The organism is Streptomyces sp. 142MFCol3.1 (genome assembly GCF_000424945.1).
Classification (GTDB): domain Bacteria; phylum Actinomycetota; class Actinomycetes; order Streptomycetales; family Streptomycetaceae; genus Streptomyces; species Streptomyces siamensis.
Map to the genome: position 1 here is coordinate 172,413 of NZ_AUKV01000008.1, position 114,718 is coordinate 287,130.

Annotated in this window: 104 protein-coding genes, 2 tRNA genes and 2 pseudogenes (2 of these 108 only partly in view); 65 read left to right on the forward strand and 43 right to left on the reverse strand. The window is 71.6% G+C overall.

Annotation, left to right across the window (positions count from 1 at the left end; translation table 11 throughout):
• Positions 1-1,769 carry the 5' portion of an MDR family MFS transporter gene (locus tag H305_RS45720; RefSeq protein ID WP_078629030.1) on the reverse strand. It extends 400 nt beyond the left edge of the window, so only the first 1,769 of its 2,169 coding nucleotides appear in the window; the start codon lies at positions 1,767-1,769; the stop codon falls past the left edge of the window.
• A gap of 165 nt (positions 1,770-1,934) precedes the next feature.
• On the opposite strand from H305_RS45720, the gene H305_RS0113635 reads away from it, so the two are divergent.
• Positions 1,935-3,050 (forward strand): peptidoglycan-binding domain-containing protein, encoded by a 1,116-nt coding sequence (locus tag H305_RS0113635; protein ID WP_028800889.1) that lies wholly within the window; start codon positions 1,935-1,937, stop codon positions 3,048-3,050.
• 201 nt (positions 3,051-3,251) lie between these two features.
• On the opposite strand, the gene H305_RS0113640 is transcribed toward H305_RS0113635, so the two are convergent.
• Both H305_RS0113640 and H305_RS0113645 read right to left on the reverse strand, forming a co-directional pair.
• Positions 3,252-3,914 carry an HAD family hydrolase gene (locus H305_RS0113640; RefSeq protein WP_028800890.1) on the reverse strand — a complete coding sequence of 221 codons (663 nt, stop codon included), beginning with the start codon at positions 3,912-3,914 and terminating at the stop codon, positions 3,252-3,254.
• Positions 3,915-4,183: 269 nt separating this feature from the next.
• Entirely contained in the window at positions 4,184-4,765 is a 582-nt protein-coding gene (locus tag H305_RS0113645; protein WP_028800891.1) for a TMEM165/GDT1 family protein, read from the reverse strand.
• 491 nt (positions 4,766-5,256) lie between these two features.
• Between H305_RS0113645 and H305_RS0113655 the strand changes: the two genes are divergently transcribed.
• From H305_RS0113655 to H305_RS0113670, 4 genes are all read left to right on the forward strand, one after another.
• Positions 5,257-5,901 carry an HNH endonuclease family protein gene (locus tag H305_RS0113655; RefSeq protein ID WP_028800892.1) on the forward strand — a complete coding sequence of 215 codons (645 nt, stop codon included), beginning with the start codon at positions 5,257-5,259 and terminating at the stop codon, positions 5,899-5,901.
• Between the two features lie 112 nt (positions 5,902-6,013).
• Complete coding sequence (locus H305_RS0113660; protein WP_028800893.1) at positions 6,014-7,849, forward strand: alkaline phosphatase D family protein; 1,836 nt, start codon at positions 6,014-6,016, stop codon at positions 7,847-7,849.
• Between the two features lie 151 nt (positions 7,850-8,000).
• On the forward strand, positions 8,001-10,052 hold the full coding sequence (locus H305_RS45725; protein ID WP_078629032.1) for an FAD/NAD(P)-binding protein: 2,052 nt from the start codon (positions 8,001-8,003) through the stop codon (positions 10,050-10,052).
• A 383-nt stretch (positions 10,053-10,435) separates the two neighbouring features.
• Complete coding sequence (locus tag H305_RS0113670; RefSeq protein ID WP_028800894.1) at positions 10,436-11,059, forward strand: DedA family protein; 624 nt, start codon at positions 10,436-10,438, stop codon at positions 11,057-11,059.
• A 91-nt stretch (positions 11,060-11,150) separates the two neighbouring features.
• Here H305_RS0113670 and H305_RS0113675 read toward each other — a convergent pair whose 3' ends face one another.
• A complete protein-coding gene (locus H305_RS0113675; protein ID WP_028800895.1) occupies positions 11,151-11,378 on the reverse strand; it encodes a DUF2277 domain-containing protein in 228 nt (75 codons plus the stop codon).
• Positions 11,379-11,522: 144 nt separating this feature from the next.
• On the opposite strand from H305_RS0113675, the gene H305_RS0113680 reads away from it, so the two are divergent.
• Positions 11,523-12,296 (forward strand): MBL fold metallo-hydrolase, encoded by a 774-nt coding sequence (locus tag H305_RS0113680; RefSeq protein WP_028800896.1) that lies wholly within the window; start codon positions 11,523-11,525, stop codon positions 12,294-12,296.
• A gap of 131 nt (positions 12,297-12,427) precedes the next feature.
• Entirely contained in the window at positions 12,428-13,336 is a 909-nt protein-coding gene (locus tag H305_RS0113685) for a ketopantoate reductase family protein (protein ID WP_028800897.1), read from the forward strand.
• Between the two features lie 116 nt (positions 13,337-13,452).
• On the opposite strand, the gene H305_RS0113690 is transcribed toward H305_RS0113685, so the two are convergent.
• The gene (locus H305_RS0113690; protein WP_028800898.1) at positions 13,453-14,040 is read right to left on the reverse strand and encodes a hydrolase; all 588 of its coding nucleotides are present in this window, start codon (positions 14,038-14,040) and stop codon (positions 13,453-13,455) included.
• Positions 14,041-14,209: 169 nt separating this feature from the next.
• Positions 14,210-14,680, reverse strand: a complete 471-nt coding sequence (locus tag H305_RS0113695) for a MarR family winged helix-turn-helix transcriptional regulator (protein ID WP_028800899.1) — start codon at positions 14,678-14,680, stop codon at positions 14,210-14,212.
• Positions 14,681-14,884: 204 nt separating this feature from the next.
• Here H305_RS0113695 and H305_RS0113700 point away from each other — a divergent pair, with 204 nt between their 5' ends.
• Positions 14,885-15,229, forward strand: coding sequence for a hypothetical protein (locus tag H305_RS0113700; protein WP_028800900.1), 345 nt, complete (start codon positions 14,885-14,887; stop codon positions 15,227-15,229).
• Positions 15,230-15,695: 466 nt separating this feature from the next.
• On the opposite strand, the gene H305_RS0113705 is transcribed toward H305_RS0113700, so the two are convergent.
• The 5 genes from H305_RS0113705 to H305_RS53375 all read right to left on the reverse strand — a co-directional run bounded on the left by H305_RS0113705 (position 15,696) and on the right by H305_RS53375 (position 19,331).
• Positions 15,696-15,959 carry a hypothetical protein gene (locus H305_RS0113705; protein ID WP_158690521.1) on the reverse strand — a complete coding sequence of 88 codons (264 nt, stop codon included), beginning with the start codon at positions 15,957-15,959 and terminating at the stop codon, positions 15,696-15,698.
• Positions 15,956-17,665, reverse strand: a complete 1,710-nt coding sequence (locus H305_RS45730) for an FAD-dependent oxidoreductase (RefSeq protein WP_051370565.1) — start codon at positions 17,663-17,665, stop codon at positions 15,956-15,958. The genes H305_RS0113705 and H305_RS45730 overlap by 4 nt, the downstream gene beginning before the upstream one ends.
• Positions 17,662-18,363: a ferric reductase-like transmembrane domain-containing protein gene (locus tag H305_RS49360; RefSeq protein WP_158690522.1), complete on the reverse strand. Its 702-nt coding sequence runs from the start codon at positions 18,361-18,363 to the stop codon at positions 17,662-17,664. Before H305_RS49360 ends, H305_RS45730 begins: the two co-directional genes overlap by 4 nt.
• A gap of 406 nt (positions 18,364-18,769) precedes the next feature.
• Positions 18,770-19,174, reverse strand: coding sequence for a hypothetical protein (locus H305_RS56020; protein WP_158690523.1), 405 nt, complete (start codon positions 19,172-19,174; stop codon positions 18,770-18,772).
• 56 nt (positions 19,175-19,230) lie between these two features.
• Positions 19,231-19,331 (reverse strand) — tRNA-Val (locus tag H305_RS53375).
• A gap of 238 nt (positions 19,332-19,569) precedes the next feature.
• Here H305_RS53375 and H305_RS53380 point away from each other — a divergent pair.
• Positions 19,570-20,346, forward strand: a complete 777-nt coding sequence (locus H305_RS53380; protein WP_158690524.1) for a hypothetical protein — start codon at positions 19,570-19,572, stop codon at positions 20,344-20,346.
• Between the two features lie 134 nt (positions 20,347-20,480).
• On the opposite strand, the gene H305_RS0113725 is transcribed toward H305_RS53380, so the two are convergent.
• Entirely contained in the window at positions 20,481-21,335 is an 855-nt protein-coding gene (locus H305_RS0113725) for a hypothetical protein (RefSeq protein ID WP_158690525.1), read from the reverse strand.
• A 391-nt stretch (positions 21,336-21,726) separates the two neighbouring features.
• A complete protein-coding gene (locus H305_RS0113730) occupies positions 21,727-22,194 on the reverse strand; it encodes an NUDIX hydrolase (protein WP_028800903.1) in 468 nt (155 codons plus the stop codon).
• Positions 22,195-22,212: 18 nt separating this feature from the next.
• Between H305_RS0113730 and H305_RS0113735 the strand changes: the two genes are divergently transcribed.
• The 12 genes from H305_RS0113735 to H305_RS0113790 all read left to right on the forward strand — a co-directional run bounded on the left by H305_RS0113735 (position 22,213) and on the right by H305_RS0113790 (position 29,510).
• Complete coding sequence (locus tag H305_RS0113735; RefSeq protein WP_028800904.1) at positions 22,213-22,992, forward strand: GntR family transcriptional regulator; 780 nt, start codon at positions 22,213-22,215, stop codon at positions 22,990-22,992.
• 139 nt (positions 22,993-23,131) lie between these two features.
• Entirely contained in the window at positions 23,132-23,485 is a 354-nt protein-coding gene (locus H305_RS0113740; protein ID WP_028800905.1) for a hypothetical protein, read from the forward strand.
• Positions 23,486-23,487: 2 nt separating this feature from the next.
• Positions 23,488-24,843, forward strand: a complete 1,356-nt coding sequence (locus H305_RS0113745) for an FtsK/SpoIIIE domain-containing protein (protein WP_028800906.1) — start codon at positions 23,488-23,490, stop codon at positions 24,841-24,843.
• Positions 24,844-24,920: 77 nt separating this feature from the next.
• Entirely contained in the window at positions 24,921-25,124 is a 204-nt protein-coding gene (locus H305_RS0113750) for a hypothetical protein (RefSeq protein ID WP_028800907.1), read from the forward strand.
• Entirely contained in the window at positions 25,124-25,780 is a 657-nt protein-coding gene (locus H305_RS0113755; RefSeq protein ID WP_028800908.1) for a DUF2637 domain-containing protein, read from the forward strand. Before H305_RS0113750 ends, H305_RS0113755 begins: the two co-directional genes overlap by 1 nt.
• 20 nt (positions 25,781-25,800) lie before the next feature.
• On the forward strand, positions 25,801-25,992 hold the full coding sequence (locus tag H305_RS0113760; protein WP_028800909.1) for a mobile element transfer protein: 192 nt from the start codon (positions 25,801-25,803) through the stop codon (positions 25,990-25,992).
• Positions 25,993-26,001: 9 nt separating this feature from the next.
• Positions 26,002-26,157, forward strand: a complete 156-nt coding sequence (locus tag H305_RS52350; RefSeq protein ID WP_107440018.1) for a hypothetical protein — start codon at positions 26,002-26,004, stop codon at positions 26,155-26,157.
• Between the two features lie 23 nt (positions 26,158-26,180).
• Positions 26,181-26,513 (forward strand): hypothetical protein, encoded by a 333-nt coding sequence (locus tag H305_RS0113770; protein ID WP_028800910.1) that lies wholly within the window; start codon positions 26,181-26,183, stop codon positions 26,511-26,513.
• 88 nt (positions 26,514-26,601) lie between these two features.
• The gene (locus tag H305_RS0113775; RefSeq protein WP_028800911.1) at positions 26,602-26,796 is read left to right on the forward strand and encodes a hypothetical protein; all 195 of its coding nucleotides are present in this window, start codon (positions 26,602-26,604) and stop codon (positions 26,794-26,796) included.
• On the forward strand, positions 26,789-28,168 hold the full coding sequence (gene repSA / locus H305_RS0113780) for a replication initiator protein RepSA (protein ID WP_028800912.1): 1,380 nt from the start codon (positions 26,789-26,791) through the stop codon (positions 28,166-28,168). Before H305_RS0113775 ends, repSA begins: the two co-directional genes overlap by 8 nt.
• A complete protein-coding gene (locus tag H305_RS0113785) occupies positions 28,165-28,377 on the forward strand; it encodes a helix-turn-helix domain-containing protein (RefSeq protein WP_028800913.1) in 213 nt (70 codons plus the stop codon). The genes repSA and H305_RS0113785 overlap by 4 nt, the downstream gene beginning before the upstream one ends.
• A complete protein-coding gene (locus H305_RS0113790; protein ID WP_028800914.1) occupies positions 28,377-29,510 on the forward strand; it encodes a tyrosine-type recombinase/integrase in 1,134 nt (377 codons plus the stop codon). The genes H305_RS0113785 and H305_RS0113790 overlap by 1 nt, the downstream gene beginning before the upstream one ends.
• A gap of 92 nt (positions 29,511-29,602) precedes the next feature.
• Here H305_RS0113790 and H305_RS0113795 read toward each other — a convergent pair.
• A tRNA-Val gene (locus H305_RS0113795) sits at positions 29,603-29,677 on the reverse strand.
• Positions 29,678-29,894: 217 nt separating this feature from the next.
• Between H305_RS0113795 and H305_RS0113800 the strand changes: the two genes are divergently transcribed.
• The 3 genes from H305_RS0113800 (at position 29,895) to H305_RS50570 (ending at position 32,751) form a co-directional block, all read left to right on the forward strand.
• Positions 29,895-30,671, forward strand: a complete 777-nt coding sequence (locus H305_RS0113800; RefSeq protein WP_028800915.1) for a DUF4097 family beta strand repeat-containing protein — start codon at positions 29,895-29,897, stop codon at positions 30,669-30,671.
• A gap of 74 nt (positions 30,672-30,745) precedes the next feature.
• Complete coding sequence (locus H305_RS0113805) at positions 30,746-32,155, forward strand: membrane protein (RefSeq protein ID WP_028800916.1); 1,410 nt, start codon at positions 30,746-30,748, stop codon at positions 32,153-32,155.
• A gap of 371 nt (positions 32,156-32,526) precedes the next feature.
• Complete coding sequence (locus H305_RS50570) at positions 32,527-32,751, forward strand: FmdB family zinc ribbon protein (protein ID WP_037763776.1); 225 nt, start codon at positions 32,527-32,529, stop codon at positions 32,749-32,751.
• 418 nt (positions 32,752-33,169) lie between these two features.
• Here the strand turns inward: H305_RS50570 and H305_RS0113815 are convergent, their stop codons facing one another.
• Genes H305_RS0113815 through H305_RS0113825 form a run of 3 tightly spaced genes read right to left on the reverse strand, consistent with a single transcriptional unit; the run spans position 33,170 to position 37,661 of the window.
• On the reverse strand, positions 33,170-33,997 hold the full coding sequence (locus tag H305_RS0113815; RefSeq protein WP_028800917.1) for a hypothetical protein: 828 nt from the start codon (positions 33,995-33,997) through the stop codon (positions 33,170-33,172).
• Positions 33,997-36,447, reverse strand: coding sequence for a phosphoribosyltransferase (locus H305_RS0113820; protein WP_028800918.1), 2,451 nt, complete (start codon positions 36,445-36,447; stop codon positions 33,997-33,999). Before H305_RS0113820 ends, H305_RS0113815 begins: the two co-directional genes overlap by 1 nt.
• Positions 36,448-36,491: 44 nt before the next feature.
• Positions 36,492-37,661, reverse strand: coding sequence for an HpcH/HpaI aldolase/citrate lyase family protein (locus tag H305_RS0113825; protein WP_028800919.1), 1,170 nt, complete (start codon positions 37,659-37,661; stop codon positions 36,492-36,494).
• A gap of 180 nt (positions 37,662-37,841) precedes the next feature.
• Here H305_RS0113825 and H305_RS0113830 point away from each other — a divergent pair, with 180 nt between their 5' ends.
• Positions 37,842-38,729 (forward strand): TerD family protein, encoded by an 888-nt coding sequence (locus tag H305_RS0113830; RefSeq protein WP_028800920.1) that lies wholly within the window; start codon positions 37,842-37,844, stop codon positions 38,727-38,729.
• A gap of 53 nt (positions 38,730-38,782) precedes the next feature.
• Here the strand turns inward: H305_RS0113830 and H305_RS0113835 are convergent, their stop codons facing one another.
• From H305_RS0113835 to H305_RS0113865, 6 genes are all read right to left on the reverse strand, one after another.
• Complete coding sequence (locus tag H305_RS0113835; protein ID WP_028800921.1) at positions 38,783-39,520, reverse strand: TerD family protein; 738 nt, start codon at positions 39,518-39,520, stop codon at positions 38,783-38,785.
• A 147-nt stretch (positions 39,521-39,667) separates the two neighbouring features.
• A complete protein-coding gene (locus tag H305_RS0113840) occupies positions 39,668-40,816 on the reverse strand; it encodes a DUF475 domain-containing protein (RefSeq protein ID WP_028800922.1) in 1,149 nt (382 codons plus the stop codon).
• Between the two features lie 107 nt (positions 40,817-40,923).
• Positions 40,924-41,499, reverse strand: coding sequence for a TerD family protein (locus tag H305_RS0113845; protein ID WP_028800923.1), 576 nt, complete (start codon positions 41,497-41,499; stop codon positions 40,924-40,926).
• Positions 41,500-41,599: 100 nt separating this feature from the next.
• Positions 41,600-42,175, reverse strand: a complete 576-nt coding sequence (locus H305_RS0113850; RefSeq protein ID WP_028800924.1) for a TerD family protein — start codon at positions 42,173-42,175, stop codon at positions 41,600-41,602.
• A gap of 114 nt (positions 42,176-42,289) precedes the next feature.
• A complete protein-coding gene (locus H305_RS0113855) occupies positions 42,290-42,748 on the reverse strand; it encodes a peroxiredoxin (protein WP_028800925.1) in 459 nt (152 codons plus the stop codon).
• 375 nt (positions 42,749-43,123) lie between these two features.
• Positions 43,124-43,552: a DUF3052 domain-containing protein gene (locus H305_RS0113865; protein ID WP_028800926.1), complete on the reverse strand. Its 429-nt coding sequence runs from the start codon at positions 43,550-43,552 to the stop codon at positions 43,124-43,126.
• A 468-nt stretch (positions 43,553-44,020) separates the two neighbouring features.
• Between H305_RS0113865 and aceE the strand changes: the two genes are divergently transcribed.
• Both aceE and H305_RS0113875 read left to right on the forward strand, forming a co-directional pair.
• Positions 44,021-46,753: a pyruvate dehydrogenase (acetyl-transferring), homodimeric type gene (gene aceE / locus H305_RS0113870; RefSeq protein ID WP_028800927.1), complete on the forward strand. Its 2,733-nt coding sequence runs from the start codon at positions 44,021-44,023 to the stop codon at positions 46,751-46,753.
• Positions 46,754-46,827: 74 nt separating this feature from the next.
• Entirely contained in the window at positions 46,828-47,667 is an 840-nt protein-coding gene (locus tag H305_RS0113875; RefSeq protein ID WP_028800928.1) for a potassium channel family protein, read from the forward strand.
• Between the two features lie 19 nt (positions 47,668-47,686).
• Here the strand turns inward: H305_RS0113875 and H305_RS0113880 are convergent, their stop codons facing one another.
• Together H305_RS0113880 and H305_RS0113885 are read right to left on the reverse strand one after the other, a co-directional pair.
• On the reverse strand, positions 47,687-47,995 hold the full coding sequence (locus H305_RS0113880) for a hypothetical protein (protein WP_028800929.1): 309 nt from the start codon (positions 47,993-47,995) through the stop codon (positions 47,687-47,689).
• A 290-nt stretch (positions 47,996-48,285) separates the two neighbouring features.
• Positions 48,286-49,908, reverse strand: a complete 1,623-nt coding sequence (locus tag H305_RS0113885; protein WP_028800930.1) for an MFS transporter — start codon at positions 49,906-49,908, stop codon at positions 48,286-48,288.
• A gap of 113 nt (positions 49,909-50,021) precedes the next feature.
• Between H305_RS0113885 and H305_RS0113890 the strand changes: the two genes are divergently transcribed.
• The 3 genes from H305_RS0113890 to H305_RS0113900 all read left to right on the forward strand — a co-directional run bounded on the left by H305_RS0113890 (position 50,022) and on the right by H305_RS0113900 (position 52,969).
• On the forward strand, positions 50,022-50,678 hold the full coding sequence (locus H305_RS0113890) for a TetR family transcriptional regulator (protein WP_028800931.1): 657 nt from the start codon (positions 50,022-50,024) through the stop codon (positions 50,676-50,678).
• A 155-nt stretch (positions 50,679-50,833) separates the two neighbouring features.
• Positions 50,834-52,042, forward strand: a complete 1,209-nt coding sequence (locus H305_RS0113895; RefSeq protein ID WP_028800932.1) for an alpha/beta hydrolase — start codon at positions 50,834-50,836, stop codon at positions 52,040-52,042.
• Positions 52,043-52,117: 75 nt separating this feature from the next.
• Positions 52,118-52,969, forward strand: coding sequence for a DUF4429 domain-containing protein (locus H305_RS0113900; RefSeq protein ID WP_028800933.1), 852 nt, complete (start codon positions 52,118-52,120; stop codon positions 52,967-52,969).
• 211 nt (positions 52,970-53,180) lie between these two features.
• Here the strand turns inward: H305_RS0113900 and H305_RS0113905 are convergent, their stop codons facing one another.
• On the reverse strand, positions 53,181-53,666 hold the full coding sequence (locus H305_RS0113905) for a MerR family transcriptional regulator (protein ID WP_028800934.1): 486 nt from the start codon (positions 53,664-53,666) through the stop codon (positions 53,181-53,183).
• Positions 53,667-53,762: 96 nt separating this feature from the next.
• On the opposite strand from H305_RS0113905, the gene H305_RS0113910 reads away from it, so the two are divergent.
• Entirely contained in the window at positions 53,763-54,245 is a 483-nt protein-coding gene (locus tag H305_RS0113910) for a GNAT family N-acetyltransferase (RefSeq protein ID WP_028800935.1), read from the forward strand.
• 19 nt (positions 54,246-54,264) lie between these two features.
• Positions 54,265-55,086, forward strand: a complete 822-nt coding sequence (locus tag H305_RS45745; RefSeq protein ID WP_037763785.1) for a serine hydrolase domain-containing protein — start codon at positions 54,265-54,267, stop codon at positions 55,084-55,086.
• Positions 55,087-55,252: 166 nt separating this feature from the next.
• On the opposite strand, the gene H305_RS0113925 is transcribed toward H305_RS45745, so the two are convergent.
• Entirely contained in the window at positions 55,253-55,909 is a 657-nt protein-coding gene (locus tag H305_RS0113925) for a pirin family protein (RefSeq protein ID WP_037763845.1), read from the reverse strand.
• Positions 55,910-56,005: 96 nt separating this feature from the next.
• Here H305_RS0113925 and fasR point away from each other — a divergent pair, with 96 nt between their 5' ends.
• The 5 genes from fasR (at position 56,006) to fabF (ending at position 60,983) form a co-directional block, all read left to right on the forward strand.
• On the forward strand, positions 56,006-57,211 hold the full coding sequence (fasR, locus tag H305_RS0113930) for a fatty acid biosynthesis transcriptional regulator FasR (protein ID WP_028800938.1): 1,206 nt from the start codon (positions 56,006-56,008) through the stop codon (positions 57,209-57,211).
• Between the two features lie 89 nt (positions 57,212-57,300).
• The gene (locus H305_RS0113935) at positions 57,301-58,218 is read left to right on the forward strand and encodes an ACP S-malonyltransferase (protein WP_028800939.1); all 918 of its coding nucleotides are present in this window, start codon (positions 57,301-57,303) and stop codon (positions 58,216-58,218) included.
• A gap of 13 nt (positions 58,219-58,231) precedes the next feature.
• The gene (locus H305_RS0113940) at positions 58,232-59,263 is read left to right on the forward strand and encodes a ketoacyl-ACP synthase III (protein ID WP_028800940.1); all 1,032 of its coding nucleotides are present in this window, start codon (positions 58,232-58,234) and stop codon (positions 59,261-59,263) included.
• Positions 59,264-59,335: 72 nt separating this feature from the next.
• On the forward strand, positions 59,336-59,584 hold the full coding sequence (locus tag H305_RS0113945) for an acyl carrier protein (protein WP_028800941.1): 249 nt from the start codon (positions 59,336-59,338) through the stop codon (positions 59,582-59,584).
• A 127-nt stretch (positions 59,585-59,711) separates the two neighbouring features.
• Positions 59,712-60,983: a beta-ketoacyl-ACP synthase II gene (gene fabF / locus H305_RS0113950; RefSeq protein ID WP_028800942.1), complete on the forward strand. Its 1,272-nt coding sequence runs from the start codon at positions 59,712-59,714 to the stop codon at positions 60,981-60,983.
• A 173-nt stretch (positions 60,984-61,156) separates the two neighbouring features.
• Here fabF and H305_RS0113955 read toward each other — a convergent pair whose 3' ends face one another.
• Positions 61,157-61,651, reverse strand: a complete 495-nt coding sequence (locus H305_RS0113955) for a DUF3145 domain-containing protein (RefSeq protein WP_028800943.1) — start codon at positions 61,649-61,651, stop codon at positions 61,157-61,159.
• A gap of 265 nt (positions 61,652-61,916) precedes the next feature.
• Here H305_RS0113955 and H305_RS0113960 point away from each other — a divergent pair, with 265 nt between their 5' ends.
• Entirely contained in the window at positions 61,917-62,816 is a 900-nt protein-coding gene (locus H305_RS0113960; protein WP_028800944.1) for an SGNH/GDSL hydrolase family protein, read from the forward strand.
• A gap of 9 nt (positions 62,817-62,825) precedes the next feature.
• Positions 62,826-63,809, forward strand: coding sequence for an aldose epimerase family protein (locus tag H305_RS0113965; RefSeq protein WP_028800945.1), 984 nt, complete (start codon positions 62,826-62,828; stop codon positions 63,807-63,809).
• 124 nt (positions 63,810-63,933) lie between these two features.
• Here the strand turns inward: H305_RS0113965 and H305_RS45750 are convergent, their stop codons facing one another.
• Positions 63,934-66,411, reverse strand: a complete 2,478-nt coding sequence (locus H305_RS45750; protein ID WP_420708062.1) for a beta-glucosidase — start codon at positions 66,409-66,411, stop codon at positions 63,934-63,936.
• Between the two features lie 101 nt (positions 66,412-66,512).
• On the opposite strand from H305_RS45750, the gene H305_RS0113975 reads away from it, so the two are divergent.
• Positions 66,513-67,106 (forward strand): TetR/AcrR family transcriptional regulator, encoded by a 594-nt coding sequence (locus H305_RS0113975; protein WP_028800946.1) that lies wholly within the window; start codon positions 66,513-66,515, stop codon positions 67,104-67,106.
• 80 nt (positions 67,107-67,186) lie between these two features.
• Here H305_RS0113975 and H305_RS56025 read toward each other — a convergent pair whose 3' ends face one another.
• From H305_RS56025 to H305_RS0114000, 5 genes are all read right to left on the reverse strand, one after another.
• Positions 67,187-67,354 (reverse strand): hypothetical protein, encoded by a 168-nt coding sequence (locus tag H305_RS56025; RefSeq protein ID WP_324608096.1) that lies wholly within the window; start codon positions 67,352-67,354, stop codon positions 67,187-67,189.
• Positions 67,355-67,477: 123 nt separating this feature from the next.
• Entirely contained in the window at positions 67,478-68,092 is a 615-nt protein-coding gene (locus H305_RS0113985; RefSeq protein ID WP_028800947.1) for a LysE family translocator, read from the reverse strand.
• On the reverse strand, positions 68,089-68,880 hold the full coding sequence (locus H305_RS0113990) for an EI24 domain-containing protein (protein ID WP_028800948.1): 792 nt from the start codon (positions 68,878-68,880) through the stop codon (positions 68,089-68,091). The genes H305_RS0113985 and H305_RS0113990 overlap by 4 nt, the downstream gene beginning before the upstream one ends.
• 273 nt (positions 68,881-69,153) lie before the next feature.
• Positions 69,154-69,573, reverse strand: coding sequence for an organic hydroperoxide resistance protein (locus H305_RS0113995; RefSeq protein WP_028800949.1), 420 nt, complete (start codon positions 69,571-69,573; stop codon positions 69,154-69,156).
• 208 nt (positions 69,574-69,781) lie between these two features.
• Entirely contained in the window at positions 69,782-70,804 is a 1,023-nt protein-coding gene (locus H305_RS0114000; protein ID WP_028800950.1) for an NADP-dependent oxidoreductase, read from the reverse strand.
• 140 nt (positions 70,805-70,944) lie between these two features.
• Here H305_RS0114000 and H305_RS0114005 point away from each other — a divergent pair, with 140 nt between their 5' ends.
• Complete coding sequence (locus H305_RS0114005) at positions 70,945-71,379, forward strand: MarR family winged helix-turn-helix transcriptional regulator (RefSeq protein ID WP_028800951.1); 435 nt, start codon at positions 70,945-70,947, stop codon at positions 71,377-71,379.
• A 230-nt stretch (positions 71,380-71,609) separates the two neighbouring features.
• A complete protein-coding gene (locus H305_RS0114010) occupies positions 71,610-72,092 on the forward strand; it encodes a hypothetical protein (RefSeq protein ID WP_028800952.1) in 483 nt (160 codons plus the stop codon).
• A gap of 167 nt (positions 72,093-72,259) precedes the next feature.
• On the opposite strand, the gene H305_RS53385 is transcribed toward H305_RS0114010, so the two are convergent.
• Entirely contained in the window at positions 72,260-73,030 is a 771-nt protein-coding gene (locus tag H305_RS53385; protein WP_028800953.1) for an SCO2400 family protein, read from the reverse strand.
• Positions 73,031-73,282: 252 nt separating this feature from the next.
• On the opposite strand from H305_RS53385, the gene H305_RS0114020 reads away from it, so the two are divergent.
• The 9 genes from H305_RS0114020 to H305_RS0114060 all read left to right on the forward strand — a co-directional run bounded on the left by H305_RS0114020 (position 73,283) and on the right by H305_RS0114060 (position 87,563).
• Entirely contained in the window at positions 73,283-74,440 is a 1,158-nt protein-coding gene (locus H305_RS0114020) for a mandelate racemase/muconate lactonizing enzyme family protein (RefSeq protein ID WP_028800954.1), read from the forward strand.
• Positions 74,437-75,441, forward strand: a complete 1,005-nt coding sequence (locus H305_RS0114025) for a zinc-dependent alcohol dehydrogenase (protein WP_028800955.1) — start codon at positions 74,437-74,439, stop codon at positions 75,439-75,441. The genes H305_RS0114020 and H305_RS0114025 overlap by 4 nt, the downstream gene beginning before the upstream one ends.
• Before the next feature lie 139 nt (positions 75,442-75,580).
• A complete protein-coding gene (locus tag H305_RS0114030) occupies positions 75,581-76,549 on the forward strand; it encodes a hypothetical protein (protein ID WP_028800956.1) in 969 nt (322 codons plus the stop codon).
• Positions 76,550-76,598: 49 nt separating this feature from the next.
• Positions 76,599-77,705, forward strand: coding sequence for a multiple monosaccharide ABC transporter substrate-binding protein (chvE, locus tag H305_RS0114035; RefSeq protein ID WP_028800957.1), 1,107 nt, complete (start codon positions 76,599-76,601; stop codon positions 77,703-77,705).
• 42 nt (positions 77,706-77,747) lie between these two features.
• Positions 77,748-79,298 carry a multiple monosaccharide ABC transporter ATP-binding protein gene (gene mmsA / locus H305_RS0114040; RefSeq protein WP_028800958.1) on the forward strand — a complete coding sequence of 517 codons (1,551 nt, stop codon included), beginning with the start codon at positions 77,748-77,750 and terminating at the stop codon, positions 79,296-79,298.
• Positions 79,295-80,542 (forward strand): multiple monosaccharide ABC transporter permease, encoded by a 1,248-nt coding sequence (gene mmsB, locus H305_RS0114045; RefSeq protein ID WP_028800959.1) that lies wholly within the window; start codon positions 79,295-79,297, stop codon positions 80,540-80,542. Before mmsA ends, mmsB begins: the two co-directional genes overlap by 4 nt.
• Before the next feature lie 124 nt (positions 80,543-80,666).
• Complete coding sequence (locus H305_RS0114050; protein WP_028800960.1) at positions 80,667-81,821, forward strand: aldose epimerase family protein; 1,155 nt, start codon at positions 80,667-80,669, stop codon at positions 81,819-81,821.
• A 161-nt stretch (positions 81,822-81,982) separates the two neighbouring features.
• The gene (locus H305_RS0114055) at positions 81,983-83,704 is read left to right on the forward strand and encodes a pyridoxal phosphate-dependent aminotransferase (protein WP_028800961.1); all 1,722 of its coding nucleotides are present in this window, start codon (positions 81,983-81,985) and stop codon (positions 83,702-83,704) included.
• An 874-nt stretch (positions 83,705-84,578) separates the two neighbouring features.
• A complete protein-coding gene (locus H305_RS0114060; protein WP_028800962.1) occupies positions 84,579-87,563 on the forward strand; it encodes a beta-galactosidase in 2,985 nt (994 codons plus the stop codon).
• A gap of 31 nt (positions 87,564-87,594) precedes the next feature.
• Here H305_RS0114060 and H305_RS0114065 read toward each other — a convergent pair whose 3' ends face one another.
• The 4 genes and pseudogenes from H305_RS0114065 to H305_RS0114080 all read right to left on the reverse strand — a co-directional run bounded on the left by H305_RS0114065 (position 87,595) and on the right by H305_RS0114080 (position 91,155).
• Positions 87,595-89,100, reverse strand: coding sequence for an alpha-N-arabinofuranosidase (locus tag H305_RS0114065; protein ID WP_028800963.1), 1,506 nt, complete (start codon positions 89,098-89,100; stop codon positions 87,595-87,597).
• A gap of 35 nt (positions 89,101-89,135) precedes the next feature.
• A pseudogene (locus H305_RS52365) lies at positions 89,136-89,237 on the reverse strand (carbohydrate ABC transporter permease); the annotation flags it as partial.
• Positions 89,238-89,533: 296 nt separating this feature from the next.
• Positions 89,534-90,385 carry an SMP-30/gluconolactonase/LRE family protein gene (locus H305_RS0114075; RefSeq protein WP_028800965.1) on the reverse strand — a complete coding sequence of 284 codons (852 nt, stop codon included), beginning with the start codon at positions 90,383-90,385 and terminating at the stop codon, positions 89,534-89,536.
• Positions 90,382-91,155, reverse strand: a complete 774-nt coding sequence (locus H305_RS0114080) for an IclR family transcriptional regulator (protein ID WP_028800966.1) — start codon at positions 91,153-91,155, stop codon at positions 90,382-90,384. Before H305_RS0114080 ends, H305_RS0114075 begins: the two co-directional genes overlap by 4 nt.
• 221 nt (positions 91,156-91,376) lie before the next feature.
• On the opposite strand from H305_RS0114080, the pseudogene H305_RS54740 reads away from it, so the two are divergent.
• Positions 91,377-91,493 (forward strand): annotated as a pseudogene (locus tag H305_RS54740) (IS481 family transposase); the annotation flags it as partial.
• On the opposite strand, the gene H305_RS0114085 reads toward H305_RS54740, so the two are convergent.
• Both H305_RS0114085 and H305_RS53970 read right to left on the reverse strand, forming a co-directional pair.
• The gene (locus tag H305_RS0114085; RefSeq protein WP_107440025.1) at positions 91,487-92,740 is read right to left on the reverse strand and encodes a PucR family transcriptional regulator; all 1,254 of its coding nucleotides are present in this window, start codon (positions 92,738-92,740) and stop codon (positions 91,487-91,489) included. The pseudogene H305_RS54740 and the gene H305_RS0114085 overlap by 7 nt on opposite strands.
• 41 nt (positions 92,741-92,781) lie before the next feature.
• The gene (locus tag H305_RS53970; RefSeq protein ID WP_199791397.1) at positions 92,782-92,934 is read right to left on the reverse strand and encodes a hypothetical protein; all 153 of its coding nucleotides are present in this window, start codon (positions 92,932-92,934) and stop codon (positions 92,782-92,784) included.
• Positions 92,935-93,199: 265 nt separating this feature from the next.
• On the opposite strand from H305_RS53970, the gene H305_RS0114095 reads away from it, so the two are divergent.
• The 9 genes from H305_RS0114095 to H305_RS0114140 all read left to right on the forward strand — a co-directional run bounded on the left by H305_RS0114095 (position 93,200) and on the right by H305_RS0114140 (position 105,874).
• On the forward strand, positions 93,200-94,177 hold the full coding sequence (locus H305_RS0114095) for a DUF3068 domain-containing protein (RefSeq protein WP_028800968.1): 978 nt from the start codon (positions 93,200-93,202) through the stop codon (positions 94,175-94,177).
• Positions 94,178-94,446: 269 nt separating this feature from the next.
• Positions 94,447-95,598, forward strand: coding sequence for a glycosyltransferase family 4 protein (locus H305_RS0114100; protein WP_028800969.1), 1,152 nt, complete (start codon positions 94,447-94,449; stop codon positions 95,596-95,598).
• A 608-nt stretch (positions 95,599-96,206) separates the two neighbouring features.
• Positions 96,207-97,022: a class I SAM-dependent methyltransferase gene (locus H305_RS0114110; RefSeq protein WP_420708064.1), complete on the forward strand. Its 816-nt coding sequence runs from the start codon at positions 96,207-96,209 to the stop codon at positions 97,020-97,022.
• Positions 97,019-101,674, forward strand: coding sequence for an alpha-(1->3)-arabinofuranosyltransferase (locus H305_RS45760; protein WP_078629035.1), 4,656 nt, complete (start codon positions 97,019-97,021; stop codon positions 101,672-101,674). The genes H305_RS0114110 and H305_RS45760 overlap by 4 nt, the downstream gene beginning before the upstream one ends.
• Positions 101,671-103,365 (forward strand): condensation protein, encoded by a 1,695-nt coding sequence (locus H305_RS54745; RefSeq protein ID WP_051370567.1) that lies wholly within the window; start codon positions 101,671-101,673, stop codon positions 103,363-103,365. The genes H305_RS45760 and H305_RS54745 overlap by 4 nt, the downstream gene beginning before the upstream one ends.
• The gene (locus H305_RS0114125; protein ID WP_028800972.1) at positions 103,362-104,096 is read left to right on the forward strand and encodes a class I SAM-dependent methyltransferase; all 735 of its coding nucleotides are present in this window, start codon (positions 103,362-103,364) and stop codon (positions 104,094-104,096) included. The genes H305_RS54745 and H305_RS0114125 overlap by 4 nt, the downstream gene beginning before the upstream one ends.
• Before the next feature lie 15 nt (positions 104,097-104,111).
• Positions 104,112-105,017 (forward strand): hypothetical protein, encoded by a 906-nt coding sequence (locus H305_RS0114130; RefSeq protein WP_028800973.1) that lies wholly within the window; start codon positions 104,112-104,114, stop codon positions 105,015-105,017.
• Positions 105,014-105,241: a Trm112 family protein gene (locus H305_RS0114135; RefSeq protein ID WP_028800974.1), complete on the forward strand. Its 228-nt coding sequence runs from the start codon at positions 105,014-105,016 to the stop codon at positions 105,239-105,241. The genes H305_RS0114130 and H305_RS0114135 overlap by 4 nt, the downstream gene beginning before the upstream one ends.
• A 39-nt stretch (positions 105,242-105,280) precedes the next feature.
• The gene (locus H305_RS0114140; protein ID WP_028800975.1) at positions 105,281-105,874 is read left to right on the forward strand and encodes a hypothetical protein; all 594 of its coding nucleotides are present in this window, start codon (positions 105,281-105,283) and stop codon (positions 105,872-105,874) included.
• Here the strand turns inward: H305_RS0114140 and H305_RS0114145 are convergent.
• Positions 105,858-106,751: a hypothetical protein gene (locus tag H305_RS0114145; protein WP_028800976.1), complete on the reverse strand. Its 894-nt coding sequence runs from the start codon at positions 106,749-106,751 to the stop codon at positions 105,858-105,860. The two genes, H305_RS0114140 and H305_RS0114145, sit on opposite strands and share 17 nt — an antisense overlap.
• 312 nt (positions 106,752-107,063) lie before the next feature.
• Between H305_RS0114145 and H305_RS0114150 the strand changes: the two genes are divergently transcribed.
• The 4 genes from H305_RS0114150 (at position 107,064) to H305_RS0114165 (ending at position 111,874) form a co-directional block, all read left to right on the forward strand.
• A complete protein-coding gene (locus tag H305_RS0114150) occupies positions 107,064-107,675 on the forward strand; it encodes a hypothetical protein (protein WP_028800977.1) in 612 nt (203 codons plus the stop codon).
• Between the two features lie 6 nt (positions 107,676-107,681).
• Positions 107,682-108,893 (forward strand): MAB_1171c family putative transporter, encoded by a 1,212-nt coding sequence (locus H305_RS0114155; protein ID WP_028800978.1) that lies wholly within the window; start codon positions 107,682-107,684, stop codon positions 108,891-108,893.
• A gap of 154 nt (positions 108,894-109,047) precedes the next feature.
• A complete protein-coding gene (locus tag H305_RS0114160) occupies positions 109,048-110,541 on the forward strand; it encodes an acyl-CoA synthetase (RefSeq protein ID WP_028800979.1) in 1,494 nt (497 codons plus the stop codon).
• A complete protein-coding gene (locus tag H305_RS0114165) occupies positions 110,534-111,874 on the forward strand; it encodes a carboxyl transferase domain-containing protein (protein ID WP_028800980.1) in 1,341 nt (446 codons plus the stop codon). The genes H305_RS0114160 and H305_RS0114165 overlap by 8 nt, the downstream gene beginning before the upstream one ends.
• A gap of 102 nt (positions 111,875-111,976) precedes the next feature.
• On the opposite strand, the gene H305_RS0114170 is transcribed toward H305_RS0114165, so the two are convergent.
• On the reverse strand, positions 111,977-114,718 hold the 3' portion of the coding sequence (locus H305_RS0114170; protein WP_028800981.1) for a S8 family serine peptidase. Its footprint extends 879 nt past the window's final position; 2,742 of the gene's 3,621 nt are visible here — the last part of the coding sequence; its start codon lies off the right edge, out of view; it ends in the stop codon at positions 111,977-111,979.

Below are 114,718 nucleotides of genomic sequence, written 5' to 3' on the forward strand. Positions count from 1 at the left end.
TCGTAGATCTCCCGCCGCCCCTCGCGGGTCCCGAGCACCGACAGCGCCCGGCACACCTCGTCGTACGACGACCGCTCCACCGGGTTGCTGGCGAGCGTTTCCGTGACGTCCGGCGCCGTCACCGAGCCCCGCAGCCTGTCCTCGCGCAGGAACCAGGCGAGCACGAAGCCGAGCAGGGCCACCGGAGCGGCGTACAGGAACACGTCCGTGATGGACGACGCGAACGCGTGCAGGACGGGCTGGCGCAGTGCGGACGGCAGCTCCGCGATGCCCTTCGGGTCGGCCTTGAGGGCGTCGGGCGTGAGGCCCGGGGGGAGCTCCTGCCCGGAGAGTGCGACGACGAGGTTGTCACCGAGACGGTTCGCGAAGACCGTGCCGAAGACGGCGACGCCGAACGAGGCGCCGATGGATCGGAAGAACGTCGCACCGGACGTGGCGACGCCGAGGTCCTCGTACGACACCGCGTTCTGCACGATCAGCACCAGGACCTGCATGACCAGGCCGAGCCCCAGGCCGAAGACGAAGAAGTACGCGCTCATCTCGCCCGTGCTGCTGTTCTCGTCCATCTGGTGGAGCAGCAGCAGGCCGACGGTGGTCACCCCCGTGCCCACCACGGGGAACACCTTCCAGCGGCCGGTGCGGCTGACCACCTGCCCGGAGAAGGTGGAGGACAGCAGCAGTCCGAACACCATCGGCAGCATGTGCACACCGGACCAGGTCGGCGAGACGCCCTGGACGACCTGGAGGAAGGTCGGCAGATAGGTCATCGCGCCGAACATCGCGAAGCCGACGATGAAGCTGATCACGGCGGACAGGGTGAAGGTGCGGATGCCGAACAGCTTCAGGGGGAGGACGGGTTCGGCCGCCCGCCGCTCCACGGCGACGAACAGGAAGGCCAGCGCCACCCCCAGCACCGCGAGCCCGATGATCTGCGGCGAGCTCCAGCTCCAGGTGGTGCCGCCGAGGGAGGCCACCAGCACCAGGCAGGTGGCGACCGCGGCGATCAGGAACGTGCCGAGGTAGTCGATGACGTGCCGGGCCGACTTCACCGGGATGTGCAGGACGACCGCGATCACGACGAGGGCGACGACGCCCACGGGCAGGTTGACGTAAAAGACCCAGCGCCAGCTGAGGTGTTCGGTGAGCAGCCCGCCGAGCAGCGGTCCGAGCACGCTGGTCGCGCCGAAGACTGCACCGAACAGCCCCTGGTACTTGCCCCGTTCACGCGGCGGCACGAGGTCGCCGACGATGGCCATCGACAGCACCATCAGGCCGCCGCCGCCCACTCCCTGGAGTGCGCGAAAGCCGATCAGCTCGCCCATGTTCTGCGCCATGCCGCACAGCGCGGAGCCGATCAGGAAGATGACGATCGCCGTCTGGAACAGCTTCTTGCGGCCGTACTGGTCGCCGAGTTTGCCCCACAGCGGGGTCGCCGCGGTCGACGCGAGCAGATACGCCGTCACCACCCAGGACAGGTGCTCCAGGCCGCCGAGGTCGCTGACGATGGTGGGCAGCGCCGTCGACACGATCGTCTGGTCCAACGCGGCGAGCAGCATGCCGAGCAGCAGTGCGCCGATCGAGACGAAGACGCTGCCGTGCACGTGGTCGCGCGCGTCGAGAGCGGCCGCGGAGCGGCGCCGCACGGCCGATTCGTTGACGGCCGTCACCCTGCCCGGTCCTGTCGCCCCGTCCGGTCCGGCGGGCGTGTCCGCGCCGCCCGGCGCGTCCGGCCCGCCCGGTATGTCCGCGCCGTGCGCATCCCCGGTCATTCGGCCTCCCTGAGCCCCGAGGGTCCCGGTCAACCACCATCCTGGTCGGTGTGACCCGTTATGGCCTGTCGAGTCGTCCGGAAGCATGCATTCCGGGGGGCTCCTTGGAGATTCCGTGAGGGACATCCGGATAATCTCTGGAGCTTCAGGGGGAGGGACCCACGCGTGACTGATCCGAACGGGCATGTCTGCCCCGAGTGCGAGACGCCCAGGGCGCCGGACGGCACCCCGTCGTGCGCCTGCGCACGACGGGCGTCCGACGCGCTCCGCGACGCCCGCACGGCCGAAGCCGCCGCGGCGGGGGACTTCGACCCCCTGCGCATACGTCCGTACGTGGAACTGGGTGCGGCAGGCGCCGGGGGCACCTCGGAGACTCCGGGCACCCAGAGGCCCGCGGCGGGCGCGTCTCCCGGCGAGGGCGCGCCCTCCGGGAGCGCCGGCCCTGCCGCGACGGCCAAAGCGACGGGTGCCGACGGGGACCCGTCGGCCACCGTGCGGCTGAAGGCCGTGCCGCCGGACGCGACCATGCGGCTCGCAGCGCTGCCGTCCGAGCCGCGCGCCGCCGACGTACGTCTCTTCCAGGAGCAGGAGCGAGGGGCCGGGCAGGGCCGGGGACGGCACCGGGAGGCCGGCCGGCCGACGACCCCGGACGGGCGGCCCCGACGCCGTCGCCGTACCGCGGTCCTGGTCGCCGCCGCTGCCACCGCGACCGTGGCGGCAGCGGCGGGGTTCGCGAGCGGACTGTTCTCGTACGACACCCCCGCACGGGACACGGCGCTGCCGAAGGACGTGCGGGCGAGCGTGCCGGACTCGTCGTCCGAGGCGGCCTCGGTGTCCCCCTCGGCGAGTGCGTCGGCCCCCGCGACACAGGCACCGAGCGCGTCGGCCTCCGCGTCGCCGAGCACGAGCCCGTCGCCCTCGACGTCGGAGTCGGCGCCGGAGTCGAGCGCGTCGCCGAGCCCGTCCCGCTCGACGGCTGGCCCCACGCAGTCGTCCGGCACGGCGGGCACCACCGCCTCGGCACAGCCGCCGAGCGACACGTCCGAGGGAATCGGCGCCACGACCCTGCGGCGCGGCGACCGGGGCCCCGAGGTCACCGAACTCCAGCTGCGGCTGCGCCAGCTCGGGCTCTACCAGGGCGGCCCGGACGGCCGGTTCGGCAGGCACGTCGAGGACGCCGTTCGCCGCTACCAGTGGGCGCGGGGCATCTCCGGCGACGAGATGGGCGTCTACGGGCGGTTCACCCGGGCGAGCCTGGAGTCGGAGACGACGGAACCGTGAGCGCCCGCCGAGGCCGGCGCGTGGCCGGGATCCCCCGACGTGTCCCGCCTCCGAGGACGGCCCCCCAGGCGGGTCCTCGGACCTCCGCGCCGGCCGGTCTCAGCTGAGACGAAGCAGCCGGGGCCCGGACCGGGCGGAGCAGCTCGGGGCGGGCCCGGGCGACGGAGCCGGGGTTCGCGCGGCGGCCGGCATGGGCGGGGCTCAGCCGAAGTGGAGGCGGAGGGTGCCGCCCTCCGCGGGCACGACGCGGACCTGCGTCAGGTCGGCGACGAGGACGTCCGGGCCGTGGAGTCCGGCCCGGGGGCCGATCCCCACCACCGTCATCCCGGCGGCCTTGCCCGCCTCGATCCCCGCCCCCGAGTCCTCGAAGACGAGACAGTCCTCGGGAGCGACACCCAGCTCCGCCGCCCCCTTGAAGAACCCCTCGGGATCGGGCTTGCTCGCCCCGACGGACTCGGCGGTCACCCGCACGTCGGGCAGTTCCAGTCCGGCGGCGGCCATCCGCGCGGTGGACAGCGCCACGTCCGCCGAGGTGACGAGCGCGTGCGGCAGCCCCACGAGGGAGGCCAGGAAGTCGTGGGCGCCCGCGATCGCGACGACGCCGTCCATGTCGGCGGTCTCCTCGGCGAGCATGCGCACGTTGTCCGCGTGGTTCTGCTCCATGGGCCGGTCCGGCAGCAGCATCGCCATCGAGGCGTAGCCCTGCCGGCCGTGGACGACCTTCATGACCTCGTCGCCGTCCAGGCCGTGACGGTCGGCCCAGCGGCGCCAGCAGCGTTCGACGACGGCGTCGGAGTTGACGAGGGTGCCGTCCATGTCGAGGAGGAGGGCGCGGGCGGTCAGAACGGTCGGGGCCGTCGTCATCGGCAATGCTCCAAGGCGCGGGAAAGGGGCACGGGGACGCCCCTGGGAACAAGGCGGCCCCGTCCGCCGGTCAGGGAGGTGCGGACGGGAGCCACTTTGTTCTCTTACGATACAAAACAAGAGGGGTGCCGCGCCACCGGGCCTGACCTGCGGATCGACACCCCCGCGCCGGGCGGCCACCCGGACGGCACCGCCGGGACACCGACGCGACACCCTCCGGCCGCCCGGCCCGGCGACACCGCCGCGCGGCCCGGCGGCGCGGCGGGAGGTCAGCCCGTGACCGCCTCGTACAGGCTCCAGACCCCCAGTCCAAGCATCAGCACGGCCGCCACCTTGGTGATCAGCTCCAGCGGCACCCGCTTCATCAGGGCCTTGCCACCGACGATGCCGAGGCTCGCGACCGCCCACAGGGCGAGGACGGCACCGAGGCCGACGGAGAGCGGGTCGTCGTAGCGGGCGGCGAGGTTCGCCGTCATGATCTGGGTCAGGTCACCGAACTCGGCGACGAGGATGAGCATGAAACCCGCGCCGGAGACCTTCCAGAAGCTCTGGTTCTCGGGCTTGCGGATCTCCTCCTCGTCCTCGTCCTTCTTCATGAGCAGGACCGCGGCGCCACCGAGGAAGAGCACGCCGGTGAGCGCGTGCACGATCTGCTGCGGCAGCAAGGTCAGGACGCTGCCCGCCGCGACGGCGAGCGCGACGTGCAGGGCGAACGCGGCGGCGACACCGGCGAAGACGTACGAGGCGCGGTAGCGGGTACCGAGGACGAGCCCGGCGAGCGCGGTCTTGTCCGGCAGCTCGGCAAGGAAGACGACACCGAAGACGAGCGCCATCACGCTGATGCTGATCAAAAGTCCTCAATCGGTCGGGCTGCCCCGCCGAGAGTGCTGTTGCTGCGCTGCGACACCTCGGCACGACAGCACACGGCGGCGCCCACGCCGAAAGGCGCGGGCGAGAGCACCCACACCGAAGGACACGGCACGGGTGGTGCACTGCTTGCCGAAGGTCTCGCTGGCCGGCCTCGTGGACGAGGTCTGCCTCCGGGCGCCGGCTCAGACGAGCTGAGCAGTATGTCGACGGTCCGGCGAAGAGCTACTCCCCTTCTGCGCCGTCCATGCTACGCGACGCCCGCCCGGCCCCGGCAGGGACTTTGGTCACATCCGGCGCAACGCGACAAAGGGGCCCACCGGCGACGTGGGGACCTCGCGGAGATCCCGCCACACACCTTGTCGTGTCATGTGCACGTCACTAACTTCTAACCCGAGCCACACCCTCCGGAAATCCGCCGCCGCAAGCATGTGCTCGCTCACCCCCAACGGCCCCCCATTTCAAGGGAGTTCGCATGCCAAAGGTCTACGCGCGTCGACGACTGAGCATACTCGCAGCCGTCACGGGCCTGATAGCCATGGCCGGGATTTTCAACGGCCCGACCGCCTCCGCCGCACTGCCGACCCCGGTCAGCGCCGCCACCGCCCGCACCTACCTCGCCTCGCTGAAGGTGGCGACGGAGAACCGCACGGGCTACAACCGTGATCTGTTCCCCACGTGGATCACCATCAGCGGCACCTGCAACACCCGTGAGTACATCCTCAAGCGCGACGGTACGAACGTCGTCACCGACTCCGCGTGCGCGGCCACCAGCGGCACCTGGCGCTCGGCCTACGACGGCGCCACCTGGACCGCCGCCTCCGACCTGGACATCGACCACCTCGTGCCGCTGGCCGAGGCCTGGGACTCCGGCGCCGGCGCCTGGACCACCGCACAGCGCCAGGCGTTCGCCAACGACGTGACCCGCCCCCAGCTCATCGCGGTCACCGACAACGTGAACCAGCAGAAGAGCGACCAGGACCCGGCCGAGTGGATGCCCCCGCTCAGCTCGTACGCCTGCACCTACGTCCGCGCCTGGGTCCAGGTGAAGTACTACTACAACCTCTCGGTCGACTCGGCCGAGAAGTCCAAGCTCAGCTCGGTGCTCAGCGGCTGCTGACCCGGCCGGTCCCGCCCCGCGCGCCGCTCCGCCGCAGCGCGCTGTTTCCGGAACCTCCCCACCGGCCCCCCTCGTTCCGTACCGTACGGGGCGACGGAGGAGGGGTGATCACATGGCGGAGCTGCGCCTGGGACCGCTGCTGAGGTATGTCGACGGCTCGTCAGCGACCTTCTGGGTCGAGACGAGCCGTCCGTGCACCGCCGAGGTGCGGTGCGCCGACGGCGCCCACGGCAGCGCCGAGACCTTCCAAGTCGGCGGCCACCACTACGCGTTGGTGCCGGTCGACGGACTGACACCGGGCACCGTCCGCACGTACGAGGTCGTGCTGGACGGCACCACCGTGTGGCCGCTGCCCGACTCCCCCTTCCCGCCCTCGGTGGTCCGCACCCCCGAGCCCGACGCCCCGGTCCGCGTCACCTTCGGCTCCTGCCGCTGGGCCGCGCCGCCCGCGGACGAGAAGGACCCGGTCGGGCCCGACGCCCTGGACACCCTCGCGGCCCGCATCGCCGCCGACCCCGACGGCGAACGCCCGGACGTGCTGCTGCTGTTGGGCGACCAGGTGTACGCGGACGAGGTCTCCAGCGCCACCAGGGAGTGGATCGCGGTGCGCCGGGGTCTCGCCGACCCCCCGGGCAACCAGGTCGCGGACTACGAGGAATACACCCGCCTCTATTACGAGTCCTGGCTCGATCCCGAGATCCGCTGGCTGCTGTCCACCGTGCCCAGCTGCATGATCTTCGACGACCACGACGTCATCGACGACTGGAACACCAGCGCCGCCTGGGTCGCCGACATGCGGGCCACCCCGTGGTGGCGCGAGCGGGTGCTGAGCGGCCTGATGTCGTACTGGGTCCACCAGCACCTCGGCAACCTCTCCCCGCGCGAGCTGTCCGAGGACCTCCTGTACGCCGCGGTGCGCGAGACGCCCGACGGCACCGATGTACTGCGCGCCTTCGCCGCCCAGGCCGACGTCGACCCGGCCTCCGTGCGCTGGAGCTACCGCCGCGACTTCGGCCGCACCCGGGTCCTGATGCTCGACACCCGGGCGGCCCGCGTCCTGGAGGAGTCGAACCGGTCGATGCTGGACCCGGGCGAGGAGCGGTGGCTGCGGGAACAGGCGCTGGACGCGCCCGGCTCGTACGACCACCTCCTCATCGGCACCTCGCTCCCCTGGCTGCTGCCGCCGCTGGTGCACGACGCCGAGACGTGGAACGCCGCGCTGTGCCGGGGCGAACGGGGCGCTCGATGGGCGCGGTTCGGCGAGGGGCTGCGCAGGCGGGCGGATCTGGAGCACTGGGCCGCGTTCCCGTCGTCCTTCGAGTCGCTGACGGCTCTGATCGCGGAAGCGGGGTCGGGGACGCGGGCCCCGAAGGAAGCGGGGTCGGGGACGCGGGCCCCGGAGGAACCGGGGTCGGGGACCCCGGCGGGAGCCGGGGCCGAGATGGCCGGGGCGGGAGCGGAGTCCGGGGCTGGAGGCGGGACCGGGACCGGGGCCGCGGAGGCCGGGGCCGGGGCCGGGGCTCCCGCGACCGTGCTCGTGCTGTCCGGGGACGTCCATCACGCCTACGTCGCCGAGCCGTCGTGGCCGGGTCGCCGGCCCGAGGCCACGGTCCTCCAGCTGACCTGCTCACCGGTCCACAACCGGATCCCGCTCTCCATACGGCTCGGTTTCCGTTTCGGCTGGAGCCGTCTCGCCCGCACGCTCGGGCACCGGCTAGCCCGGCACGGCCGCTGTCCCCGGCCACCGGTGGACTGGCGGAAGACCGGCGGCCCCTGGTTCGGCAATCAGCTGATGACGCTGACCCTGCGCGGGCGTTCGGCGACGCTGCGGCTCGAACAGGCGCTGGAGGTGCGCGGCGGCAGCGGCCGGAGCGGCGACGCGATCGCCGGCCGGGTCCGTCTGACGACCGTGACGGAGTCCGTCCTCACCCCACTCACCCCGCAATAGGCCTCTTGGGCACGGTTGTTGGGCGCGTTGTCCGTGATGCCCGTGACCCGTCCCACACCCGGCGCGGATCATCCGCGCCGGGGCTCGGTTCCCGTACCGTACGGCGGCATGATGAGGCGGACCGTCCGCTTCCAGCGGGCGGTCTGCTGCCATGCGCCCCACACGCCCGGGAGTCACACCGTTGTCTGCAGCACCCCCACCCGAATTCTCGGCTGCGCCCGAACAGGGGGGACCCCCACCCGAGTTCCCGGCTGCGTCAGGCCAGGGAGACCCCCGGCCACCGGCCGCAACCGCCGGTGTCTCCGTCGCCCTCGTCGGAGCCGGCCCTCGCGGCACGAGTGTCCTGGAACGGCTGTGCGCGTCCGCGCCGGAACTCCTCCCGCCCGGGACCCCGCTGACCGTCCACGTCGTCGATCCGGACCCACCGGGACCCGGCCGCGTCTGGCGCACCGCGCAGTCGCCGCACCTCCTGATGAACACCGTGGCCTCACAGGTGACCCTGTTCACCGACGAGAGCGTGGACTGCTCGGGACCGATCCGTCCGGGACCCAGCCTCCACGCGTGGGCGCGGGGCGAGCTGGGGCCCGACGACTATCCGACCCGCGCCCGCTACGGCCGCTACCTGGAATGGGTCTTCGGCGAGGTGGTGCGCGGAGCACCGCCCGCGGTGCGGGTGGAGGTGCACGCGGCGCGGGCGACCCGGCTCGACGACGCTCCCGACGGCCGGCAGGACCTCCTCCTGTCCACCGGCCGCACCCTGTCCGACCTGGCCGCCGTCGTCCTCGCCCAGGGCCATCTCCCGGCCCTCGCGGATCCCGCGGAGCGGCGCCTGACCGCGTACGCGGGGCGGCACGGGCTGCGCCACGTCCCGCCCGCCAACCCGGCCGACATCGACCTGTCCTGCCTCGCTCCCGGCGAACCGGTCCTGCTGCGCGGACTCGGCCTCAACTTCTTCGACCACATGGCGCTGCTGACCGCGGGCCGCGGCGGCCGTTTCACGCGCACGGACGCGGGCCTGTGCTACCGGCCCTCGGGGAAGGAGCCGCGGCTGTATGCCGGCTCCCGGCGCGGTGTCCCGTACCAGGCGCGCGGCGACAACGCCAAGGGCCCGTACGGCCGTCACACGCCGTACGTCCTCAGCGACGAGGTGATATCGGGCTTCCGCAAGCGCGCCGACTCCGGTGACGCGCCCGACTTCCTGAGCGAGATATGGCCGTTGGTCGCCAAGGAGGTGGAAACGGTCTACTACGAGGGGCTGTTGAGCAGAATCGGCGGTCCCGTGCCCGCCGACCGTCTTCCCGGCGACTTCAGGGACCGCTTCCTCGGCGTACCGCACCGCGCCCCCCAGGAGGCGCGTCTGCTCGACGAGTTCGGCATCGCGCCCGCCGAACGCTGGTCCTGGGACCGGCTCTCACGCCCGTACGCCGGACGGGCCTTCGCCGGCCCCGGCGCCTGGCGTGACTGGCTGCTCGGCCATCTGCGCCAGGACGCCGAGCAGGCCGCGCTCGGCAATGTCGAAGGACCCCTGAAGGCCGCCCTCGACGTGCTGCGTGACCTGCGCAACGAACTCCGGCAGATCGTGGACCACCGCGGCCTGTCCGGCGACTCGCGACGGACGCACCTGGACCGCTGGTACACACCGCTCAACGCCTTCCTCTCCATCGGCCCGCCCCGGCGGCGCATCGAGGAGATGTCCGCGCTGATCGAGGCGGGCGTGCTCACCGTCCTGGGCCCCCGGCTGGAGGTGCGGGCCGAGGACGGCGCGTGGGTCGCGCACTCCCCCGACGTCCCGGGGTCCGCCGTACGCGCCACGACGCTCGTGGAGGCGCGGCTGCCGGAACCGGATGTGCGCAGGACCGCCGACGAGCTCCTCGGCCGGCTGTTGAGGACGGGGCAGTGCCGCCCGCACACCGTCGACGGCTACGAGACCGGCGGACTGGACGTCACACCGCGCCCCTATTTCCTGATCGACCGTCAAGGACGGTCGCACCCGCGGAGGTTCGCGTTCGGGGTGCCCACGGAGGGCGTGCACTGGGTGACCGCGGCCGGGGCCCGCCCCGGCGTGGACTCGGTCACGCTGTCGGACGCCGACGCGTTGGCGCGGGCCGTGCTGCGCGCGGCGTCGGCCGGGACGGAACGGGAAACGGAACCGGAAGCGGAAACCCAGGCATGGCCGAATGTAGAACTTGCAAGCATTGATTAGGCCGGCCCGACGTGATGACTCGCTCGGTTCCGTCCCCCACGATCCGGTGCCCCCACACGCCGGTCCAGTCGGCCTCGACCGCCTCCTCACCGGCCGCACCTCACCCGCCGCCGAGGAGAAGCGGGCCTCGGAGCCCGTCGCGGCCTGACCCTCGCACCGCGCGCACGACGACGCCCGGTCCCGTACGAGCGGTACGGGGACCGGGCGCCGTCGCCCCGGCTCGGGTGACGCGGCGTGAACGTGATGTGACTGACACATGAGCCCCCCGTGGATCTCCCGTCACACCCGCGGCGTACGCTGTATGGCTGTCACAGGCCGCCCTGCCGCTCCCCGCGACGTCGCGGCGTGGTCGTGCCTACGGGGGATTTCAGGGGAGTGTTGCAGTGCTGGAAAGCATGGGGCCGCTGACAGGCAGCCCATGGATCTACGTGGCCGTCGCCATGTCCGTCCTGCTCGACGTGTTCCTGCCGATACTGCCGAGCGGCGTTCTCGTCATCACGGCCGCCACGGCCGCGGCGGGCTCCGCCACCGGCGCCGTCCCGCACGCCGTGCCCGACATGCTGGTGCTCACCCTGTGCGCGGCCACCGCCTCCGTGCTGGGTGATCTGGTCGCGTACCGGCTGGCCTGGCGCGGCGGCGAGCGCCTGGACCGGGCGATCGCCCGGTCCCGCCGCCTGACCAGGGCGCAGGAACGTCTCGGCGTGGCCCTCTCGCGCGGTGGCGGAGTTCTGGTCGTCATCGCCCGCTTCGCCCCGGCCGGCCGCTCGGTCGTCTCGCTCGGCGCGGGCGCGGCCCACCGCAAGGTGCGCGAGTTCCTGCCCTGGTCCGTCCTCGCGGGCCTGAGCTGGGCCGGATACAGCGTGGCCCTCGGCTACTTCGGCGGCCAGTGGCTGGGTGCGACCTGGCTGGCCACGGGGGTCTCCTTCGCGGCGCTGCTCGTCGCGGGCGCGGGCGCGGCGTACCTCATGCGGCGTCCGGTGGTCGAGGGGACCGGCACCCGCGCCTGACACCGGGCCGACGCCCCGGCCCCGGCATACGCGAGCCGCCGTGTTCTCGCGGAGGCCCGCGGCCCTGGCGCTGGCGCTGGCGGGGCGGAGGCTATCCGGCGCGCTGCGCCGCCCCGCGCACCTCCAGTCCGTCGAGCAGTTCGGCGGTGGCCGCCGCGACGGCCTCGACCGCCCGGTCGAAGACCTCGCGATTGTGGGCGGCGGGGGCGCGGAAGCCGGACACCTTGCGGACGTACTGAAGGGCGGCGGCGCGGATCTCCTCCTCGGTCGCCTCTTCGGGGAGCACGGGCGGACGGAGCGTCTTGATGCTGCGGCACATGCGCCCAGTCTCGCGCGTACGCCCCCGTCCCGGGAACCCGGGCACGGAACGCCGTGCCGCACCACGTACGAGACGCCGCGCGCGAGCCGCGGCCGTACTTCGGAGTCCGGGAATAGCGCCGCTCCACGCCCCCTTGTGCTGGGCATGACCACAGTGGAGATCCTGTACGTCGGCGGCCCGACCTCGGTCGTCGAGATCGGCGGCGTGCGGCTGCTGACCGACCCGACCTTCGACGCCCCCGGCGAGTACCCCATCGGCTCGCGGAAGCTGGTGAAGACGGCGGGGCCCGCGCTCCCGGCCGCCGAGATCGGCCCGGTCGACGCCGTCCTGCTCTCGCACGACCAGCACCCCGACAACCTCGACGCGTCCGGGCGCGCCTACCTCCGAAGCGCCCACGTGACCCTGTCGACGGCATCGGCGTACGACCGTATCGGCGCACCCGTGCGGGCCCTGCCCTCCTGGGAGCACGTCGAACTGCCGCGCCCCGGCGGCGGCACCCTGCGGGTGACCGCCGTGCCCGCGCAGCACGGCCCCGCCGGCTCGGAGCCCGTCGTGGGCGAGGTGACCGGCTTCGTGCTGTCCGGGGACGGTCTGCCCAAGGTGTACGTCAGCGGTGACAACGCGTCCCTGGACGTGGTCCGCGCGATCGCCGGACGCGAGGGCCCCTTCGACGTGGCCGTGCTGTTCGCAGGCGCCGCCCGTACTCCGCTGGTGCCCGACGCCCCGCTGACACTGACGAGCCGGGACGCGGCGCGGGCCGCCGACATCCTGGGCGCCCGCCATGTCGTACCGCTGCACTTCGAGCACTGGGGCCACTTCACGCAGGACGGTGCCACGCTCACCAAGGCCTTCGCGGAGACCGGTCTCACGGACCGGCTGCACCTCCTGGAGCCCGGCGCCTCCGTACGCCTGTCGTAGACACCGACGGCAACACCCGAGCACAACCTTGCACTTGGGCGAGCCTCTCCGAGGATTGACTCGGATGTCCGGGGCTTGTGATCATCGCCGGGGCTCTCGTCCGGGGGCCACGGCCGAAGGATCGAGGAACCATGGCGAATGACCGGCTGACGGTGGCGGTACTGGGCCCGGGCGGGGTCGGCGGCCTGCTCGCCGCCGTCCTCTCCCGCACCGGCCACCGGGTGATCTGTCTGGCCGGCGAGGAGACCGCGCGGGTGCTGGGCACGGACGGCATCGAGGTCCGCAGCAACCACTTCGGGGACTTCACGGCGCGCGTGGAGGCGGACACCGTACTGCGCGAGCCCGTCGACGCGTGCTTCGTCGCCGTCAAGGCCACGGCACTCGACGCCGCCCTCGAACGCGTCCCGGCGAAGGCCCTGGGGGACGCGGGTCTCGTCGTGCCGTTCCTGAACGGTGTCGAGCACCCGGCGGCCCTGCGGAAGCTCTACCGCTCCGAGCAGGTGGCGCCCGCGGTGATCCGCGTCGAGTCGACCCGCGTCTCGCCCGGGGTGATCGAGCACGGCAGCCCGTTCGCCGAGGTCGACCTCACCGGCGACACGGCTCCCCGCGAGCGGGTCGACGCGATCGCCGGAGCGCTGGAGCGGGCCGGCGTGCGCGTCCGGGTCCAGGAGGACGAGGCGGCGGTGCTGTGGGCGAAGATGTCGTTCCTCGCCCCCTTCGCCCTGCTGACCACCCGGTACGGAGTGCCGCTCGGTGACGTACGCACCCGGCACCGCACGGAGTTGGTGGCCCTGACCGAGGAGGTCGCGGCGGTGAGCCGCGCGAGCGGGGCGCCCGTCGACGCGGCCGCCGCCCTCGCCCGCTACGACGCCTTCCCGCCCGGCACCAAGTCCTCCATGCAGCGCGACGCGGAGGCGGGCCGCAAGCTGGAACTGGACGCGATCGGCGGGGCGTTGCTGCGCGCCGCCGACCGGTTCGGGGTAGCGGTGCCGGTGGCGAGCGGCCTGGTACGGCAGTTGGCGGGCCCGGACGGCTCCTGATCCGCACCCCGGCACAGGACCGGCCGCGGCGCGTCACGGTGGGCGGACGCCGTGCGCGCGAGGCAGCTGTGGCGCTGCCGGGCGCGGAGCCCTCGGCAGGAGCGCCGGGTCACGGGTCAGGCCCGCGTCTTGGCCAGCATCTCGACGATCTCGGCGGTGGAGCCCGTCTCGCCGAGCCGGGGAAAGATGCGCTCGACGCTGTTGCGGTGGCTGTCGGCGTCCATGTCGGCCATGGCGTCGGTGGCCAGGGTGACGTGGTAGCCGTGCTCGTGGGCGGCGCGGGCGGTGGACTCCACACCGATGCTGGTGGCGATGCCGGTCAGCACGATCTGGGTGACGCCGCGGCGGCGGAGCTGGAGGTCGAGGTCGGTGCCGTGGAAGGCGCCCCAGTTCCGCTTGGTCACGACGATGTCCCCCGGGTGGCCGGAGAGTTCGTCGACGACGACGTCCCAGCCCTCCGGCCGGCTGCGGGACGTGCTGCCGCCGTCGACGCGGCCGGGCGCGGCGTCCGAACCGTCGGCGGCCGCCGTCACGCGCACGAGGACGACGGGCAGTCCCTGCTCGCGGAAGGCGTCGGCGAGTTCGACGGACCGGGCCACGACGTCGGCGGGGCTGTTGGGGGTGAGGTTCGGGGCGCCGACGATGCCGCGCTGGAGGTCGATGACGACGAGCGCGGTGCGAGGGTCGAGCGTGGTGACGGCCATGGTCGGGCCTTTCCTGGAACGGGGGTGGGGGGGTGGTGGTGCGGAGGGACCGGTCGAGGAGGATCGCCACCAGCAGCAGCGCGCTGCGGGCGAGCACGGAGAAGGGGGTCGTCGGCGGGCGGCCGGCGCCGGGTCGCGGGGAGGCGCTGCTCTTTGCGGAGCGTGGCCGTCACGGCCGGGTGAGCCGGTCCAGCAGGGCCATCGCCTCGATGACGGTCTCTCGCTCGGCCTCGGTGCAGTGGTCCTGGAAGGCCCGGGCCAGCCATTCCTCGCGCGCCTGCCGGGTGCCCTCGACGCGGTCGCGTCCGGCGTCGGTGAGGGTGATCACCTGCCGCCTGCCGTCCCCGGGGTCCGGGTTCCGCGCGATCAGTCCGCGCTCGTCGAGCACGGCGAGGGTGGCGGCGATGGACTGCGGCCGGACGCCCTCGGCGGCGGCGAGCCCGCTGGCCGTCGCGGCCCCGCTCTTGCTGAGCAGGGTGAGCGCGGAGAACTGCGAGGGCGTGAGGTCGTACGTCTCGGCGACCTCACGTATCCGTCGCCGCAGCCGGCTGAACGCCACGCGCAGATCACCGGCGGCGCGGGTGGCCGACTCGGAGATTCCGTCGGCACTCCCGCCCCGGGCGTCGGGGTTCTGGGCCATGCCGAAACGATAATTTCTTCAGTTCATGCTGTCCAGTTCAGACTGGACAGTTTTACCTGACCACCACCTCACCGATCCATCACCAAGGGGCTGACCTGCTCAAACAACACCCTCGCCGGCAACGGGAAGCCGTCCGGACACCCGTTCGCGTGAAGTCCCCCAATGAACTCGCATCCCAAAATCGAACAGGCGTAGCATTGCGGCGTGGCTGCGACCTATGACTTTCCGAGTGACCTCCTCGCCGGTCAGGAGGAGCTGCATCAGGTCCGGGCCGAACTGCTGGCCCTGCTGAAACGACTCCCCTGGTCCGTGGAACCGCTGGACGGCTTCAGCGACACGGGCGGCTGGCGCAAGGTGGAACGCCCCGCCTCCCCCGGCTGGACCTCCGACGAACAGGCCGAGGTGGAAAAGCTCCGGCAACGGGAGCGCGAGCTCGCCGTGTTCGTGTCCGGCCACCGGTTCTGGTCGGAGGTCGCCCCTCCCGAGACGGTCGAAGCCCGCATGAGGCTCAAGCACGCCCACGAGGCGCCGGGACCGGGCCCGGCGTGACCACCGGGACCCGAAGCGCGCGCCGACGCCGGGGCGTGGGGATCGGCTGCGGCTTCACCCCCGCGGAGGTCAGCCGGTGCAGCCGGGGACGGGATCGGGGCCGCCGCAGTTGTCCGGGGGTTGTCGCGCACCGGGGAGCTCGTCAGCGTCACCGTGCCGGTGGAGATGTAGATGCCACTACCCGGTGGAGTTGTAGATGCCACGACCCTTGATCGCCGCCGTCTGCTCGCTCAAGCATCCATCGTCTCCTGCCTCCGGTGGGGTGTGCCCGACGACCCTGCCCCGGTGTGATCCTCCGGGGTGGACGGCCAGGGCGGCCAGGCTCGGCAGAGGGATGCCCCGGCCGAGCGGCACGACCGCCGGGCGGCGCGTGCGCGTCATCCGAACGGCGCGGGAGAACGCATTCGGCACGTGGCCTTCTCAGGGGGAGACCCAGGCGCCGAGGCGGCGGGCCCTTGCCGGAGCACTACCTGGGGCGCGACGCATGCCCGACGTGCGGGGTCGCGCTGCTGTGCTCCTGCTGGGCCCCGGCGGCCGGAGCCTTGCCCGGCGGCATGGGCGACGCGGTGACCAGCACCCTTGCGTAGGCGCCCATCACCGCCACCGTCACGACGAGGATCACCAGCCAGCGCAGGTGCAGGCGGGCGGGCAGGCTGAGCAGCCAGGCCAGCAGCCCGCCGGACACCGGACGTCCGGCGCGGCGGCCACGGGTGCGTCTACCCCGGCTCATCGTCGCCTCTTTCTGTTCGTGGTCCGCGAGCGCGGACGGGTTCGGCCTATCTGGTCGCGGTAGTCGAGGAGTTCCAGCGGCATGTCGAAGGCGACGGCGCCCACGATCTGGGGACCGTGGGGGGTGTCCCGGGTGTAGCGGGCGACGAAGCGCTCGGAGCGGAGGGATCCCTCGGTGATCTCGACCTCGGTGCCGAGAGCCGGGATGCCCACGGCTTGTATCCGGGTGCCGTGCTGCTCGGACCAGAAGCGCGGAACCGGGGCGAAGCGTGCGGCACGTTCGGGCCCGCGCAACAGCGCGTCGGCTGCCTGCTGACCCATCTCCACCGCGTGAATCAGGTGCTCGACGCGCCGCGGCTGAGGATCGAAGCGAAGGTTGGGCCAGCGAGCCACGTCACCGGCGGCGACGATGTGCGGAGTGGGACGGCCCCACGCGTCGATCGCGTGAGAGGTAGGAGCGCAGAGCACGCCGTCGGAGACGTCCAGGCCGCTACCGCGCAGCCATTCGGTGCGCGGTTCACTGCCCAAGCCGAGGACGACGAAGTCGCAGTCGATGACCTCGTCGTCGTCCAGCCGCAGCCTGAGCACGTCACCGTGGTCCTGCCAGTCGACGACCTTCGTGCCGAGCCGCACGTCGACGCCCGCCCTGCGCTGGATGTCGCCGACCACGGCACCGAGACGCTCGCCCAATACCCGGCGCAACAAGGGGGCGCTATGCACGACGAGGGTGACGTCAAGGCCGCTGTCCCGGGCCGTGCACGCCAGTTCGCATCCGACGAATCCACCGCCGAGGATCACCACATGACGGGCCCGCGCGGCATCCATCGCCTGCCGTACCACGGCCGCGTCCCGCAGCGTGCGAATGGTGCGCACCCGATCGCTGAAGAGCGGAGCCTCGGGAAGTCGCTTGGCGTCCACCCCTGTGGCCACGACCAGCCCCTCAAAGGGCAGTCGCTCGCCACCCGGCAGTTCCACGGCCGATCCGTAGAGGTCGAGGCCGACCAGCCGGGTGTCCAGCAGCCAGTGGGCGTCCAGCGCCTCGTCAGCCCTGAACATGAGCTGCTCTTCGCTCAGTTCACCGGACAGGTACTGCTTGGAAAGAGGTGGGCGGCTGTAGGGGCGGTGCGCCTCTTCCCCCACGATGACGAGTTCCCCGTCGAAGCCGCGCTCCCTGAGCCGGGTCGCCGCGCTCAGTCCGGCCAGCCCGGCCCCGGCAACGACGATGCGCCTACTGCTTGCCCGGGCCCCTGCCCCACTGCGCACAGGACTCGAACCGCGCCGGCCTCCGGAGGACCGGGAGTCGGGGTTCCGTCCGCCCTCGATCGCGACGGCCTGCATGGGGCAGCAACGCACGGCCTGCCGCGCCTTGGCCGCGAACTCGGCGGGGACGCCGCGGGTGTAGTGCAGCGAGCCGCCCTCGGAGATCCGGAAGACCTCAGGCGCCTCCTGCTGACAGATGCCGTAGATGTGGCACCGGTTGTTGTCCACGCTGATCCGGACGGGTTCGTCCTCCGGGACGAGCGCCGGGCGCGGCAGGCTGAACGAGTCGGCGGCAATCGCTGAGGACCGGTGCACGACCGCGCGTTGCTGGGCCGGCGGCGCGACGTGCTGCGCCTGACGCGTTGTCGAGGGCACGACCTCACGGCTGTCGTTCGGGACCGTGGGCCGGGTGGGGAGCTGCGGGGGGCCGGGATGGGGATGCGTCACCGAGCCCCTCCGGCCTCACTCGGGAAGGCACGCTGACGCAGCCTGGAAGCGGAGGGGAAGAGGCGGATCAGGAAAGCCACGAGCACCGTGCCGGCGCCTGCGGCGACGCCGACGGCAACCAGGTTCAGATGACGTGGTTCTGGATGTATCAGGAAGACGTGCAGCCAGATCAGAGCGAAGGAGGCGTAGGCGAGTTGGTGCACCCTGAGCCAGCGGTGGTAGCCCAGGCGGTGTTGCAGCCAGACCGAGCAGGCCACGGCGATGGCCAGCTCCGTCCCCAGGATGCCCAGGCTCACCGGCACGCGCTGGACGCCTCCGACGAACGGTACGGTCAGCTTCAGCCAGTCGATCTGCCAGATCGGCTGGTAGAGGAAGGTCAGGCCGTGGATACCCCCGAAGATCATCGCCGATAGTGCCAGCGTCATGTGGGCTCCGTAGAAGGTGGCCCGGTTGACGGCGCGCTGCATGAACCGCAACCGAAGGATCACCCCCAGGACCACCGTGGAGACCATCAGCACATAGGCGATGAGTGCGGCCAGTCGCGCGATCTGGTGCACGCCCAGGTCGTATGGAATGTGGTGGTTGTAGGCGTCCAGTGGCGACCCGGGTATGGGTTGCGTCGCCACGGAGACTTCGGAGCCCAGGAGCGCGAAGACGCCGACCGTCATGAGCCCGACCGCCAGTCCTCTGGCAAGCACGCGGGCGGCAGGTCCGCGTCTGGCCGGCACCTTTTGGCGAGCATGTGACGAGCTCCAAGTATTGACGTGCCCGGCGAAATGCGTGATCTAGAAAATGCATTCACGCCGGAATGACACCAACGCCCCCGGGGCCATGCCGCCCTCCAGGATTTTCTCCCAGAGGGACACAGCTTGGCCACAGAGGCTACATGACCCTCACAGGCCGAGGAGGGTCATCCAGTGAAACGATTTCGGGGAGAATGTCACAGGAAGTACCTTTCGGGGAGGGGGAGATGTCACCTCATGAGGGTTGCCTATGAATTCCCTCTCAGTTCGGCACGGTGGGTCGACTCCAGGGCGTCGACCGATCTCTTCGCCCAAATTGCCCACCCTTGCGACAGTCCTCTCACTCCTTATTACTCGCCGGTCAGTAGCGTATTTTTTCCGCGACGCAATACCTCATGGTGGAACGCAACTGTTGCTCCATGTGTATTGGTTTCTCAGCGACATCACTCCGCATTCGGTGCGACACCGGTCGCCTGTCCGGGTGGAATCGGATGTGCCCCTGCGGCTTCGTGACGTCCACTTCCACGATCTCCGGCACACCGGGAACACCCCCGCCGCGACCGGCGGCGCCACGACCCGTGAGCTGATGCACCGGACGGGTCACTCGTCGGTGCGGGCCGCACTGGTCCATCAGCACCTCGTCAACGGCCGCGATCACCAGATCGCCGACTACGTGGACGGTCAGATCAAGAAGGTGAAGCGGCCCTCGCGCGGCCCATCCGGCACGTACGCGGCGCGGCAGCTCCGAGCGGCCGAGAATGATCAAAGCCCAGGCTCGCGGACTCCCACCCGCGGACCTGGGCCTTTCTCGTGTCCTGGAACTGGTGGGCGCGGACGGTTTCGAACCGCCGACATCCGCCTTGTAAGGGCGGACGTGGCCGGACGAGGAGTTCCCCAGGTCGTTCCGGCTGTAGCCAGTGCCCAGGCGAACGGCGCATCTCGACTGTGGCAAGCCGCCATTGACCGTGGTTGACCGCACGATGTGGCACGGTTGTGGCACGCTCACCGTCCCAGGCTCACTTGCATGGCCGAGCATCTGCTCGACTTCCCACCTCTCATCTACGCCTAGCCCGCCTCGCAGCAGCACGTCATGCCTGAGTCCGGGAGGGAATCAGAAAAATCCTGAGGACATGGCGCCCAGCAAGACTGCATAATGCCGAGATGCAGATCACCTCCGAGGAAGCCCACAGACTGCTCTTCTATGTGAATGCAGTCACTCGGCGCGGACACAGAATCACCGTTCCTGAGTTCGAAGCCTATGCGAAAGCACCCTCGCGCAAAACGAGGGTAGTTAGTGGCCCACTCCAAAACTTCGCTGCTCTGACCGCAAAATGGGGTGGCGAGCGTGTCCCCAACGAGTCATGGCTTCAATATCTCACGCGACTCGAGTGGGTTTCGTCCGAGGGTGACCGTCTGAGGCTGACCGGACTCGGGAAAGCGGTCCTTGATGAGCTGTCTTCACCCACGGTCGACAGCGGCTCCGAAGAGGCTACAGAGGTCCTACTTGACCCATCAGACCCACACGCATACGTGAAGGTCATCGGAGTCCTCGGCGAGCTGGGTGAAGGGATGCTGGTCGACCCCTACTTCCGTTACGACCAGCTTGAAACGATCGTGGAGCACACGCAGATTCGACGAATTCTCGCCAGTAGAAAAACTGGAAACACTGCTCTCTCGCAACTACAATTCGCCTTGGCTGTAATTGGAGAAGACCAGCGACCTGAGATTAGGATTGCTGACACACTTCACGACCGATTCGCAATAGGCGACAATTCCAACGTTGTCGCCATTGGCACGTCACTTAATTCGGTTGGAAGGAATCACAGCGTCGTGGTTCCCCTCAGTGCAACCGCAGGTAAAGCGGTAGCCTCCGTATACGAGGACCTGTGGAGTCAGGCAAACAAGCTGGAACCACGACAGCAGACCGGAACACCTTGACGAAGGTCCAGGGAGCCCCAATGGACGAGTCAAGCGAATGCGGCCAGTAGCCGAAGAAGTGGTGGGCCGGGTCCCTGACCTGCGGCCCCGTAATCGATCAACGCTGCGACCTGCGACTTAGCTGTCGGTGGTTGTCAGCGTTGGTCGTCGTTGAGCGTCTCCGCACGGCCCAGAGACGGCCCAGCCTGCTGCTGACTAGGGACGACGTGAGAGAATCGCTTAAGTACCCCGGAGTCCTCTTTCGATATGCGAGCGAGGTCGAACTTCGCGGCCACTTTGCTGTCGAAGTCCATCACAATCCTGATGGCGCTGCTGGCGACGGCAATGTATTCGCGCAAATCGAATCGGTAGCGTTCACCTACCTTGGCGCCGGGTACGATGCGTGTGAAGCGTGCATCGATAATTCCTCGTCTATGCACGGCTAGGTTGCGAATTGCGACGCCACGCCTCAGCAGTTTCCAGTGCTTATCGCTGTCGTGAATCTTCAGCCCTAGGCGCTTTTCGATGTAGGCGGCGATATCCTCAAGCCCTTTGAATGATAGCTGGCTGACACGCCGTTCCGCCGCCCAAGCCGCGAACGCTTCAATCGAGTCGTGTGCAAGGACCTCCTCGTAGGTCACTTGCTCTTGGCTCTTGAGAAGGTCAGGCCTGTTTACCAGAGTCTCCGTGAGAACATCGGAGATGTAGGAGAGGAAGTTCTCGATGCATCGCGTCATGCCGTATTCGGCGACCATGGGTAGGTTTTGACTAAGGGCTTTCTTGAGCTGAGTGCGCTTCTCGTACCACCGAGGGAACCGCTTCTCCGGACCATCGGGACAGACTTCCGAGAAGGCTACTCCTAGCCCCTTCACTAGGGAGTCGAACTCGTTGAACACCATGTTCGCTGAAGTCATGTAGAGCATTTGAGCGTGATGATGTTTATAGAATTCCCAGGCGGCTGTGGTTGCGAAATCAGGAATCACGTCGAGTGCGTCGTGTTCACTTTCCATGTGTGCCCCCTCTCGCGAGTAGCCCAGTCTGGCAGACCGGCCCAGTGGTCGGTGCAGGTTTTTACGTAGGTCGGTGGAGCGGCTTTGGGCTGGAGCTGCTTTGGGGCGAGTGATCATGGCCCCGTAAGCTCATGGCGAGTCGGGCAGTCTGTGGACCTGCCCGTTAAAGCACGACGTTGGGGCCATGATCTTAGAGGCTCGCCCCAAAGTGGCTGCCTAAAGCCGTGGAGCCGACCGCCCCAGCCACAGAGGGTGTCTCCCCATTCACGCCCGCAGCTCGCCAGCGCGCCGCCGGGCGCGGCCAGCCGGGGCGCAGACAGGAGGCAGGCCGCGCCGCAGAGGCGGCGCGCGCCCGCGCCGTGCGCGGGCACTTGATGAAGTAGGGAAAGTTCTACCGCGCTGCGATCAGGCTCTTGCCGTCATGGCTCCGCACGTGAGGCCCGTTGCCGTCCAAGGCGTCCAGGAGCCGGATCGCGAAGACCTCGGCCATGCGCTCGCTGACCTCTTCAGGGGTGAGCCAGTCGACCGCGGTCGATTCGCTGGAGGTGCGCTCGGTGCCGCCGGAGGGCTTGCAGCGGAAGACCAGGGCGACGATGCCCCGGGTGGTGTTCTTGTAGACCCCGGTGAGCTGGTCCACCTCGACGTGGACGCCCGTCTCCTCCAGGACCTCGCGGGCGACGCCCGCCTCGGGGGTCTCGTCGAGTTCGAGTACGCCGCCGGGAAGTTCCCAAGTGCCGTTGTCCGCGCGGCGGATCGCCAGGAGTCGGCCGTCCTCACCGATGACCACTCCGGCTACGGACACGGAGTGGAGCGGCGTTGACTCGCCTTCCTGGGCACTGTTACTCATGTGCAGGAGCATAGGAGGAAGAGAAGGACTATGGGAACAGCAGTAGGAGGTGAGCGGTCCGTACCTCGCTACGTACAGATCGCCGACGAGATCGTGCAGCAGATCCGGGCCGGTGTCATCAAGCCCGGCGACATGGTGCCCAGCGAGTCAGAGCTGGTCGACCGCTACGGCGTATCAGGCGGCACGATCCGCAAGGCCATGGTCGAGGTGCGTGCGAGCGGGCTGGTCGAGACACGACACGGCAAGGGATCGATCGTGAAGGATCGGCCGCCCGTGCGCCATCGGTCCTCCGACCGCTTCCGGCGATCACTTCGACAGGGCGGCAAGGCTGCCTATCTCGCCGAGTCCGCGCAGTCCGGCGCCACGGCCAAGGTGAGCGTCCTCTATATCGGCCCGATGGAGGCCCCGGAGGATGCCGCGGAGCGGTTGGGCGTCCCCGCCGGCACTCAGGTGCTCGCCCGACGGCGCCTCTACTTCCGTAACGGCACGCCCGTCGAGACGGCGACGTCGTACCTCCCGTGGGACGTCGTGAAGGACATCCCCGAGCTGTTCGCCGAGAACCCCGGCGGTGGCGGTATCTATGCCCGACTCGAAGACCACGGGCACGAGTTCGAGGAGTTCGTCGAGACCCTGCAAGGGCGGCCGGCCTCCAAGGCGGAGTCCTCGGAGCTGGCTCTCAGCCCCGGCGCCCCTGTCATCCACCTGATCCGTGAGGCCCGTACGACCGAGGGGCGCGTGGTCGAGGTCTGCGACACGCTCATGGCCGCTGACCAGTTCGTTTTCGAGTACCGGATCCCCGCCGTCGACTGACGCGTCCTCAACTCCCCTCAGCCCGTCGCGAGTTCTTCTTCGCGGCGGGTTGACTCATGTACAGGAGTCATGCACTCTTCTTCATGTCACTCATATACATGAGTGAAAGAGTCCAGCCTCTATAGAGGAGTGAATCGCCGTGCGTCAGATTCCCGTCGACACCACGAACGCGACCGTGATGGTCGCCAAGGCCCCGCAGCCGAAGATCAAGGACCGCCGGACCGGTGAGATCGCCCTCGACAAGGACGGCGTGACGCTGATGACGGTGGAGGTCATGTTCTCCACGCCGGACGAGGTGGAGATCCTCAAGCTCACCGTTCCGGAGCCGGGCGTCTCCGCGGACCTGGCCATGGGTACCCCGGTCGCGCTGACCGGTCTGGTCGCCTCGGCTTGGGAGAACGAGTTCAACGGGCAGAAGCGGCACGGCATCGCGTTCCGCGCGGTCGCCGTGACCTCGCTCGCCGCCGCTGGCTCGACGTCGAAGGCGGCCTGATCATGGCCGGGTTAACGGTCTTGCTGGTGCTGGTCGTTGCTGCCGCAGTGGTTCTGCGGTGGCGGCGCCCCGCCTGGTACTGGCTCGCCTTCGGCGCCGCCTTCGCCGCGGTGCGGGTCCTGGTCCGCTACACCTCCGTGATGGACGCCTGCGGGCTGACCGTCCCGCCCTCGCGCTGGCGCCTGGCTCTCGCCCGGATGGCCAACCGGCCCGTCCCTGAGTCCCGGGCCCCGCGCATCCTGCGCCTTCGCCCGACCCGCACCGGCCTGGTCCTGCGCCTCAAGCTCCGCCCCGGACAGGACGCCTTCGACGTCTCCGCCGCCACCGACCGGCTACGCCATTCCTTCGGCATGTATGGCGTGACCTCCCGCGAACGGCGCTCGGGTGTGGTCGAGGTGCGGATGACCGGTTACGACGTCCTCAAGCGGGTGCAGATGCCCGCCAAGACCGACCCGGCACCGATGCGGGTTCCGGTCGCCCTGCGCGAGGACGGTGCGGTGCACTACCGCGACTACCGGGCCATCCCGCACGGGCTCACCCTCGGTGCGACCGAGTCGGGGAAGTCCGTCTACCAGCGCAACCTAGTGGCCGGCCTCGCCCCGATGGATGTCGCGCTGGTCGGGATCGACTGCAAGCAGGGCGTGGAACTCTTCCCGCTGGCACGCCGGTTCTCCGCGCTCGCCGACAACCCCGACACCGCCCTCGACCTGCTCGAAGCCCTCGTTTCCCACATGGCGGAGGTGTACCAGCTCATCCGGGCTGAGCAGCGGATCACGGTGAACGTGCCGGATGCGGAGATCGCCGCTGACATCTGGGACCTGCCCGATCGCCTGAGGCCGACTCCGGTCGTGGTCCTGGTGGACGAGGTCGCCGAACTCGCCCTATTCGCTTCCAAGGACGAGGAGAAGCGCCGGGACCGGATCATCACCGCCCTCGTGCGGCTCGCCCAGCTCGGCCGGGCTGCCGGGATCTACCTGGAGATCTGCGGGCAGCGCTTCGGCTCCGAACTTGGCAAGGGCATCACCATGCTCCGGGCCCAGCTCACCGGCCGCACCGCTCACCGCGTCAACGACGAATCCTCAGCCAACATGGCCTTCGGCGACATCTCCCCGGACGCCGTCCTCGCCGCGATCCAGATCCCCACCGAAACCCCCGGCATCGCCGTCACCGGCGACTCCTCCGGTGGCTGGGCCCGTATCCGCGCCCCGCACACCTCGCTGCGCCAGGCCGTGAACCTCTGCAACCGCTACGCCGACCGCGCCCCGGACTTGCCCGCCCTCGCGGCCTTCCGGCCCGTCCTCGGCTCCCTCGCCCCGGCCTCCGAGCCGCTGGCCAAGGCTGCACCCGCCACGGCCTGACCTCTCCCGCTTCCCGGTGGCGCGACCGTCTCGCGCCGGGTCCCTCCCCCTCCATGCCGGAAGGAAGGAACGCCCCTATGTGCCAGCACATCGAGGACTTCCACCGCACCGTCCTCATGCTCGGCGCCCTCGCCCTCTACGCCGACGCCCCGGACGCCGACCAGACATTCATCGACGCCATCGGCCCGTCCCTTGCCGCGTCGCTGCCCGAGCCGCCGCCTGGGATGTTCCCGCCCGGCTACGACCCCACCGACGGCCCCGAATACCCCGGCGGCTTGTGATGGCTCGCCCCGCGTTCCGTGTGGACGCCGTCCTTGTCCAGGCCGTCATCGCCGGAGCCCTCTCCTTCGCCCACCTGCACGAGCTGGCCGACGCTGCCGGGCAGACCGGCTGGAAGGCCTGGGCCTATCCCATCTCCGTGGACTTGCTCCTGGTCGCCGCCTGGCGGCGGCTCCGCTCGGACGGGCCGTCCCGGTTGGCCTGGTGCTGGTTCCTGATCGCCCTGGTGGCCTCGCTCGGCGCCAACGTCGCCACCGCCGGATTCCTCGACCTCGCCCACCCCCCGGCCTGGCTGCGCTTCGGGATCGCCGGATGGCCCGCCCTCGCCTTCCTCGGCGGCACCCTCCTCGCCCACACGCACGCCTCCGAAGAGCGGGAACCGGTTCGGCCGGCACCCGCAGCTCCGGCACCGGAAGTCGAGCAGCAATCCGCACCCGACCCGAGTCCGCTCCCCACGGCCGAGGACACCCCGGCGCTTTCGCCCGCTGCCTCTACCCCGGCACCTCCGCCGGTCCCGGCCGCGCTGGTCGACCACGCCCGCAAGGTCGCCGACGACCACCACGCCCGCACCGGCGCCCGCATCGACACCGACACCCTGCGCGCCCGCCTCGGCGTCCCGCCCCAACTGGCCGACGCCATCGCCGCCCAACTCACCTGACCCGAAAGGAGACCCCCGTCATGCCTGCCCGCGACAACTTCCACTCCGTGATGCGGATCGGCCCCGTGCAGATCGGCACGCACCGCGACCGCCACGGCCACACCAAACACGCCGCCGTATGCACCAACGACCGCTGCGGCTGGTCCGCCGACTACTCCAGCCAGAGTGCCGCCCAGCTCGCCGCCCGCACCCACCGCTGCACCGCCCGATAGGAGCCCGCCGTGGACGTCCCGCTCTGGCTCGCCCTGATCACCGTCGGCTGGCTCGGCGTCAAGCTCATCCGCCCGCCCTGGTGGCTCGTCGCCGTCCTCCTCCTCGGCGGCTACCTCCTCGCCGACAGCCTCCTCGCCCCCGCCATCGACACCGCCATCAAGTAGCCACCCGCAAAAGGAGACCCGCCATGCTCCGCCCCAAGATCCCGACCATGCCCCAGCCCACCGGCCACCTCACCCCGCCCGCCGCGACCGTCGAGCCGACCGCTGTGGTCCAGCAGAGTCCGCAGCACTTCGCGCCCGCCCCGGTCGTCTCCCCGGCACCCGTACCGGCGCGGCCGGCCGTGCAGCTCACCCCCGGCTCCGTGCTCGCGCTCGTCGGGGGTGGGACGGCCGTGGTCCTGGTCGTCGGCGCCGTCCTGGTCTCACTGCTCCTGGCGGTCGCCATCACCGGCGCATCCCTCGCCATCTGCGCCCTGGTGATCCGCTCCCTGATCACTTCCGAGCACAAGCACCGCTGACCGGCCCCGGGCGGCCTCAACCGCCAAGCATCCGCCGCCCGGAAGCCGTGCCCCTGCCCGAACCAAAGGATCGGAAGGAACCCCCAGCATGCACCAGCGCACCCGCCCGCCGTCCCGGATCTGCCCCAACTGCGACGGCTTCGCCTCCGCCGCCATCACCCGCGGCGACCGCGACCAGAACGGCCTTCTGCGCACCATCACCGCGCACTGCCCGGCCTGCCACGGCACCGGCATCCGTACCGTCCACCGCCCGGCCCGCGTGCTGGAGGGCGCCCGTGCCTGACACCCTGCTCGACCCGACCACCCTCGGCGATCTGCTGAGGGTGGCCTCGGCCGACGACTTCGACCGCTGGCACGAGCAGATCCGCCGCACCGGTGGCTGCGCTGACCCCATCCACCTCACCGGCTGGACCCTCAGCAAGGACAAGACCACCGGCGAGACCCTGCACCACTACTCGACCGAATCCGAACCGGGCGGACGTCTCCGGGTCGCGTGCGGCAACCGCCGCGCTTCCCGCTGCCCGTCTTGCGCCTGGACGTACGCGGGCGACACCTACCACCTGATCCGCGCGGGCCTGGCGGGTGATGACCGCCGTGACATCCCGTCCACCGTCCGTGATCACCCCAGGGTCTTCGCCACCCTCACCGCACCGTCCTTCGGCGCCGTCCACAACCGGCCCGACCGAGGGGCCTGCCGCTGCGGCACCTGCCACGCCACCGGGGATCCGGCGCTCGGCACGGCGCTCGACCCGGCCACCTACGACTACGCGGGCGCCGTCCTGTTCAACAACCACGCGGGCGAACTCTGGCAGCGCTTCACAAACCGCCTCCGCCGCGAGATCGCCGCCCGCGCCGGCCTCACTCAACGCGAGCTGAAGGAGTCGGCCCGACTCTCCTACGGCAAGGTCGCCGAGTTCCAAAAGCGCGGCGCCCTCCACTTCCACGCCGTGATCCGCCTCGACGGACCGGACGGACCCGACACCCCGCCCCCGTCCTGGGCGAGCGCAGGCCTCCTCACCGACGCCATCCACGCCGCCGCCGCGCACTCCTACACCTCGGTCTCCACCCCGGCCGCCGAGGACCAGCCCGCCCGCACCTTCCGCTGGGGCACCCAGCTCGACGTCCGCCCCGTCAAGGCCTTCGGTGACGGCTCCGACATCACCGAACAGGCCGTCGCCTCCTACGTCGCCAAGTACGCCACCAAAGCCGCCGAGAACACCGGCACCCTCGACCGCCGCATCGGCGAACTCGCCGAACTCGACCGCCACCAGATTCCCGACCACACCCGCCGCCTCATCGAAGCCTGCAAGCAACTCGACCCGCTCTACCCCGAACGGCGCCTGTGGGCCTGGGCTCACATGCTCGGCTTCCGCGGCCACTTCAGCTCCAAGTCCCGCCGCTACTCGACCACCCTCGGGGAGCTCCGCCAGGCCCGCGCCGACTTCCGCGCCGCACAAGAACGCCAAGCCCTCGGCCTCGAGGACCGCGAGCCCGACACCGTCCTCGTCCTGGCCGACTGGCAGTACGCCGGCCACGGCCACACCCCCGGCGAATCCGCCCTAGCTGCCACCATCGCCCGCGACCTCCAGCACAACCGCGAAACAGCCCGCGAAGCCCTACGCGACCAACTCGCCCAGGAAGGAGCCGCAGCATGAAGGACCGCTATCTCAGCGTCGATCAGGTGGCCGAAGTGCTCGGCACCTCCGCGCGGTTCCCCCGTCGGCTGATCGCCGAACGACGCATCACCTTCGTGAAGGTCGGGCGTCACGTCCGGATCCCGGAGAGCGCGGTGGACGCGTACATCGCGGAGCACACCGTGGAGCCGATCACGGTCCGTGCCTCGCACCTCAAGGCGGTGGCCTGATGCCGAATGCCAAGGGGCGCCGTCGCCGCTTCGGCTCCGTGCGCAAGCTGGCCTCCGGACGCTTCCAGGCCCGCTATCGAGGGCCGGACGGTCTGATGCGTACCGCTGATGCCACCTTCGCGACACAGACCGATGCGGACCGTTGGCTGGTCAAGCAAGAGGCAAAGATCCTCAACGGCGACTGGAAGAACCCCGACGTCAAGATCGCGTTTGGCGACTTCGCGGAGTCATGGTTCAAGGATCGTGACTACGCAGCCACTACACGGGAGCGCAACGCCGGCGTGCTCAACCGGTACATCCTGCCGACGTTCCGCACCGTCGCCCTCCGGGACATCACCACGCCGCAGGTACGGCGCTGGCGTACGGACCTCCTCGACGCGGGGGTCGGCTCGGCCACCGTCTCCAAGGCCTACCAGGTCCTCCGGGCCATCATGAATACGGCCGTGGATGACGGGCTGATCGAGCGCAACCCGTGCCGAGTCAAGGGCGCGGGGACGGTCACCCACACCGAGCGGCCGTTCCTCTCCGTGCCCGAGGTGTACCGGCTCGCCAACGCGGTCCCGCCGCACTGCCGCGCCCTGGTGCTCCTGGCCGCGTTCGCCGCGCTCCGGTTCGGTGAGCTGGCCGCGCTCCAGCGCCGGGACATCGATCTGGAGGCCCGAACCGTCTCCGTCCGTCGCTCGTACGCGGAGACCCGGACGGATGGCCTCACGGTCAAGGCGCCCAAGAGCGCTGCGGGCGTCCGCACCGTGGCGTTCCCGGCCTCACTCGTGCCCGAGCTGGCGCAGCACCTGGCCGAGCACGCGGAGGCCGGCCGGACCGGGCTCGTCTTCGTCGGGGCCCGCGGCGGTGTTCTGCGGCGGAACAACTTCCGGCGGATCTGGCTCCGCGCCCTCACTGCGACCGGGCTCGGTGACGTGCACTTCCACGATCTCCGGCACACCGGCAACACGCTCGCCGCGACCGGCGGCGCCACGACCCGCGAGTTGATGCACCGGATGGGCCACTCGTCGGTGCGGGCCGCGCTGGTCTATCAGCACCTCGTCAACGGCCGCGATCACCAGATCGCCGACTATGTGGACGGTCAGATCAAGAAGGTGAAGCGGCCTCCGCGCGGCCCATCTGGCACGTAAGTGGCACGGCGGCTCTCAGCGGCCGAGAATGACCAAGGCCCAGGTTCGCGGACTCCCACCCGCTGACCTGGGCCTTTCTCGTGTCCTGGAACTGGTGGGCGCGGACGGTTTCGAACCGCCGACATCCGCCTTGTAAGGGCGGCGCTCTACCGCTGAGCTACGCGCCCAGGACGAGTCGACAGCCTACATTGCCGGAGGGCGTGCCCCGCAAACCCGTATCGGGGCGGCGCCGGGGGCGCAAGGGGGGCGGGGGTTATCCCCACCTCGGATTCGGGAGCCGTCCGGATGCCCTCGGGACGGGCCGGTCCGTACGGTCGAAGGGCGTCGGAGATACGTCCCGAGAGGCCCGGCGCGTGTCGCCGTTCTTCTCAGGGGGAGATCACCATGGCCCGATCCGTCGCCGTCCGCGTGGCCGCCGTCACCGGGGTCGTAGCGGCCCTCCTCGCGACCGCCACCGCCTGTGGCGCGTCCGCCGGGGACGACAAGGAGCCCGAGCACCGCGCGTTCGACCTGCACGGCCGGACCCTCACCGTCGACTCGGACGACTCCGCGCTCGACCTCGTGGTCTCGGACTCTGCGAAGGCCGGCCGGGTCGAGGTCACCCGGTGGTTCCAGGGGCACGTCGTCGTCGGCGGCGACCCCGAGGTCACGTGGGCGATGAAGGTCGACGACCGGCTCGTGCTGCGGATGAAGTGCTCGGGCGTGGTCGCCGACTGCTCGGCCCGGCACCGGATCGTGGTGCCGCGCGGCATCGCGGTCACCGTCGACGACGGCGACGGGCGGGTGACGGCGCGCGGCTTCGAGGAGCCGCTGACCATTCGTACGTCGGACGGTTCGGTCCGGGTGTCCGACTCCTCGGGACCGCTGGACCTGCGCAGTGCCGACGGCTCGATCCACGCGCTCGGCGTCGGCTCGCGGCAGGTGCGGGCCCGCACCCAGGACGGCTCGGTGCGGCTCGAACTCGCCGCCGTGCCGGACCTGGTGGAGTCCCGCAGCCAGGACGGCTCCGTCTCGATCGCGCTGCCCGAGGCGACGTACCGCGTGAACACCGGGAGCGGCGACGGATCGGTACGGGTGTCCGTGCCCCGCGCCGACAGCAGCTCCCATGTCGTCACCGCCCACACCGGCGACGGAAAGATCACGGTGCGAACCGCGAACTGACCGGCCCGTGTGTTCGTCTTCAACCGGTGGGAGAATGACAGCCGGGCAAGGCGGATACAGCACGGGAGAGGGATGTGACGGCGACACCTGCGCAGCCGTACTCGCCGTTCGAGCCATGCACACGGTCGGCACACCGCCCACCGGCGCCGGCCCGGACCCGTCGTCGGCCCGCCCACGACACCCTCACCCTCATCGCCCTTCCTCTGCTGGCCGTTCTCGCGCTGCCCGCCGCCTTCGCGGGCGGCGGTACCCGGCGGTGGTTCGGCGGACGTGCCGAGAGCCAGCGGGCCGAGGCGCAGGCCGCCAAGGACGCCGCCGCCGCCGCGTTCTACGAACTCGACACCGCCCAGCGTGATCTGCGCATCTCCATCGAGACCATCACGGCCGTCGACGACTCCCCCGCCGCGCGCCGCGCGGTCTCCGACTTCGAGGCGCTGGGCCGACGGATCGACGAGGCCAGCCACCGGTACATCACCGCCGTGGACGCCCACGACCTCGACCGGGACGACCTGGAGGCCTCGACCGCCGTACGGGCCCGCACGGAGCTGACCGCCGCCAAGGACGAACTGGGCCGGGTCAAGTCCGACCTGGAGCGCTTCGAGCAGGGGCTCGGTCCGCTGCTCGGCAAGGCCGAGACCCAGCTCGCCCGACTGGCCCCGGCCGTCGAGCGGGCCCGGCAGGCCCTGCTCGCCGCGTCGAACGCGCTGGACGGCGTACGGGGCTCGGGGCTCAGGGCCGACGACCTCGCCGCCCGGCTCGCCGCTCTCGGACCCGAACTGACCAAGCTCAACCAGGGGGCCGGACGGCATGGCGTGCCCGAGACGCTGGAGCGGGCAGAACGGGTCTCGCGGGAGGCCGGGGCGGTGCGCGTGGAGGCGGAGCGGCTGCCCGAGCGGGCCGCCGAGATCGACCACCGGCTCGTCTCGCTGCGGACCCGCGCGCAGGCGCTGACCACGCGGTCCGGGCAGGTGGAGCCGGTGCTGAGCGAGCTGAGGCGCCGCTTCTCGGCCGCTTGCTGGCAGGACCTCCAGCATGTACCGGAGCAGGCCGCGGAGAGCGTGCGGCAGGCGGAGCTCAAGCTGAAGGAGGCGCGGGCCGCGCGGGACGAGCAGCGCTGGCCGGACGCCACCTCGCTGCTCTCCACGGTGCGTGCGCTGCTGAACAACACGGACGAGGCCGTGTCCGCGGCCGGTGACCGGTTGCAGCGGCTGAACGCGGTCGCCAAGGACCCTCAGCAGGAGATCGACCGCACGCGCTTCGCCGTCCGTGACGCCCAGCGGCTCGCCATGGCGGGCCGCAGCACGCCCGATCCGCGGCACGCCCGCCCGCTCGACGACTCGGTCGCCCGGCTGGACCGTGCCGTCGCCACGCTGGAGGGCCGCCACCCCGACTACTGGCACTTCCTGACGGAGACGGAGGCCGTGCGGCAGACGGTGGCGCGGGTGGTCTCCCAGATCCGCGAGGAGCGCGGCGCGGGCGCCTGATCGACGGGGTTCCGCCCGGGTGCGCCGTGCCCGGTCGGGGTCGGCGATGCCCCGGGGCGGGCGGCGGTGCCCTTGGCCGTGTGGGCGGTGCCCTGGCCGGTGTCGGCAGCCCTTCCGCAGAAGCCCGGCTTCCCTCCGCGGGTACGGGTACGGGCGTACCCGTCCCTCCCTGGGTACGGGTACCGGCGGCCGTGCCTCCACGGGTGCCGGCGCGCCCTCCCCGCGTGCGGAGGCCGTGAGGTACCTGGGGCCGGCTCCTCCCGCCGCCGCCGCCGCGTTGCCGCGGAGCTGCCCTGAGGAGGTGTACCGATCCGTGACGGTGCGGGCGCAGTGACTCCGCGCGCCCGCCCGTCCCGGGCTAACCTGTGCGCATGCCTCGCTACGAGTACCGCTGCCGGACCTGCGGCGACACCTTCGAACTCAGCCGCCCGATGGCGGAGTCCTCCGCCCCCGCGGCCTGCCCTGCCGGGCACGACGACACGGTGAAGCTCCTGTCGACGGTCGCCGTCGCCACGGGCGGGTCGTCGTCCGCACCGGCCCCTGCGCCGCGTGGCGGCGGTGGCGGCGGTTGCTGCGGCGGGGGCTGCTGCGGCTGACCCACCGGTCCGAGCGGATTCCCGGGGCCGGCGGTACGCGACGGCTGTGCTCCGGGGACCGCAGCCCCCGTCCCGGACGCCCACGCGCGCACAGAGCGCCGCGGAGCACGGGCCCGCCGTGTGGGGCCGCAAGGGACCGGCCCCCACCTGCCCCGCCGCGTGAGGCCGACCCCGCCCCACGGCCCACGGCCCACGGCGTACGGCGTACGGCGTACGGCGTAGGACCGGTACAGCCCCACTGCGTACGAGCCCGCGCACGAGCGGCCCCGCCCCGTCCTGCACGAGGGGCCAGGCCCGCTGCGTACGTGGCCGCGCGGCAGCGGCCCGGCCCGCTATGTACGTCTCACGAGTACCGCTGTCCCCGCGCCCCGCGTGAAACGGCGGGCCCCTCGCCGCCCCCGGAGAGCGAAGCGAGAGGTCAGCCCCGCCCGCCGCCGTCGCTGGCCCGTACGAACTCCCGCAGGATGCGCTCCCCCGCGAGTACTCCCCGTTCCGGGAGCGCGGTGATCGCGGCCGCCGTCCAGTCCGCGTCGGCGAGTTCGCCGTGGCCGGGGCGCCAGCCGCGGTCGGCGGCGAGCAGGAGGTCGGCGTCGAGGAGGGAGTCCCCGGCGGCGAGGGTGAGCTCGGCGCCGGTGCGGCGGGCGATCTCCCGCACGGCGGCGCTCTTGGTGAGCGGCTTCGGCACGGCGTAGATCTTGCGGCCCTGCAACGACACCGTCCAGCCGCGGCTCTCCGCCCACACGGCGAGGTCCTTCACCCATTGCTCGGGGAGCAGTTCGCGCTCCACCACGAGGTAGACGAACAGGTCCTCGGCGACCCGGTGCTTGCGCACCCAGGCGGGGTCCGCGGTGGCCTCCAGGTGTTCGCGCACCTCGGCCAGCGGCGCGCACTCCGAGGCGAGCCGCGCCGTCACCTGCGCGTGCCAGTGGGGGTCCGACACCCCGTCGACGAGCAGGTGCCCGCCGTTGGCGCAGATCGCGTACTTCGGCGCGGGCCCCGGCAGGTTGATGCGCTGGTACTGCTTGCGGGTGCGGGTCGTGGTGGGCACGAAGTGCGCCGTGTCGCCGAGCCCGGTGAGCAGTCCGGCCGCCGCCTCCGTCATGTACGACAGGGGCTTGCTCTCGTGCACCTCGACGCAGAGCAGCCGGGGCGCCCGGGCGTCGGGCATGGTGAGCGCGAGGGCCGCGGAGGAGTAGATCAGCGTGCGGTCGAGGTCGCTGGCGACGAGCACCTTGGGCGCGGACATCAGGCGGTCACCGCCTTGCCGTCGGCGCCCGTCGCGCCCCTGGTGTACTTCGGGTGGATCAACCCCACGCAGGTGTAGGGGAGTTCGTCGACCTCTTCGACGGGCACGCCGCGCTGCTCGGCGAGCAGGCGTACGTGGTCGAGGTCGGCCCCGGCACCGGTCCGGGCGAGGATCTTCCAGGGGACGCGGCGCAGCAGGACGCGGGTGGTCTCGCCGACGCCCGGCTTGACCAGGTTCACGTCGTGGATGCCGTACTCCTCGCTGATCCGCTCGACCGCCGCCCAGCCCTCCCAGGTGGGGGTGCGGTCGGCGGCGAGGAGTTCCTTGGCCTGGGCGCAGGCCGCGTCGGCGACGTCGTCGAAGCGGGCCGCGACGGCGTCCAGGAAGTCGGCGGAGACGTCTGCGCCGGCGAGTTCGCGGTAGAACTTCGCGCCGTGGAAGTCGTGTTCGCCGACCAGGTCGGAGCGGAGCACGGTGCGCGAGATCAGGCCCGAGACGGTCGAGTTGAGGCAGGCGGAGGGGATGAGGAAGTCCTCGCGGGTGCCGTACGTGCGGACGCAGGAGCCGGGGTCGGCGAGGACCGCGATCTCGGGGTCGAAGCCGGTGATGCCGTCGGAGGCCTCGAACTCCTCGATGGCGTCGGCGAGTTCGCGGGTGATGGCACCCTTGCCGGTCCAGCCGTCGACGAAGACGACGTCGGCCGGGTCGTGGTGGGCGGCCAGCCAGCGGAGCGCGTTGGCGTCGATACCGCGTCCGCGGACGATGGACACGGCGTAGTGCGGCAGGTCGAGGTCGTGGCGGTGCTCCGCCCAGCGGCGCATCAGGACGCCGATGGGGGTGCCGGCGCGGGCCAGGGACACCAGCACCGGTCGCGGCGACCGTTCGGCGAGGACGATCTCGGTGACGGCGCCGACGGCCTGGGCGAGGCGGGCGGCGGAGTCGGCGAGGGCCGTGTGGAACAGCTGCTGGTACTGGGCGTCCGGCTGGTACTCGACGGGCAGCGACTCCGCGTAGTGGGCGCCGCCGCTCTGGATCGCCTCCTCGCGCTCCTCGGTCGGCGCCTCCAGGCCCACGTCCGAGAGGTCCTGGAGCAGCCAGCCGACCTCGTCCGGCGCGTACGAGGAGAAGGCGGGGCCGCGGAGGGGCTCGGGCAGCATGGAGGGCCTTTCGGTCGGCGTCCGAGCGGGGACGTACGAGGGGACGACGGCGAGCAGGACGCTCGGTGTGTGCTCCGCGAGCCTGGCCAGCAGGCCGTCGGGGGCGTGCAGCTGCGGGGTGTCGGCGACGGAGTCGACGACGGCGACGACGGCGTCGAAGCCGGCGCCCGCGACGTTGTAGGCGTAGCGCTCGCCGGGGCCGTCGTCGGGGTCGTCGTGGGCGGGGAAGACGATGCGGCTGCGGATGGCGTAGCCGGGGTCGTCGAGGGCGAGGACCGGGGAACGGGTGGTCGTGGAGTACCGCACCTCGGCGGTCACGACCTGTTCCAGCTCGCGGGCCAGTCTGAGCGGCGCGTACATCAGCTCCTCGAAGCCGAGCACGAGCACCCGGCGTGCGCCGTCGGGAAGGGCGTCGGCGAGCCGCGCGGCCATGGCGGGCAGGGCTCCCTCCAGGCGTATTCGGTGGCCGGGCGTGAATCCGTGCCGTCCGCCGTCGGGGACGCCGCGGGGCCAGCCCAGCTCGACCCGGACGGCCTTCGCGGTGCCGCCGTGCGCGGCCGGGGCGGGTGGCGCCGGCTCGTGGGCGGCGACGAGGGCCTGGCCTTTCTCCAGGACGCCCTCGGGGAGCCGTACGGTGCCCGAGGCCGCGGTCACCAGGTCGACGCGTGCCCCGATCTCCGCGGCGAGCTCCTCCAGGCGGCCCAGGTCGGCTGCGGAGCGCATGTCGACGAGGGCCACGACGACGTACCGCTCGCGGGGGTAGCGCTCGTGCAGGGCGCGGACGGTGTTGAGGACGGTGTTGCCCGTGGAGAACTCGTCGTCGACGAGGACCAGGGGGCCGCTGCCGGCCAGCAGGGCGGGGTCCGCGGGCAGGAGGAGGTGCGAGGTGGCGTGCGAGTGGGACTCCTCGAACCCGCCCGCCGTGGCGACGCCCGCGACGGGGCGGCGGGTGGAGTGCAGGTAGGGGGCGAGGCCCAGGCCGTCCGCGACGGAGTGGCCGAGCCCGGTGGCCGTCTCCGCGTATCCGACGACGACGGCGGCGCGGGCGTCCTCGGCACCCAGCAGGTCGCGGACCCGGCGGCCGAGCGCGAAGCCGTGGCCGTACACCACGGACGGCGACTGCGGCACGTGCTTGCCGAGGACGTTGGACACGAGGAGGTGGGCGCGCTTGGGGTTGCGGCGCAGCGCCAGCCCCAGCAGCTCGCCGAGCCGCTCGTCCCCGACGAGTTCGACGCCGAGTCGCTCGGCGACCCACGTACCCGTCCACACGACGTCGTTCACAGCGTTGTTCATCGATTCCTTGTCGATCGTGTTCCGCGGGGCCCGGCCGGGTCGGCTCACTCCGGGAGTCCGGCGGCGAGCAGCTCCACGAAGCCGATGTCCTCGTTCGCGACGCCGAAGACCTCGGCGCGCAGGAGCGTGCGCTCCGCCCAGGCGCGGTGCGGCTTCACTTCATTCATCTTGTTCGTGTACGCCGACCGAAGTACACCCCCGCCGCCGCGCTCGGGCCTGAGGATGTCCTGGGCGTCGCTGAACTCCTCGTGACTGACGACGGACAGCGCGTGCACGGGCAGGACGTGCGAGGGGTGGATGCAGGTCTTGCCCTGCAGGCCGTTGGCCTGGTCGAGGGCGATCTCGCGGAGCAGTCCGTCCATGGCGTGCTCGATCAGTGCCTCGCGCAGTTCCTCCGCCTGGCCCTCCAGGAAGGGGCTGCGGCGCAGCTGCGGCTTGAACATGCGCTCCTGGACGCGGAAGTACTCCCAGACCGGTCCGGTCACCGTGAAGCCGGTGCCGTCGGCCCGTCCCAGCATGTTCACCACGTCGGCGATCACGGAGGCGACGACCTGCACGTCGTAGGCCGTCATGTCGGGGGCGCGGCGCAGCCCGTAGGAGGAGCAGAAGTCCGTGACGCCGAGGCGCAGGGCGAGCACACGGTCGCGGTACTTGTCGACGGCGCGGGATATGCCCTCCAGGGTCTCCACGCGTGATTCCCGGTAGAGCAGCTCGGGCGACTCCAGCACGGGCATGGCGAACAGCCGGCGTCCGCTCGCGGTCTCGGCGCCGGCGAGGGCCTCCAGGAAGGGCATGCCGCGTTCCTCGGTGAACTTGGGCATGACGAACCCGGACAGCAGCCGGACGGAGGGGCCGAGGCGCCGGACGAGGTCGGGGATCTGCTCGGGGAAGCGGACCCGGACGAAGAGCAGCGGGAGCTCGCCCGCGTCGGCGCGGCCGGCCAGGTCGGCGAACTGCCTGACGAGGTTCTCCTCGGCGCCGGTGACCTCCGCGTCGTCGATGGAGTCCTCCAGGCACAGCACCATGGAGACCACACCGCGTTCGGCCTGCTTGACGATGTCGTCGGCCAGCCGGGGCCTGGTCGCCGGGCTGTACAGCGTGGCTCCGAGTGCCGTGGCCAGTACGCGGGCCGGGGAGTCGGCGGTGAAGACGCTCGGCTCCTGGTGGAAGAGGCGTTGCCGCTCCTCCGGGGCGATGTGACCGAAATGACGCATGAAACTCCCCCGTGGCGACTAGGCGGCCCTACGTGATCTGGCCGGTAATAGTACGTATGGATCCATGTCTGAGGTTCCCACCGAGCATGAAGTTCAGGTAACCCGGCCGTGTCCGGCACCCACCGGTTCCGGGGAGACCCCACGTTGTCGTGACCAGGACCGAGAGGGCAGGATGACCGCATGACGCACGCGATGCTGAAGGGGTCGAACGTCCCGCTGGACGCCACAGCGGTGCGCGCCGTGCTCCGCTGGACGGCCGGGCAGGACGTACCCGATGTGGATGCCTCGGCGCTGCTCCTCGGCCCCGACGGTCGTGTGCGATCCGACGAGGACTTCGTCTTCTACAACCAGCCTCGCCATCCCTCCGGCAAGGTGTGGCGGCTCGGCAAGAAACGCGTCTCCGAGGGCCTGACCGACACGATCCAGACGGATCTGGCGGGTGTCGAGTCCGGTGTCGGACAGATTCTGCTGGTCGCATCGGCGGACGACGTCACCTTCGACCGCGTACGTGATCTGCGCATCGTGCTGTACGACGCCACCGCCACGGACGGTGAACCGCTGGCGTACTTCGACATCAAGCCGGAGACCGGTGCGGAGACGGCGCTGATCTGCGGCGAGCTGTACCGGCGAGGTGACGGCTGGAAGTTCCGGGCGCTCGGTGAGGGCTATTCCAACGGTCTGGTCGGGCTCGCGACGGACTTCGGCATCTCCGTGGACGAGACGGAGGCCGCGGCGGCGGCTGTGACCGGATCCGGTCCCGACGCCGCCTGGTCGGCGCCCGTGCCCGCTCCCGAGACTTCGGTGCCGCTGCCTCCCGAGCAGCCCGCCCCGGTGCCGCAGCAGCCCTCGTACGGCTATCCGCAGCCGGCTGCCGCGCCCACCGCTCAGCCCGCCTACGGCTACCCGCAGCCGCAGAACGCCCCGGCCACCCAGCCGGCCTACGGCTATCCGCAGCCGCAGACCGCCCCGGCGACCCAGCCCGCGTACGGCTTCCCGCAGCCGGTGGGCACGCTGCCCGACCCGGACTTCAGGCTGCCTCCGCAGGGGCCGCAGTTCCTCGGGCGTTAGGGCCTGCCTGACGATTTTGGGCAGGCGGGGACGGCCGGACGGGACCCGGGGCGTCAGCGCTCGACCTTCGACTTGTAGCCGCGGCCCCACTGGAGGCCCCAGCCGTAGAGACGGTCGAGCTCGGCCTGGAAGCCGTAGACGAACTTGACCTCGCGGCGCACGGTCACCTCGCCCTTGTTGCTCTCGATCATCACGACCGCGCAGGAGCGGGCCTGTGGATGGCGCTCCTCCAGGCCGATCTCGATGCGCGGCCCGTTGCTCGGGTAGAGCGTGATGATGGCGTGGGTGCGGTCGAAGGCGGGGGTCTGGTCGTAGATGTAGACGAAGACCAGCAGCCGCTTGATGTCGTCGCGGTGGTCGAGGTTGACGTAGGCCGTCTCGCCCGACGCCGAGCCGAAGCGGTCGTCGCCGCTGAGCTTCACGTAGGGCGCGGCGTTGAGTTCGCCGAAGAAGCTGCCGAGCGGCTGGACGACGCCCTTGGTGCCGTCCGTCAGCTCGTACATGACGCCCAGGTCGAGGTCGACGTTGACCATGCTCTGGGTGTGCGCCTGGACCACTTCCGGCTTGAGGGTGCGGAAGGGGTGGCGCAGCACGCTGCCGCGCTGCGGGCCGCCGATGTCGGAGGTGCGCATCCGCCAGGACAGGTTGATGCGCAGGTTGCCGGTGGCCGCGCCCTGCTTGGTGAGCGAGACGGTGTGGTTGCGCTTGGTCAGTTCTATGGAGTTGGTGGCGGCGCTGCCGGAGTCGAAGTCCGCCGAGCGTCCTCGCCACAGGTCCTGCCAGATACCCATTCGGCCCCCCAGGTTCCTCGAAAGTGCGGCGGGGCGGCCGCGAGGACTGTTCCTCGTCGGCCGCCCCGCTTGAGAGCGTTCCTCGACCGGAGGGGTGTCACACCCCCGATCGTGCCGGGGTGTCACACGCCGGGTCCGGCCGGGCCGTCACACCCCGGAAGAGATCTCAGCCTTCTCGTCCGAGGTCTCGCCTTTTCCCTCGGCCGCGGCGAGCGCCTTGTTGCGGCGCACGGAGGACCAGAAGGACCAGGCGATCAGGACGACACCGACGAGGCCGGTGATGACCTCGTTGATCTCGTACTGGATGGTGACCATGAGGATCACGGCGAGGGCGCCGATCGCGTAGTGCGCGCCGTGCTCCAGGTAGACGTAGTCGTCGAGGGTGCCCTGGCGGACCAGGTAGACGGTGAGCGAACGGACGTACATGGCGCCGATGCCGAGGCCGAGCGCCATCAGGACGATGTCGTTGGTGATGGCGAAGGCGCCGATGACACCGTCGAAGGAGAACGAGGCGTCCAGGACCTCCAGGTAGAGGAACATGAAGAACGCGGCCTGTCCGGCGAGGACGACGGCCGGCTTCTTCTTCCCGGTCCGCTCGGCCTCCTCCTCTTCGTCGTGTTCGCGCTCCTCCTCCTCTTCGAGCTTGTCCTCGAAGTAGCCGGAGAGGCCGCCGACGACCATGTAGGTGATCAGGCCGGCGATGCCGGAGATCAGCACCGTCTGCGCCTTGTCGACGTGCGCGCCACCGTGCTGGTGGGCGTGCGTGGCGAAGGTGAACGCGGTGATCAGCAGGACGACCAGCGCGATGCAGACCGACAGCATGTCGACCTTGCCGAGCTTGGCGAGCGGGCGCTCGATCCAGCGCAGCCACTGGATGTCCCGGTCCTCGAAGATGAAGTCGAGGAAGATCATCAGCAGGAACATGCCACCGAAGGCCGCGATCGCCGGGTGGGCGTCGGTCACGAGCTCCTGGTAGTGGTCCTTGTTGTTCAGCGCCAGGTCGACGGCCTCGATCGGGCCGATCTTGGCGCTGATGGCGACGATGACGACGGGGAAGACCAGTCGCATACCGAAGACGGCGATCAGCACGCCGATGGTGAGGAAGATCTTCTGCCAGAAGGCATTCATCTTCTTCAGGATTCCGGCGTTGACCACCGCGTTGTCGAAGGACAGCGAGATCTCGAGGACAGCCAGGATCGCCACGATGCCGAAGGCGGTCCACCCCCCGTAGAACGCCGCTGCGACCAGACCGAGCGCGGTAATCGCGAACGACCAGCCGAAGGTTTTCAGAAGCACTGGCTACCCAATCGTGTATGTACGGGTCTCCCCCGCGCCGTACTCGGCTTTACCTAACGTTGACCACGAAGTCTAGAGGGCCGCCGCTCCGGCTGAGGTGGGTGGGCCTAGGAAACATTGACCCCGAAGTCCAGGGCGATGCCCCGCAGGCCCGACGCGTACCCCTGACCGACCGCGCGGAACTTCCACTCGTTGTTGTAGCGGTAGACCTCGCCGAAGATCATCGCGGTCTCCGTCGAGGCGTCCTCGCTCAGGTCGTAGCGGGCGAGCTCCTGGCCGTCGGCCTGGTTGACGACGCGGATGAAGGCGTTGCTGACCTGGCCGAAGGTCTGGCCGCGGTTGTCCGCGTCATGGATCGAGACCGGGAAGACGATCTTGTCGACGGTGGCCGGCACCTTGGAGAGGTCGACCAGGATCGACTCGTCGTCGCCCTCGCCCTCACCCGTCAGGTTGTCGCCGGTGTGCTCCACGGAGCCGTCCGGGCTCTTGAGCTGGTTGTAGAAGATGAACCACTCGTCACCGAGCACCCGGCCGCCGTTGCACAGCAGCGCGCTGGCATCGAGGTCGAAATCGGCTCCGGTGGTGGAGCGCGCGTCCCAGCCGAGCCCGATCATCACCTGCGTGAGGTTCGGTGCGGCCTTCGAGAGGGAGACATTGCCCCCCTTGGCGAGCGTGACGCCCATGATGCTGGTCCTCCCCGAGGTCTGTCTTTCAGTTGTGCAGCGGGTCCGGCACCGCACGCAAGGGCGCGGTGCCGGACCTCGGAGCCGAAGGCTGTACGACTCAGACGTTCACACCGAAGTCCTGCGCGATGCCGCGCAGACCCGAGGCGTAGCCCTGGCCGATGGCGCGGAACTTCCACTCGGCGCCGTTGCGGTAGAGCTCGCCGAAGACCATCGCGGTCTCCGTGGAGGCGTCCTCGGAGAGGTCGTAGCGCGCGATCTCCGCGCCGCCCGCCTGGTTCACCACGCGGATGAAGGCGTTGCGCACCTGGCCGAAGGACTGCTGGCGGTTCTCCGCGTCGTAGATCGAGACCGGGAAGACGATCTTCTGGACGTCGGCGGGAACGGCGGCGAGATTGACCTTGATCTGCTCGTCGTCGCCCTCGCCCTCACCGGTGAGGTTGTCACCGGTGTGCTCCACCGAGCCGTCAGGGCTCTTGAGGTTGTTGAAGAACACGAAGTTCTGGTCGTTGGCGACCTTGCCCTGGTCGTTCGTCAGCAGCGCGCTGGCGTCGAGGTCGAAGTCCGTGCCGGTGGTGGTGCGGACGTCCCACCCCAGACCGACGATGACCGCGGTCAGTCCCGGGGCCTCCTTCGACAGCGATACGTTGCCGCCCTTGCTGAGGCTGACTCCCACGAGTCCTCCCAATGATGTCCAGGGGCGGGGAGCCCCGAAGTGCGTTGGTATCGGATCAACGTGTCGATCCTAGTGACGGGTTCCCGGACCCCGCAGGCCCTGGAACCGAACAAATCAGAGGGTGTCGAGCGCCTTGACGTACTCGTTCAGGTCGCGCGCGTCCGGCAGGCCGTTGACGACGGTCCAGCGGACCACACCCTCCTTGTCGATGATGAACGTGCCGCGCAGCGCGCAGCCCTTGTCCTCGTCGAAGACGCCGTAGGCGCGCGAAGTGTTGCCGTGCGGCCAGAAGTCGGAGAGCAGGGGGTACTCCAGGCCCTCCTGCTCGGCGAAGACGCGCAGGGTGTGGATGGAGTCGTTGGAGACGGCGAGCAGCTGGGTCTCCCGGTCCGTGAACTGCGGCAGGTTGTCACGCAGGGAGCACAGCTCGCCCGTGCACACGCCGGTGAAGGCGAACGGGTAGAAGAGCAGCACCACGTTCTTCTCGCCGCGGAAGTCGGACAGACGCACGGTGGCGCCGTGGTTGTCCTTGAGCTCGAAGTCCGGGGCCTTGCTGCCGACCTCGATCGCCATGGTCACTCGCTTCCCTTCCGAGGGTCTGTTCGGGTGACGACCACCCTACGCAGGGAGGCGCTCGCGACCCTGTGCGGGCGGCCCGCGCCCTGCCGAGGCCACCCGGGCGGCCCCTCGGCGCGGCCGGAACGAGCCTCGGCCCCGGCCGGCGAAGGCCTCCCGGGTGGACCGGCCCGGCCGCCGAAGCCCTACGCGCGGGCGAGGCCGGCCCGGCCGCCGACGGCCTCGGCGCGGGCGGGACCGACCCGGCCGACGGTGTCCGGCGCCGCCCCGGCGACGACGGCCCGGCCGCCGCTCCGGGGCATGCGTGAGGCCCCCGCCGGGTCGGTCCGGCGGGGGCCTCACGCGGTGCTCTGCGGAAGGCGGAGCGGGATCTCAGCGCTTGGACTTGGGCGTGCCCAGGCGGGTGCCCGACCATTCCTTGGCCACGGAGATGCTCTTCGTCTGGGAGAGGCCGGCCGTCTGTGCCGCATCGCTGATGTCGCTGGGCTCGACGTATCCGTCCCGGCCGGTCTTCGGCGTCAGCAGCCAGATCATGCCGCCGTCCTCAAGGAGACCGATGGCGTCCACCAGTGCGTCCGTGAGATCGCCGTCCTCGTCCCGGAACCACAGCAGCACGACGTCGGCGACGTCGTCGTAGTCCTCGTCGACCAGATCCTGGCCGATCAGCGATTCGATGCCTTCACGGAGCTCGTGGTCAACGTCGTCGTCGAAGCCGATCTCCTGGACCACCTGTCCGGGCTCGAACCCCAGCCTGGCGGCCGGGTTGGTCCGCTCCTCCGCGTGGTCCGCGGTCGCGCTCACGGCTTGCCTCCTGATCATGTTTCGGAATTAGGGCCTCCCCCGGCTCGTCAAGAACTCGGGGAAGTCTCAGCCACGCGCGTGCGCGAAGCATTGGCCGTAGTCCACACGGGCGGGGCGGATCGCGCAAGTACCCGGCCGTCGAGACCGCCGAAACGGTGACGATCCCGGCGCTGTCGACGCAACCCACGGCCCGCCGCGAGTACACCACGTGACACACACCACACCCTTCTGCCCCTTTTGTGAGTTTCGGAACCCCGTGGACGTACGAGAGCCGAACGACTTTGCGGAACGCGTCATGGAGTGAGCGTATCGTTACGTTTTGGTCCGGCACGTCCCGCCGATCTCGGCGAACGTGGCGGTTACCCCTTGGTAGAGATGACGTTTGCGTTCCCGAGGTACACGATGGGGAACGGTGAAATGACGGGGAAAAACCCACCGCAGACAGCCCTCTGACAGCGAAGGAACAGCGTGGCTTCCGGATCCGATCGCAATCCGATCATCATTGGCGGCCTTCCCAGCCAGGTCCCGGACTTCGACCCTGAGGAGACTCAGGAGTGGCTCGACTCCCTCGACGCCGCCGTCGACCAGCGGGGCCGTGAGCGCGCCCGCTATCTGATGCTGCGGCTGATCGAGAGGGCCCGCGAGAAGCGCGTGGCCGTCCCCGAGATGCGCAGCACGGACTACGTCAACACGATCGCCACCAAGGACGAGCCGTTCTTCCCGGGCAACGAGGAGATCGAGCGCAAGGTCCTGAACGCGACCCGCTGGAACGCGGCCGTGATGGTCTCGCGGGCCCAGCGCCCCGGCATCGGCGTCGGCGGTCACATCGCGACCTTCGCCTCCTCGGCCTCGCTCTACGACGTGGGCTTCAACCACTTCTTCCGCGGCAAGGACGAGGGCGACGGCGGAGACCAGGTCTTCTTCCAGGGCCACGCCTCGCCGGGCATCTACGCGCGCGCCTATCTGCTCGACCGGCTCACCGAGGACCAGCTCGACGGCTTCCGGCAGGAGAAGTCGAAGTACCCGAACGGGCTGTCCAGCTACCCCCACCCGCGCTCCATGCCGGACTTCTGGGAGTTCCCGACCGTGTCCATGGGCCTCGGCCCGCTCGGCGCGATCTTCCAGGCGCGGATGAACCGCTACATGCAGGCCCGCGGGATCGCGGACACCTCCAAGTCGCACGTGTGGGCGTTCCTCGGCGACGGCGAGATGGACGAGCCCGAGTCCCTCGGCCAGCTGTCGATCGCGGCGCGCGAGGGCCTCGACAACCTCACCTTCGTCGTCAACTGCAACCTCCAGCGCCTCGACGGTCCGGTGCGCGGCAACGGCAAGATCATCCAGGAGCTGGAGTCGCAGTTCCGGGGCGCCGGGTGGAACGTCATCAAGCTGGTGTGGGACCGCACGTGGGACCCGCTGCTGGCGCAGGACCGGGACGGCATCCTGGTCAACAAGCTGAACATCACCCCGGACGGCCAGTTCCAGACGTACGCCACCGAGACCGGCGCGTACATCCGACGGCACTTCTTCGGCGACGACCACCGGCTGCGCGCGATGGTCGAGCACATGACCGACGACCAGGTCCTGCACCTGGGCCGCGGCGGTCACGACCACAAGAAGATCTTCGCGGCGTTCTCGGCCGCCAAGGCGCACAAGGGCCAGCCGACGGTGATCCTGGCGCAGACGGTCAAGGGCTGGACGCTCGGCCCGAACTTCGAGGGCCGCAACGCCACGCACCAGATGAAGAAGCTCACGGTCGCCGACCTCAAGCACTTCCGCGACCGCCTCCACCTGCCGATCTCCGACAAGCAGCTGGAGGACGGCCCCCCGCCGTACTACCACCCCGGCCGGGACTCGGAAGAGATCCAGTACATGCACGACCGCCGCAAGGGACTCGGCGGGTACGTACCGACGCGCCTGGTGCGCGCAAAGCCCCTGGCGCTGCCCGACGACAAGACGTACGCGAGCGTGAGGAAGGGGTCGGGTCAGCAGTCGATCGCCACGACCATGGCCTTCGTGCGCCTGCTGAAGGACCTCATGCGGGACAAGGAGATCGGCAAGCGCTTCGTGCTGATCGCGCCCGACGAGTACCGCACCTTCGGCATGGACTCGTTCTTCCCGAGCGCGAAGATCTACAACCCGCTCGGCCAGCAGTACGAATCCGTCGACCGCGATCTGCTGCTCGCGTACAAGGAGTCCCCGACCGGCCAGATGCTGCACGACGGCATCTCGGAGGCCGGCTGCACGGCTTCGCTGATCGCGGCAGGCTCGGCGTACGCGACACACGGCGAGCCGCTGATCCCGGTGTACGTCTTCTACTCGATGTTCGGCTTCCAGCGCACCGGCGACCAGTTCTGGCAGATGGCCGACCAGCTGTCGCGCGGATTCGTGCTCGGCGCCACCGCCGGCCGCACGACGCTGACCGGCGAGGGGCTCCAGCACGCGGACGGCCACTCGCAGCTGCTCGCCTCGACCAACCCGGCCTGCGTCGCCTACGACCCGGCGTACGGTTACGAGATCGCGCACATCGTGCAGGACGGCCTGCGCCGGATGTACGGGCCAAACGCGGAGGACGTCTTCTACTACCTCACCGTCTACAACGAGCCGATCCAGCACCCGGCCGAGCCGGGGAACGTGGACGTCGAGGGCATCCTGAAGGGCCTCCACCGCATCGGCGAGGGCACCTCCGGATCGATCCCGGCGCAGATCCTCGCCTCCGGCGTCGCCGTGCCGTGGGCGATCGAGGCGCAGCGGATCCTCGCCGAGGAGTGGAACGTCAGGGCGGACGTCTGGTCGGCGACCTCCTGGAACGAGCTGCGGCGCGAGGCCGTCGAGGTGGAGCGGCACAACCTCCTGCACCCCGAGGAGGAGCAGCGCGTCCCCTACGTGACGCAGCGGCTGTCCGCCGTCCAGGGCCCGTTCGTGGCCGTCTCCGACTGGATGCGTTCGGTCCCGGACCAGATCTCGCGCTGGGTGCCGGGCACCTACCAGTCGCTGGGTGCGGACGGGTTCGGCTTCGCGGACACCCGCGGCGCGGCCCGGCGCTTCTTCCACATCGACGCACAGTCGATCGTGGTCACGGTGCTCACGGAGCTGGCCCGTGAGGGCAAGGTGGACCGCTCGGTGCTGAAGCAGGCGATCGACCGCTACCAGCTGCTCGACGTGGCGGCGGCCGACCCCGGCGCCGCGGGCGGCGACGCGTAGACCGTCCGTACGGCGACATGAGGGGCGGCGGGGCATCGGCTCCGCCGCCCCTTCGCCGCTTCTACGATGCGGGCATGAAGGATGAATCGGCACAGGCCCGCTGGGAACAGCACACCCAGCGTCCCCTGCTCGCGCTCGCGGTGGCCTTCGCCGTCGCGTACGCCGTGCCGATCGTGGACAACGACGCCGGCCGGTCGCTGGAACTCACGTGCACGGTGGTGGAGTGGACGGTGTGGGGGGCCTTCGCCGCCGACTATCTGGTCCGGCTGGTGCTGGCCCCTCGGCGAGGCGACTTCGTGCGCGGGCACTGGCTCGATCTGTGCGCGGTGGTGCTGCCGATCATCCAACCGCTGCGGCTGCTGCGGCTCGTCGCCACCCTGATGCTGGTGGGCCGGCGGGCGCGGATGGCCTCACAGATCCGCCTGACGACGTACGTCGGCGGCGCGGTGATCGGGCTGCTGATGTTCGGCTCGCTCGCGGTGCTGTCCGTGGAGCGGGACTCGCCCGACGGGAACATCAGAACGCTGGGCGACGCGGTGTGGTGGTCGTTCACGACGATGACGACGGTGGGGTACGGCGATCACGCCCCGACCACCGGGATGGGCCGGGTGCTCGCGGTCGGCCTGATGCTCTCCGGCATCGCGCTGCTCGGTGTCGTGACCGCCAACATCGCCGCCTGGTTCATCTCCCGCTTCGAGAAGGACGACGTGGAGGAACGCCGGCAGACCGCCGCGATCGAGGCCCTCACCGAGGAGGTGCGGGCCCTGCGCGCGGAGGTCGCCGCACTGTCCGGCGGGGCGGCCACCGGTGTCCCGCACCCGGTGCCGGGAACAGTGGAGGATGCCGCGCACCGGCCCGCCTACATCACGGTGGACGGCCGTTCCGCCGGGGCGGACGGCCGTCCACCGAAGTGACGCCGCGCGGCGCGGCCGGTCAGAACAGACCGTTGCCCGGGCCCGTCGAGCCCGCCAGCCAGAGGACCGCGAGCAGTGTGTCGACGGCACCGAGGACCACGGCGGTCAGGGCCGGCCAGGATCCTGAGCCCGCCCAGCGGCGGCCCATGGACAGATAGCCGCAGACGATGGCCGCCGGGCCGAGGAGGATCCCCAGCGTGAAGAATCCGGCGACCGCGCAGACGAGGCCGATGATGCCAAGGGTCGCGCGATCCGGCCCGCTCCCTGACCTCGTACGGCCACGTGAACGGGGGTACCTGCGCGTACCGTGTCCGAAGCCCGCCATCATCAACTCCTGAACTCCCATGACCTTTCGGTCGGTTCGGGTCGATGCGTCGGGTACCCCCGTTCCTCACCTTCAGACCTGCACGCGCGCTGCCCCCCTCCGGCAGCGCGCCGCAGCTCCGGCCGTCCCCCGGGTCGTACGGAGGACTTGACCCACTGTGACCTGCGGCGCGGACCGAACGGGAGGGATCTTCGCCGCAGTCACCCTGATAGGCGAAACCGGCCGGGAGGCCCCGCAGGTCGACGGCTGCCGGACGACCGGTGTGCGATCGCCCGTCAGCCGTGGACGGCCCGTCAGATGTGCCCGGCGCCCGCCCCGACGGCCTCCGCGTTCTCGCCCCGCTTGGTGAGCATCGCGACGAAGACCGCCACGACGGCCACACCGGTGGCGACGAGACAGGCCAGGCTCATGCCGGAGATGAACGTGTCGTGGGCGACGTCGGTGATCTGCGCGGCGATCGCGGCCGGTGTGTCCTTGGTGACCGGCGCTGCACCGACCTGCACCGCCTCACCGGCCCGGTCGAGCTGGGCCGGGGTGAGCGGCGGGAGCTTGGCGTCCGCCCAGTTGCCCGCGAGGTCGCCGTCGACCTTGGAGGCCATGACGGCGCCGAGCACCGCCGTGCCGAGGCTGCCGCCGATCTGCATCGCGGCCTGCTGGAGCCCGCCGGCGACACCGGACAGCTCCATCGGCGCGTTGCCGACGATGACCTCGGTCGCGCCGACCATGACCGGCGCGAGGCCGAGGCCGAGCAGCGCGAACCAGAGCGACATGATGCCGCTGCCCGTGTCCGTCTTCAGCGTGGACATCCCGAACATGGCGATCGCGGTGAGGGCCATGCCGCCGGCCAGCGGGATGCGCGGCCCGGACTTGGTGATCAGCGCGCCGGCCAGCGGCGAGCCCACGATCATCATGCCGGTGAGGGGCAGCAGGTGCAGACCGGCGTCGACCGGGCTCATGCCGTGCACGTTCTGCAGGTAGAAGGTGACGAAGAACAGGCCGCCCATGAAGGCGATGGCCATCAGCACCATGAGGACGACACCGGCCGACAGGGCGACGGACCGGAAGAGCCCGAGCGGGATGAGCGGCTCGCCCACCTTGCTCTCCCAGACGGCGAAGAGCACGAAGCCCAGCACCGAGGCGCCCAGGAAGGCCCAGGTCGTACCGGCGCCCCAGCCCCAGGTCGGGGCCTTGATGAGCGCCCAGACCAGGCAGAACATCGCGCCGGACAGCAGCGCGATGCCGGGCAGGTCGAAGGAGCGGGGGGCCTTCTCGGCGCGGTGGTCGGTGAGGATGACCAGGCCGAGGACCAGCGCGACGGCGCCGACAGGCACGTTGATGAAGAACACCGACTGCCAGCTGACGTGCTGGACCAGCAGACCGCCGAGGATCGGGCCGCCCGCCGTGGAGGCGCCGATGACCATTCCCCAGATGCCGATCGCCATGTTCAGCTTCTCGGCCGGGAAGGTCGCGCGCAGCAGGCCGAGCGCGGCCGGCATCAGCAGGGCGCCGAACAGGCCCTGGAAGACGCGGAAGGTGACCACCAGGGCGATGCTGTCGGACAGGCCGATGGCCCCCGAGGCGGCGGCGAAGCCGACCACGCCGATGAGGAAGGTCTGCCGGTGCCCGAACCGGTCACCGAGCTTGCCCGCGGTGATCAGGGTGACCGCGAGGGCCAGGAAGTATCCGTTGGTGATCCACTGGACGTCGGCGAAGCTGGCGCCGAGGTCCTTCTGGATGGCCGGGTTGGCGATGGCGACGATGGTGCCGTCCAGGGCCACCATCATGACCCCGACGGCCACGGTGATGAGGGTGAACCACGGATGGCCGCGCAGCCCCTTGGCCGGAGCCTGGCCCGACGGGTCGAGCGGACTCCTGTCCCCCGGACCCGTCTTGTCGAGGGTGGTCTGACTAGTCATGCCCGCGAGGTTAGTGACAGCCGCTGACAGTTGACAAACCAATTCACAAGTCGGTAACTGTCACGTCACTCACGGATAGGCTGAACCGGTCGAACCGCACGGAAGCGAGGGTCATGGAGACGGCGGACACGATCGGGGCGGAGCCGCGCCCGGGCCTGCGCGAACGCAAGAAGCAGCGCACCCGGGACGCGCTGCTGCGAGCCGCCCTCGAACTGTTCACCACCCAGGGGTACGAGCGGACGACCGTCGACGAGATCGCCGACGCCGTCGACGTGTCCCAGCGCACCTTCTTCCGCTACTTCGCGGGCAAGGAGGACGTCGCCCTGTTCGTCCAGCGGCTCGCCGAGTCCCACTTCCTCGCCGCCGTGCGCGAACGACCGCCCCACGAGGCGCCGTTGGAGGCGCTGCGACGGGCCGTCCTGGAGAGCTGGGACACCATCGGCGAGGCGATCGAGGCGGTCGTCCCGATCGAACTGCACATGCGCACCTTCCAGTTGATCGAGTCGACCCCCGCCCTGCTCGCCGCCCACCTGCGCCGCTCCGCCGAAACGGAGGAGGAGATCGCCGGGGTGATCGCCGAGCGCGAGGGCCTGGACGTCGACGCGGACCCCCGCCCACGCGTGGCGGTCGCCGTGTTCGGCGGCGTGATGCGGGTCACAGGGCGGCTGTGGGGTGCGGGCGAGGACACCAGCGTCGAGGCGATCCGCGCGCTGACGGCGTCCTATCTCGACCATGTGGGGCCCGCGTTGGCGGAGAAGTGGCGCACGTAGCGTCACATCTCGCACAGGCGTCGCAGCAATTCGGCCACGTAGCGTGAGTATTTAACTCAAACTGAACCCGGTTTGCCCCAATTACCCCACCAGAAACGTGATCCCGCTCACTCGTTTAACGTGAGGCACTCCGCTTCTCCTAGGGTGTCCTCTCAGTGACTTCCTTCGACACGTCTCCCCAACTCAACGTCTGGCGCGCGCTGCTCGCGCTGGCCGTGGTGTTCGTGATGCTCGCCACAAGTGGCTGGACCGCTCTCCACAGCCACCGCGAAGCCACCCCGCTCCAGGCGTCCCGCGACGCCTGGGGGCACGGGCACATCGCCGGACGGCCGCTGCCCGACGCCCAGTCGGCGCCGGGCGTGGTGGCCCGCTTCTTCGCGACGCTCGACGCCCAGCAGCGCACCCGGCTCGCCCACCGCTACCCGCTCGCGGTCGGCAACATGAACGGCGCGCCCGTGACCCTGCGCTACCGGGCGAACCGCATCGCCCTCGACCAGCAGCGCAAGGTCGAGCGCAAGCGCATGCACGACAACCGGCTGTCGCCCCTCGGCCAGCGCGACGCGGGCCGCCGCATGCACCGCTACGAGGCCCTGCTGCACAAGGGCCGCAAGATCCTCGCCTTCGACCCCATCGGGTCGGGCCGGGTCGCCGAGGTCTTCGGCAGCCTCGACAAGGCGGAGCGGATCTCGGTCGTGGTGCCCGGCGTCGACACCGACCTGCTGACCTTCCAGCGCACCTCCAAGAAGTACTCGGCTCCGGTCGGCATGGCGCGTTCGCTGTACGCGGAGGAGCGCGCCGCGGGTCCGGGCACGCGTATCGCCGTGATCGCCTGGGCCGACTACACGGCGCCCAGCGGGCTCGGCATGGACGCGGCCACCGCCATGCGGGCGAAGGAGGGGGCGGTGCGGCTGAACGCGCTGCTGCGCGCCCTGCCGGGGGAAGCGCCGGTGGCGCTGTACTGCCACAGCTACGGCTCCGTGCTGTGCGGGGTCGCCGCCCACGAACTGCCCGCCCGGGTCTCCGACATAGCGGTGGCGGGAAGCCCCGGGATGCGGGCCGAGAAGGCGGCCGACCTGCACTCCTCGGCGCAGGTCTGGGCGATGCGGGACCGCGACGACTGGATCCAGGACGTGCCCTACCTGGAGGTCGGGGGTCTCGGGCACGGCGCCGACCCGGTGTCGAAGGGGTTCGGCGCGCGGGTGCTGTCGGCGGACGGGGCGCAGGGGCACGCCGGCTACTTCGAGCCGGGCACGGAGAGCCTCCGCAATTTCGCGGAGATCGGTGTTGGCGCGTACCGCTCGGTGAGCTGCGCACGTGACGATGAAGCGTGCCGGGCGGGTTTGTCCGACGCCGCGTCGGTCTGACGCGCGTAGAGAGCGAAAAACTGCGGTCCGTACGAGGAGGCGACGGAGGCTTGCGTGCCGCATACGATGGCCCGCATGGGTGACGTACTGGCCGGATTTCATGCCGCCTGGGAGTTCGAGTCCGACTCCGTGCTCATCCGCTTCGAACGGGGGATTCGTACGCCGAAGCTGTTCCAGGCGCTCGGTGAACGCCGTATCCCCCTGGAGGCGATCGCGGCGGTGACGCTGACGCCCGGGAAGCGCGGCACGGTCGTTCTGCGCGCCGCGCCACGGGCGGGCGCCGATCCGCTGATGGAGGCTGCCGCGGGACAGCTGAAGGAGGGGTGCGACCCCTACCGGCTGGTGCTGCCCGCGGACCGCGAGACCCTCGCCGAGTACTACGCGGACGAACTGCGCGACCGACTCACCACCGGCGACGAACCGGCCGACCGCTATCTGGTGGATCCGCCCGCGGGGCCGCTCCAGTTCAAGGCGTACGACGGGAAGGCGTCCTTCGACGGCAGGGCGGTGTCCTTCCGCTGGTTCTGGACGGGAGCCTCATCCGCGAAGTGGAAGGCCGGCGACCAGAGTTTCCCGGTGGCCGACCTGAGCGGGGTCGAGTGGCGCTCCCCCGAGGTCTTCGAGGGCCACCTGCGGCTCCTGCGCCGTACCCCCGCGGTCGAGCAGCCCGCCCAGGCCGACCAGGATCCGGCGGCCGTCGTCTTCGGCCTCGGCTACGGCCCGGTGCACGAGTCGCTGCCCTTCGCCGCCGCCGTGCTGGCCGCGGTGCGGTCCGCCGGCCCCGCAGCCGTCGCCGCACCGGCTCCCCGCCGCGATCCGGCCGACATCGCCGACCGGATCCGTCACCTCGGCGAACTGCACGAGGCCGGGCTCGTCACGGACGAGGAGTTCAGCAGCAAGAAGGCCGAACTGCTGGCGGAGCTGTAGGACAGCCCAGCCTCCGCACCCGGAGTGCCGTCCTGCCCGGCTCGCACCCATGTCCCGGGCCGGGGATATGCGGCCCGTCCGGCGCTTGAGGGCGAAGCCCTCCAGACCGAAGCAGGGGCCTGGGGGCGCCAGCCCTCAGGCCGCCGCGACGGGTCCGGCTCCTCGGGCCCGCGGCGCCGATTCTGGACCTTGCCGACGGTGCTGTCCGTCCTCAGGTCCTCTCCGACGCCAGGGCCCGCCCCGCGTCCGCATAGAAGTTGATCTTGTGGTCGAGCACCGCGAGCGTGTCCTGGAGCTCCGCGATCCGCGCCTTGACGTCCCGGCGCGTCGCCTCAAGGAGTTCGTAGCGCTCGATGTAGGTGTGATCGCCCTCGCGCACGAGTTCCGCGTACCGGACCATGTCGGCCACGGGCATCCCGGTGAGCCGCAGTTTGCCGACGAGGCCCAGCCAGTCGAGGTCGCGGTTGCTGTACCGGCGCTGCCCGGTGTGCGAGCGGTCGATGTGCGGCATCAGCCCGATGCGCTCGTACCAGCGCAGGGTGTGCGCGGTGAGGCCGGTGAAGGCGACGACCTCGCTGATCGTGTAGTTGTCCTGGCCGTCCGGGCGCAGGTGCCGCTCGGGCGGCGCCGCGCAGACGTCGGTCCTGCTCCTGGTGCCGGTCTCGGCCGCCTCGGCCGTGGTCTCCATCACCGTCATGACCCCCACGCTAGAACCTTGGAGTGCACTCCAAGCAAGCCGAATCAGGTGAAATTCCGGCGACTCGGCCCGGAGTGGGTGGCTACCGTGCCGATCATGAGTCTCGTACGACGTGCCGTGCCCGAGGACGCCAGGGAAGTACTGCGTCTGCGCCAGGTGATGATCGACTCGCTGGGGACCCCGGGCGACGCTCCGCCGGACGCCTCCGCATGGCATGCGGAGTCCCTCCCGACCGTACGCGGCCGGCTGGCCGACACCGACGGCACCTTCGCCGCCTTCGTCGTCGACCATCCCGACCGGCCCGGCGCCCTCGCGGCACTCGTCGTAGGGACCGTCGAATACCGGATCGGCCGCGCGGACAACCCGCACGGCCGGGTCGGCCACGTCTTCAGCGTCGCCACCGACCCGGACACCCGGCGCCGCGGTTACGCCCGCGCGTGCATGGAGGCACTCCTCGACTGGTTCCGCGAGCGGGGCGCCGCGCAGGTCGACCTCAACGCGTCCGCGGAGGCCGAGCCGCTGTACGCCGCCCTCGGCTTCGTGCGCAAGCCGGACCCCTCGATGCGTCTGCAGCTGTGAGCCGCTTAGGCTCGTAGGCATGTCCCTGCAGAGCCTGGCGCTGATCTCGAACTGGCCCGTTCCCACCGCCGCCGCGGCGGTCGTCCGCGCGGACGGCGCGGTACTGGGGACGCACGGCCCGCTGGAACACCGTTTCAAGCTCGCGTCGGTCACCAAGCCGCTCGCCGCGTACGCCGCGCTCGTCGCGTACGAGGAGGGGGCGATCGACCTCGACGAACCGGCGGGACCCGCGGGGTCGACGGTCCGTCATCTGCTCGCGCACACCTCCGGACTCGCCTTCGACGAGCACCGTACGACCTCCGCGCCCGGGGAGCGGCGGCTGTACTCCAACGCCGGGTTCGAGGTGCTCGGGGACCACATCGCCAAGGCGACCGACATCCCCTTCGGCGAGTACCTGCGCCAGGCGGTGCTGCACCCGCTGGGTATGACGTCGACCACACTCGACGGCTCGCCCGCCAAGGACGGCGTGTCCACGGTGGCCGACCTCGTCCGCTTCGCCGCCGAGGTGCAGGCGCCGCGGCTGCTCGACCCCCGGACGGTCGCGGAGGCGATGAGCGTGCAGTACCCGGGGACGAAGGGCGTGCTGCCGGGGTACGGGCACCAGAACCCCAACGACTGGGGTCTCGGGTTCGAGATCCGCGACCACAAGTCGCCGCACTGGACCGGGAATTCGTCCTCGCCCCGCACCTTCGGGCACTTCGGTCAGTCCGGCACGTTCCTGTGGGTCGACCCGGTGGCGGGCGCGGCGTGCGTAGCGCTGACGGACCGGGCCTTCGGGGCCTGGGCGGCCGAGGCGTGGACGCCGTTCACCGACGCCGTGCTGGCGGACCTCCGCCGCTGAGCCGGGCCTTCACCGCTGCACCGCTCGCCGGCCCGTCACCCAGGGGCTGCGCCCCGGACCCCGGTACCGCCCGGGACGGTCCCGTCCGCGCACGAACGCCGGACGGAACGGATCCGGGATCACGGCTCACAGCGCACCGCACACAGCTCACGGCACGGCTCACGGCTCATGGCGCGGTCATCTCCCACAGCAGGAGTTCCGCCGGGGCGCCCGCCACGGCCTCCAGGTCCTTCGCCTCGGTGATCCGCGCGGCGTCCCCGGCCGCCAGTTCCTCGCCGTCCAGGCGGATTTCGCCGCGCACGACATGCACGTAGACGAAGGGCGCGTCGGGGACCGCCGTGCGCTCCCCCGCCGTCAGCCGGCGTACGTGCAGCATGGCGCCCGCCTCTGGCACCGCGTACGGCGTGGAGTCCGCGATGCCGTGGACGATCTCGTACGCCGGGTCGCCGCCCGGCTCCAGCGGGGCCAGCCACATCTGCACGAACACGAGCGGTTCCGTGCCGTCGTTGCGTTCCGCGTGCCGGACACCGCCCGCGGAGCTCAGCCGCTGTACGTCGCCGGAGCGCACCACCGACTCGTGCCCGGCCGAGTCCCGGTGGGTCAGCTCCCCCTCCACCACCCACGTGACGATCTCGGTGTGGCTGTGCGGGTGCTCGTCGAAGCCCGCGCCGGGCGCGAGCCGCTCCTCGTTGCAGGCGATCACGGCGCCGAAGCGGAGGTTGTCCGGGTCGTAGTGCGGACCGAAGGAAAAGGCGTGGAGGGAGGAGATCCCGGCCTCCGGATCCCCTCCGCGGTAGCGCTCGTCGGCGCGGCGGACGTCCATCACGGGCACCACGGTAGCCGCCGGTCCGACGCCCTTCGCGCGCTTAGCGGTGACCCGCCGCCGCACGGCTCCGTCCTGATAAGGCAGTCTTGTCCCGTGCCCGAACCCGAAGCCAGCAACACCGACCGCCCGTCGCACGACGTCCACACCCACTCCGCGACCCTGAGGCGACTGGAGAAGTCGTCCGGAAGTCTCGCCGCCCAGGCCATCGCGCGGATGGACGAGACGCTGCCCTGGTACCGGGCCATGCCACCGGAGAACCGTTCCTGGATCGGGCTCGTCGCGCAGGCCGGTATCGCCGCCTTCACCGAGTGGTTCCGGCACCCGGACGCCCCGCAGGCCATCTCCACCGACGTCTTCGGCACGGCTCCCCGCGAGCTGACCCGGGCGATCACCCTGCGCCAGACCGTCGAGATGGTGCGGACGACCATCGAGGTCATGGAGAGCGCCATCGACGAGGTGGCCGCGCCGGGCGACGAGTCCGTGCTGCGCGAGGCGCTCCTCGTCTACGCCCGTGAGATCGCCTTCGCGACCGCCCAGGTGTACGCGCAGGCGGCGGAGGCACGCGGTGCCTGGGACGCGCGCCTGGAGTCGCTCGTCGTGAACGCGGTGCTCTCCGGCGAGGCGGACGAGGGCGCCGTCAGCCGGGCCGCCGCCCTCGGCTGGAACTCCCCCGAGCACGTCTGCGTGGTGCTGGGCACGGCACCCGACGGGGACAGCGAACTGACCGTGGAGGCGATCCGGCGGGCCGCCCGGCACGCCAAGCTCCAAGTGCTCACCGGGGTCCTCGGGGACCGCCTCGTCGTCATCGCGGGAGGCAACGACAACCCGCTCGCCGTCGCCAAGTCGCTGATCGGACCGTATGCCGCCGGGCCCGTCGTGGCCGGGCCGATCGTGCCCGACCTGCTCGCCGCGACCCGCTCCGCGCAGGCCGCCGCCGCCGGGCTCAAGGCGTGTTTCGCCTGGCAGGACGCCCCGCGGCCGGTTCTCGCGGACGATTTGCTGCCGGAGCGCGCGATCGCCGGAGACCCCTCCGCGCGCGAACAGCTGGTGGAGGAGATCTACAGACCGCTGGAAGAAGCCGGCTCCGCGCTCCTGGAGACCCTCAGCGTCTACCTGGAACAGGCGAGCAGCCTCGAAGGCGCGGCCCGCATGCTCTTCGTCCACCCCAACACCGTGCGCTACCGGCTCCGACGTGTGACTGACGTCACCGGCTGGTCGCCGTCGGATGTACGCTCCGCATTCACCCTGCGCATCGCGCTGATCCTGGGGCGTCTTACCGATGGAGATCCCCAGACCTAGCTTTTTGTCGGGGACCTACAATTCCCCTTCGTGTTCTTCGTCCCTGTCCCCACGGGCGGCCGTGGCCGTCCACAAGAGAGAGTGTGAGAGTGCTCGTACTCGTCGCTCCCGGCCAGGGCGCCCAGACGCCCGGCTTCCTGACTCCTTGGCTCGAACTCCCCGGCGCCGCCGACCGCATTGCCGCGTGGTCGGAGGCCATCGGACTCGACCTCGCCCACTACGGCACGCAGGCCGACGCGGACGCGATCCGGGACACGGCTGTCGCGCAGCCGCTGCTCGTCGCCGCGGGTCTTCTGTCCGCCGCGGCACTCGGTGACATCGCACCCGGTGCCGTCGCGGGCCACAGTGTCGGTGAGATCACCGCCGCCGCGTTCGCCGGAGTACTCGACGACACCGCCGCGCTCCAACTCGTCCGCAAGCGGGGCCTGGCGATGGCCGATGCCGCCGCCATCACGCGGACCGGCATGTCGGCGCTCCTCGGCGGGGACCCGGAGACGACGGTCCCGCACCTGGAGAAGCTCGGCCTCACCCCGGCCAACGTGAATGGCGCGGGCCAGATCGTGGCCGCCGGCACCCTGGAGCAACTGGCCACTCTGGAGGCGGACAAGCCCGAGGGCGTACGCCGTGTCGTCGCCCTGAAGGTCGCGGGCGCGTTCCACACCGCTCACATGGCCCCCGCGGTCGACGCGTTGGCGAAGGCCGCCGAGGACCTGACGCCGGCGGACCCGACGGTCCGGTACGTCTCGAACAAGGACGGCCAGGTCGTCGACAGCGGTGCCGAGGTCGTCTCGCGCCTGGTCGGCCAGGTCGCCAACCCGGTGCGCTGGGACCTGTGCATGCGGACGTTCGAGGACCTGGGCGCGACCACGCTGATCGAGGTGTGCCCCGGCGGCACGCTCACCGGACTGGCCAAGCGCGCGCTGCCCGGCGTCCGGACGCTGGCCCTGAAGACCCCCGAAGACCTCGACGCGGCTCGCGAACTCGTCGCCGAGCACAGCCCGGCCTAAGGAGCCCGAGAGCATGTCCAAGATCAAGGCACCCAAGGGCGCTCCTTTCGCCCGCATCCTCGGCGTCGGCGGCTACCGCCCCGTCCGGGTCGTGCCCAACGAGGTGATCCTGGAGACGATCGACTCGTCCGACGAGTGGATCCGCTCGCGCTCCGGCATCCAGACCCGGCACTGGGCCTCCGACGAGGAGACCGTCGCCGCGATGTCGATCGAGGCGTCCGGCAAGGCCATCGCCGACGCCGGGATCGACGCCGACCAGATCGGCGCCGTTGTGGTCTCCACCGTGTCCCACTTCAGCCAGACCCCGGCCATCGCCACCGAGATCGCCGACAAGCTCGGCACGAACAAGGCCGCCGCGTTCGACATCTCGGCCGGCTGCGCGGGCTTCGGCTACGGTCTGACCCTCGCCAAGGGCATGATCGTCGAGGGTTCGGCGGAGTACGTCCTCGTCATCGGCGTGGAGCGGCTGTCCGACCTCACCGACCTGGAGGACCGTGCCACGGCCTTCCTGTTCGGCGACGGCGCGGGCGCGGTCGTCGTGGGTCCCTCGCAGGAGCCGCACATCGGCCCGACCGTGTGGGGCTCGGAGGGCGACAAGGCCGGGACCATCAAGCAGACCGTGCCGTGGGACCGCTTCAGGATCGGCGACGTCTCGCAGCTTCCGCTCGACTCCAAGGGCGAGATCAAGTTCCCTGCGATCACGCAGGAGGGCCAAGCGGTGTTCCGCTGGGCCGTTTTCGAGATGGCGAAGGTCGCCAAGGAGGCGCTCGACGCCGCCGGACTTTCGCCGGACGACCTGGACGTCTTCATTCCCCACCAGGCCAACGAGCGGATCATCGACTCGATGGTGAAGACGCTCAAACTGCCGGAGCACGTCACGGTCGCCCGCGACGTACGCACCACCGGCAACACCTCGGCCGCCTCGATCCCGCTCGCGATGGAGCGGCTCCTGGCGACCGGTGAGGCGAAGAGCGGCGACACCGCGCTCGTCATCGGATTCGGGGCGGGTCTCGTGTACGCCGCCACGGTCGTTACCCTCCCCTAGGCACACCGTCCGGATCATCTCCGGCCGGAGTACCGCCACACCCTCTGGATACACACCGAAGGAGCGCCTGACATGGCCGCCACTCAGGAAGAGATCGTCGAAGGTCTCGCCGAGATCGTCAACGAGATCGCCGGCATCCCCACCGAGGACGTCCAGCTGGACAAGTCCTTCACCGACGACCTGGACGTCGACTCGCTGTCCATGGTCGAGGTCGTCGTCGCCGCCGAAGAGCGCTTCGACGTGAAGATCCCGGACGACGACGTCAAGAACCTCAAGACCGTCGGCGACGCGACCGACTACATCCTCAAGCACCAGGCCTGATCTACCGATCACCTGGGCTGGAGCCCCGGTTCGTCCGGGCTCCGAGCCCCGGTCCGCCTGGGCCGCATGCCCCGCCACCCGGCGGTGGCGCCGCTGAATCCTCGTATCCGTTGGAGAAAGAATTCCCGTGAGCCCGACCAATCACACCGTGGTCGTCACCGGTATCGGCGCAACCACACCGCTGGGTGGCGACGCAGCCTCTACCTGGGAGGGCCTGGTCGCCGGACGTTCCGGTGTCCGTCCCTTGGAGCAGGAGTGGGCCGCCGACCAGGCGGTCCGTATCGCGGCACAGATCGCCGTGGAGCCGGGCGAGGTCATCCCCCGCCCGCAGGCCCGCCGGCTGGACCGCTCGGCGCAGTTCGCGCTCATCGCGGCCAAGGAGGCCTGGGCCGACGCCGGTTTCACCGACAAGGCGGGCGAGGACGCGAGCGTCGACCCCGACCGGCTCGGTGCCGTCATCGCCTCCGGCATCGGCGGCGTGACGACCCTGCTCGACCAGTACGACGTGCTGAAGGAGAAGGGCGTACGCCGCGTCTCCCCGCACACCGTGCCGATGCTGATGCCGAACGGCCCGTCCGCCAATGTGGGCCTCGCCGTGGGCGCCCGCGCCGGTGTCCACACCCCGGTGTCCGCCTGCGCCTCCGGCGCCGAGGCCATCGGCTACGCCATCGAGATGATCCGCACGGGCCGCGCCGACGTCGTCGTCGCCGGTGGCACCGAGGCGGCCATCCACCCGCTTCCCATCGCCGCGTTCGGCAACATGATGGCGATGTCCAAGAACAACGACGACCCGCAGGGCGCCTCGCGCCCCTACGACGTCGACCGTGACGGCTTCGTCCTCGGCGAGGGCGCCGGCGTCCTCGTCCTGGAGTCCGCCGAGCACGCCGCCAAGCGTGGCGCCCGCGTCTACGCGGAGGCCGTCGGCCAGGGCATCTCGGCCGACGCCCACGACATCGTGCAGCCGGAGCCCGAGGGCCGCGGCATCTCGCACGCCCTGCAGAACCTGCTCGACAACACCGATCTGGACCCCGCCGAGATCGTGCACGTGAACGCGCACGCCACCTCGACGCCGGCCGGTGACGTGGCCGAACTGAAGGCGCTGCGCAAGGTGTTCGGCGACGACGCCGACCACATCGCGGTGTCCGCCACCAAGTCGATGACCGGCCACCTGCTCGGCGGCGCCGGCGGTGTCGAGTCGGTCGCGTCGGTGCTCGCGCTGTACCACCGGGTCGCCCCGCCGACCATCAACCTCGAGAACCTCGACCCCGAGGCCGAGGCCAACGCCGACATCGTCCGCGGTGAGGCGCGCAAGCTGCCCGTCGACGGGCGGATCGCCGCGCTGAACGACTCGTTCGGGTTCGGCGGACACAACGTGGTGCTGGCGTTCCGTACCGTCTGACGCCGGGTCTTCCTCTGCTGAACGGCGTGTGGCCCGTACTCCTTGCCGGGAGTACGGGCCACACGCCGTTCGTCGTCCGGTCCTCCGCCGAGTGCGGCTCGCAGGCTCGCAGGGGGCCTGTCGCGCGGTTCGCCGCGCCCCTCGGGCGCGCCGCGCCGCAGGACGTCCGCCGGTCAGACCACTTGGTGGAGCCAGCGGACCGGGGCGCCCTCGCCCGCGTAGCGGAAGGGTTCCAGCTCGTCGTCCCACGGCTTACCGAGGAGTTTGGCGATCTCGGCCTCCAGCTCGGTCTCGCCGCGCTGGGAGCGGAGCAGAGCGGCGCGCAGCCGGTCCTCGGGGATCAGGATGTCGCCGTGGATCCCGGTGACCGCGTGGAAGATGCCCAGGTCGGGGGTGCAGCTGTAGCGCTCGCCCTCGGCGGTGGGGCAGGGCTCGGCGGTGACCTCGAAGCGCAGCATCTGCCAGCCGCGCAGCGCGGAGGCGAGTTTGGAGGCCGTGCCGACCTCGCCCTTCCAGGAGAACTCCGATCTCCAGGTGCCGGGCGCGGCGGGCTGCCGGATCCAGTCGAGGTTCACGCGCGTGCCGAGGACCCCGGCGACCGCCCACTCGACGTGCGGGCACAGCGCGCGGGGCGCGGAGTGCACGTAGAGAACTCCACGTGTCGTCACTGGGGCCTCCGGACAGAGCGAGACATCTTGTAACTTAGCGGAACGGCAGTGGCAGGGCGGCCACGGGGCGAGGCTACCGTGCGGCGGCGCAAGGAGTGTGACGTACCGTCGGTCCCGACGCCCGGAAACACCGAGGTTTCACCCATGGGGACGCGGTGCTGCCGACCGGGCACGACGCGGTGCCACCAATGGCCTACGGCGCGACACCGACCGGTGCGCCCGAGGGGTGTGACCGACCCCGCACAACGAACGAGGGGACCTGGGGATGCGGAACCGCAGTCACCGTTCACGGGCCGTCGCCGCCGTCGCGGCGGCGGCCCTCCTGGGCGTCGCCGGGTGCGACGCCTCCGGTGGCGACTCCCCGGCGCCGAGAGACACGTCCACGGCGCATCCGTCCCCGAAGCCGACGCCGACGTGGAACACCAGCCCGCGGTCGCTGGCCGCCGTCGGCGACTCCATCACGCGGGGCTTCGACGCCTGCGCCGTGCTGTCGGACTGCCCCGAGGTGTCCTGGGCGACGGGCAGCGACGCGCAGGTCAAGTCCCTCGCCGTGCGGCTGCTCGGGAAGGCCGGGGCCGCCGAGCGCAGCTGGAACTACGCGGTGACCGGCGCCCGGATGGCGGACCTGCCCGGCCAGATGGCGCAGGCCGCGACCCGGCGGCCGGAGCTGGTGACGGTGATGGCGGGCGCCAACGACGCCTGCCGTGCTTCGGCCTCCGCGATGACGTCCGTGGCGGACTTCCGCGCCGGCTTCCAGGACGCGATGGACACGCTGCGTGCTGCCCTGCCCAAGACCCAGGTGTACGTGTCGAGCGTGCCGGATCTGAAGCGGCTGTGGTCCCAGGGCCGCACGAGCGCGCTCGGCAAGCAGATCTGGAAACTGGGGATCTGCCCGTCGATGCTGGGGGACGCCGACGCCCTGGACTCGGCGGCGACGCTGCGGCGCGCCAAGGTGCAGAGCCGCGTCGAGGCGTACAACGAGGTGCTGCGCGAGGTGTGTGCCAAGGACCGGCGATGCCGCTTCGACGGCGGGGCTGTCTTCGAGTACCGCTTCGACACGGAGCAGCTGAGCCACTGGGACTGGTTCCACCCGAGCAAGGACGGGCAGGCGCGGCTGGCCGAGATCGCGTACCGCAACATCACCGCACGCAATCCGGTGACCTAGGGTTCGCTCATGAGCGAACTTTTCAGCACACTTTCCGACGGCACCGCGGTCCATCGCTGGACTCTGGAGCGGTCGGGTGTGCGGGTACGGGTCCTGACGTACGGCGGGATCGTGCAGTCGGCCGAGGTCCCCGACCGGGACGGGCGGACCGCGAACGTGGTGCTGGGCTTCCCCGACCTCGCGGGCTATCTCTCGCACCCGCAGCCGTACTTCGGCGCGCTGATCGGCCGGTACGCCAACCGGATCGCGGGCGCCCGCTTCCCGCTCGACGGCTCCACCTACCACCTGACCCCGAACGACGGCCCGAACTCGCTGCACGGCGGCGAGTTCGGCTTCGACAAGCGGGTGTGGGACGCCGAGCCGGTCGACGGGGGCGTGCGGCTGTCGCGGGTCAGCCCGCACGGCGAGGAGGGCTTCCCGGGCCGGCTGGCGGTCTCGGCGACGTACACGCTCGACGCGGACGGTTCGCTGCGGATCGCGTACGAGGCGCGCACCGACGCGCCGACCGTGGTGAACCTGACCAGCCACACCTACTGGAACCTGAGTGGCGCGGGCAGCGCCGGAGGGCACGAACTGCGCCTCGCCGCCGCGCGGGTGACGCCGGTGGACGCGGACCTCATCCCGACCGGGGAGCTCGCCCCCGTCGAGGGCACGCGCTTCGACTTCCGGCAGTCCCGGAAGGTCGGCGCCGGGTACGACCACAACTTCGTGCTCGACAAGGGGGTGACGGACGCCCCCGTCGAGGTGGCCGAGCTGCACGACCCGGACTCCGGGCGCCTGCTGACCGTGTCGACCACCGAGCCGGGGCTCCAGCTCTACACGGCGGACCACCTCGACGACTCGCTCCCCTACGCGCCCGGTGACGGGATCGCGCTGGAGACGCAGCACTTCCCCGACTCGCCGAACCGGCCGGACTTCCCGAGCACCGAGCTGCGGCCGGGCGGGGCGTACCGGTCGGAGACCGTGTTCGGCTTCTCCGTGCGCGAACGGTGACCGTCCCCGGCACCGTCCCGCCCCGCGGTCCGCGCCGGTGAGAGCGGGCGCAGAACGAGGCGAGCCCCGGTCCGGAGGTCAGGTTCCGGGCCGGGGCTGGTCTTGGGGGGGCGGCTCGCGCCCGTCACGCCTCGATGATCGTGCTCAGACGACGGTCCGTGAGGGAACGGCCTGCCTGAACCTCGTACGAACCCTTCACAAACGCCCACGATGCGCTGTTCTCGTCCCAGATCTCGAAGGCGCGCCGCGGGAGTTCCACAACGGCCTCCACACTCTCGCCCGGTCCGGCCGCCACACCCGTGAAGGCGGCGAGCCGGCGGGCGGGCCGCCCGGGGTCGGCCTCCACCGGGGCGAGGTAGATCTGGACGACCTCGCGTCCGGCGCGCTCGCCGCTGTTGCGGACGCGGACCGTCGCGGTCGTCCCCTCGACCTCGATCGACTCGTACGTCCAGTCGGTGTAGCCGAGGCCGTGCCCGAAGGCGTACGAGGGAGCCCTGCCCTCCCTGTCCCAGGCCCGGTAGCCGATGAACAGGTCCTCGGTGTACGGGAGTGCGCCGCCGTCCGGGACGACCTGGGTGACCGGGGCCTGTGCGAGGGAGCCCCAGGTGGTGGGCAGGCGGCCACCGGGCTCGTGCGCCCCGGTGAGGACGTCGGCGAGCGCAGATCCGCCCTCCTGGCCGGGGAACCAGCTCAGCAGCACGGCGGCGACCTCGTCCCGCCACGGCAGCTCGACCGGGGAACCGGAGTTGACCACGACCACGGTGTTCGGGTTGGCGGCGGCGACGGCGTGCACCAGCTCGTCCTGACGGCCCGGCAGACGCAGGTCCTGACGGTCGAAGCCCTCGGACTCGACACGCTCGGTGGTGGCGACCACCACGACGGCCGTGTCCGCGGCGCGGGCCGCCGCGACGGCCTCGGCGATCAGTTCGTCGGGGTCGCGCTGCGGTTCCTGATGGGTCAGCGTGAAGGTGATCGCCTTCATCGGCACGCCCTCGGGGAGGGCCACGACCTGGGTGAGGGAGACCTCCACCGGCTCCCCGGCGGCGAGTTCGGCCCGGGCCCGGGGCACCGGGGCGCCGAAGAACGACAGGAACGGGTCGTCCTTGTCGGCGCGCTGGACGTCGTCGAAGTACGTGACGCCGTCGACAGTGAGGGTGAAGGCTCCCAGGCCCCTGATGCCGAAGGTGTGCGGGCCGCCGACGCGCGGGGTGAACCGGCCGGCCAGCTCGATGGTGTGCAGGGCGTCGTGGGTGACCCCGTCGGGCAGGTCGTTGCCCATCCACTGGATGTGGCCGTTGGGCGCGGAGCCGGTGCCGATGACCTCTCCGTGTGCGTCGCGGCAGATCGCGCGCAGTTCGAATCCCTGGTCGGCGACGGCGAGTTCCTCGTTCGGATCGGCGCCGAGGGCGTAGCTGAGGGCGCCTTCGGGCAGGGCGGCGGCCAGCCCGTCCAGCGGGGAGACCACGCGGGCGGGGAAGACGGTGGCGGAGCCGCCGCCGAGGACGCGGGCGTCGCGGGCGGCGACGCCGATCAGTGCCACCGTGCCCGGCCTCAGGGGCAGCGCCCGGCTTCCGTCGCGGGCCTCGTTGCGTACCAGGACGAAGGCGCGGCGGGCGATCTCGCGGGCCAGGGCCTCCCCGTCCACGGGGGCCGGCGGCTCGGTGACGACAGGCTCCGCGCCGTCGAGGATGCCGACGCGGGCGGCGAGGCGCAGGACGTTGCGGACGGCCTCGTCGACGGTGGACTCCTGGACCCGTCCGTCGCGGACGGCCCGGGCGAGCACCGCGCCGTAGACGGTTCGCGGGCCGGGCATGGCGACGTCCAGTCCGCCCTCGACGGCGGCCGTGGTGGAGCGGGCCGCGGTCCAGTCGGAGACGTTGAAGCCGTCGAAGCCCCACTCGCCGCGCAGGATCCCGTTCACGAGGTGGTGGTGCTCGGTCATAGTGGTGCCGTTGACCGAGTTGTACGCGGTCATGATGCCCCAGGGGCGGGCGTTCTCCACGATGGCCTCGAAGGGGGCCAGATAGAGCTCGCGCAGCGCGCGTTCGGAGACCAGGTTGTCCACCGTGAAGCGGTCGGTCTCGGCGTCGTTGGCGACGAAGTGTTTGACGGTGGTGCCGACACCGCCCGACTGCACGCCCCGCACGTAGCCCGAGCCGATGACGCCGGTCAGGTACGGGTCCTCGCTGTACGCCTCGAAGTGCCGCCCGCCTAGCGGGGAACGATGCAGGTTGACGGTGGGCGCGAGGAGGACGTGGACGCCCTTGCGGCGGGCCTCCTGGGCGAGCAGGACGCCGGCACGCTCGGCGAGGGCCGGGTCCCAGGTGGCGGCGAGCGCGGTGGGGGACGGAAGGGCGATCGACGGGTCGTCCGAGGTCCAGCGCACCCCGCGGACCCCGATCGGGCCGTCGGACATCACGAGGGACCGCAGTCCGATCTCGGGGAGCGCGGGCAGCGTCCACATGTCCTGCCCGGACAGCAGCCGGGCCTTCGCGTCCAGATCGAGCCTGCCGAGAGCCGCCTCGACGACGGCCTCACGGGCGTCGTCGTGCCTGTCGTGCCTGTCCTGTCCGGCCTGCCTGTCCCTCACGGTATCCGCCACCGCGGCACCTCCTCGTCGAAGTCCTGGACGCCCTCATCCTGCACCCACCGCCTGTAGAGCGGTAGGTTTCGTGACCTCGCCGTTACTTCTAGGGTGATCGGATGCCGTACGGTGACGCCATGGCGGCCAGGACCAGGAGCGAGGAGCGGCGTGCGGAGATCGTGCGCGCGGCCCTCGACGTGATCGCCGAGCGCGGCTACCGGGGCGCGAGCCTCGCCGCGGTCGCAGAGCGGGTGGGCCTCACCCAGCAGGGGCTGCTGCACCACTTCCCGACGAAGGAGGCGCTGCTCGTCGCGGTGCTCAAGGAGCGGGACCAGTGGGACGCCGTGCCCGACTCCCGGTGGCGGGCCGACCTGCTCGCCTCGCTCGTCGAGTACAACGCGATGCGACCCGGGATCATCCAGACCTTCTCGGCGCTGCTCGGCGAGAGCGTCACCGAGGGGCACCCGGCACGCGAGTTCTTCACCGAGCGGTACGGCGCGGTGCGCGCGAGCATGGCGTCGGTGCTGCGCGCCGAATACGGGGAGCGGCTCCCCGGCGGACTCACGCCGGAGCGCGCCGCCCCCCTGCTCGTCGCGGTGATGGACGGGCTCCAGTACCAGTGGCTGCTGGACCCGGAGTCGGTGGACATGCCGGCCGCCTTCCGGGACTTCCTCGCGCTGCTGGGCGAGGACCCGGGACCGGACAGGGCCTGAGCGCCGACCGCTCCCTGCCCGCCGGCACCGCCTTCGCCCGTGGCCGTCCCCTCCCCGGCCGCGGCTCTCCCGGCACGCCCTCACGGGATCGCCGCGACCACCTCGACCTCGACGAGGGCGTCCGGCTTGAAGAGGCGGGAGGCCTCGAAGGTCATGCTGGTGGGGGCGGTCCCGGTGAGGAACTCGCGCCGCACGGCGCCGTATTCGCCGATGCCGTCGATGTCGGTCAGATACGTCCGGATGTTGATGACATCGGCGAGGGTCGCGCAGTGAGCAGGGCGTCGAGCGCCTCGAAGACCCCGCGGCTCTGGGTGGCCAGGTCCGGGCCTTCCGCCACCTGCCCGGACACGTACAACAGAACGCCTCCGCCGTCAGTGGGACGGAGCGAAGGCGAGACTGATGCCGAGCCCGGCCAGGACGGATCCGATGACCTTGTTCAGGACCTTCTGGCCGCGCAGCATCAGCGTGCGCATCCGGTCGTGCGAGAAGAACACGGCGACCACGCCGAACCACAGCAGGTGCGCGAGGGACATGAACAGCCCGTAGCCCGCCTGCTGGTAGAGCGGCGTGCCGGGACTGACGACCTGGGCGAACGTCGACACCACGAAGAGCGTCGTCTTCGGGTTGAGGACGTTGGTGAGGAACCCGGTGCGCAGCGCGGCCGGCGGGGTCAGCTCCGTCTTGTTCTCCAGGTCCACCTCGACGTCGCCGCGCGCGCGGAACGTGCGTACGCCGATGTACACGAGGTACGCCGCGCCGATCAGCTTGATCACCGTGAACAGGGCGGTCGAGGACGCGATCAGCAGGCCCACACCCAGCATCGTGTACGTCACGTGCACCAGGACGCCGGCGGCGACGCCCGTGGCGGCCAGCAGGCCCGTCCTGCGGCCGTGGAGGTAGCTGTTGCGGACCACCATGGCGAAGTCGGCGCCCGGGGCGACGACGGCCAGGACGGTGATGACGGCGACGGCGAGTATCTCGGTCACGGGGTGACTTCCTCCTCGGGAGCGTCCGCTCGGGTCTCGGCGCTCTCCTCGTCGAGGAGTTCACGCGCCATCAGGGTGGCGCCGGCGACGGCTCCCGGCATCAGGAACACGGCCACGAACGGCACCAGGAACGCGAGGCCCAGCGGGGTGCCGAAGCCCCAGACCAGCATCTTGCGGGAGCGGAGCAGGGTGAGGCGTTCGCGCAGATCGACGCGGCGGCGTTGCAGGGCGACCGCGACGAGCTCCTCGGTGAGGAAGAAGCCGGTGACGAAGAAGCCGATCACCGGGACGACGGTCTGGCCGACGAAGGGCACGAAGCCCAGGGCGAAGAGCAGTACGCCCCAGACGGCGGCCCGTACGAGGATGCGGAGGCTGTCGCGCCCGGAGATCCACAGTTCCCGCCCGAGCGACAGCCCCGACTCGGGCGCCGTGCCGTCGGGAGAGACGTCCCGGTCGACCTTCTCGGAGAGGTTCTCGTAGAACGGCTGCCCCACGAGGAGGGTGACCGCCGTGAAGGTGAGGACGGCGAGGAGCAGGGCCAGAGCGACGAGCACGGCGGTGAGGAAGCCTCGGAACAGTCCCTGCCAGGGGCTGGTCCAGTCGTCCGCGAAGGGGGTCGCCCAGCCGACGAAGTCCTCGCCGTACAGGGCGAGAGAGACGAGGGCCGCCGCGTACAGGACCAGGGTGATGAGGCCCGGGAGCAGGCCGAAGCCGAACTGCTTCCCGTGCCCGGCCACCCATCGCTGGCCCCGCACCAAGTAACCGAAGCCCACCCCAAGATCACGCATGAAGGAACTCTAGCGGGGCGGGCCTGCGGGCCGGGGCGGGCCCGGTGGCCCCGGCGCCCGGTCCGGGGACCCCAGGAGGTACGACACGTGCGCCTGCCGAAGTCCGTCGCCGGATCCGTCCCGACGGCCGCCGTGACGGCGGCGGGTTCGCTGCCGCTCGCCGCGCACAGCGCCACCGCGGACCGCGGACGGCTTCCTGAGGCGGGTGGCGAAAAGGCGGAGGCCGCACCCCACGTCCCGGGGTGCGGCCTCCGTCGTGTGCAACGAGCGCCGTCAGGCGAGCGTCACGGTGATGTCGCCTCGGGTCGCCTTGGAGTACGGGCACACCCGGTGCGCCTTCTCGACGAGCGCACGGGCGGTGGCGGCGTCGGCGTTCGGGATGTCCGCGGAGATCTCGACGATGATCCCGAACCCGTCGTCGTTCCTGCCGATGCCGACCTTGGCCGTGACCGTCGATCCGGAGACGTCGGCGTTCTCCCGGCGGGCGACGACGCCGAGGGCGCCCTGGAAGCAGGCGCTGTACCCGGCGGCGAAGAGCTGCTCCGGGTTGGTTCCGGCGCCGCTGCCGCCCATCTCCTCGGGCGGGTTGACGACGACGTCGAGCTTTCCGTCGTCGGTGGCGACCCGGCCGTCACGGCCGTTCTCGGCGGTGGCGACGGCGGTGTACAGGACGTCGGTCTGCTGGATGGACATACGGTGCGTTCCTCCTAGGCCCGCCACGACTCGCGCCCACGATCGCGACGACTTCGGAAAGAAGTTACCGCATGCCGGAAATCCAGGAAACAGGTCCCGGCCGGAGACCGCCACCGGCGGCCCCGGCGCCCGCGGGCCCGCGGGGCCGGGTGGTCACCACCGGCCCCCGCAGGCCGGGAGCCCGGCCGCCGCCGCGGCCGTCGTGGACTCAGAGCTTGACGATCATCTTTCCGATGTTGTCGCCGCGCAGGACGCCGAAGAACGCCTCCAGGTTGTTCTCGATGCCCTCGACGACCGTCTCGCGGTACTTGAGCTGCCCGGACGCCACCCAGGGGCCGACCTCCTGGACGAACTGCTGCTGGAGGTCGTAGTGGTCGCTGACGAGGAAGCCCTCGATGCGGCCGCGGGTCTGGATGAGCCGGGCGAGGTTCTTGGGGCCGGGAGCCGGCTCGGTGTTGTTGTAGATGGAGATCATGCCGCAGACGGCGATCCGGCCGTTCACGTTGAGGGAGCCGATGGCCGCCTCCAGGTGGTCACCGCCCACGTTGTCGAAGTAGACGTCGACGCCGTCGGGGGCGGCGGCCCGCAACTGCTCGGCGACCGGCCCGTTCTTGTAGTTGAAGGCGGCGTCGAAGCCGTACTCCTCGACGAGCAGCTTGACCTTCTCGTCGGACCCGGCGGAACCGACGACGCGCGAGGCGCCCTTGAGCCTGGCGATCTGGCCGACCTGGCTGCCGACGGCACCTGCGGCGCCGGAGACGAAGACGGAGTCGCCCTCCTTGAAGGACGCGGTGCGCAGCAGGCCGGCGTAGGCGGTGAGACCGGTCATGCCGAGCACGCCGAGGTACGTGGACAGCGGGGCGGCCGCCGGGTCGACCTTGACGGCCTGCTTGGCGGAGACGGTGGCGTACTCGCGCCAGCCGCCGAAGTGCAGCACGTGGTCGCCGGGCGAGATGCCCTCGGCGCCGGAGGCGATGACCTCGCCCACGGCGCCGCCCTGCATGGTCTTGCCCAGCTCGAACGGGGCGGTGTACGACTTGGCGGCGCTCATGCGGCCGCGCATGTACGGGTCGACGGACAGGAACGCGTTGCGCACGAGGACCTCGCCCTCCCCCGGCTGCCGGACCTCGGCCTCGACGAGGGCGAAGTCGTCGGCCTGGGGCCAGCCGACCGGCCGGCTGACCAGATGCCATTCACGGCTGACGGCGGGAAGCTGAGGGGTGTCGGTCATGAGGGTGCGCCTTTCCTGCGTTCTCACGGGCTCGCGTGCGCACCTGTCCGCACGCGTCCCCCGGTCAAATACTTCAGTACCTGAAACAACCATGCGCCTGAATATTTCAGGATGTCAAGTAACGCGGTAGCCTGGAGTCCATGTCCACTCAGAAGACCTCCCGGATCGACCCCCTCACCCTGGAGGTCGTCGACCTCATCGGCTCGGTGGTGGCCCGCTATCACGAGGAGTACGAGGAGGCCGCCGCGGAGCACGCGCTGACCGGCGCGCAGGCGCGGCTGCTGGGGCTGCTGTCGATGGAGCCGGTGCCGATGCGGCGGCTGGCACAGCAGCTGAAGTGCGAGCCGTCGAACGTCACGGGGATCGTGGACCGGCTGGAGGCGCGGGGCCTGGTGGAGCGGCGGCCCGATCCGGCCGACCGGCGCGTGAAGCTGGCGGCGGCCACCGCCGAGGGGCGCAAGGTGGCCCGCGGCCTGCGGGAGTCGCTGAATTTCGCGCGTGAGCCCCTGGCGGGCCTCTCGGACGAGGAGCGTCTCGCGCTGCGGGATCTGCTGCGCCGCATGCTCGACGCCTGACCGGCGCCCGCTGCGGACGGCACCGTCCGCCGGTCCCCGAAGGACCGCTGTCCGGATCGTGCCGAGTCCGCGACGCCCGGCGTCGCGCCCGCCGGCGGCCTTGTCAGCCGTCCGCGCTCCACGCGGCGGCGGGCCGCACGCCTCGGCCGCTGGGCCGTCCCGGCAGGCCGGGACGGCCGCAGGGCGTGTGGCGCCCGCCCGGTCCCAGAGCGCTGCCACGCTCGTCGTCCATGGATGTGAGCACCTTCTACGCCCTCTTCTCCGCCACCTGTTTCACCCTGGTCGGCCTGTGGTGGAACGTCGTCCAGAGCCACGACGACTGGATGCGCGACGCCGGGCTGCGCCGTGTCGTCGGCGGGGTCTACCTGTCCTTCCTGCTGCCCGCCCTGATGGGCCTGTTCGCCCAGGTGGGCGGCACCGAGCAGCCGATGATCTGGCGGACGGCCTTCATCGTTCTCGCCGCGGTCGGCTGCGTGTGCACCCTGCGGCTGCTGGCCCGCGCCCGCGGCGACCGCTTCGTCGTCCGGCAGCAGGCCGGCGCCGCGCTGCTCTACGCCCTGATCGCCGTCGTCGGCGCCTTCCCCGAACTCGCCCGCCACGCCGGGCTGAGCGGCATCCAGGCGGAGGCCGTGATGCTGATCGTCCTGGTCGCCCTGGGCCATGCCCTGGTCTGGCGGTTCATGGCGGGAGAGGGCCGCGCCGCGGAGGACTAGGGGGTGTCGTCCGGGTCAGGCCGGGTCCGCGGCGCCCGGCGCGGCACCTCGCGGCGTTGTCGCCTCACCCGAGTACGCCCAGTACGCGGGTGAGGCTCCGTCTCGCGATGCACCGCACCGGACGCCGCGGCCTGATCCGGCCTGACCCGAACGACACCCCCAGGGCATCACGTGCACCACCACAGGAACCGGTTGCACGTCTCGGACGGCGTCGGCGCCGGCGGCGGAGCGGACGTGGTCGGTGCGGTGGTGGGGGGCGCGGTCGTCGCGGGCGGCGCCTGGGACGCGGGCGCGGAGACGGAACCTCCGGGCGACGTGCCCGAGCCGGCCGACTGCTCCTCCTGGTCCTTGCCCTTGTCCTCGGCGGAGGCCGACGCGGAGGCGGACGCGGAGGGCGAGGCGGACGCGTCGACGGGGTCGCTCGCGGAGGCGCCGCCGGAGGCGCCGGTGTCACCCGGCCGACGCGTCGTCCCGCCGGGCTCCGGGGAGGCCGAACCGTCGGCGGAGTCCTCCCCGGCCGCCGCCGGCTTCTGGCTCAACCCGGGTGCGTCGATGCCGAGTTCGGCCAGGCTGAGCGCACCGGCCGCCAGGACGAAACCGGCGGCTATCAGCAGTGTCCTGCGCCGCCGCCGACGGTGCGCCGCGGCCTTGCGGTCACGCCGGCTGGCCCCGCCCGGACCGTCCGGAGCGTCCGGGACATCCGGGTCCTGCGCCGCCCCGCCCCGGCCGCGACCTCGCCGCCGGGCGGCCCGCCCGAGGTGCTCCTCCGGTTCGTCGTCGTCGCCGTAGGAGGTGTCGGTGTCGGCCGCGTCCACACCCGGTTCCGGATGCGGCTCGGGGCCCTCCGTGTGCGCGCGGAGTTCTTCGGCGGGGGTGCCGCACCCCGGGCAGGCAAGGGCGCCGTTGAGGTGCCGTCGGCACGGGTGGCAATAGTCCATGACGCGGGAAGACTAAGTTCCGCACACGTCACGTTCATAGGCACAGCTGTGAAAATTGTGTGGGGAAGCGGCCGTTCCGGCGCGCCGACTCTAGACACCCCCGACCATTCCCCGCCATCCCGATCCCATCGCGTCGAAACCGTTATGCGTTCGACCCATTGACACCTCCCGGGCCGCATCCTTACTGTCACGCCAACATTTCGAACGTGTGACGAAATTTCGAACAGATCCGAAGCACAGGGGGCAACTGCCGTGCGCATCACGGGAATCAGCACACACGTGGTCGGGACGCCCTGGCGGAACCTGACCTACGTCCAGGTGCACACCGACGAGGGCATCACCGGAGTCGGCGAGACCCGCATGCTGGGCCACACCGACGCGCTGATCGGGTATCTGCGGGAGGCGGAGGCCAATCACATTCTCGGCTCCGACCCGTTCGCTGTCGAGGACCTCGTGCGACGGATGAAGTACGGCGACTACGGCCGCGCGGGCGAGATCGTGATGTCCGGTATCGCAGTCGTCGAGATGGCGTGCTGGGACATCAAGGGCAAGGCCCTCGGCGTACCGGTGTGGCAGTTGCTCGGCGGCAAGGTCACCGACAAGGTCAAGGCCTACGCCAACGGCTGGTACACCACCGAGCGGACCCCGGAGGCCTACCACAAGGCCGCACAGGAGGTCATGGCCCGCGGGTACCGGGCCCTGAAGATCGACCCCTTCGGCACCGGGCACTTCGAGCTCGACCACGAACAGAGCCTGTACGCCGTCTCGCTCATCGAGGCCGTGCGGGACGCCATCGGACCCGACGCCGAGCTGATGCTGGAGATGCACGGCCGCTTCTCGCCCGCCACCGCCATCCGGCTGGCCCGCGAACTCGCCCCCTTCAAGCCCGCCTGGCTGGAGGAGCCGGTCCCGCCGGAGAACCTCAAGGCGCTGGAGAAGGTGGCCGCGAAGGTCGACATCCCGGTCGCCACGGGCGAGCGCATCCACGACCGCATCGAGTTCCGCGAGCTCTTCGAGAGCCAGTCGACGGACATCATCCAGCCCGACGTCGGCCACATCGGCGGCATCTGGGAGACCAGGAAGCTGGCCGCCACCGCCGAGGCGCACTACGTCCTGGTCGCGCCGCACAACGTCGGCGGACCGGTGCTGACCGCCGCCTCGCTCCAGGTCGGCTTCACCGCACCGAACTTCAAGATCCTGGAGCACTTCAACGACTTCGCGGACGCGGAGATCAAGAAGGTCGTGAAGGGGGCCCCGCAGGTCGTCGACGGCTACTTCCAGCTCTCGGACGCGCCCGGACTCGGCGTCGAGCTGGACACCGACGCGGCGGCCGAATTCCCCCAGCAGCAGGCCCGGTTCGACCTGTGGGCGGACGGCTGGGAGCAGCGCAAGCCGAAGGGGGCGCGGTGAGCACCGCGGTCGTCGTCGAGGCGCCGGGCAAGCACCGGCTGGCCCCGCACGAGCCGGTGCGTCCGGCGGCGGGCGAGGCCCTCGTGCGGGTGCACGCGGTCGGGATCTGCGGCTCGGACCGCGAGGTCTACCAGGGCAACCGGCCGGAGGGGTACGTGCGTTACCCCCTGACGCCGGGCCACGAGTGGTCCGGGACGGTCCAGGAGGTGGGCGACGGGGTTCCGGCCTCGCTCGTCGGCCGCAAGGTCGTCGGTGAGGGCTTCCGCAACTGCCAGGTCTGCGACCGCTGCCACGCGGGCGAGACCACGCTGTGCACGGCCGGGTACGAGGAGACCGGGTTCACCGAGCCGGGCGCGATGGCGGCCACACTGACCCTCCCGGCCCGGCTGCTGCACGTCCTGCCGGACGACGCCGACCTGACGGCCGCCGCCCTGCTGGAGCCGGCCGCCTGCGTCGCCGCCGCGGCGATCAAGGCGAACTCTCGGCCCGGCGAGCGGGTCGCGGTGGTGGGCACGGGGACGCTCGGGATGTTCGCCGTGCAGTTCCTCGCGGCGGGCTCCCCGGCCGACCTCCTCGTGGTGGGCACCCGCTCGGACCGGGCGGCACTGTCCAGGGACTTCGGCGCCACGGACTTCCGCACCCGGGACCAGGAACTGCCCGGTGACTTCGACGTCGTCGTCGAGACCGCCGGGTCGGCGTCCGCCGCGCGTACCGCCGCCTCCCTGCTCCGGCGCGGCGGTCGCCTGGTCCTGACCGGGATCCCGGCGCCGGGTGCCGAAGGACTCGACCCGACCGACCTCGTCGTACGGCAACTGGAGGTGCACACCGTGTTCGGGGCGCCGCCGGAGGCTTGGGCGCACACGGTGCGGGTGTTCGGCGCCGGACTGCTGAACCCGTTGCCGCTGGTCACGCACGAGCTGCCGCTCGCCGAGTTCCCGCAGGCCATCGAGCTGGTGGGCTCGGGCGACCCCAAGGTCGGAAAGGTTCTGCTGCGCCCCTGAGCGCGTCGTCCCGCGCCCCAGATCAGTACGCCGGTACGGGGTTCCTGACGCTCCGTACCGGCGTACACCCACCGACACGAACCTTGTTCGAGATATCGAACGTACGCATCGCACAACCGACGAACGCGAAGGACAGCTCGTGACCGACGCCGCACCCACGGCAGCCCGTCGACCCGGTGAGCAGGCGCTCGCCGCGCTCGGCCTGGGCGCGCCCGCCCCCTCACCCGCCGACGCCTCGCCGCACGCCTTCCCGGGGGGCGGCCGCTGGCGCACCGAGGTTCCCTCCGTGGAGGGGCCCGAGGCCCTCGCCGTCGTCCTCAAGGAGTCCTCGCGGCTCGACGTGCCGATCCACCGGATCAGCCAGGGCAGCGGCGTCTGGATGCTGACCGACGCCGAGATCACCGAGATGGTCGAGGCCACCGCCGAACGCGACATCGAGCTCTGCCTGTTCACCGGACCGCGCGGCACCTGGGACATCGGCGCATCCGTGCGCACCGACTCCCGCGGAGCCGGGCTGCGTGCCCGGGGCCACGACGCGGTCGCCGGCTGCGTCGAGGACGCCGTCCGGGCCACCGCGCTGGGCGTCAAGTGCCTCCTCGTCGCCGACGAGGGCGTGCTGTGGACGCTGCACCGGGCACGTGAGGCCGGCATCGTCCCGGCCGACACGACCCTCAAGGTCTCGGCACTGATCGGCCCCGTCAACCCGGCCTCGTACGCCGTGTACGAGAACCTCGGGGCCGACTCGGTCAACGTGCCCAGCGATCTGACGCTCGATCACCTCACCGAGATCCGGCGGGTCTCCGCCGCCCCCATGGACATGTACATCGAGGCCCCCGACGACCTCGGCGGGTACGTGCGGATGTACGAGGTCGCCGAGCTCATCCGGCGCGGCGCACCGCTCTACCTGAAGTTCGGTCTGTCCAAGGCACCCGGGATCTACCCGTACGGCACCCATCTGCGGGACCTGACCCTGGACACCGCCCGGGAGCGGGTGCGGCGCGGCCGGCTCGCTCTCGACCTGCTCGCCCGGCACGGCGCGGACGGCGACATGGCGCCGCTCGGCTCCCGGCTGCCCGGCCCGCTCAACCGCTTTCCCACCGACGTCTGACACGCCTTCACCGCCCTCTCAACGACGAGAAGAACAAGGACTGATCACCATGCGCAACCGCAGAGCCGCCCTCGCCGCCATCGCCGGAGCCGCCTCGCTCGCCCTCACGCTGTCCGCCTGCGGCCAGAACAGCGAGGGCGGCAGCAACGAGAGCAAGGGCAGCGCGAAGGGCGGCACCATCGGCATCGCGATGCCGACCAAGTCCTCCGAGCGCTGGATCGCCGACGGCAAGAACGTGGTCAAGAACCTGGAGTCCAAGGGCTACAAGACCAAGCTGGTCTACGGCGAGGACGACCCGGACCAGCAGGTCTCGCAGATCGAGAACCTGATCACGCAGGGCGTGAAGGCCATCATCGTCGCCGCGATCGACAACAAGTCGCTGAACAACGTCCTCCAGCAGGCCGCCGACGCCGACATCCCGGTCATCGCCTACGACCGGCTGATCCTCGGCACCAAGAACGTCGACTACTACGCGTCCTTCGACAACACCAAGGTCGGCGAGCTGCAGGCCAACTACATCGTCGACAAGCTCGGCCTGAAGAGCGGCAAGGGCCCGTTCAACATCGAGCTGTTCGCCGGCTCCAACGACGACAACAACACCAAGTACTTCTTCAACGGCGCCATGAGCGTCCTGCAGCCGTACATCGACAGCAAGAAGCTGGTCGTCCAGTCCGGCCAGACCGGTCTGACCCAGGTCACCACCCTGCGCTGGGACGGCGCCACCGCGCAGAAGCGCATGGACGACATCCTCACCAAGTCGTACCAGAGCAAGAAGGTCGACGCGGTCCTCTCGCCGTACGACGGCATCTCGATCGGCATCCTGTCGGCGCTGAAGTCGGACGACTACGACTCCAAGAGCAAGCCGCTGCCCGTCGTCACCGGTCAGGACGCCGAACTGGCCTCGGTCAAGTCGATCATCGCGGGCGAGCAGACGCAGACCGTCTACAAGGACACCCGTGAGCTGGCCAAGGTCGCCTCGACCATGGTCGACGACGTCCTGAACGGCAAGAAGCCGCAGACCAACGACACCAAGACGTACGACAACGGCGCCAAGGTCGTCCCCGCCTACCTGCTCCAGCCGGTGAGCGTCGACAAGAGCAACTACAAGCAGGTCCTCATCGACGGCGGCTACTACACGGAGGACGAGCTCAACTAACCGCCGGTCCCATCGATTTCCCACTGACTGGAAGGCACGACCATGGCGGGACCCGTCCTGGAAATGCGCTCGATCGTCAAGACCTTTCCCGGTGTCAAAGCGCTGTCGGACGTCACGCTGACCGTCCGCCAGGGCGAGGTCCACGCCATCTGCGGGGAGAACGGCGCCGGCAAGTCCACCTTGATGAAGGTGCTCTCCGGCGTCCATCCGCACGGCAGTTACGAAGGCGAGATCCTCTTCGAGGAGGAGCTCTGCCGCTTCAAGGACATCCGGGCGAGCGAGCACCACGGCATCGTCATCATCCACCAGGAGCTGGCCCTGGTGCCGTACCTCTCCCTCGCGGAGAACATCTTCCTCGGCAACGAGCACGCCAAGGGCGGGCTCATCAACTGGAACGAGACCCTGCGGCACGCCACCGAGCTGCTGCGCCGGGTCGGTCTCGACGACCACCCCGAGACCCGCGTCGCGGACATCGGCGTGGGCAAGCAGCAGCTCGTCGAGATCGCCAAGGCGCTGTCGAAGAAGGTCAAGCTGCTCATCCTGGACGAGCCGACAGCTGCCCTGAACGACGAGGACAGCGGCAAACTCCTGGATCTCATCCTGGAGTTGAAGAATCAGGGCATCACCTCGATCATCATCTCGCACAAGCTCAACGAGATCCGCCGGGTCGCCGACTCGGTGACCATCCTCCGCGACGGCCGGTCCATCGAGACGCTCGACGTGAAGGCGCCCGAGACAACCGAGGACCGGATCATCAGCGGCATGGTCGGCCGTGACCTGGACCACCGTTTCCCCGACCGCACCGCGTACGACGGTGAGGCGGACGCGGCCCCGGCCCTGGAGATCCGCGACTGGACGGTGCACCACCCCATCGACCAGCAGCGCAAGGTGGTCGACAACGTGTCGATCAACGTGCGGCGCGGGGAGATCGTCGGCATCGCCGGACTGATGGGCGCCGGCCGCACCGAGCTGGCGATGAGCGTCTTCGGACGCACCTACGGCCGGCACGCGGGCGGCACGGTCCTCAAGGACGGCCGGGAGATCCGTACGAAGACCGTCGCCGAGGCGGTCGGACACGGCATCGCGTACGTCACCGAGGACCGCAAGCACTACGGCCTCAACCTCATCGACACCATCAACCGCAACATCTCGCTGACGGCCCTGAAGAAGGTCGCCCGGCGCGGGGTGGTCGACGAGCACGAGGAACGGCAGGTCGCCGAGGGCTACCGCACGTCCATGAACATCAAGGCGCCCACCGTCTTCGAGCCGGTGGGCAAGCTGTCCGGCGGCAACCAGCAAAAGGTCGTCCTCAGCAAGTGGATCTTCGCCGGTCCGGACGTGCTGATCCTGGACGAGCCCACCCGCGGCATCGACGTCGGCGCCAAGTACGAGATCTACACGGTCATCGACCAGCTGGCCGCCCAGGGCAAGGCGGTCGTCTTCATCTCCTCCGAGCTGCCCGAGCTGCTCGGCATGTGCGACCGCATCTACACCATGGCCGCCGGGCGGCTCACCGGCGAGGTCCCGCGGGCCGAGGCCACGCAGGAAGTGCTGATGCGCCAGATGACGAAGGACAAAGAGGTAACCCGATGAGTACGGATGTGACCGCCAAGAGCCCGGCCCCGGCGCCGGCCGGGAAGAGCGGGGACTCGGCCGGGGGCGGCGGACTGCTCCAGCTGATGCTGGACGGACTGCGCCGCAACATGCGCCAGTACGGCATGCTGATCGCCCTCGGCCTGATCGTCGCCCTGTTCGCGGTCTGGACCGACGGCGACCTCCTGCTGCCGCGCAACGTCTCCAACCTGGTGCTCCAGAACAGCTACATCCTGATCCTCGCGATCGGCATGATGCTGGTGATCATCGCGGGCCACATCGACCTGTCGGTCGGTTCGCTCACGGCGTTCGTGGGCTCCTTCGCCGCCGTGCTGACGGTGCAGCACAGCGTGGCGTGGCCGCTGGCCCTCGTGCTGTGCCTGGTGGTGGGCGCGGTGGCGGGCTCGGTCCAGGGATTCCTGATCGCCTATCTCGGCATACCGTCGTTCATCGTCACCCTCGCGGGCATGCTGCTCTTCCGCGGCCTGACGGAGATCCTGCTGAAGGGCCAGACCCTCGGCCCCTTCCCGGACGGGCTGCAGAAGATGGGCAACGGCTTCCTGCCGGAGGTCGGCCCGGACACCAACTACCACAACATCACGCTGCTCCTCGGCCTCGCGCTGATCGTCTTCGCGGTGCTCCAGGAGGTCCGCGACCGCAAGCGGCAGCAGGAGTTCTCGCTGGAGGTGCTGCCGCGCAACATCTTCCTGCTGAAGCTCGTCGCCATCGTCGCGGCGATCCTCGTGGTCACGATGCTGCTCGCCAGCTACAAGGGTGCCCCGATCGTGCTGATCATCCTCGGCGTGCTGGTGGTCGGCTACGGCTATGTGATGCGCAACGCGGTCTTCGGCCGCCACATCTACGCGATCGGCGGCAACCTGCCGGCGGCGAAGCTGTCCGGCGTCAAGGACAAGAAGGTCACCTTCTACGTCTTCCTGAACATGGGCGTGCTCGCGGCCCTGGCGGGTCTGGTGGTCGCCGCCCGTCTGAACGCGGCCTCGCCGAAGGCGGGCCTGAACTTCGAACTCGAGGCCATCGCCTCGTCGTTCATCGGCGGCGCGTCCATGAGCGGCGGTGTCGGCACCGTCCTCGGCGCGATCATCGGTGGTCTCGTGCTCGGTGTGCTGAACAACGGCATGAACCTCCTGAGCGTCGGCACCGACTGGCAACAGGTCATCAAGGGCCTGGCCCTGCTGGCCGCGGTCGGCTTCGACGTGTGGAACAAGCGCAAGTCCGGTTCATAAGTCAGCTCGGGCCCCGCACCACGGTGCGGGGCCCGACCTTCATCGGGCGAGTGAGCCGAAGGGCCGTCGGCACCCCGCACGGACCCCCCTGAGGCGAACCGCCCCAAAAAGGGAGAGCCGCACAATGGAACTGAACAGACGCACGGTCATTGCAGGCGCGGCGGCCGCGGGCCTCGCCGCCACCACCCTCGGCACGGGCTCGGCCGAGGCCGCCCCGGGCGGCAGGAAGCCGGTCAAGGAGCTCTTCGGGAAGCTCGCCGACGGCACCAAGGTCCACCGCTGGTCGCTGGAGAACGGCGGCACCCGGCTGAAGGTCCTCAGCTGGGGCGGTGTCGTCCAGAGCCTGGAGCTCCCCGACCGGCACGGCCAGTACGCCAACGTCTCCCTCGGCTTCGACAACATCGACGACTACGTGGCGAAGACCCCGTACTTCGGCGCCCTGATCGGCCGTTACGGAAACCGCATCGGCAAGGGGCAGTTCACGCTGGACGGCACCGCGTACCAGCTGTCCGTGAACGACGGCGTGAACAGCCTGCACGGCGGGACCAAGGGCTTCGACAAGCACGTCTGGGACGTCGAGCCGTTCACCAAGGGCTCCGACGTGGGACTGCACCTGTACTACGTCAGCATCGACGGGGAGATGGGCTACCCGGGCACGCTCCGCACGAAGGTGACGTACACCCTCACCCGGGACGGCGACTGGCGTATCGACTACGAGGCCACCACCGACAGGGCCACCGTCGTCAACCTGACCAGCCATGTCTACTGGAACCTGGCCGGCGAGGGCAGCGGCTCGATCGAGAACCACGAGCTCGCGATCGCCGCCTCCCGCTACACGCCCACCGACTCGGGGCTGATCCCCACCGGTGAGCTGGCGAAGGTCTCCGGCACCCCCTTCGACTTCCGCCGGGCCAAGGCGATCGGCCGGGACATCCGGGCCGCGCACCCGCAGCAGGTCACCGCCAAGGGCTACGACCACAACTGGGTGCTGGACAAGGGCATCACGGCGCGGCCCGAGCACGTGGCGACCCTGCGCGACCCGTCCTCCGGCCGCACCCTGAGCATCGCCAGCGACCAGCCTGGCCTGCAGTTCTACTCCGGCAACTTCCTCGACGGCACCCTCGTCGGGACGGGCGGCCACGTCTACCGGCAGGGCGACGCGCTGTGCCTGGAGACCCAGCACTTCCCGGACTCGCCGAACCAGCCCGCGTTCCCCTCCACGGTGCTGCGGCCCGGCCGGACGTACCGGACGAGCACGGTCCACTCGTTCGGCTCGTGACCCGGCTTCACAGCGGGTTCACAATCTCCACACGACTTCCCATCGATTGAACAGCGCCACCCCCGTATCCGTATGGAAGGGCGGCCCGTGCTCCCCCGCGCGGGCCACCCACAAGACGGAGGGCCCGTTCTCCCCGACGGTCCGCCCCCTACGGAGGTTCCATGGCCGGCAATGTCACCTCGCTCTTTCGCGGCACCGCGGCGCACAGCCCGTCGATGGCCGCACTGACGCGGGAAAGTGACGGCGCCGGCCCCGTGGACTTCTGCATCCCGTGCAACCCGTACTTCCCCACGCCCGCGATGTTCGACGAACTGGCGGGCCGGCTGCGCGAGATCATCACCTACTACCCGAGCAGCGCCGACACCATCACCGCCGAACTGTGCTCGCTGCTCCAGCTCCCGCCGCAGTGCGTCGCGATGGGCAACGGCTCCACCGAGCTCATCACGTGGATCGACCACCTCCTCGTCCGCGAGTCCCTCGCGATCCCCGTCCCCACCTTCGGCCGCTGGACCGACCAGCCGATGGAGACCGGCAAGCGGGTCGACATGTTCCCGCTCCAGGAATCCGCCGGATTCGCCCTCGACCTCGCCGCCTACGCGGATTTCATCCGCGCCCGCGGCACCCGGGTCGCCGTGCTGTGCAACCCGAACAACCCCGACGGCGGTTTCCTGCAGCGCCACTCCGTCGTCCAGTTCATGGACGCCATGGCGGACCTGGACCTCGTCGTCATCGACGAGTCGTTCCTGGAGTTCGCCGACGCGGAGTCCGACCCCAGCGTGGTCGAGGACGCGGTGATGCGGCCCAACGTCATCGTGCTGCGCAGCCTCGGCAAGAACTTCGGTCTGCACGGCATCCGCTTCGGCTACCTCGTCGCCAACCCCGCCCTCGCCGGCAAGATCCGCTCGATGCTGCCCAAGTGGAACCTCAACTCCTTCGCGGAGACCGTGGTGTTCATGCTCAGGGAGCACGGCGCCGAGTACATGGAGAGCCTGCACATGGTCCGCCGCGACCGGCTCGACATGGCCCGCCATCTCTCCGCGCTGCCCGGTCTGACGGTCTATCCGTCCCAGGGCAACTTCCTGTTCGTGCGCCTGCCCGTGGGCGCCGAAGGCACCGTGGTCCGGGACCGGCTGCTGACCGAGCACCGGATCCTGGTCCGCGAGTGCGGGAACAAGATCGGATCGTCCAGCCGCTTCCTGAGACTCGTGGTGCGCCCCCAGGTTGACGTGCGTCGCCTGGTGTCCGGCCTGGAACAGGTGCTCTACGGGACCAGGAGGGGAGCCGCCGTGCCCGAGCTGGGCACAGGGACCAGCTACAGCTCGGGCACGGCGGCGGTGGACCGCCTCGTCGGCGCCACCAACGGGGGCGGGATGCAGGGGCTGGCCGCGCAGGCGAACGCCTGGCCGGGACCGGCCCCCGTCCAGCCCGGGCCGCCGCCCGTCCTGCCCGCTCCCCAGCCCGCCCCGAGCCTGCCCGCACCGCAGCCGCAGCCGCTGCCCCAGCCCCAGCCCCTGCCGCAGCCCGCTCCCCAGCCGGCGCCCGCGGCGGCGTCGAACTTCCCGGCCGCGCAGCCCGGCCCGCAGTTCCCCGCCCAGTCGACGGCCTGGCCGACGCCCGCCGCCGCGCAGCTGCCCGGCACCGTCGCGAGCCCGGCACCGGCCCCCGCGCCGGCCATGCCCGCCCCGGCCGAGGGGCTCCAGCCCATCGGCCAGACCGGCATGCCGGGGATGAACAGGGCGGCCTCCCCCCTCGGCGCGCAGGGCGGGCTGACGGCGGCTCAGGTCCGCGGCCGGACCCAGCCGGAACCACCACCCCGGTCACAGCCCCCGCAGACGACCGGCTGGCCCGCCGTGGGCGCCATGCTCTACAACCGGGCCGGCTGACACCCGAAGCCCGGGACACACATCCGGCCGGGCGTCGTCCCGCACCGTTTCCCTTCGGTGCCGCGGCGCGCGGCTGCACCGCCACGGGCTCCCGCTCCTCGGCCCGCGCCCGGCGGCACGCTCCCCGCGGTGGGCGCGCACCGAGTGGCCGAGGGCGGCGGCCCACAGCCCGAACAGCGCGACTTGGACCGGGCGCCGAAGGCGTCCGGCACGCCGGCCCACCCGCTCCCGAGCAGCGTGCGAACGTCGGTGACGACGATGACTTCGCCCCCGCAGGGGCGGGGAGAATCGGCCTGACCGGCCTCGTCCTCGAACGCCGGACGGGCCGAAAGGTGCTCTCCGCCCTCAAGGCGGGGACGGGGTTAAGGCCGGCCCCGGGCGGGACGGAGACCACCGCCGGACGGGCCAACGACTGGACCTCAGCCCCACTTCCACTCGCACTCCGCCCCCTCATCGAAGAGGCCGTGCCGGTGCGTCACATGCCCGGTGCGGACGACGACACGAACCCACCGCACCGACACACCGGACCACACAACCGCTGCAACGGGCGGATCGCCGGCGCGGACCCGACCCGCCCACCGGACAGGCGCCGCCACCCCCGCCCGGATCTCGGCCGTGGAAGGCGTGCAGGGGTGCGCAAAGGCGTGCGGGCGAGCGCGGGCCACGCCCGGCACCGGCCGCCGTCCCGCCGCGCGGAGGCCACCGGTACCGCCCGTACCGCGTAATCCGCCCGCGCCGGGAACCTCATATGACCAGTGTGGGACCCCCCGCTGTGGACAATGGCCGCACCCTCCCCCAGCCCTCGGTCACGCACGGACAGGATCGGGCAAACCAGGACAGGGGGATACCCGTCGCCGTCCCCGGGAGAACCCGCATGGTGTTGAGCAGACGTACCTTCAGCGCATTCGCCGGCTCGGCCGCACTCGGCTTCCCCCTGAGCGGCAGCGTGAGCAGTGAGGCGTCCGCGGCCGGAAGGGCGCCCCTCGCTCCCACAGGGCCCGCGCCGGGCCCGCCCGCGGCCGACGGCAGGACGCACACCGTCGGCTTCGACCGGTACTCGATGCTCGTCGACGGCAGGCGCCTGGTGCTCTGGTCGGGCGAGGTGCACCCCTTCCGGCTGCCCAGCCCGTCCCTGTGGCGGGACGTCCTGGAGAAGCTGCGCGCCCACGGCTACAACACGATCAGCGTCTACGTGTCGTGGAACTACCACTCCGCCGCCCCGGGGTCGTACGACTTCACGGGGGTCCGCGACCTCGACCTGTTCCTGCGGACGGCCGCCGAGACCGGCCTGTACGTCATCCTGCGACCCGGCCCCTACATCAACGCCGAGGTCGACGCGGGCGGCTTCCCCGGCTGGCTGACCGTCACCCCGGGCACCGCCCGCACCTCCGACCCGACGTACCTGAAGTACGTCGACGAATGGCTGACCGCCGTCGACCGGATCGCCGTGCGGCACCTCTACACCCACGGTGGCGGCACCGTCGTCCTCTACCAGCTGGAGAACGAGTACGCGGACAACGTCACGAGCCCCCTCGGCCGCGACTACATGACCCATCTGTACGCCAAGGTCCGCGCCGACGGCATCGACGTGCCGCTGTTCCACAACGACAAGGGCAGGAACGGCCACTGGGCGCCCGGCACCTTCGACACGACCGGCGAGACGGGCCGCTATCTGTACGCCTTCGACGGCTATCCCTCGCCCGCCGGCCAGCCGCCCGACTGGGGATACTTCGGCATCGGCGGCGCCAAGGGCGGCTCGACGGCGAGCCCCGAGACCCCTGGCTTCATGGCCGAGTTCGGGGGCGGCTGGTTCGACCCCTGGGGCGGGGCGGAGTTCGACGGGAAGGGTTACGCCGAATCGCGCCGGACCCGGGACGCCGCGTACGAGCGCCGCTTCTACCTCACCAACCTCGCCAACGGCATCAAGATCCACAACGTCTACATGACGTTCGGCGGCACGTCCTGGGGCTGGCTGCCCGCACCGATCGTCTACACCTCGTACGACTACGGGGCCGCCCTGGACGAGGCTCGCCGGCCCACCGAGAAGCTGATCCCGATGCACCAGATCGGCCAGCTCCTGCACTGTGTGCCCGACCTCGCCAAACTGGACCGGGCGCCGGACGTCACCGTCGGCGACGACCCCGCGGTCAAGGTGTATCCGCTGGTCAACCCGGACACGGGGGCGCGTTTCCTGGTGCTGCGCAACGACTCGTCCTCCGAGACCGTCGTCCAGGTGCCGCTCGCCGGATCGACGGTCCCCGTGCCGGTGCCCGGGCTCGACGCGCGCCTCGTCGCCACCGGGATCTCCCTCGGCCGGCGGACCCTGCGCCACTCCAGCGCCCAGCCGATGCTGTGGCTCACCGCCGGACGCCAGGACATCGCCGTGTTCACCGGACGGCCGGGCGAACCGACGCAGACGGCGATCGAGTGCGCGAGCGAGCCGACGGTCACCGTGCTGGAGGGCAACGCCGGACACGAGTACGCGGACGGCGTGCTCCGCGTGGACGCGCGCCTCGACGGGCTCACCCGGGTCCTCGTGAAGGGCGGCGGCACCGCGGCGCCCCTCCTGCTGCTGCTCGCCGACGACGCGGCCTCGGGCCGGCTGTGGCGGTACGACACCCCGTCCGGACCGGTCCTGGTGCACGGGCCCGCACTGCTGCGCTCGGCCGCCCTGCGCGGTACCGGCGTCCATCTCACCGGCGACACCGTCAAGGCGGCGGACCTGGAGGTGTGGGGTCCGCGCGGGGCGACCGAGGTCGTCTGGAACCGGCGCAGGGTGAAGACGCTGGCCACCCGGTCCGGCAGTCTGCGGGCCGTGCGGCGACTGCCGGGCGTGCCCGCCGTGCCACTGCCCGCACTGACCAACTGGCGCCGGGCCGAGGAGAATCCGGAGTCCGCGGCCGGCTTCGACGACTCGTCGTGGAGGACTGCCGACAAGAAGTCCTCGTTCAGCGTCACCCCGGTCCCCGCCGGGCAGCCCGTGCTGTTCGCCGACGACTACGGCTTCCACTACGGAGACGTCTGGTACCGGGGGCACTTCGCGTCCGCGGGAGGCGCGGAGTCCGTCTCCCTGTCGTACGTCACGGGCACGCAGGGGCTGCTGATGGCCTGGCTGGACGGCGAGCCGCTGGGAACCCACCGCATGCCGGTGCCGGACAGGAAGACGGTCCGGCAGGGCACGTGGGAGGCCACCGCCACCTTCCCCGTCGAGCCGGGGACGCGCGGCCCGCACGTGCTGTCCGTCCTGGTCCGCCGTATGCAGCACGACGAGGACGGCGCGGCCCGCGACACCCACAAGGTGGCCCGCGGGCTGACCGCGGTGAGCTTCGCCGGTGCCTCCCCGGCGCTCACCTGGCGGATCCGGGGCGAGCGCGCGCCCGACCCGGTGCGCGGCCCGCTCAACAACGGCGGCCTGTACGGGGAGCGCCACGGCTGGCATCTGCCCGGCTTCGCGGACGCCGGCTGGAAGGACGTCGATCTCCCGCGGTCCGAACGGCGCCAGGGCGTCGTCTGGTACCGCTCCGACTTCCGGCTCGCCGTCGACACCCGCGTGGACGCGTCGATCGGGCTCACCCTCACCGACGACCCGGCCCGCGCCTACCGGGTGCAGATCTTCCTGAACGGCTGGAACATGGGCCAGTACATCAACGACGTCGGCCCGCAGCACACCTTCGTCCTGCCGAACGGGCTGCTGCGCACCCGGAAGAGAAACACGCTGGCCCTGGCTGTCCTGTCCGACGGGACCACGCCCGCCGGGCCCGGCCAGGTGCGGCTGACGCTGCTCGGCAGCGCGGCCGGAGGAGTGCCGGTGGCCCCGGTGGACTCCCCCGGCCACGCGAAGCGAGGCGCCCGGCGGTGACCCCCGGCCGCGCGGGCCGGGCGGGCGGGTCCTAGCGCAGCCGGATCACGTTCCACGACAGCGGTTCCAGGACGGCGGTCAGCGTGCCGTCCCGGAGCGCCGCCCCGTCGACCGGGTGCGGGGTGACACGCTCCTGGTCGTCGGCGGTGTTGACGGCGTCGGGATCGGTGTCGGACAGCGCGGTGTGCTCGACGACGGTCGTCAGGTCCAGCCGGCTCAGGACGACTTCGAGCGGCAGCGGCGCGGTCCGGTCGCGGTTGACGGCGAACACGGTGACCGAGCCGTCCTCGGCGCGCACCGCGGTGGCGTGCAGCAGGTCCACCTCGCCGTACTTCTTCGTCCGGTACGTCGGCGAGTCCACCCGCACGTCGAGGACCTCACCGCGCCCGTGCTTCGACGCCTGCGCGAACGGGAAGAACGTCGTCTGCCGCCAGGCCGGTCCGTCCGGCTCCGTCATGATCGGCGCGATGACGTTGACGAGCTGGGCGAGACAGGCGACGGTGACCCGGTCCGCGTGCCGCAGCAGTGCGATGAGCAGGGAGCCGAAGACGACGGCGTCCGTGACGGTGTAGACGTCCTCCAGGATGCGCGGTGCCTCCTGCCAGTCCTCGACGGGGTGCGGGTTGGGACGGCTCTGGTACCAGACGTTCCACTCGTCGAAGGAGAGGTTGATCTTCTTGGCGGACTTCAGCCGGGCCCCGACGTGGTCGCAGGTCGCCACGACGTTCTCGATGAAGGACTCGGTGTCGACGGCGGAGGCGAGGAAGGAGTCCCGGTCGCCGTCGGTCTCCTCGTAATAGGCGTGCAGGGAGATGTGGTCGACGAGGTCGTAGGTGTGCTCCAGCACCGTGGCCTCCCATGCGGCGAAGGTCTCCATGCCCTGCCCGGAGGAGCCGCACGCGACAAGTTCGAGGTCCGGTTCGATCTGCCGCATCGCGCGGGCGGTCTCGGCCGCCAGACGGCCGTACTCCTCGGCGGTCTTGTGGCCGGTCTGCCAGGGTCCGTCCATCTCGTTGCCGAGGCACCACAGCCGGATGCCGTACGGGTCCTTGGCCCCGTGCGCGATCCGCAGGTCGGAACGGGCCGTGCCGAAGGGGTGGTTGGCGTACTCCTGGAGTGCCAGGGCCTCGGCGACACCGCGCGTGCCGAGGTTGACCGCCATCATCGGCTCGGCCTGCGGGCCGATCTTCTTCAGGAAGGCGATGTACTCGCCGAGCCCGAAGCGGTTGGTCTCGGTGGAGCGCCAGGCGAGGTCGAGACGGCGGGGCCGCTCCTCGACCGGTCCCACCGAGTCCTCCCAGTTGTAGCCGGAGACGAAGTTGCCGCCGGGGTAGCGGACCGCGGTGACGCCGAGTTCGCGGACGAGCTCCAGCACGTCCGTGCGCAGACCCGCCTCGTCGGCCGAGGGATGGCCCGGCTCGAATATGCCGGTGTAGACGCAGCGGCCGAGGTGCTCGACGAACGAGCCGAACAGCCGGGGGTCGACCGCGCCGACGGTGAAGGCGGGGTCGAGGGCGAAGCGGGCGGTGCGGGGCATGGCTTCCCTCCGGAGAGCTGACGAGCGGCGGGGTCTCACTGGCCGGCGAGGCCGGTGTGGGCGACACCGGCGACGATCTGGCGCTGGAAGAAGACGAAGACGACGACGAGCGGGAGTCCGGCCAGCAGGCCCCCGGCGCGGTGACTCAGGGCCGCCGTCAGCCCGCCGGCGAACAGGTTGACGGTGGACCGGGCGGCCTGGGCACGGCCCCGGGCGACGCTGTCGGCCCGGACGAGCTGGGAGTGGCATGTCTCCGACACCGACGCGACCACGGTGTCCAGGACCTGGTCGTACTCCTGCCGCTCGGGCCGCTCGGGCCGCTCGGGCCGCTCGGGCCGCTCGGGCTCCAGCGTCGCCGGGTCCCCCCGACCGATCAGCAGACCGCGATGCCGGATTGCACCGCCTGTCACCCGGGGGGACGCAGACCTGTGCGTCAGTGTGCGAAAGGTGGCTGCGCCAGCCCCTTTCCGGCGCCGGGGACGACGAGCACCGAGCCGGAGAGCGGGTGCGGGGCGTCCAGGCCCGTGCGGGCCGTGGTGATGTACAGGTCGGTCAGGCCGGGACCGCCGAACGCGCAGGCGGTGGGGCGGCGGACGGGCAGGACGATCACCCGGTCGAGGGTCCCGTCGGGGGCGTAGCGGTGGATCGCCCCGCCGTCCCAGAGGGCCACCCAGACGCACCCCTCGGCGTCGACGGTGAGACCGTCCGGGAAGCCGTCCTCGACGGCCGCCAACTGCCGCCTGTCGTGCGGCAGTCCGTCCGCGTCCACGTCGAAGACGTCGATGCGCCGGGTCGGCGAGTCGATGTAGTACATCAGCCGGCCGTCCGGGCTCCAGCCCGTGCCGTTGCTGACGGCGACGTCGTCGAGGACCGTGCGCACGGCGCCGTCCGGGGTGATCCGGGACAGCGTGCCGCCGCGCGGTGCCTCGTCGTAGCGCATGGTGCCGAACCACAGCGAGCCGTCGGGAGCGACCGCCGCGTCGTTCGCGCGGCGGCCGGGGACCGGCTCCCGGTGCAGCCAGCGGAAGGCCTCCCCCGAGCCGGGCGGGCCGTAGAGCCCGACGCCGTCACGGAGGTTGACGACCAGGCCGCCGCCGGCGCGCGGCTTCGCCGCGCCCACGTGCTGCTCGGTGGTCATGACCGTGCGGCGCCCGGAGGCCGGGGCGTAGGTGTGCACCCGGGACCCGAGGATGTCGACCCAGACGAGCCGCTGGGCGCCCGCGTCCCAGGTGGGGCCCTCTCCGAGGGCGGCGTCCGCGCGGACCGCGACCTCGACGGCGCTCATCCGATGCTCCGGTGACCGAGCCGCTCGGACAGCTCGGCGGCGCCCTTCGCGGCGAGCTGCTCCAGCTCGCCGCGGCGCTCGTCGCTCCAGCGGATCATCGGTACGGAGATGGAGAGCGCGGCGACGACCTGTCCCGTGCGGTCGCGGACGGGGGCGGCGACGCAGCTGACGTCCGGGTTGGACTCGCGGCTCTCCACCGCGATGCCGCGCCGGCGGATCTCGGCGAGGGCCTCGCGCAGGGCGGCGGACTCGGTGATGCTGTTGGGCGTCATCGCGACGAGTTCGGCGTCGTCGGGAACGCGCGAGGTCAGCTCCGGCTCGGAGAGCGAGGCGAGCAGCATCTTGCCCACGGAGGTGCAGTGCGCGGGCAGCCGCCGGCCGGCCGCGGACACCATGCGCACGGCGTGCGTGGAGTCGACCTTCGCGATGTAGATGACGTCGGTGCCTTCGAGGATGGCCACATGCACGGTCTCGTCGCAGGTCTCGGCGACGGAACGGGCCACCTGCTGCCCCTCGGCGGCCAGGTCGAGCTGCTCGGCGTAGCGGCTGCCGAGCTGGTACGGGCGCACACCGAGCCGATAGCGTCCCGGCTGCCCGGGCACCTGGACGATGTACGAACGCGCGGCGAGCGTGGTGACGAGCTCGTGCACGGTGGTGCGGGGCAGTTGTAGTTTGCGCACGATGTCGGGGGCGGAAAGAGTCCCGTCCCCGTCGAGGAAGAGCTCCAGTATGTCCAGAGCCCGGGTCACGGCAGGTACGAGGCGTCCCACAACCGACCCCTCCCTATGTTCGAAATTTCAACAGACGATCGGCATGACGAACACAGGCTAGTCACGTGGGCTCGGCCGGGCAATGCCCGGTGCGGTGGTACCACCGATACCGGGCCGCGGCCGGTGCGACGGCAAGACACCGCCGCCGGCCGGACGGCGGCACGCGGCCTGACCGGCCGGCCCGTCACCCGTCCTCTGCAGGGTGTCCGCTCGTCGCCGGCAACGACGAACGCGCCGCCGCCCTGAGGGACTTCCTGCACATCTACAACCACCGCAGCCGCACCGCGCTCCGCGGCCACCCACCGGTCAGCCGTGTGAACGACGCTGCGGGTCAATACCCCTGGCGGCGGGCTCGGGGGTCGCCGAGTTCGCCGCGCAGGCGCTGGGCCCGCAGTACCAGCTCCAGCTCGAAGCGCCGGTCCGGGTCGTCGATCTCGTCGCCCCACAGTTCCCTGATCTGGCGCAGGCGGTAGCGGACCGTCTGCGGGTGGACGCCGAGGCGGGCGGCCACTTCGGGCGCTCCGCCGCGGGTCTCCAGCCAGGCCAGCAGTGTCTCGGCGAGACGGCGGCCGTGGGTGGGCCCGCAGTGCTCCAGCGGAGCGAGGCACCGCAGCGCCAGGTCGTCGATGAGCTCCTCGGGCTGGAGCAGGACCAGCGCCTCGGTGTGCTCCGTGCAGTGCAGAACCCCTCCGGCCGGCAGCAGCCCCCGCTCCATGAGCCGTACGGCGGCCTCCGCCCAGCGCAGCGACTTCGCCGCTTCGGCCAGCGGCACCGGCGGCCCGATCGCGCCGGCCCAGCCGGTCAGCGCCCGGTCCAGCAACTCCGGCCGGCCGGCGGCGTCGGGCTCGGGCACCACCATGCGGGGCTGCTCGTACTCCATGTCGAGCAGCACGCTCTGTCCCACGGCGGGCGCGACCGCCTCCCTGGCCGGACGCAGCAGCACGCCCACGGCGACCCGGTCGGGCAGGGGCCAGCCGACACGGGCCGCGCGTTCGACGAGCGCCTCGGCCGGGTCGCCCCGGTGGTTGTGCTCGGAGAACAGCAGCTCCATCAGGCGCCGCTGGAGGCGCAGCCGCTCCCCCGCCTGCCGCGCCGCGGCCTCGGCATAGCCCCGTACGGACTGGTCCACCAGGCCGTCCAGGTACTCGTATCCGGCGTCGACGAGCTCGTACATCGCCGGTGGCGGGATGTCGACGCGTTGCCCGATCTCGGCGAACCGCCGCCAGGCGAGTCTGACCCCCAGCCGGTAGATCGCCTGGAGCGAGTCGAGAGTGCGGCCGTGCAGGCCCTCGCCCCGGCCGAACTCCTGGAACACCTCCGGGGGGACGCGAGGCCTGCCCTCGGCCGCCTCCAGTTGCTGCACGAAGACCTCGATGGCACGCCGGATGCCGACGAGGGCCATCGGCTCGCCGGAGTCGTCCAGCACGAGCGGCAGATGCGGGTACTCGCGGCGGATCTCGCGCAGGATCTCCTCGGCGAGCGCGGGCGCCTCGGCCATGGCGATGGCCGCGAACCGGCGCACCTGGAGCCGGGGAACGTCACGCCACGCCGAGCGCACGGCGAGGGGCCCGGGGCGTATCTGCACCACGCGCTCCGCCTCCGGCGCACCTCTGCGGCCCGGCACGGTCAGCGCTCCTGGCCGGCGTGCTCGTAGGTGATCAACGGAGTGTTGGGCTGGTCGGGCGTCGCGTCGAGCAGCGCGACGATCCCGAGCGCGGCACCCACCGCCAGCAGGGCGGCGGCGACGACGGTCAGCGCGGCGGCGAGCAGTCTGGACATCGCAGGGTCAGCCTCTCTGTCGGAGGTCGTCCCCACCCGGACCCGTGCGGCCACCGGTCGAGTGGTCCCACGGTCACTGCCCACGCCGGCCCCGTCCGGCAGAGCCAGTCTCGACAATGCATTGACACTCCGTCAAGGGTGCGCCTACGGTTCCCGGCCCATACCGCACGTGCACTTTCCCTCCTGGTGTCGACGCACCCGTATCGCCTCGAACCACCCGATAAACCCCGTGCGTCGAGCCTCCTCACGCCCCTGGAGTGCCCGGATGCGCCGCAAGGTCTCACCCCTCTCGCTGATCCTCCTGGGTCTCGGCACCTTCCTGCTCGTGCTGGCCCCGTTGCTCGCCTGGTACGTGGAACCACGCGCCGCCGTGAACCCCATCGACATCGACACGACCGCCGTCTACACCGGCACCGGCAGCGTCTTCGACGTGGACGAGGCCAGGACCGTGACCGACCGGAGGATCACCGTCACCCAGCAGGTGCGCGGCGACGTCGCCGACAGCGGGCGCAGCGGCAAGGCGGTCTGGGACGTGACGACCACGGTCGACACGGACAAGTCGCTGCCGGCGGCGGACCCGCACGACGCGCTGGAGTTCGTGCCGGGCCGCTGGGTGACCGACCGCCGGACGAACGCTCCCGCGCACTGCTGCAAGGAGCACCCGTACTTCGAGGGCGAGGCCTACCTCAAGTTCCCCTTCGACGTGCAAAAACGCGCCTACCGCTGGTGGGACAACTCCCTGGGCGCGACGGTCACGCTGCACTACCGGGGCGCCAAGAAGATCCGCGGGTACGAGGGCTACCGGTTCACCGGAACGGTCCCGGCCACCCGGACCGGGACCCGGCAGGTGCCGGGCGTTCTGGTCGGGGAGCCCGAGCGCAGCCAGGTGCTCGCCGAGGAGTGGTACGCCAACCACCTGATCGAGCTGGTCGTCGACCAGCGCACCGGACGGGTGATCTACGCGCAGGTCGGCCCGCGCCGGACGCTGCGCGCCCCCGGCGGCACGAAGGACGCGGCGGTGCTTCTCGACAGCCGGAAGCTGGCGTTCGACACCGCGACGCAGAAGGACCAGGTGAAGCAGGCGAAGAGCGAAAGCGGCCGGCTGCGCATGGTGGGGCAGACGGTGCCGATCGGTGCCGGTGTGCTGGGATTCGTCCTCGCCGCCGCGGGGGCCCTTTTGGTGGCACGCGGGCGATCTGGTCCCGATACGCCCGACTCTTCCGACCCTTCTCTCACGATGTGATGTTCCGTCAGCTCCACAAAGGCCTGAAATTGTCACCCCGGTGAGTAGCCGCGGGGAACGGCTGGGCGAAAACTGTCCACCCCACCCGAGCACAGCCCGCCCACATCCCCGTTACAGCGAACCCCCACGTCCCCCACGGTTCGTCGGATCGTGCGCGTCGTCCACAGGAGGAATTGCGGAAGACGCGTCACCGGACCGGAAGGTGTGAATCCGCACCGAGCCCCACCCCCCACGCTGAGTTCCGCACCCTGAGACGAGTTGGAGCACCCATGCCCCAGCACGTGCCCTCCCCGCTGCGCACCGCGTTCCCGCGCTCCGCGCAGTACCCTCCGGCGCTCCCCCCACATCCGCGCCGGATCGTCTTCCTCGCCCGCCGCGACCTCGGCAATCCGGCGGCGGGCGGTTCCGAACTCCTGGTCGACCGGCTGGCCGGAGGACTGACCCGGCTCGGCCATCAGGTCACACTGCTGTGCGGCGGCCCGGCCGCCTACCGCGACTACCGGGTCGTGTCCGCGGGCGGCGACCTCGGCCACTTCCTGCGCGCACGGCCCGCGTTGCACCGCCAGGTCGGCGACTGCGACCTGCTGGTGGAGGTGTGCAACGGCCTGCCCTATCTGGCTCCGCTGTGGCACCGCGGGCCCACCCTGTGCCTGGTCAACCACGTCCACACCGACCTGTGGAGGATGCGGTTCGGCGGACCGCTGGCCCCCGCCGCCCGACTCGGACGAAGACTCGAACACTGGGCCCTGGCCGGTGCGCAGCGCGGCGGTCTGCTGGTCGCCGTCTCGCCGTCGACCGCACACGCCCTGCGCGCGATCGGCGTCGAGCGGGACCGCATCCGGGTCGTGCACAACGGCGTCGAGGAACCGGGGCCCTGCGCCCCGCGGTCGCCGGAACCGCTGTTCGTGGCGATGGGCCGGCTCGTCGAGTACAAACGGATCGATCTGCTGCTGCGGCTGTGGGAGCGGGTGCGTCCCGTCACCGGCGGCCGGCTGGTGATCGTCGGCGACGGGCCCGAGCGGGAGCGTCTCGGACAACTCGCCGGTCCCCACGTGGAGTTCACCGGACATGTCTCGGAGACGGAGAAGCACCGGCTGCTGTGCGCGGCGTGGCTGCTGCTCCACCCGTCCGCCGTCGAGGGCTGGGGCCTGGTGGTCACCGAGGCCGCCGCCCGCCAGACCCCGGCGATCGCCTTCGACGTGCCCGGGCTGCGGGACTCGATCGTCGACGGCCGGACGGGCCTGCTGGCACGCGGCGAGTCCTCCTTCGCCGCTGCCTGGTGCACGCTCGCGCTGTCCACGGAGCGTCGCACCCTGATGGGCAGGGTGGCCCGCGACCACGCGGCCCGCTACCGCTGGAACCACACGGTCCGCCGGTTCGGAGCGGTGGCCGCGGAGGCGGTGAGGGGCTGGACACCATGACGTCCCCCTGGACCGGGCCCGACGCACAGGCGGCCGGTGCGGCGCACACCCCGCAGGCGGGGCGACCGGCCGGAGCCCCAGGGCCCGCCGGGGCGCCGCACGCCTCAGGAGTCCCGGAGACCGCCGAGAGCGCACAGGCCCCGCGAGCGGCGGGGGTCTCGACAGCCCCGGACACGGCACACGCCCCGGGGGCGGCTCCGGCGGCGGGAGCCGCCGGCGTCCCGGAGAGCGCGCGGACGCCGGACGGCACGGAGGCGGCGCGGGGTCCGAAGACAGCCGGGGCCGCGCACGCCCCGCGGACCGCGGGAATCCCTCAGGCCACGGAGACGGCCGCCCCTCGGACGGCCCGGGCGGCGGGAGCCGCCGGCGTCCCGGAGAACGCGCGGACGCCGGAGACCGCGGAAGCGGCGAACGGCCCACGGACGGCGGGGGCGACACGGGTTCCGCAGGCGCATGCGCCGGAAGCGGCGCGCCCCTCGGCCGCGGTGCGGGACCCGGAAACCGGAGGGGCGGCGTACGCCCCGGCCGCCGCGCAGGGCGCAGAGGCCGTCGGGGCGGCGACGCGGACCCCCCAGGCACCACACGCGGCGGACGGCACGGGAAACGCGATGGCCGGGGCGGCACCGGGCGGGGACGCCGGGGGCCGACGGGCGGCGTACGGCGAGGTCGGCGAAGGTGCCGAGCGCGCCCGGGGCGCCGGGTTCAAGGACCCCTCGCTGCGGCGCTCCCTCGCGCTCTTCCGGGCCTTTCTGCGCGAGCAGGAGGACCCCGAGTCCTGCTACACGCTGCTCGCCCGGGACGCCGCGGACCAGGTCGAGGCGTACGGCCCCGTGGAGGGCCGCGTCGTCGTCGACGTCGGTGGCGGCAGCGGGTACTTCACCGAGGAGTTCCGGCGGCGCGGCGCCCACGCCTACCTGTTCGAGCCGGACGTCAGGGAGCTGGGACCCCCGTCCCCCGGCTCGACGGTCGTCGCGGACGGCTATCTGCTGCCGCTGGCGGACGGTGTCGCCGACGTCTGCTTCTCCTCCAACGTGCTGGAGCATGTGGCCGATCCGCAGACGTTCCTGAGCGAGATGGTCCGGGTGACCCGCCCGGGCGGCCTGATCTATGTGTCGTTCACGAACTGGCTGTCCCCGTGGGGCGGCCACGAGTGGGCGCCCTGGCACTACCTCGGCGCCGAGCGGGCCCGCGCCCGCTACCGCCGCCGAACCGGAAGGGACGCCAAGCACACCCTCGGCGAGAACCTCTTCGCCGTGCACATCGGCAGCACCCTGCGGCAGGTGCGCGCCCGCGACGACGTCACGGTCGTCGCGGCCCGCTCCCGCTACTGGCCGTTCCTCGCGTCGGCCGTCGCGAAGACGCCCGGACTGCGCGAGTTCGCCACCTGGAACCTCCTCCTCATCCTCCGGCGGTGTCCACCATGACGAGCACGGTCCAGGCTCCTCCCCCGGCAGCCGTCCGCCCCGCCACGACCGCGGCCGGCCCCCCGCAGGGGCCGCGCTCGCGCCGCTGGCTGCTGGGTTTCTGGGCCGTGGTGTTCGTCCTCTTCCTGGCCGTGCATCCCGGACGGGCGACGTTCGACACCAAGCTCGGCGTGGCACTCGACCCGTGGCAGTTCCTCTCCGACCTGGGCCAGTTGTGGCACGACCGGGGCGGCTTCGGCGGCCTCCAGGACCAGTACGTCGGCTACGCGTGGCCGATGCTGCCGTTCTACGGTCTGTGCAGGCTGATCCACCTGCCGGTGTGGCTCGCGGAGCGGCTGTGGCTGTCGCTCGTGGTGTCCGTCGCCTTCTGGGGCGCGCTGCGGCTGGCGGAACGACTGCGCGTGGGCGGCGCCGCCTCCCGGCTGCTCGCCGCCGTCGCGTACGCGCTGTGGCCGGTCTTCACGATCGTCGTCGGCTCGACCTCCGCGGCGGCGCTGCCGGGTGCCTTCCTCCCCTGGGTGCTGCTGCCGCTCGCCGACGAGCGGTACGCCGCACGGATCGCGGCCCTGCGCTCGGCGCTCGTCGTCCCCTTCATGGGCGGGGTGAACGCGGCGTCGACCCTGGCGTCGCTGCTCCCCGCCGGCCTGTACCTCCTGTCCCGCCCGCGCGGGCCCCGGCGGCGCAAGCTGATCGCCTGGTGGGTGCCGGGCGTGATCCTGGCGACGGCCTGGTGGTGGATCGCCCTGCTGGTGCTCGGCGTCTACGGCGAGAACTTCCTTCCCTACGTGGAGACTTCGGCGACGACGACCGCCACCATGTCGGCGACCGAGTCGCTGCGCGGCGCGGGCAACTGGGTGGCCTACCTGAACTTCGGGGAGGCCTGGCTGCCGGCCGGCTGGACCGTCGCGTCCTCCGTGGTCGTGATCGTCTGCTCGGCGCTCGCGGCCGGTCTGGGCCTGGCCGGACTGGCCAGACGGGACATGCCCGAGCGGCGCTGGCTGGTGCTGACGGTGCTCACGGTCGCGCTCGTCACCCTCGCCGGGTACGGCGGCTCGTTCGGCGCGCCGTTCCACGGGGTGGTCCAGGACTGGCTGAACGGCTGGCTCGTCCCCTTCCGCAACATCTACAAGTTCCAGACGGGGCTCGCCCTCGCGCTCGTCCTCGGCCTGGCCCATCTGGTCGCGGTCGCGGCCGAGACGCGCGGCGCCCGCCCGGTGCGCGGCCGGCGCTACGCCCCGCTGATCGCCGCGGTGCTGGTGCTGCCCGGGCTCGCCTGGCCGTATCTCAACGGGTCGGTCCTCCAGCCCGGTTCGTTCCGGGAGCTGCCCAGGTACTGGCGGACCACGGCCGACTGGCTGGAGAAGTACTCGCCGGACTCCCGCGCCCTCGTCGTGCCCGCCACCGCGCACGGCATCTACACCTGGGGCTCCCCGATCGACGAGCCCCTGGACGTGCTCGCCGGCTCCCGCTGGGCCGAGCGCGACTACGTGCCCTTCGGCACCCCGGGCAACCGGCGCGCCATGGACGCGGTGGAGCAGGCACTGACGACCGGTGGACAAGTCCCGGGCCTCGCGGACTACTTGAGCCGGGCCGGCCTCTACTACGTGGTCGTACGCAACGACCTGGACCCCGACCAGCTCGGGTACGTGCCCACCGCCACGGTGCGCCGCACCCTGGAGCAGTCCGGGTACCGACGGGTGACCGGATTCGGTCCGGTCACGACCGGCGGGCGGATCGCGAACGACACCCCCCTCCAGGTGGAGGGTCTCTACCCGCGCGGGCGGGCCGTGGAGATCTACGAGCCCGCCGACCGGGACGTGCCGCGGCCCGGCCAGGCCGGACTGAAACCGATCGCCGGAACCGCCGTCGTCTCCGGCGGTCCCGAGGCGCTGCTGCCGCTGGCCGCCGACCCGGCGGCACGGGGCCGGGCCGCCGTGCTCACCGGCGACAACCACCCCGGTCTCGGCACACCGCAGGTCCAGGTGGTGGGCGACGGACTGCGGCGCGCCGACACCCGGTTCGGCCTGGTCGACGCCAACACCTCGTACACGTACACGCACGACCAGCGCAACGACAGCGACAGCGTGCAGGACGCGGGGAGGAAGCCGCACCAGATCCTGCCGACGAAGGGCATCGAGCACCAGACGGTCGCACGGCTGCGCGGCGCGCGCTCGGTGACCGCGTCCTCGACCGGCAACTGGCTGTTCCACCTTCCGCAGTACGACCCCGTGAACGCCTTCGACGGCAACCCCGACACGGCCTGGGCCGAGGGCGCGGCGGGCTCGGCGGACGGGCAGTGGCTGCGGATCCGCTTCGACGGGTCCGTGGACGTGCCCTCGTCGTTCGAGGTGACACCGCTGGCGCAGGGCGGCGTGCGCGCGGCGGCGACGCGGATCCGGGTGGAGACGGAGAAGGGTTCCGTCACCAGCTATCTCCAGCCGAACGGCATGAAGCAGACGGTCAGGGCGCGCCCCGGGTCCACGGGCTGGCTGAAGATCACGATCGTGGACTCGACACGGCAGCACGCCGGTCTCACCGGCGCGGGCTTCGCCGAGATCGCCCTCCCGGACGTCCAGGTCACCCGTCTGCTGCGGCTGCCCGCGGACGCCTCGGGACCGGAGGCGTCCGCGGCGTCGGCCGAGGTCGTCTCCCTGCACCGCACCACCGACCCCACCGGGCTCTCCCCCACCGGCACGGAGGCGGGACTGCACCGCAGCTTCGCCACCTCGACGGCGGGGACGTACGCCATGAAGGCGAGCGCGGTCCCGGTCCCCGGCGCCGAGCTCGACGAGCTGCTCTACGAGGTGGCGCCCGACCAGCAGAGCCGGATCACCGCGACGGCGGACTCCACCGCGCGGCTCGGCGCCGGTCTGTCCGCGCGCAATCTCACCGACGGCGACCTCACCACGGCGTGGATCGCCGGCGGCAACCCGACGATCCACCTGAGCTGGCCGGACAAGCAGCCTGTCTCGTCCCTCGTGCTGGCCCCGGCGGGCGGTCTGTCGACCCGGCCGGCCAAGGTCGAGATCAGCTCCCCGGACGGAGCGGCCGTCGTCGGCGTCGACGAGAACGGCTGGGCCCGCTTCGACCCCATCACCACCGACCGCCTCGACATCACCGTCACCGAGACCGCTCCGCTGACCGTCCACAACCCGGTCGCCGACGCCGATCTGCAGCTGCCGGTCGGCCTAACGGAGGCGTACGTTCCGGCGCTCGACCGGTACCGCACCCCGCAGCCGTCCGGCACCCGCCCGTTCTCGCTCCCGTGCGGGAAGGGCCCGGTCGTCGCGGTCGACGGGAAGCTGTACGAGACCGCCGCGAAGGGCACGGTGCGGGACCTGGTCGAACGCCGGGGCGTCGAGGTGACGCTCTGCCAGGAGGGGCGCGCGGACGCGGCGCTGGACTTCGCCGACGGCTCCCATCGCGTCGAGTCGGGGGACGCCGGGCCGCTGGCGCTCACGGACGTGACGCTGACGCGCGGGACGGTGGACGAGGCGGCCGGCGCCGGACGCGAGCTGACGATACGGGACTGGCTGGGCGACCGCCGCACGGTGACGGTCGGCTCCGGCGCGGCCTCGTACCTGACGACGTACGAGAACTACAACGACGGCTGGAAGGCCACGCTGAACGGCCGGGAACTCACGCCGGTACGGCTCGACGGCTGGCAGCAGGGCTGGCAGATCCCGTCCGGCGCGGGCGGCACGGTAACGCTGTCGTACGAGCCGTCGACGACGTACGAGGCGGGGCTGATCGGTGGCGGCGTCGCGGTGGCCGCCCTCGTGGGCCTCGTGCTGTGGCGGCGCCGCGCGCCCAACCCCGACGCACCGCAGCCGGACGCCCCGCTGCCCGGTCTCTGGCCGGGTCTCGTCGCGCTCACCCTGGTCGGCGTGGTCGTCGCGGGCTTCTTCGCCCTGCTGGTGCCGGCGCTGGCCCTGCTCGCGCGACGGCGGCACACCCTGCTCGTCCCGATCGCGTTCCTCGCGCTCGCCGGCGCCGGGATCGCCGCGGCGACGTGCGCCGGTTCCCCGGTGTCCGCGGACGAGGGAGCCTTCGGGCCGACCGCCCAACTTCTGGCACTCATCGGACTGTTCGCGGGCCTGGTGAGCGTACGGGAGCCGGGGTCCGGCACCGACCCGGCCGCGCGGCCGGCACAGCCGCCGGCATCGTCGGAGGCCCCGACGGCACCACTGCCGCACCGGGTGCGCGGGACGAGCGGGGGGCCGGGGAGCGGAGCCCCGGCCGGTCCGCTGCCCGGAGGCTTCGAGAAGAAGGCGCGGGCCGACGAGCCGGGTACCGGCTCGGCCGCGCCGGAGCCGGGAACGGCCGAGGGGTCCGCTTCGGGCGGGGAGCGGTCCGGTGCGGCGGAAGGGGGGCGGTCCGGTGCGGGAGGGGAGCGCCGGGTCGCGTCCGGTCCGACCGTCTCCGCCCGGGGGCCGGGGCCGGAGAGGGCCGAGTCCGACCCGCCGACCGCGCGCATCGCTCTGCGCAAGCCGCGGTTCAGGGTCACACCGCCCGAGGAGCCTTGTCCGCGCACGGGCCAGGACACGAGCTCGGGCACGAGCCGGGACACGAGCACGGGCACGGGTACGGGCACGAGCCAGGACACGAGCACGGGCACGAGCACGGGTACGGGGAGGGGCGACACCGCATGACGGCTGTGGAGCATCCCCCGCGGGACGGCGCGGGCGGGCCGGCCCGGCCACCCCTACGCGTCCCGTTCCCCGTGGTGGACGAGGTCGCCCGGCACTGCCTCCAGGAGGAGGAACCGGAGACGGTCCACATCGAGGTCCACCTGCCGGGGCGGCTCGAACCGGAGCGGCTGAGGGCGGCGTTCGCGGAGGCACTCCGCCGCCATCCCCGCATCCTGATGCGCGAGGCTCCGCGCCCCTGGTACCGGCGGCGCTACGAGTGGGAGCTGACCTGCGAACCCGACCTGGACGTGGTGGCCTTCCCGCTCCCCAGCCGGGACGCGCTGCGCGACGCGCGGACCCGGGCGCTGCTGACCGCGCCCCCGCTGACCGCCTCCCCGCCGATCCGGCTGGAGGTGGTCGAGGGCGCGGGCCCGGCGATCGGCAGCGAGGCGACCGACGCGGTCGGCCGGACGGGCGCGGCCCTCCCCACGACAGCGGCCGTCCCCACCGGGGCGGACAGCGGTCCCGCGGCGGGAGAGGGCCCCGTGCCGGGGGACGGTGCCGGTGCCCCGGCCCACGGCGTCGCGGACCGCCCCCACGGCGACGGGAGCGGCGACGACAGCCGCGCCGCCGCGACGGGCACCGGCGGCACCGCGACCGGCGCGGGCAGCGGCGACGACAGCCGCGGCCCCGACGCCACCGCGGGCAGCGGCGCCCGGGCGGGAGACGGCGGTCCCGATGCCGGCGCCACCGGTGCCCGCACCGGGGCGGCAGCCGGTGCCGGCCGTGGACGGCCGGGAGGGAAGGGCACCGTCCTCTTCCTCACCATCAACCACACCGCCCTGGACGGCCCCGCCTGTCTGCGCATCCTGGCGACGGCGGCCGAGCTGTACGGCGGCCGGGACAACACCCCGACGGCACCCCCGGTGCGGACACCTGAGGCGCCGGGGGCGGAGGAGGCGGTGGGCCCCTCCACCTGGACCCCGCCCGCCCGGGTCGCCCACGGCACCCCCGAGCCGTCCGCGGGCAACGGCCTGCTCGTCACCGAACTGAGCGTGCCGCGGCGCCCCAAGGGCTCCCCGTACACGGTGAACGACCAGCTCATGGCCGCGACGGTGCTGATGGTCGCCCACTGGAACCGGGAGCACGGCGCGCGGCCCCGCCCGCTGCGCGTCACCATGCCGGTCGACGACCGTACGAGGGACGCGGACATGCCGATCGGCAACGGCACACGGCTGGTCGAAGTCACCTTCGCGCCGGACGAGGTGAACGCTGACCGGATGGCCGAGCTGCTGCGCCGCACCGCGAACCGCACCCGTGCCCTGAAATCCGTGGACCGCCCCCAACTCGGCCACGGCGCGGCCCTGCTGACCGCTCCCGTGGTCCCCGTCGCCTGGCGCGCCGCGGTCACCCGGGGGCTGCGCCGGGCCGCCGGGTCCTGGACGTCGACCGTCCTGCTGAGCAACATCGGCCGCATCCCGTACGCCCTGGACTTCGGTGAGGCGGCCGGCCGCGCCCACGCGGTCTGGTTCTCGGCGCCCGCCCGCATGCCGCGCGGCCTGACCGTCACGACGGCGTCCACGGCGGGCCGTCTGCACCTCGCCCTGCGCTGGTCGCGGACGCTGCTCAGCCATGGTGACGGCGCCCATCTGCGTGACCTCTTCGAGCACTATCTGCACGCCACGGAGCTGAGAGAGGCGAACGGCGCATGACGACGACAGCACCGGCCCCCGGCGGGCTGCGCGACTTCTACGAGGACCCCTCCGTCCCCGTCGCCTCCGGCACGCCGCGCAGCCTGCGGCAGGCCCGCATGCTGGCCGCCGCGCTCGGCCCGGCCACGGCGGCCCCACGGACCGTCCTGGACCTCGGATGCGGGGACGGCACCGCCGCCGCGACCGCGGCCCCGCTGCTCGCCGGGCACCGCCTGGTCGGCGTCGACTGGTCGCAGGACGCGCTCAGACGCGCCCACGCCCGGCTGCCGTACGCGGTCCGCGGCGAACTCGGTGACGGCGGGCTGCCGTTCGCGACCGCGTCGGCCGACGCGGTGCTCTTCAGCGAGGTCGTCGAGCACCTGGCCGACCCGGACTCCGCCCTGGACGAGATCCGCCGCGTGCTGCGCCCCGGCGGCCACCTGATGCTCTCCACCCCGAACCTCGCAGCCTGGTACAACCGGGCCCTGCTCCTCGCCGGTGTCCAGCCCGTCTTCTCCGAGGTGAGCCTGCGGGCGATCCACGGCCGCCCGGGCAAGGAGGTCGTGGGCCACCTGCGGCTGTACACGGCCCGCGCGCTGCGGGAGTTCGTGACCGCCTCGGGCTTCGAGGTCGTACGGCTGGCGGGCGCCCCCTTCCACGGCGTACCGCGTCCGCTGCGCCCCCTGGACCGGCTGGCCTGCGCCGTGCCGTCCCTGTCGTCCATCCTGCTCCTGCACGCACGAAGGACGTAGCCCATGTGGTGGGGAGTGGCCGCGGCACTGCTGGCGAACGTCCTGTACAGCACCGGATTCGTCCTGGAGAAACGCGCGCTGGCGGCCCTGCCCGACGTGGACGTCCGCCGCCCCGCCCGGCTGTTGCGGCTGGTGCTGGGCAGCCCGCTGTGGATCGGCGGCTCACTGGCCCTGGCCGCCGGGTTCGCCGCCCAGCTCGCCGTCTACCGCACGCTGCCGATCGCCGCGGCGCAGGGCATCTTCGTCTCCGGGCTCGTCCTGCTGGTCCTGCTCTCCTCCCGGCTGCTCGGTGAGGAGACCACGGGCCGCGAGCGGTACGCGCTCGGCGCGATCCTCGCCGCCCTGCTGATGGTCGTGCTGTCCCTGAACGAGGACTCCGACACGGTCAGCCGCGGCGCGCCCGCCCCGCTGATCCTCACGGTCTGCCTCCCGACGCTTTCGCTGGGCGTCTGGCTGTACGGAGCGGCCGAGCGCCGGTCCCGGAACCGGCACCGCATGCCGACCACCGGCGTCGAGTACGGCGTGGCGGTGGGTCTGCTGTACGGGGTGAGTTCGCTGGCCATCAAGGGCGTGTCGAGCCGCCTGACCGCCCACGACCCGGCAGGAGCCGTCCTCGCCCTGCTCCGTTCTCCCTACCCCTATCTGCTCGTGTTCACCGGTGCGTTCGGCCTGGTCATGTCGCAGGCGGCGCTCCAGCGCTGCCGGGCCTCGCTGATCGTGCCGGTCTGCACGACGGTGACCTCTTTGTTCACCGCGGTGCTCGGCACGCTCGCGTTCGGCGAGGCGCTGCCGCACGACCCGGTCCGGCTCGCCCTGCGCCTGGCGGGCACCGCTCTCGCGGTGGCCGTCCTGCTCGCCATGCCCAAGCACGACGAAGCACCCCGCCCTCCCATCGGTGCCAAGGAGTTGACACCCCCATGAACCCGGACGACCCGCTGCTGAGGATTCTGGCCTGCCCGCTGGACAAGGGGCCGCTCCACCTGCTCGTACCGGACGAGTCGGTGGCGGCGGAGGAAGCGCTGTACAACCCGAGACTGCGTCGCCGCTACCCGGTCGTCGACGGCATACCGCAGCTGCTGCCGTCCTCCGGGGTGCAGGTCACCGAGGACGAGCACGAGGAGCTGCTGAAACGCGTGGCCCCCTGAACCGGCCACGGAGCGGTCCGGGTGGGCGACGATGGACCCATGCCGGCCAAACGCCCCACCGCCCCCTTCACCCCGCTCGACTTCCAGCTGGTCCTGCTGCGCCGTATGGCCGACCACAACCCCGGACTCGTCGAGGACGCCCGCCACCGGCTCGGCGTCGGTGTCGCCGACATGCGCGAGGCCAACCGCCGCTGGCAGGCGATGCTGCACGCCCCGCGCTCGCGCTCCGCGGTCGCCCGCTACCGCTCGGTCCTCGGCGAGCCGGAGTCAGTCACCCCGCGCCGGATCGGCGACCTGGACTGCGAGGCCCTGCTGTGGCCCGTCCCGCTCTGGCCCGAGCTGCGCTTCGAGGTCCTCGTCGCGCCGAACGGCGTGGCCTGGAACGAGTGGCTGGTGCGTGCCCCCGGTGCGCCCGGCCCCGGACTGCGCACCGTGGACGACCTTCTCCCCTGGTCCTGCACGGTCGACGAGGCGGCCCGCGCGTTCGCCCCCGTGCGCCCCCTGGAGGGCACGGCGCCGACGCGCTGGGGCCTGGCGTTCACGGCGCCGGACGCGTCGGGGGCCGCGCGGGAATGCGCTGCGGAGTTCACCTGGGGGCTGCTGCAGCGCGTCGCCGTCAGAGAGCGGCCCTGAGGACCGCCTCCGCGACGGCCGGCACCGACCCGGGGTGCAGCCAGAGGAAGAGGTTCGGCTCGATCAGTTCCAGCTCCATCACCCGGGGCTCGCCGTCGTCGCCGTCGACGAGGTCGACCCGGGCGTACAGCAGCGCGTCGGGCCCGCCCGGCACGGCGGCCAGCGCCCGCCCGGCCACGGCCAGTTCGGCGGCGGACGGCTCCCAGACCTCCAGCCGGGGATGCGGGACCTTGTCACCGTCGAAGGGCGTCCCCGGCTCCAGCACGGCCCCCTTCCGGCTGGCGTGCAGCAGCCGTCCGCCGTAGAACTGCAGGGCCCGCTCGCCGCGGACGTCGACGCCCTTCAGGTACGGCTGCACCATCGCGGTCAGGCCTTCCGCGTGCATCCGCACGAGCTGCCGCACGGCCGTCTCCCGCTCCTCGGGCAGGTACCGGGCGGCATACCGTGCGCCGGCCCCGGCGGTCGGCTTCACGACGAACTCCGTGTCGCCGGGCAGCTCGACGGGGTCGCCCGGCGCGAGGTACCGGGTGGGCACGACGGGCACCCCCGCCGCCGCGAGGTCGCCGACGTACCGCTTGTCCGAGTTCCACCGCACGACGTCCGCCGGGTTGGCCAGCCGGGTCACCTTCGCGCAGCGCTCGACCCACGCCACGAATTCCGCCAGGCGCCGGCTGTAGTCCCAGGTGGACCGGATCACGACGAGGTCGAAGGCCGCCCAGTCGACCGCGGAGTCGTCCCAGTGGACGACAGCGGCCTCCGCACCGCCCTCCTCCAGGGCGGCCCTGAGCACGGGCAGGTCCCGGTCCGCGCTGATCTCCCCCTCCTCGGGCCGGTAGGTGGCGAGCGCGATACGGGCGCGGTCGGCTGTGCGGGCCACGGCGGACTCCCTCTTCGTACGACTGGTCCCCGGGGAGGCTAACAACCACCCGGGCGCCCGCCCCAGGCCTTTCGACCTCCCCCTTCCACGGGGGCGGACGCGGCACCCGCGGGCCCGGTGCCCGGACGGGCCGGCCCGCGGGCGGGAAAGATCGTTCGGAAAACCCTGGCACGGGCCGGAAGGGGCCCGTACTCTCGGTGACGTGTGAGAACTTGACGCATCAACAGCCGGGAGCCCCTTGGTGAGCCAGTCCCCGCCGACCCTGCGCGAGACGCTCGCACGTCCGCGCGTGAACCGTGCGGAGCCAGGCCGATGAGACTGGCCGGCGGCATCCGCAGGCTCGCGGCGGCCCTGCGCTCGCCGGTGGCCGACTCGGAGATGCACGCCCTCGCCGTGGAGCTCAGCCGCGCCCTGCGCGGGCGGATCGACGCCCCGGTCGACGTACGGGAGTTGGCGGACGCCCTGTGCGCGGAGATGAGCAGACGCCGCGACGGCCGCCCCGTCCAGCTCCGCTTCGAGCGCTTCCCCGACGAGATCGAGGTCACCGGTCTGTGGATGGAGTTCCACGACTTCGATCTCGTCATCGTCGAGGAGCGCGCCGAGGCCGTGCAGCAGCTCGTCATCCTCGGCCACGAGCTGTGGCACATGAAGGAGGGCCACCGCGACCACCACGTCGCCGGCGCCGCGGCCGCCGCGCACGCCCTGTCGGAGCGACCCGACTGGCAGGAGGTCGCGCTCACCGTCGCCGCCCGCAACGGCTCCCACGCGACGGACGAGGCGCAGGCCGAGGACTTCGGCCTGCATCTCGCGAGCGTCTTCCGCTCCTGGGTGACAGGCCCCCGGAGCAAGGGCGCCGGCGGGCCCGTGGACCCGGTGGGCCGCGCCATCCAGGCCTCCCTGGGCTACCGCGGCCCCCAGGGCTGACCGGCGATGAGCCCCGCCCGCCTCGCCGACGGCCTGTACATATCCTTCTGGATACCGGCGGCGGTGCTCACCGCCGCGCTCGCGATCAAACTGCCCAGCATCATCAAGCTGTGGAAGGACCCACTGCTGCGGGCCGTCGGCGGTCTGCTCGTGCTCGCCTGCGCCGCCTTCGTCTTCGCGGCGCCACCGACCATCGCCCGGGTCAACCGCGCCACCGGCGTCCCGAACTTCTCGGCGCCCCTGGTCTACAGCCTCATCACCGCCTTCTGCGGGTCCTGTCTGCTGCTCATCACCGCCTGGCGCAACGGCATCTCCGACCGCTCCGCGACGACCCGCCGCGCCACCCGGTGGGTGGTGAGCGTCTACTCCTGCGTGGTCGTCGCGCTGTGGGTGCTGTTCGCGTTCGCCGACGCGCCCGTCGAGCGGGTGCGCGACCTCGACACCTACTACGCCACCACCCCGTTCATGCGCGAACTGATCGTGCTCTATCTGCTCGCGCACACCGTGGCCTGCCTGATCAGCTGCCGGCTCATCCGGAACTGGATCCGCGCCGACGGGCTCGACGCCTGGCTGCGCGGGGGCCTGAAGCTCCTCGGCGTCGGCTACGCGACGAACCTGGCCTACGACGCCGCCAAGGCCGCGGCGGTCGGCGCCCGGTGGACCGGGCACGACCTGGACTGGCTGAGCACCTCGCTGGCACCGCCGGTCGCCTGCGTCTCCGCCATCCTCATCGCGGCGGGCTTCATCCTCCCGCACACCGGCCAGTACCTGCACCGCCGTGGCCGCACCCGGCTCAGCCACTGGCGTCTGCGGCCGCTGTACCGGCTCACCCGGAACGCCACCGGAGGCCGTGTCCCCTTCAAGCTGCGGGCCACCCCCGAACTGCGCCTCACCCGGCGCGAGACGTTCATCCGGGACGCGCTGCTCCATCTCGCCCGGTACATCGACAGGGACCTGGACCGGCGGGCCTACGGTGCGGCCGTGGACCTGGGCCGCGACGCCCGCCGGGCACGCCCGCTCGCCCACGCCGTGACCATCCAGGCCGCCGTCGACGCCAGGCGCCGCTCCCGCACGGAGGCGCCCGCGCCGCTGGACAGCCCGGACATCGAGGAGCTGCTGGAGGAGATCGAAGCCGTGTCCCGGGCGCTGCGCCGCACCGACGACATCAGGGCGGTCCGCGCACGCATGGCCGCGGCGGCACCCGCGCACCTCGGCTGAGGGCCGCCCGGCCGGACAACGTCCCGGCACGGGCCTCGACACGCGCCTCCACGTCCCCGCTGCGGCCGGACGGCCACCCGTGGGCGCGGCGTCATCGTGTAGGAACGGTGGTGACGGTCTCAGGCGGAACGTCCCTACTGGCAAAGGAGCACACGTGTCCTCCCTCTTCCCGGCCCTGGTGGGCGGCTCGGTCGCGGAGCGGTCCGCGCTGCGCTTCGGTGAGCGGTCCCTGACGTACGCGCAGCTCGCCGCCTCGGCCGGCGCCCTGGCCGCGCGGCTGGACGGTGCCGGGAGGGTCGCCGTGTGGGCGACGCCGACCCTGGAGACGGCCGTCGGCGTGGTGGCCGCGCTGCTCGCCGGAGTACCCGCGGTGCCCCTCAACGCGAAGTCCGGGGAAGGTGAACTGGAGCACATCCTGACCGACAGCGCGCCGTCCGCGGTGCTCGCCGCCCCGGGGGACGAACTGCCCGGTCCCGTCCGGACGTTGCGACGCATCGACGTCGTCGCCGAGCCGGCCGGCGGCGGGGCGGTGCCGGCGCTGCCGGCGGAGCCGGCGGGACCCGCGGACCCCGCGCTCGTCGTGTACACCTCGGGCACCACCGGCCCGCCGAAGGGCGCCGTCATCCCCCGCCGGGCGATCGCCTCGACGCTGGACGCGCTGGCCGAAGCCTGGCAGTGGACGGGCGACGACGTGCTCGTGCACGGGCTGCCGCTGTTCCACGTGCACGGGCTGGTCCTCGGCGTTCTGGGGCCGCTGCGACGCGGCGGTTCCGTGCGGCATCTGGGGCGGTTCAGCGCGGAGGGCGTGGTCCGGGAGCTGAACGGCGGGGCGACCATGCTGTTCGGCGTGCCGACGATGTACCACCGGCTGGCCGAGACGCTCGACGCGGATCCGGAGGCCGCCGAGGCCATCGGCCGGGCACGGCTGCTCGTGTCGGGTTCGGCCGCGCTGCCGGTGCACGACCACGAGCGGATCACGGCGGCCACCGGGCGCCGGGTCGTCGAGCGGTACGGCATGACGGAGACCCTGATGAACACGAGCGTTCGGGCGGACGGAAAGCCGCGGCCCGGGACCGTCGGGGTGCCGCTGCCGGGGGTCGGCCTGCGGCTCGTCGAGGAGGACGGCTCCGTGATCGCGGGGTACGACGCCGACGGCACCCCCACCGGCGCGCACGACGGCCAGAGCGTCGGCGAGATCCAGGTGCGCGGGCCGAACCTGTTCACCGAGTACCTGAACCGGCCCGACGCGACCGCCGCCGCGTACACCGAGGACGGCTGGTTCCGCACCGGCGACATGGCGGTCCTCGACACCGACGGCTCCGTGCGCATCGTCGGCCGCAAGGCCACCGACCTGATCAAGAGCGGCGGCTACAAGATCGGCGCCGGGGAGATCGAGAACGCGCTGCTCGAACACCCGGGAGTACGCGAGGCCGCCGTCACCGGGGAGCCGGACGAGGACCTGGGCGAGCGCGTGGTGGCCTGGATCGTGCCCACGGACCCGCACTCCCCGCCGTCCGCGGACGAGTTGGCCGACCAGGTGGCCCACAGGCTGGCCCCCCACAAGCGGCCGCGCGTCGTGCACGTCCTGGAGTCGCTGCCCCGCAACGACATGGGCAAGATCCTGAAGCGGGAGCTGAAGCGTGGCTGAGCGGATCCCGGCTCGCGCGGCCGTCGCCCTGCTCACCGACGACTTCGTGCCCTTCCCCGCCCCGACGGGGGCGCACCCGCCCGACGGTCCGCTGTCCTGGCGGGGATACGACGACGCGCGCGCCCGCGCCCGGGAGCGCACCGGCGAGGAGGAGTCCGTCGTCTGCGGCACCGCGCTCGTCGGCGCCACGCGGGCCGTGCTGGTCGCCTTCGAGTTCGGCTTCCTCGGCGGCTCGCTGGGGGTCCGCACCGGTGACCGGCTGGAGGCTGCGTACACGCACGCCCGCGCGCAGCGACTGCCCGTGGTCACGCTGGTCGCGACGGGCGGCAGCCGGATGCAGGAGGGCATGCTCGCGCTCACCCAACTCCAGCGGGTGGCACGGCAGTCGGCACTCACCCGGGAGGCGGGGCTCGCCCAGATCGCCGTGCTGCGGGACCCGACGACGGGCGGCGGCTGGGCCACGCTGGGGGCCGGCGCCGATGTGACGCTGGCGCTGCCGGGCGCCCAGGTGGGTTTCGCGGGCTCCCGGGTCCGGCCGCCCGGCGCGGACCCGGCGGCGTACACGGCGAAGGCCCAGCTGGCGGCGGGCGCGGTGGACGACGTCGTGCCGGCGTCGAAGCTGCGCGGCACGCTCGCGCTCTGGCTCGACCTGCTCACCAGGCCCTCCGCAGGGGCCGCGCCGCCGCCCCGGGCGCTGGGCGCGGCCGGGCTGCCCGCCACGGGATGGGACGCGGTGCTCCGGGCCCGTTCCCCGCGGCGGCCGCGCGCCCACGCCTATCTGGACGCGTACTTCACGCACCGGGTCGCGCTCCGCGGGGACCGCTGCGGGGGCACCGACGAGGGCATGCTGTGCGGTGTCGGCCTCACGCACGACGGACGGTCCGTCGCGTACGCGGCCCAGTGCGGGACCGCGACCCGGCCGGCCGGGTACCGCACCGCCGCCCGGCTGGTCCGTCTCGCGGGCCGGCTCGGCGTGCCCGTGCTGACGCTGGTGGACACGCCGGGTGCGGCGAACGACGCGGACGCGGAGCGGCAGGGCGTGGGTGGCGCCGTCGCGGATCTGTTCGCCGCGGTGGCGACGGCTCGGACGCCGGTGACCACGCTGGTGATCGGCGAGGGCGGCTCCGGCGGTGCGCTCGCACTGGCGGCGCCCGGCAACACCTGGGTCACGCCGGACAGTTACTTCTCCGTCATCGCCCCGGAGCTCGCCGCCGCCATCCTGAAGCGGTCCCCGGACGAGGTGCGTGGCACCGCGGACCAGCTCCGCGTGCGTCCGCAGGATCTGCTGGAGCTCGGTGTGGTCCGCGGCATCGTGGAGAGCGCGGCGGTCTGAGCGGACACGGCGGCGCCGGCTCCCTCCGAGGGGAGCCGGCGCCGTCGGTGCGGGGGTGGTGGTGGCCGGCGCACCCCGGTGGTGGCCGCACCCCGGTCGTGGCTAGCGCACCCCGGTCGCGCGGATGATCTCCTGGCTCACGAAACCGCCCCGGTCGTCGGCGGCGGAGGCCCGCAGCGAGACGTACGCGGTGCCGCGCGGCACGTTCAGCGTGCCCTTCCACGACGCCGTGCCGCCCGACAGCGGGACCGCCTTCCAGGTCCGGCCGTCGTCGTACGACACCTCCAGCTCGGCGCCGCCGACGGTCCCGGTGTCCGGTGCGCCCTTCACGTACTCCGCGTGCAGGCCGACCGGCACCCGGCCGTCGCGCACGTCTCCCGCGAGGTCGGTGTCGATGTCGTAGCCGAGGTTGAGGAGCGGCAGGAAGGTCCAGCGGTCGTCGGGGGTGGCCGCCGACCGTACGGTCCACTCGGAGTGGCCCTTGGTGGACAGTTTCCAGCGGTCGGGGTCGAGGGTGGTGTCCGTGACGACCTTGTAGGTGTGCTCGTCGGCGGGCGCGTTCCAGACGTAGGCGCCGGAACTCTTCCTGCGGTCGACCAGTGTGCCGTCCTGGTACACCTCGGTGAACTGGGTCATCCCGCTGTCGTCGCTCCACACGTCGCCGAAGCCGGTGTGGTCGGGCCCGGAGTCGCCCCAGCCGGGTGTGTTGAACTGGATCACGTTGCCCGAGCGCTGCTGCCCCCAGCCGAGCCCGGTGCCCAGGTACGGGTGCCAGACCGGCTTGAACCAGTCGAGCCGGGTTCGAGTGCCGCCCCGGTAGGCGATGACTCCGCTGCGCTCCTCCAGCGCGCCCGCGCCGGCGTTCACCGACTCGTGCCAGAGCTGCCCGGTGCCCGTGGAGACGTAGTCGGTCCGTTCGGCGGGGTGGTCGATGCGCTCCTGGAAGCCGATGCCGATGGGGAATGTGCCGGTGATCGAGTAGCGGTACTCGCTGCCCGGCACGGGCTTCGCGGCATGGAACCGGGTGTCCAGCGTGGCGAGTTCCCCGGCGCCGGGCTCGTAGGTGAGGTCTCCGCGCGGGACGCCGCCCGGGTGGCCCTGCGCGAGGTCGTACACGTACGGCGTGTTGCGCGTCCCGGTCATGGCGACCTGTCCGGCCGCGCGCAGCCGTGCCGCGTCCGCGGCGTCGACCGTGGCGATCTGCAGCGGCCGGTCCGTGTTCTCGTCCGTGCCGAACCAGGCGTTGAGGCGTCCCGCGGTGTCGTCGGTGACGAACAGGGCCGCGGCTCCCGCGTCCTGCGCGGCCTGGGCGAGGGCGGCGGGCTCGACGCCGTCGGCGAGGCGGGCGAGCACGGCCTTGCCGCGCACACCGGTGAACGGCCCGGTCCCCACGTCGGCCAGCGGCAGCCTGCTGCGTCCCTCGATCAGCGTGCCGCCCGGCTGGACGACCGCCTCGCGGACGCCGTCGACCTCCAGCAGCGGCTTGCCCAGCCGCCACACCGTGCGGTACTCGAAGCCGCCTTCGGTGACCTTCCCGGTCGGCGCGGCGAACACGCTGTCGTACTTGACGGGCACCTGGACCGCGCCGAACAGGTCGGAGCCGCCGCCGCTGCGGTCGTACTCCATCAGCAGCTGCCGGGTCTCGGTGCGCCGGTCGACCTTCGCCCTGATCTCCTCCAACCGCCTCGCGTCCAGGGTGACGTCCCGGTTCCGGTCGAGCCGCACCTGGGGGGCGGCGAGGAAGCCGAGGCCGAGGGAGTCCGTGCCGCGGCCGCCGCGCACGTCGAGGAAGGACGTCAGGCTGTACGTGCCGGGCTTCAGGCGCAGTTCCAGGGTGCCGGAGTCGCCGACCGTCACGGGATAGGGGTCGACGCCCTGCGCCAGCTGCTGCACCGCGAGGTCGGCCGCCGTCGGCGCCCCGTCGCGGTCCTTGACGTGGACGGTGAGCGTGTACCGCTCCTCCTCCTTGACCAGCCCGAACACGGTGTGGGCGACGGGGGTGCCGGCGACCGAGGCGACGATCTGCCCGGAGGTGTTGCCCACGGGCGCCTTGCCGGCGTCGCCGGTCACCGTCGTGGACGCGGTGCCCTGCGCGGGCACGGTGAGCGTCCGGTCGGCGAGGGAGGCCACCCCGTCGGGACCGCCCTGCACGGCGAGCGCCAACTCGACCGGCTGCTGCGAGGAGTTGGCGTAGGTCAGGGTCTTCGTGACGGGCTTGTCGTCCTCGTAGGGCCAGCTGTGGAAGCCGAGGTCGGCGCTGCCGGTGGCGGTGACCTCCGCGTCGACGGCGTCCGGCACGCTGACCCGGCCCGCGCCCAGCACGTAGGCGGACGCGTCCAGTTGCTCCGACGTCGACATCAGCGCGTCCTTGAGCCGGGCGCCGGACCAGTCCGGGTGCTTCTCTGCGAGCAGTGCGGCCACGCCCGCGACGTGCGGTGTCGCCATCGACGTACCGCTCATCGAGGTGTAGGGGCCGCTGCCCTCGACGAGCCCGGAGCGGGCCGCGAGGATGTCGACGCCGGGTGCGGAGAGGTCGGGCTTGAGCGCGTTGTCGCGGTGGCGCGGTCCCGCGCTGGTGAAGTAGGCGGCCTCGTCGGCGGAGTCCACCGCGCCGACGGTGAGCGCGGAGTCGGCGGCGCCGGGGGATCCGATGGAGGAGGGCGCGCCGGTGTTCCCCGCGGCGATCACGAACAGCGCCCCGGTCTCCGCGGAGAGGGTGTCGACCGCTTCGGCCATGGGGTCGGTGCCGTCGCTGGCCTCGGTCGAGCCGAGGCTCATGGAGATCACCTTCGCGTGCACGTCGCGCGCGGCCCACTCCATGCCCGCGATGATCTGCGACTCGCT

Excerpts from the sequence above, each read along its gene's own strand:
- H305_RS0114075 (WP_028800965.1), bottom strand. The coding sequence starts at position 90,385 with ATGAGCGCCGTCGAGGTCGCGGTCCGCGCGGACGCCGCCCTCGGAGAG.
- H305_RS0114150 (WP_028800977.1), top strand. The coding sequence starts at position 107,064 with ATGAGACTGGCCGGCGGCATCCGCAGGCTCGCGGCGGCCCTGCGCTCG.
- H305_RS0113685 (WP_028800897.1), top strand. The coding sequence starts at position 12,428 with ATGGCGAATGACCGGCTGACGGTGGCGGTACTGGGCCCGGGCGGGGTC.
- H305_RS0113655 (WP_028800892.1), top strand. The coding sequence starts at position 5,257 with ATGCCAAAGGTCTACGCGCGTCGACGACTGAGCATACTCGCAGCCGTC.
- H305_RS0113925 (WP_037763845.1), bottom strand. The coding sequence starts at position 55,909 with ATGGACGTCCGCCGCGCCGACGAGCGCTACCGCGGAGGGGATCCGGAG.
- H305_RS50570 (WP_037763776.1), top strand. The coding sequence starts at position 32,527 with ATGCCTCGCTACGAGTACCGCTGCCGGACCTGCGGCGACACCTTCGAA.
- H305_RS0114135 (WP_028800974.1), top strand. The coding sequence starts at position 105,014 with ATGAACCCGGACGACCCGCTGCTGAGGATTCTGGCCTGCCCGCTGGAC.
- H305_RS0113755 (WP_028800908.1), top strand. The coding sequence starts at position 25,124 with ATGGCTCGCCCCGCGTTCCGTGTGGACGCCGTCCTTGTCCAGGCCGTC.
- H305_RS0113885 (WP_028800930.1), bottom strand. The coding sequence starts at position 49,908 with ATGACTAGTCAGACCACCCTCGACAAGACGGGTCCGGGGGACAGGAGT.
- H305_RS0113815 (WP_028800917.1), bottom strand. The coding sequence starts at position 33,997 with ATGTCCGCGCCCAAGGTGCTCGTCGCCAGCGACCTCGACCGCACGCTG.
- H305_RS45725 (WP_078629032.1), top strand. The coding sequence starts at position 8,001 with ATGCGCCCCACACGCCCGGGAGTCACACCGTTGTCTGCAGCACCCCCA.
- H305_RS0113940 (WP_028800940.1), top strand. The coding sequence starts at position 58,232 with ATGTCCAAGATCAAGGCACCCAAGGGCGCTCCTTTCGCCCGCATCCTC.
- H305_RS0113750 (WP_028800907.1), top strand. The coding sequence starts at position 24,921 with ATGTGCCAGCACATCGAGGACTTCCACCGCACCGTCCTCATGCTCGGC.
- H305_RS0113880 (WP_028800929.1), bottom strand. The coding sequence starts at position 47,995 with ATGATGGCGGGCTTCGGACACGGTACGCGCAGGTACCCCCGTTCACGT.
- H305_RS0113800 (WP_028800915.1), top strand. The coding sequence starts at position 29,895 with ATGGCCCGATCCGTCGCCGTCCGCGTGGCCGCCGTCACCGGGGTCGTA.
- H305_RS0113825 (WP_028800919.1), bottom strand. The coding sequence starts at position 37,661 with ATGCGTCATTTCGGTCACATCGCCCCGGAGGAGCGGCAACGCCTCTTC.
- H305_RS0113965 (WP_028800945.1), top strand. The coding sequence starts at position 62,826 with ATGAGCGAACTTTTCAGCACACTTTCCGACGGCACCGCGGTCCATCGC.
- H305_RS0114100 (WP_028800969.1), top strand. The coding sequence starts at position 94,447 with ATGCCCCAGCACGTGCCCTCCCCGCTGCGCACCGCGTTCCCGCGCTCC.
- H305_RS0113680 (WP_028800896.1), top strand. The coding sequence starts at position 11,523 with ATGACCACAGTGGAGATCCTGTACGTCGGCGGCCCGACCTCGGTCGTC.
- H305_RS0113760 (WP_028800909.1), top strand. The coding sequence starts at position 25,801 with ATGCCTGCCCGCGACAACTTCCACTCCGTGATGCGGATCGGCCCCGTG.
- H305_RS0114000 (WP_028800950.1), bottom strand. The coding sequence starts at position 70,804 with ATGACCGACACCCCTCAGCTTCCCGCCGTCAGCCGTGAATGGCATCTG.
- H305_RS0113640 (WP_028800890.1), bottom strand. The coding sequence starts at position 3,914 with ATGACGACGGCCCCGACCGTTCTGACCGCCCGCGCCCTCCTCCTCGAC.
- H305_RS0113960 (WP_028800944.1), top strand. The coding sequence starts at position 61,917 with ATGCGGAACCGCAGTCACCGTTCACGGGCCGTCGCCGCCGTCGCGGCG.
- H305_RS0113830 (WP_028800920.1), top strand. The coding sequence starts at position 37,842 with ATGACGCACGCGATGCTGAAGGGGTCGAACGTCCCGCTGGACGCCACA.
- H305_RS0113855 (WP_028800925.1), bottom strand. The coding sequence starts at position 42,748 with ATGGCGATCGAGGTCGGCAGCAAGGCCCCGGACTTCGAGCTCAAGGAC.
- H305_RS0113890 (WP_028800931.1), top strand. The coding sequence starts at position 50,022 with ATGGAGACGGCGGACACGATCGGGGCGGAGCCGCGCCCGGGCCTGCGC.
- H305_RS0113660 (WP_028800893.1), top strand. The coding sequence starts at position 6,014 with ATGGCGGAGCTGCGCCTGGGACCGCTGCTGAGGTATGTCGACGGCTCG.
- H305_RS0114005 (WP_028800951.1), top strand. The coding sequence starts at position 70,945 with ATGTCCACTCAGAAGACCTCCCGGATCGACCCCCTCACCCTGGAGGTC.
- H305_RS0114050 (WP_028800960.1), top strand. The coding sequence starts at position 80,667 with ATGGAACTGAACAGACGCACGGTCATTGCAGGCGCGGCGGCCGCGGGC.
- mmsA (WP_028800958.1), top strand. The coding sequence starts at position 77,748 with ATGGCGGGACCCGTCCTGGAAATGCGCTCGATCGTCAAGACCTTTCCC.
- H305_RS0113770 (WP_028800910.1), top strand. The coding sequence starts at position 26,181 with ATGCTCCGCCCCAAGATCCCGACCATGCCCCAGCCCACCGGCCACCTC.
- H305_RS0113675 (WP_028800895.1), bottom strand. The coding sequence starts at position 11,378 with ATGTGCCGCAGCATCAAGACGCTCCGTCCGCCCGTGCTCCCCGAAGAG.
- H305_RS0113975 (WP_028800946.1), top strand. The coding sequence starts at position 66,513 with ATGCCGTACGGTGACGCCATGGCGGCCAGGACCAGGAGCGAGGAGCGG.
- H305_RS0114055 (WP_028800961.1), top strand. The coding sequence starts at position 81,983 with ATGGCCGGCAATGTCACCTCGCTCTTTCGCGGCACCGCGGCGCACAGC.
- H305_RS0113835 (WP_028800921.1), bottom strand. The coding sequence starts at position 39,520 with ATGGGTATCTGGCAGGACCTGTGGCGAGGACGCTCGGCGGACTTCGAC.
- H305_RS0114155 (WP_028800978.1), top strand. The coding sequence starts at position 107,682 with ATGAGCCCCGCCCGCCTCGCCGACGGCCTGTACATATCCTTCTGGATA.
- H305_RS0113945 (WP_028800941.1), top strand. The coding sequence starts at position 59,336 with ATGGCCGCCACTCAGGAAGAGATCGTCGAAGGTCTCGCCGAGATCGTC.
- H305_RS45760 (WP_078629035.1), top strand. The coding sequence starts at position 97,019 with ATGACGAGCACGGTCCAGGCTCCTCCCCCGGCAGCCGTCCGCCCCGCC.
- H305_RS0113785 (WP_028800913.1), top strand. The coding sequence starts at position 28,165 with ATGAAGGACCGCTATCTCAGCGTCGATCAGGTGGCCGAAGTGCTCGGC.
- H305_RS0113745 (WP_028800906.1), top strand. The coding sequence starts at position 23,488 with ATGGCCGGGTTAACGGTCTTGCTGGTGCTGGTCGTTGCTGCCGCAGTG.
- H305_RS53380 (WP_158690524.1), top strand. The coding sequence starts at position 19,570 with ATGCAGATCACCTCCGAGGAAGCCCACAGACTGCTCTTCTATGTGAAT.
- H305_RS0114065 (WP_028800963.1), bottom strand. The coding sequence starts at position 89,100 with ATGCCCCGCACCGCCCGCTTCGCCCTCGACCCCGCCTTCACCGTCGGC.
- H305_RS0114060 (WP_028800962.1), top strand. The coding sequence starts at position 84,579 with ATGGTGTTGAGCAGACGTACCTTCAGCGCATTCGCCGGCTCGGCCGCA.
- H305_RS0113690 (WP_028800898.1), bottom strand. The coding sequence starts at position 14,040 with ATGGCCGTCACCACGCTCGACCCTCGCACCGCGCTCGTCGTCATCGAC.
- H305_RS0113790 (WP_028800914.1), top strand. The coding sequence starts at position 28,377 with ATGCCGAATGCCAAGGGGCGCCGTCGCCGCTTCGGCTCCGTGCGCAAG.
- H305_RS0114125 (WP_028800972.1), top strand. The coding sequence starts at position 103,362 with ATGACGACGACAGCACCGGCCCCCGGCGGGCTGCGCGACTTCTACGAG.
- H305_RS0114140 (WP_028800975.1), top strand. The coding sequence starts at position 105,281 with ATGCCGGCCAAACGCCCCACCGCCCCCTTCACCCCGCTCGACTTCCAG.
- H305_RS53970 (WP_199791397.1), bottom strand. The coding sequence starts at position 92,934 with ATGTCCAGACTGCTCGCCGCCGCGCTGACCGTCGTCGCCGCCGCCCTG.
- H305_RS45745 (WP_037763785.1), top strand. The coding sequence starts at position 54,265 with ATGTCCCTGCAGAGCCTGGCGCTGATCTCGAACTGGCCCGTTCCCACC.
- H305_RS0113820 (WP_028800918.1), bottom strand. The coding sequence starts at position 36,447 with ATGAACAACGCTGTGAACGACGTCGTGTGGACGGGTACGTGGGTCGCC.
- H305_RS0113845 (WP_028800923.1), bottom strand. The coding sequence starts at position 41,499 with ATGGGCGTCACGCTCGCCAAGGGGGGCAATGTCTCCCTCTCGAAGGCC.
- H305_RS0113705 (WP_158690521.1), bottom strand. The coding sequence starts at position 15,959 with ATGAGCCGGGGTAGACGCACCCGTGGCCGCCGCGCCGGACGTCCGGTG.
- H305_RS54745 (WP_051370567.1), top strand. The coding sequence starts at position 101,671 with ATGACGGCTGTGGAGCATCCCCCGCGGGACGGCGCGGGCGGGCCGGCC.
- H305_RS0113995 (WP_028800949.1), bottom strand. The coding sequence starts at position 69,573 with ATGTCCATCCAGCAGACCGACGTCCTGTACACCGCCGTCGCCACCGCC.
- H305_RS0113775 (WP_028800911.1), top strand. The coding sequence starts at position 26,602 with ATGCACCAGCGCACCCGCCCGCCGTCCCGGATCTGCCCCAACTGCGAC.
- H305_RS0113725 (WP_158690525.1), bottom strand. The coding sequence starts at position 21,335 with ATGGAAAGTGAACACGACGCACTCGACGTGATTCCTGATTTCGCAACC.
- H305_RS0113905 (WP_028800934.1), bottom strand. The coding sequence starts at position 53,666 with ATGACGGTGATGGAGACCACGGCCGAGGCGGCCGAGACCGGCACCAGG.
- mmsB (WP_028800959.1), top strand. The coding sequence starts at position 79,295 with ATGAGTACGGATGTGACCGCCAAGAGCCCGGCCCCGGCGCCGGCCGGG.
- H305_RS0113735 (WP_028800904.1), top strand. The coding sequence starts at position 22,213 with ATGGGAACAGCAGTAGGAGGTGAGCGGTCCGTACCTCGCTACGTACAG.
- H305_RS0113730 (WP_028800903.1), bottom strand. The coding sequence starts at position 22,194 with ATGCTCCTGCACATGAGTAACAGTGCCCAGGAAGGCGAGTCAACGCCG.
- H305_RS0114095 (WP_028800968.1), top strand. The coding sequence starts at position 93,200 with ATGCGCCGCAAGGTCTCACCCCTCTCGCTGATCCTCCTGGGTCTCGGC.
- H305_RS0113695 (WP_028800899.1), bottom strand. The coding sequence starts at position 14,680 with ATGGCCCAGAACCCCGACGCCCGGGGCGGGAGTGCCGACGGAATCTCC.
- H305_RS0114010 (WP_028800952.1), top strand. The coding sequence starts at position 71,610 with ATGGATGTGAGCACCTTCTACGCCCTCTTCTCCGCCACCTGTTTCACC.
- H305_RS53385 (WP_028800953.1), bottom strand. The coding sequence starts at position 73,030 with ATGGACTATTGCCACCCGTGCCGACGGCACCTCAACGGCGCCCTTGCC.
- H305_RS0114110 (WP_420708064.1), top strand. The coding sequence starts at position 96,207 with ATGGCCGGGGCGGCACCGGGCGGGGACGCCGGGGGCCGACGGGCGGCG.
- chvE (WP_028800957.1), top strand. The coding sequence starts at position 76,599 with ATGCGCAACCGCAGAGCCGCCCTCGCCGCCATCGCCGGAGCCGCCTCG.
- H305_RS0113875 (WP_028800928.1), top strand. The coding sequence starts at position 46,828 with ATGAAGGATGAATCGGCACAGGCCCGCTGGGAACAGCACACCCAGCGT.
- H305_RS0113990 (WP_028800948.1), bottom strand. The coding sequence starts at position 68,880 with ATGCGTGATCTTGGGGTGGGCTTCGGTTACTTGGTGCGGGGCCAGCGA.
- H305_RS0113900 (WP_028800933.1), top strand. The coding sequence starts at position 52,118 with ATGGGTGACGTACTGGCCGGATTTCATGCCGCCTGGGAGTTCGAGTCC.
- H305_RS0113910 (WP_028800935.1), top strand. The coding sequence starts at position 53,763 with ATGAGTCTCGTACGACGTGCCGTGCCCGAGGACGCCAGGGAAGTACTG.